105 protein-coding genes and 2 riboswitches (1 of these 107 cut by a window edge) are annotated in these 115,343 nt (G+C 66.7%); of the genes, 70 read left to right on the top strand and 35 right to left on the bottom strand.

Annotated features, from left to right (window positions below; genetic code table 11):
* Positions 1-2,136: a hypothetical protein gene (locus AC1MB9_RS11400; protein ID WP_479962068.1), complete on the bottom strand. Its 2,136-nt coding sequence runs from the start codon at positions 2,134-2,136 to the stop codon at positions 1-3.
* Positions 2,137-2,391: 255 nt separating this feature from the next.
* Between AC1MB9_RS11400 and AC1MB9_RS11395 the strand changes: the two genes are divergently transcribed.
* The 5 genes from AC1MB9_RS11395 to AC1MB9_RS11375 all read left to right on the top strand — a co-directional run bounded on the left by AC1MB9_RS11395 (position 2,392) and on the right by AC1MB9_RS11375 (position 8,479).
* Positions 2,392-3,732 (top strand): D-arabinono-1,4-lactone oxidase, encoded by a 1,341-nt coding sequence (locus AC1MB9_RS11395; protein ID WP_479962067.1) that lies wholly within the window; start codon positions 2,392-2,394, stop codon positions 3,730-3,732.
* Between the two features lie 2 nt (positions 3,733-3,734).
* A complete protein-coding gene (locus tag AC1MB9_RS11390; RefSeq protein ID WP_479964631.1) occupies positions 3,735-5,204 on the top strand; it encodes a glycoside hydrolase family 1 protein in 1,470 nt (489 codons plus the stop codon).
* 242 nt (positions 5,205-5,446) lie between these two features.
* On the top strand, positions 5,447-6,013 hold the full coding sequence (locus AC1MB9_RS11385; protein WP_479962066.1) for a LemA family protein: 567 nt from the start codon (positions 5,447-5,449) through the stop codon (positions 6,011-6,013).
* A gap of 12 nt (positions 6,014-6,025) precedes the next feature.
* Entirely contained in the window at positions 6,026-6,913 is an 888-nt protein-coding gene (locus AC1MB9_RS11380) for a M48 family metalloprotease (protein WP_479962065.1), read from the top strand.
* 72 nt (positions 6,914-6,985) lie between these two features.
* A complete protein-coding gene (locus tag AC1MB9_RS11375) occupies positions 6,986-8,479 on the top strand; it encodes an HNH endonuclease signature motif containing protein (RefSeq protein ID WP_479962064.1) in 1,494 nt (497 codons plus the stop codon).
* A gap of 8 nt (positions 8,480-8,487) precedes the next feature.
* Here AC1MB9_RS11375 and AC1MB9_RS11370 read toward each other — a convergent pair whose 3' ends face one another.
* Positions 8,488-9,693, bottom strand: a complete 1,206-nt coding sequence (locus AC1MB9_RS11370) for a winged helix-turn-helix domain-containing protein (protein ID WP_479962063.1) — start codon at positions 9,691-9,693, stop codon at positions 8,488-8,490.
* Positions 9,694-9,849: 156 nt separating this feature from the next.
* Here AC1MB9_RS11370 and AC1MB9_RS11365 point away from each other — a divergent pair, with 156 nt between their 5' ends.
* The 6 genes from AC1MB9_RS11365 to ilvA are packed head-to-tail and all read left to right on the top strand — an operon-like array spanning position 9,850 to position 16,250.
* Positions 9,850-10,974: an ABC transporter substrate-binding protein gene (locus AC1MB9_RS11365; RefSeq protein WP_479962062.1), complete on the top strand. Its 1,125-nt coding sequence runs from the start codon at positions 9,850-9,852 to the stop codon at positions 10,972-10,974.
* A 49-nt stretch (positions 10,975-11,023) separates the two neighbouring features.
* The gene (locus AC1MB9_RS11360) at positions 11,024-11,824 is read left to right on the top strand and encodes an ABC transporter permease (RefSeq protein WP_479962061.1); all 801 of its coding nucleotides are present in this window, start codon (positions 11,024-11,026) and stop codon (positions 11,822-11,824) included.
* Positions 11,821-12,657, top strand: coding sequence for an ABC transporter permease (locus AC1MB9_RS11355; protein WP_479962060.1), 837 nt, complete (start codon positions 11,821-11,823; stop codon positions 12,655-12,657). The genes AC1MB9_RS11360 and AC1MB9_RS11355 overlap by 4 nt, the downstream gene beginning before the upstream one ends.
* Positions 12,654-13,745 carry an ABC transporter ATP-binding protein gene (locus AC1MB9_RS11350; protein WP_479962059.1) on the top strand — a complete coding sequence of 364 codons (1,092 nt, stop codon included), beginning with the start codon at positions 12,654-12,656 and terminating at the stop codon, positions 13,743-13,745. The genes AC1MB9_RS11355 and AC1MB9_RS11350 overlap by 4 nt, the downstream gene beginning before the upstream one ends.
* A gap of 4 nt (positions 13,746-13,749) precedes the next feature.
* Positions 13,750-15,012, top strand: coding sequence for an AI-2E family transporter (locus tag AC1MB9_RS11345; RefSeq protein WP_479962058.1), 1,263 nt, complete (start codon positions 13,750-13,752; stop codon positions 15,010-15,012).
* 2 nt (positions 15,013-15,014) lie between these two features.
* Positions 15,015-16,250 carry a threonine ammonia-lyase gene (gene ilvA, locus AC1MB9_RS11340; protein ID WP_479962057.1) on the top strand — a complete coding sequence of 412 codons (1,236 nt, stop codon included), beginning with the start codon at positions 15,015-15,017 and terminating at the stop codon, positions 16,248-16,250.
* An 82-nt stretch (positions 16,251-16,332) separates the two neighbouring features.
* Here the strand turns inward: ilvA and greA are convergent, their stop codons facing one another.
* Both greA and AC1MB9_RS11330 read right to left on the bottom strand, forming a co-directional pair.
* Complete coding sequence (greA, locus tag AC1MB9_RS11335; RefSeq protein ID WP_479962056.1) at positions 16,333-16,821, bottom strand: transcription elongation factor GreA; 489 nt, start codon at positions 16,819-16,821, stop codon at positions 16,333-16,335.
* Between the two features lie 104 nt (positions 16,822-16,925).
* Positions 16,926-17,360, bottom strand: coding sequence for a DUF4307 domain-containing protein (locus AC1MB9_RS11330; protein ID WP_479962055.1), 435 nt, complete (start codon positions 17,358-17,360; stop codon positions 16,926-16,928).
* A 69-nt stretch (positions 17,361-17,429) separates the two neighbouring features.
* Between AC1MB9_RS11330 and mca the strand changes: the two genes are divergently transcribed.
* On the top strand, positions 17,430-18,296 hold the full coding sequence (gene mca / locus AC1MB9_RS11325) for a mycothiol conjugate amidase Mca (protein WP_479962054.1): 867 nt from the start codon (positions 17,430-17,432) through the stop codon (positions 18,294-18,296).
* A complete protein-coding gene (locus AC1MB9_RS11320) occupies positions 18,293-18,535 on the top strand; it encodes a hypothetical protein (protein WP_479962053.1) in 243 nt (80 codons plus the stop codon). The genes mca and AC1MB9_RS11320 overlap by 4 nt, the downstream gene beginning before the upstream one ends.
* A gap of 8 nt (positions 18,536-18,543) precedes the next feature.
* Here AC1MB9_RS11320 and trhA read toward each other — a convergent pair whose 3' ends face one another.
* Positions 18,544-19,245 carry a PAQR family membrane homeostasis protein TrhA gene (gene trhA / locus AC1MB9_RS11315; protein ID WP_479962052.1) on the bottom strand — a complete coding sequence of 234 codons (702 nt, stop codon included), beginning with the start codon at positions 19,243-19,245 and terminating at the stop codon, positions 18,544-18,546.
* Positions 19,246-19,313: 68 nt separating this feature from the next.
* Between trhA and AC1MB9_RS11310 the strand changes: the two genes are divergently transcribed.
* From AC1MB9_RS11310 to AC1MB9_RS11300, 3 genes are all read left to right on the top strand, one after another.
* Entirely contained in the window at positions 19,314-20,099 is a 786-nt protein-coding gene (locus tag AC1MB9_RS11310; protein WP_479962051.1) for an isoprenyl transferase, read from the top strand.
* A 57-nt stretch (positions 20,100-20,156) separates the two neighbouring features.
* Entirely contained in the window at positions 20,157-21,278 is a 1,122-nt protein-coding gene (locus tag AC1MB9_RS11305; protein ID WP_479962050.1) for an aminotransferase class V-fold PLP-dependent enzyme, read from the top strand.
* A 203-nt stretch (positions 21,279-21,481) separates the two neighbouring features.
* Positions 21,482-22,828: a PhoH family protein gene (locus tag AC1MB9_RS11300; RefSeq protein ID WP_479962049.1), complete on the top strand. Its 1,347-nt coding sequence runs from the start codon at positions 21,482-21,484 to the stop codon at positions 22,826-22,828.
* A gap of 189 nt (positions 22,829-23,017) precedes the next feature.
* Here the strand turns inward: AC1MB9_RS11300 and AC1MB9_RS11295 are convergent, their stop codons facing one another.
* From AC1MB9_RS11295 to xseA, 5 genes are all read right to left on the bottom strand, one after another.
* Positions 23,018-24,442, bottom strand: coding sequence for a class II fumarate hydratase (locus AC1MB9_RS11295; protein ID WP_479962048.1), 1,425 nt, complete (start codon positions 24,440-24,442; stop codon positions 23,018-23,020).
* Positions 24,443-24,523: 81 nt separating this feature from the next.
* On the bottom strand, positions 24,524-25,162 hold the full coding sequence (locus AC1MB9_RS11290) for a carbonic anhydrase (protein ID WP_479962047.1): 639 nt from the start codon (positions 25,160-25,162) through the stop codon (positions 24,524-24,526).
* Positions 25,163-25,179: 17 nt separating this feature from the next.
* On the bottom strand, positions 25,180-25,821 hold the full coding sequence (locus AC1MB9_RS11285) for a DUF4245 domain-containing protein (protein ID WP_479962046.1): 642 nt from the start codon (positions 25,819-25,821) through the stop codon (positions 25,180-25,182).
* A complete protein-coding gene (locus AC1MB9_RS11280) occupies positions 25,818-26,081 on the bottom strand; it encodes an exodeoxyribonuclease VII small subunit (RefSeq protein WP_479962045.1) in 264 nt (87 codons plus the stop codon). The genes AC1MB9_RS11285 and AC1MB9_RS11280 overlap by 4 nt, the downstream gene beginning before the upstream one ends.
* 1 nt (position 26,082) lies before the next feature.
* Positions 26,083-27,375 carry an exodeoxyribonuclease VII large subunit gene (gene xseA, locus AC1MB9_RS11275; RefSeq protein ID WP_479962044.1) on the bottom strand — a complete coding sequence of 431 codons (1,293 nt, stop codon included), beginning with the start codon at positions 27,373-27,375 and terminating at the stop codon, positions 26,083-26,085.
* 88 nt (positions 27,376-27,463) lie between these two features.
* On the opposite strand from xseA, the gene AC1MB9_RS11270 reads away from it, so the two are divergent.
* The gene (locus AC1MB9_RS11270; RefSeq protein ID WP_479964630.1) at positions 27,464-28,504 is read left to right on the top strand and encodes a 4-hydroxy-3-methylbut-2-enyl diphosphate reductase; all 1,041 of its coding nucleotides are present in this window, start codon (positions 27,464-27,466) and stop codon (positions 28,502-28,504) included.
* A gap of 84 nt (positions 28,505-28,588) precedes the next feature.
* On the opposite strand, the gene glpX is transcribed toward AC1MB9_RS11270, so the two are convergent.
* Complete coding sequence (glpX, locus tag AC1MB9_RS11265; RefSeq protein ID WP_479964629.1) at positions 28,589-29,521, bottom strand: class II fructose-bisphosphatase; 933 nt, start codon at positions 29,519-29,521, stop codon at positions 28,589-28,591.
* A gap of 195 nt (positions 29,522-29,716) precedes the next feature.
* Between glpX and fbaA the strand changes: the two genes are divergently transcribed.
* Positions 29,717-30,742 (top strand): class II fructose-bisphosphate aldolase, encoded by a 1,026-nt coding sequence (gene fbaA, locus AC1MB9_RS11260; RefSeq protein WP_479962043.1) that lies wholly within the window; start codon positions 29,717-29,719, stop codon positions 30,740-30,742.
* A 58-nt stretch (positions 30,743-30,800) separates the two neighbouring features.
* Positions 30,801-31,373, top strand: a complete 573-nt coding sequence (locus tag AC1MB9_RS11255; protein WP_479962042.1) for a DUF6264 family protein — start codon at positions 30,801-30,803, stop codon at positions 31,371-31,373.
* Positions 31,374-31,383: 10 nt separating this feature from the next.
* Here AC1MB9_RS11255 and AC1MB9_RS11250 read toward each other — a convergent pair whose 3' ends face one another.
* Both AC1MB9_RS11250 and AC1MB9_RS11245 read right to left on the bottom strand, forming a co-directional pair.
* Positions 31,384-32,763: a DNA recombination protein RmuC gene (locus AC1MB9_RS11250; RefSeq protein WP_479962041.1), complete on the bottom strand. Its 1,380-nt coding sequence runs from the start codon at positions 32,761-32,763 to the stop codon at positions 31,384-31,386.
* 63 nt (positions 32,764-32,826) lie between these two features.
* Entirely contained in the window at positions 32,827-33,441 is a 615-nt protein-coding gene (locus tag AC1MB9_RS11245; RefSeq protein ID WP_479962040.1) for an exonuclease domain-containing protein, read from the bottom strand.
* 64 nt (positions 33,442-33,505) lie between these two features.
* Here AC1MB9_RS11245 and ychF point away from each other — a divergent pair, with 64 nt between their 5' ends.
* Together ychF and AC1MB9_RS11235 are read left to right on the top strand one after the other, a co-directional pair.
* Complete coding sequence (ychF, locus tag AC1MB9_RS11240; protein ID WP_479962039.1) at positions 33,506-34,579, top strand: redox-regulated ATPase YchF; 1,074 nt, start codon at positions 33,506-33,508, stop codon at positions 34,577-34,579.
* Positions 34,580-34,683: 104 nt separating this feature from the next.
* Entirely contained in the window at positions 34,684-35,358 is a 675-nt protein-coding gene (locus AC1MB9_RS11235; RefSeq protein ID WP_479962038.1) for an SDR family NAD(P)-dependent oxidoreductase, read from the top strand.
* 212 nt (positions 35,359-35,570) lie between these two features.
* On the opposite strand, the gene AC1MB9_RS11230 is transcribed toward AC1MB9_RS11235, so the two are convergent.
* The 6 genes from AC1MB9_RS11230 to AC1MB9_RS11205 all read right to left on the bottom strand — a co-directional run bounded on the left by AC1MB9_RS11230 (position 35,571) and on the right by AC1MB9_RS11205 (position 41,594).
* Positions 35,571-36,242, bottom strand: a complete 672-nt coding sequence (locus tag AC1MB9_RS11230; RefSeq protein ID WP_479962037.1) for a hypothetical protein — start codon at positions 36,240-36,242, stop codon at positions 35,571-35,573.
* Between the two features lie 111 nt (positions 36,243-36,353).
* Positions 36,354-37,001 carry a DUF2306 domain-containing protein gene (locus tag AC1MB9_RS11225; RefSeq protein WP_479962036.1) on the bottom strand — a complete coding sequence of 216 codons (648 nt, stop codon included), beginning with the start codon at positions 36,999-37,001 and terminating at the stop codon, positions 36,354-36,356.
* A 136-nt stretch (positions 37,002-37,137) separates the two neighbouring features.
* Positions 37,138-37,377 carry a hypothetical protein gene (locus AC1MB9_RS11220; protein ID WP_479962035.1) on the bottom strand — a complete coding sequence of 80 codons (240 nt, stop codon included), beginning with the start codon at positions 37,375-37,377 and terminating at the stop codon, positions 37,138-37,140.
* Positions 37,378-37,418: 41 nt separating this feature from the next.
* On the bottom strand, positions 37,419-38,111 hold the full coding sequence (locus AC1MB9_RS11215) for a hypothetical protein (RefSeq protein ID WP_479962034.1): 693 nt from the start codon (positions 38,109-38,111) through the stop codon (positions 37,419-37,421).
* Between the two features lie 167 nt (positions 38,112-38,278).
* Entirely contained in the window at positions 38,279-40,984 is a 2,706-nt protein-coding gene (locus AC1MB9_RS11210) for a winged helix-turn-helix domain-containing protein (protein ID WP_479962033.1), read from the bottom strand.
* Positions 40,985-41,144: 160 nt separating this feature from the next.
* On the bottom strand, positions 41,145-41,594 hold the full coding sequence (locus AC1MB9_RS11205; RefSeq protein WP_479962032.1) for an Hsp20/alpha crystallin family protein: 450 nt from the start codon (positions 41,592-41,594) through the stop codon (positions 41,145-41,147).
* Between the two features lie 201 nt (positions 41,595-41,795).
* Between AC1MB9_RS11205 and AC1MB9_RS11200 the strand changes: the two genes are divergently transcribed.
* The 17 genes from AC1MB9_RS11200 to AC1MB9_RS11120 all read left to right on the top strand — a co-directional run bounded on the left by AC1MB9_RS11200 (position 41,796) and on the right by AC1MB9_RS11120 (position 57,125).
* Positions 41,796-42,254 carry a DoxX family protein gene (locus tag AC1MB9_RS11200; RefSeq protein ID WP_479962031.1) on the top strand — a complete coding sequence of 153 codons (459 nt, stop codon included), beginning with the start codon at positions 41,796-41,798 and terminating at the stop codon, positions 42,252-42,254.
* Positions 42,255-42,290: 36 nt separating this feature from the next.
* On the top strand, positions 42,291-42,563 hold the full coding sequence (locus tag AC1MB9_RS11195) for a GNAT family N-acetyltransferase (protein WP_479962030.1): 273 nt from the start codon (positions 42,291-42,293) through the stop codon (positions 42,561-42,563).
* Between the two features lie 38 nt (positions 42,564-42,601).
* On the top strand, positions 42,602-43,171 hold the full coding sequence (locus tag AC1MB9_RS11190; protein WP_479962029.1) for an HhH-GPD-type base excision DNA repair protein: 570 nt from the start codon (positions 42,602-42,604) through the stop codon (positions 43,169-43,171).
* Positions 43,172-43,263: 92 nt separating this feature from the next.
* On the top strand, positions 43,264-45,069 hold the full coding sequence (gene acsA, locus AC1MB9_RS11185; RefSeq protein ID WP_479962028.1) for an acetate--CoA ligase: 1,806 nt from the start codon (positions 43,264-43,266) through the stop codon (positions 45,067-45,069).
* Positions 45,066-46,076 (top strand): pyruvate dehydrogenase (acetyl-transferring) E1 component subunit alpha, encoded by a 1,011-nt coding sequence (gene pdhA, locus AC1MB9_RS11180; RefSeq protein WP_479962027.1) that lies wholly within the window; start codon positions 45,066-45,068, stop codon positions 46,074-46,076. The genes acsA and pdhA overlap by 4 nt, the downstream gene beginning before the upstream one ends.
* Positions 46,073-47,053, top strand: a complete 981-nt coding sequence (locus tag AC1MB9_RS11175; protein ID WP_479962026.1) for an alpha-ketoacid dehydrogenase subunit beta — start codon at positions 46,073-46,075, stop codon at positions 47,051-47,053. The genes pdhA and AC1MB9_RS11175 overlap by 4 nt, the downstream gene beginning before the upstream one ends.
* Positions 47,046-48,482: a 2-oxo acid dehydrogenase subunit E2 gene (locus AC1MB9_RS11170; protein ID WP_479962025.1), complete on the top strand. Its 1,437-nt coding sequence runs from the start codon at positions 47,046-47,048 to the stop codon at positions 48,480-48,482. Before AC1MB9_RS11175 ends, AC1MB9_RS11170 begins: the two co-directional genes overlap by 8 nt.
* Positions 48,479-48,721, top strand: coding sequence for an acyl carrier protein (locus tag AC1MB9_RS11165; RefSeq protein WP_479962024.1), 243 nt, complete (start codon positions 48,479-48,481; stop codon positions 48,719-48,721). The genes AC1MB9_RS11170 and AC1MB9_RS11165 overlap by 4 nt, the downstream gene beginning before the upstream one ends.
* A 114-nt stretch (positions 48,722-48,835) precedes the next feature.
* Positions 48,836-49,528 carry a GntR family transcriptional regulator gene (locus AC1MB9_RS11160; protein ID WP_479962023.1) on the top strand — a complete coding sequence of 231 codons (693 nt, stop codon included), beginning with the start codon at positions 48,836-48,838 and terminating at the stop codon, positions 49,526-49,528.
* A 197-nt stretch (positions 49,529-49,725) separates the two neighbouring features.
* Positions 49,726-50,466 (top strand): amino acid ABC transporter ATP-binding protein, encoded by a 741-nt coding sequence (locus tag AC1MB9_RS11155; RefSeq protein ID WP_479962022.1) that lies wholly within the window; start codon positions 49,726-49,728, stop codon positions 50,464-50,466.
* Positions 50,467-50,468: 2 nt separating this feature from the next.
* The gene (locus AC1MB9_RS11150; protein WP_479962021.1) at positions 50,469-51,107 is read left to right on the top strand and encodes an amino acid ABC transporter permease; all 639 of its coding nucleotides are present in this window, start codon (positions 50,469-50,471) and stop codon (positions 51,105-51,107) included.
* Complete coding sequence (locus AC1MB9_RS11145; RefSeq protein ID WP_479962020.1) at positions 51,104-51,769, top strand: amino acid ABC transporter permease; 666 nt, start codon at positions 51,104-51,106, stop codon at positions 51,767-51,769. The genes AC1MB9_RS11150 and AC1MB9_RS11145 overlap by 4 nt, the downstream gene beginning before the upstream one ends.
* 66 nt (positions 51,770-51,835) lie before the next feature.
* Positions 51,836-52,681: a substrate-binding periplasmic protein gene (locus AC1MB9_RS11140; protein WP_479962019.1), complete on the top strand. Its 846-nt coding sequence runs from the start codon at positions 51,836-51,838 to the stop codon at positions 52,679-52,681.
* A 118-nt stretch (positions 52,682-52,799) separates the two neighbouring features.
* Entirely contained in the window at positions 52,800-53,699 is a 900-nt protein-coding gene (locus AC1MB9_RS11135; protein ID WP_479962018.1) for an ornithine cyclodeaminase family protein, read from the top strand.
* A gap of 43 nt (positions 53,700-53,742) precedes the next feature.
* Positions 53,743-54,690: an NAD(P)/FAD-dependent oxidoreductase gene (locus AC1MB9_RS11130; protein WP_479962017.1), complete on the top strand. Its 948-nt coding sequence runs from the start codon at positions 53,743-53,745 to the stop codon at positions 54,688-54,690.
* A gap of 87 nt (positions 54,691-54,777) precedes the next feature.
* Positions 54,778-55,410 (top strand): LON peptidase substrate-binding domain-containing protein, encoded by a 633-nt coding sequence (locus tag AC1MB9_RS11125; RefSeq protein WP_479962016.1) that lies wholly within the window; start codon positions 54,778-54,780, stop codon positions 55,408-55,410.
* A gap of 50 nt (positions 55,411-55,460) precedes the next feature.
* Entirely contained in the window at positions 55,461-57,125 is a 1,665-nt protein-coding gene (locus AC1MB9_RS11120; RefSeq protein ID WP_479962015.1) for an ABC-F family ATP-binding cassette domain-containing protein, read from the top strand.
* A gap of 115 nt (positions 57,126-57,240) precedes the next feature.
* Here the strand turns inward: AC1MB9_RS11120 and AC1MB9_RS11115 are convergent, their stop codons facing one another.
* The 5 genes from AC1MB9_RS11115 to AC1MB9_RS11095 all read right to left on the bottom strand — a co-directional run bounded on the left by AC1MB9_RS11115 (position 57,241) and on the right by AC1MB9_RS11095 (position 61,196).
* The gene (locus tag AC1MB9_RS11115) at positions 57,241-57,576 is read right to left on the bottom strand and encodes a LysR family transcriptional regulator (protein ID WP_479962014.1); all 336 of its coding nucleotides are present in this window, start codon (positions 57,574-57,576) and stop codon (positions 57,241-57,243) included.
* 69 nt (positions 57,577-57,645) lie between these two features.
* Complete coding sequence (locus AC1MB9_RS11110; RefSeq protein WP_479962013.1) at positions 57,646-58,497, bottom strand: ABC transporter permease subunit; 852 nt, start codon at positions 58,495-58,497, stop codon at positions 57,646-57,648.
* Entirely contained in the window at positions 58,494-59,486 is a 993-nt protein-coding gene (locus AC1MB9_RS11105) for an ABC transporter ATP-binding protein (RefSeq protein ID WP_479962012.1), read from the bottom strand. Before AC1MB9_RS11105 ends, AC1MB9_RS11110 begins: the two co-directional genes overlap by 4 nt.
* A 100-nt stretch (positions 59,487-59,586) precedes the next feature.
* Positions 59,587-60,522, bottom strand: coding sequence for an Ig-like domain-containing protein (locus AC1MB9_RS11100; RefSeq protein WP_479962011.1), 936 nt, complete (start codon positions 60,520-60,522; stop codon positions 59,587-59,589).
* Positions 60,519-61,196: a SigE family RNA polymerase sigma factor gene (locus AC1MB9_RS11095; RefSeq protein WP_479962010.1), complete on the bottom strand. Its 678-nt coding sequence runs from the start codon at positions 61,194-61,196 to the stop codon at positions 60,519-60,521. The genes AC1MB9_RS11100 and AC1MB9_RS11095 overlap by 4 nt, the downstream gene beginning before the upstream one ends.
* Before the next feature lie 212 nt (positions 61,197-61,408).
* On the opposite strand from AC1MB9_RS11095, the gene AC1MB9_RS11090 reads away from it, so the two are divergent.
* The 13 genes from AC1MB9_RS11090 to AC1MB9_RS11030 are packed head-to-tail and all read left to right on the top strand — an operon-like array spanning position 61,409 to position 73,447.
* Positions 61,409-62,044 (top strand): hypothetical protein, encoded by a 636-nt coding sequence (locus tag AC1MB9_RS11090; RefSeq protein ID WP_479962009.1) that lies wholly within the window; start codon positions 61,409-61,411, stop codon positions 62,042-62,044.
* Positions 62,045-62,078: 34 nt separating this feature from the next.
* On the top strand, positions 62,079-63,293 hold the full coding sequence (locus tag AC1MB9_RS11085) for a phage tail sheath family protein (RefSeq protein WP_479962008.1): 1,215 nt from the start codon (positions 62,079-62,081) through the stop codon (positions 63,291-63,293).
* Between the two features lies 1 nt (position 63,294).
* Positions 63,295-63,801: a phage tail protein gene (locus AC1MB9_RS11080; RefSeq protein ID WP_479962007.1), complete on the top strand. Its 507-nt coding sequence runs from the start codon at positions 63,295-63,297 to the stop codon at positions 63,799-63,801.
* The gene (locus AC1MB9_RS11075; RefSeq protein ID WP_479962006.1) at positions 63,776-64,984 is read left to right on the top strand and encodes a hypothetical protein; all 1,209 of its coding nucleotides are present in this window, start codon (positions 63,776-63,778) and stop codon (positions 64,982-64,984) included. The genes AC1MB9_RS11080 and AC1MB9_RS11075 overlap by 26 nt, the downstream gene beginning before the upstream one ends.
* 1 nt (position 64,985) lies before the next feature.
* Positions 64,986-65,750 (top strand): CIS tube protein, encoded by a 765-nt coding sequence (locus AC1MB9_RS11070; protein ID WP_479962005.1) that lies wholly within the window; start codon positions 64,986-64,988, stop codon positions 65,748-65,750.
* A complete protein-coding gene (locus tag AC1MB9_RS11065; protein ID WP_479962004.1) occupies positions 65,747-67,267 on the top strand; it encodes a phage baseplate assembly protein V in 1,521 nt (506 codons plus the stop codon). The genes AC1MB9_RS11070 and AC1MB9_RS11065 overlap by 4 nt, the downstream gene beginning before the upstream one ends.
* Positions 67,264-67,602 (top strand): hypothetical protein, encoded by a 339-nt coding sequence (locus tag AC1MB9_RS11060; protein ID WP_479962003.1) that lies wholly within the window; start codon positions 67,264-67,266, stop codon positions 67,600-67,602. The genes AC1MB9_RS11065 and AC1MB9_RS11060 overlap by 4 nt, the downstream gene beginning before the upstream one ends.
* A complete protein-coding gene (locus tag AC1MB9_RS11055) occupies positions 67,599-68,057 on the top strand; it encodes a GPW/gp25 family protein (RefSeq protein ID WP_479962002.1) in 459 nt (152 codons plus the stop codon). The genes AC1MB9_RS11060 and AC1MB9_RS11055 overlap by 4 nt, the downstream gene beginning before the upstream one ends.
* Positions 68,054-70,642, top strand: a complete 2,589-nt coding sequence (locus tag AC1MB9_RS11050; RefSeq protein WP_479962001.1) for a hypothetical protein — start codon at positions 68,054-68,056, stop codon at positions 70,640-70,642. Before AC1MB9_RS11055 ends, AC1MB9_RS11050 begins: the two co-directional genes overlap by 4 nt.
* A complete protein-coding gene (locus AC1MB9_RS11045; protein ID WP_479962000.1) occupies positions 70,635-71,186 on the top strand; it encodes a phage tail protein in 552 nt (183 codons plus the stop codon). Before AC1MB9_RS11050 ends, AC1MB9_RS11045 begins: the two co-directional genes overlap by 8 nt.
* Complete coding sequence (locus tag AC1MB9_RS11040) at positions 71,186-71,662, top strand: hypothetical protein (RefSeq protein ID WP_479961999.1); 477 nt, start codon at positions 71,186-71,188, stop codon at positions 71,660-71,662. The genes AC1MB9_RS11045 and AC1MB9_RS11040 overlap by 1 nt, the downstream gene beginning before the upstream one ends.
* Complete coding sequence (locus AC1MB9_RS11035) at positions 71,659-72,570, top strand: PASTA domain-containing protein (protein ID WP_479961998.1); 912 nt, start codon at positions 71,659-71,661, stop codon at positions 72,568-72,570. The genes AC1MB9_RS11040 and AC1MB9_RS11035 overlap by 4 nt, the downstream gene beginning before the upstream one ends.
* A 25-nt stretch (positions 72,571-72,595) precedes the next feature.
* The gene (locus AC1MB9_RS11030) at positions 72,596-73,447 is read left to right on the top strand and encodes an IPT/TIG domain-containing protein (RefSeq protein ID WP_479961997.1); all 852 of its coding nucleotides are present in this window, start codon (positions 72,596-72,598) and stop codon (positions 73,445-73,447) included.
* 115 nt (positions 73,448-73,562) lie between these two features.
* Here AC1MB9_RS11030 and AC1MB9_RS11025 read toward each other — a convergent pair whose 3' ends face one another.
* Positions 73,563-74,375, bottom strand: a complete 813-nt coding sequence (locus tag AC1MB9_RS11025) for a hypothetical protein (RefSeq protein ID WP_479961996.1) — start codon at positions 74,373-74,375, stop codon at positions 73,563-73,565.
* 134 nt (positions 74,376-74,509) lie between these two features.
* A riboswitch (glycine riboswitch) is annotated at positions 74,510-74,606 on the top strand.
* 1 nt (position 74,607) lies between these two features.
* Positions 74,608-74,720: riboswitch (glycine riboswitch) on the top strand.
* A 68-nt stretch (positions 74,721-74,788) separates the two neighbouring features.
* Between AC1MB9_RS11025 and gcvT the strand changes: the two genes are divergently transcribed.
* The 3 genes from gcvT (at position 74,789) to gcvP (ending at position 79,274) form a co-directional block, all read left to right on the top strand.
* Positions 74,789-75,925, top strand: coding sequence for a glycine cleavage system aminomethyltransferase GcvT (gene gcvT / locus AC1MB9_RS11020; protein WP_479961995.1), 1,137 nt, complete (start codon positions 74,789-74,791; stop codon positions 75,923-75,925).
* A 25-nt stretch (positions 75,926-75,950) separates the two neighbouring features.
* Positions 75,951-76,322, top strand: a complete 372-nt coding sequence (gene gcvH, locus AC1MB9_RS11015) for a glycine cleavage system protein GcvH (RefSeq protein WP_479961994.1) — start codon at positions 75,951-75,953, stop codon at positions 76,320-76,322.
* A gap of 105 nt (positions 76,323-76,427) precedes the next feature.
* Positions 76,428-79,274, top strand: coding sequence for an aminomethyl-transferring glycine dehydrogenase (gcvP, locus tag AC1MB9_RS11010; RefSeq protein WP_479964628.1), 2,847 nt, complete (start codon positions 76,428-76,430; stop codon positions 79,272-79,274).
* Between the two features lie 16 nt (positions 79,275-79,290).
* Here the strand turns inward: gcvP and AC1MB9_RS11005 are convergent, their stop codons facing one another.
* The gene (locus AC1MB9_RS11005) at positions 79,291-82,446 is read right to left on the bottom strand and encodes a beta-phosphoglucomutase family hydrolase (RefSeq protein ID WP_479961993.1); all 3,156 of its coding nucleotides are present in this window, start codon (positions 82,444-82,446) and stop codon (positions 79,291-79,293) included.
* Between the two features lie 75 nt (positions 82,447-82,521).
* Entirely contained in the window at positions 82,522-83,298 is a 777-nt protein-coding gene (locus tag AC1MB9_RS11000) for a CPBP family intramembrane glutamic endopeptidase (protein ID WP_479961992.1), read from the bottom strand.
* A 265-nt stretch (positions 83,299-83,563) separates the two neighbouring features.
* Here AC1MB9_RS11000 and AC1MB9_RS10995 point away from each other — a divergent pair, with 265 nt between their 5' ends.
* The 6 genes from AC1MB9_RS10995 to typA all read left to right on the top strand — a co-directional run bounded on the left by AC1MB9_RS10995 (position 83,564) and on the right by typA (position 93,085).
* Positions 83,564-85,174, top strand: a complete 1,611-nt coding sequence (locus tag AC1MB9_RS10995; RefSeq protein WP_479961991.1) for a peptide ABC transporter substrate-binding protein — start codon at positions 83,564-83,566, stop codon at positions 85,172-85,174.
* Positions 85,175-85,370: 196 nt separating this feature from the next.
* Positions 85,371-86,300, top strand: coding sequence for an ABC transporter permease (locus AC1MB9_RS10990; RefSeq protein ID WP_479961990.1), 930 nt, complete (start codon positions 85,371-85,373; stop codon positions 86,298-86,300).
* The gene (locus AC1MB9_RS10985; protein ID WP_479961989.1) at positions 86,290-87,276 is read left to right on the top strand and encodes an ABC transporter permease; all 987 of its coding nucleotides are present in this window, start codon (positions 86,290-86,292) and stop codon (positions 87,274-87,276) included. The genes AC1MB9_RS10990 and AC1MB9_RS10985 overlap by 11 nt, the downstream gene beginning before the upstream one ends.
* Complete coding sequence (locus tag AC1MB9_RS10980) at positions 87,273-89,033, top strand: dipeptide ABC transporter ATP-binding protein (RefSeq protein WP_479961988.1); 1,761 nt, start codon at positions 87,273-87,275, stop codon at positions 89,031-89,033. The genes AC1MB9_RS10985 and AC1MB9_RS10980 overlap by 4 nt, the downstream gene beginning before the upstream one ends.
* Before the next feature lie 152 nt (positions 89,034-89,185).
* Positions 89,186-90,988 carry an ABC transporter substrate-binding protein gene (locus tag AC1MB9_RS10975; RefSeq protein ID WP_479961987.1) on the top strand — a complete coding sequence of 601 codons (1,803 nt, stop codon included), beginning with the start codon at positions 89,186-89,188 and terminating at the stop codon, positions 90,986-90,988.
* Positions 90,989-91,174: 186 nt separating this feature from the next.
* On the top strand, positions 91,175-93,085 hold the full coding sequence (gene typA, locus AC1MB9_RS10970) for a translational GTPase TypA (protein WP_479961986.1): 1,911 nt from the start codon (positions 91,175-91,177) through the stop codon (positions 93,083-93,085).
* 160 nt (positions 93,086-93,245) lie between these two features.
* Here the strand turns inward: typA and efeB are convergent, their stop codons facing one another.
* From efeB to efeU, 3 genes are read right to left on the bottom strand one after another with little or no spacing between them, the layout of a single operon-like run.
* The gene (gene efeB, locus AC1MB9_RS10965) at positions 93,246-94,595 is read right to left on the bottom strand and encodes an iron uptake transporter deferrochelatase/peroxidase subunit (protein ID WP_479964627.1); all 1,350 of its coding nucleotides are present in this window, start codon (positions 94,593-94,595) and stop codon (positions 93,246-93,248) included.
* Positions 94,595-95,770, bottom strand: coding sequence for an iron uptake system protein EfeO (gene efeO, locus AC1MB9_RS10960; RefSeq protein WP_479961985.1), 1,176 nt, complete (start codon positions 95,768-95,770; stop codon positions 94,595-94,597). The genes efeB and efeO overlap by 1 nt, the downstream gene beginning before the upstream one ends.
* A gap of 32 nt (positions 95,771-95,802) precedes the next feature.
* The gene (gene efeU / locus AC1MB9_RS10955) at positions 95,803-96,660 is read right to left on the bottom strand and encodes an iron uptake transporter permease EfeU (RefSeq protein WP_479961984.1); all 858 of its coding nucleotides are present in this window, start codon (positions 96,658-96,660) and stop codon (positions 95,803-95,805) included.
* Positions 96,661-96,808: 148 nt separating this feature from the next.
* On the opposite strand from efeU, the gene AC1MB9_RS10950 reads away from it, so the two are divergent.
* The 4 genes from AC1MB9_RS10950 to AC1MB9_RS10935 all read left to right on the top strand — a co-directional run bounded on the left by AC1MB9_RS10950 (position 96,809) and on the right by AC1MB9_RS10935 (position 100,786).
* A complete protein-coding gene (locus AC1MB9_RS10950) occupies positions 96,809-97,747 on the top strand; it encodes a PIG-L deacetylase family protein (RefSeq protein ID WP_479961983.1) in 939 nt (312 codons plus the stop codon).
* Between the two features lie 88 nt (positions 97,748-97,835).
* On the top strand, positions 97,836-98,159 hold the full coding sequence (gene fdxA / locus AC1MB9_RS10945) for a ferredoxin (protein WP_479961982.1): 324 nt from the start codon (positions 97,836-97,838) through the stop codon (positions 98,157-98,159).
* Between the two features lie 6 nt (positions 98,160-98,165).
* On the top strand, positions 98,166-99,266 hold the full coding sequence (dapC, locus tag AC1MB9_RS10940) for a succinyldiaminopimelate transaminase (RefSeq protein ID WP_479961981.1): 1,101 nt from the start codon (positions 98,166-98,168) through the stop codon (positions 99,264-99,266).
* 206 nt (positions 99,267-99,472) lie between these two features.
* Positions 99,473-100,786: a citrate synthase gene (locus AC1MB9_RS10935; protein WP_479964626.1), complete on the top strand. Its 1,314-nt coding sequence runs from the start codon at positions 99,473-99,475 to the stop codon at positions 100,784-100,786.
* 18 nt (positions 100,787-100,804) lie between these two features.
* Here AC1MB9_RS10935 and AC1MB9_RS10930 read toward each other — a convergent pair whose 3' ends face one another.
* Together AC1MB9_RS10930 and dapD are read right to left on the bottom strand one after the other, a co-directional pair.
* A complete protein-coding gene (locus AC1MB9_RS10930) occupies positions 100,805-103,405 on the bottom strand; it encodes a penicillin acylase family protein (protein ID WP_479961980.1) in 2,601 nt (866 codons plus the stop codon).
* A gap of 117 nt (positions 103,406-103,522) precedes the next feature.
* Positions 103,523-104,500: a 2,3,4,5-tetrahydropyridine-2,6-dicarboxylate N-succinyltransferase gene (gene dapD / locus AC1MB9_RS10925; RefSeq protein WP_479961979.1), complete on the bottom strand. Its 978-nt coding sequence runs from the start codon at positions 104,498-104,500 to the stop codon at positions 103,523-103,525.
* A 17-nt stretch (positions 104,501-104,517) separates the two neighbouring features.
* Between dapD and dapE the strand changes: the two genes are divergently transcribed.
* The 3 genes from dapE to AC1MB9_RS10910 all read left to right on the top strand — a co-directional run bounded on the left by dapE (position 104,518) and on the right by AC1MB9_RS10910 (position 107,148).
* Complete coding sequence (gene dapE / locus AC1MB9_RS10920) at positions 104,518-105,633, top strand: succinyl-diaminopimelate desuccinylase (RefSeq protein ID WP_479961978.1); 1,116 nt, start codon at positions 104,518-104,520, stop codon at positions 105,631-105,633.
* On the top strand, positions 105,609-106,877 hold the full coding sequence (locus AC1MB9_RS10915; RefSeq protein ID WP_479961977.1) for a hypothetical protein: 1,269 nt from the start codon (positions 105,609-105,611) through the stop codon (positions 106,875-106,877). The genes dapE and AC1MB9_RS10915 overlap by 25 nt, the downstream gene beginning before the upstream one ends.
* A gap of 94 nt (positions 106,878-106,971) precedes the next feature.
* Positions 106,972-107,148, top strand: coding sequence for a DUF3117 domain-containing protein (locus tag AC1MB9_RS10910; protein ID WP_081882276.1), 177 nt, complete (start codon positions 106,972-106,974; stop codon positions 107,146-107,148).
* A 60-nt stretch (positions 107,149-107,208) separates the two neighbouring features.
* On the opposite strand, the gene AC1MB9_RS10905 is transcribed toward AC1MB9_RS10910, so the two are convergent.
* Positions 107,209-107,841 (bottom strand): O-methyltransferase, encoded by a 633-nt coding sequence (locus AC1MB9_RS10905; RefSeq protein WP_479961976.1) that lies wholly within the window; start codon positions 107,839-107,841, stop codon positions 107,209-107,211.
* 85 nt (positions 107,842-107,926) lie between these two features.
* Here AC1MB9_RS10905 and AC1MB9_RS10900 point away from each other — a divergent pair, with 85 nt between their 5' ends.
* Complete coding sequence (locus AC1MB9_RS10900; RefSeq protein ID WP_479961975.1) at positions 107,927-108,325, top strand: twin-arginine translocase TatA/TatE family subunit; 399 nt, start codon at positions 107,927-107,929, stop codon at positions 108,323-108,325.
* Positions 108,326-108,400: 75 nt separating this feature from the next.
* Here the strand turns inward: AC1MB9_RS10900 and AC1MB9_RS10895 are convergent, their stop codons facing one another.
* Positions 108,401-109,591 (bottom strand): DUF222 domain-containing protein, encoded by a 1,191-nt coding sequence (locus AC1MB9_RS10895; RefSeq protein WP_479961974.1) that lies wholly within the window; start codon positions 109,589-109,591, stop codon positions 108,401-108,403.
* 142 nt (positions 109,592-109,733) lie between these two features.
* Here AC1MB9_RS10895 and AC1MB9_RS10890 point away from each other — a divergent pair, with 142 nt between their 5' ends.
* Positions 109,734-113,363 carry a DUF3376 domain-containing protein gene (locus tag AC1MB9_RS10890; protein ID WP_479961973.1) on the top strand — a complete coding sequence of 1,210 codons (3,630 nt, stop codon included), beginning with the start codon at positions 109,734-109,736 and terminating at the stop codon, positions 113,361-113,363.
* Between the two features lie 6 nt (positions 113,364-113,369).
* Positions 113,370-114,200, top strand: coding sequence for a polyphosphate kinase 2 (gene ppk2, locus AC1MB9_RS10885; protein ID WP_479961972.1), 831 nt, complete (start codon positions 113,370-113,372; stop codon positions 114,198-114,200).
* On the opposite strand, the gene AC1MB9_RS10880 is transcribed toward ppk2, so the two are convergent.
* Positions 114,201-115,343, bottom strand: the 3' portion of a protein-coding gene (locus AC1MB9_RS10880; protein ID WP_479961971.1) for a succinic semialdehyde dehydrogenase. 408 nt of this gene lie beyond the right edge of the window; the window shows 1,143 of its 1,551 coding nt (coding positions 409-1,551); the start codon falls outside the window, past its right edge; the stop codon is at positions 114,201-114,203.

Here is a 115,343-nt window from a genome sequence, read left to right as displayed (position 1 = left end):
TCAGAGTTGTGCGGGGGTCACGAACCGTTGCCACGCCCAGGCGCCCGCGCACAACGAGGCGAACACGCCGGCAGCCACCCAGAGCAGTGGTACCTGCCCGGCGCTCTGCCACACCTCGATCGCCGGGGACAACACGGCAAAGAGCAGCGTGAACGCGGCGACCATGAGGCCGGCCCACATCACGGGCGACCACGCGAGTACGCTTCGGCCGCTCGTGCGGCCGAGGGGCACGAGAACCAGCACAGCGGAACCAATGGACGCGAGCACCACCGTGTTCACGATTTCCGCGGCGAGAGTGCTGAGCAGCCCTGTGGTCTCCGGGAGTGCGCCGAGGGTGGCCCAGCCCGCAACCGAGACGGCGAGGAGGCTCGCGGCACGAACCGCGGCGAGCTGTCCACGCTGGACAATCGTCGGCCCGGCGGCAACCGTCACGCTGCCCAGAAGGCCGAACATGAACGCCGGGTGGATATCGAGCATGCGTGATCCGATCGCGGCGACGGCGACGAGCGCGAGGTAGCGCGGCAGAAAGGTGATGGTCGCGTCAATGTGCATCACCCGGGTGCTCCACCACAGGGGCACCACGGCGGCCGCGACGTTGACCAGCAGCAGTGCCACAATCACCGCGACGAGCAGACGCAGGTAGGCCGGCTGGGACAGCACGGGACCCGACAGCATCACCAGCGTGGCGGCGGCGACGAGCGCGGCCGCACCGAGAAGCCAGCGGTTCAACTGCACCGTGGGAGCGGTTTCGAATTCATCACGGGCTCGGTTGCGCCCCGCGATCGATGTGGCGGTCCACAGCGGACGTCCGCCCCGGGCACGGGAGATGGTTCCGGCCAGTAGTCGGGAGGGAACAGCCAACAGCAGCACCGCACCGAGGGCCAGAAGAACGGCCTGCAGCCACGGGAAGGGAGACGTCGTGAACGGCGACGAAACCGCAGCCGTGAACCGGGTGGGCGCATTCCACCGCCCGGCCTCCGCACTCGGAGCGGGAATCGCACTGGACGCCGAGGGGCTCGGCGAGGCGACCGGTGGGACGGCCTCATTCGTGGTGGGCGCGGACGGTGCCTCATCCGGGACAACGGTTGCCGCCGTTCCGCTCGGACTCGGGCGGGACGTCGGCGTGTGCGTGGCAGACGGGGCGCGCGGTGCCAGATACGACACCCTGACGGCGGGACTGCCCCGGCTCACATTCCCGGCAACGTCTTCCTGCACGGCCACGAGGGAGTACGACCCCGCGGCGATCCCACCGGCGGGGCAGGTCCACACGCCACCGCTGACGCTTGCGGTGCACACGGAGTAGGCGCCGGCAAACACAGTGACCGTCGCGCCGTTCTCGCCCGTGCCCCGGTAGGTCGTGCCCGTGACGGGTATCTGAGCCGCCGCCGCCGGGGCGGTGATGACCGGCGGACCCGGTCGGTCAACGTCGAACAATATCGCCACGACGGGACTCGCATGTGACGCGTTCTTGCCGCTGTAGTTGGTGTTCTGCCGTGCCGACACACTGCGGGACCCGCTCGACGTCACCCCGTCGAGATAGCAGGCCCAGGCGCCGGACACATCCGCCGTGGTCGTACAGTTGGCCGCGTTTGTCACGGTCAGGGTCACGGATGCCCCGGGGTGGCCGGTGCCGCGAACCAGGCCGTTCGAGACGCCACCGGTCACGGTGGGAGGCGCCAGGACCATGACCGTGATCTCGTGCGACAACGTCGAATCGCCCGTGACCACAACGCGCAGGGTCACCGCTGCGGAATTCGGCAGTGACGCCCCGGGGCAGGACCACAGGGGGGTGCCGTCGGGGGCGACGATGCACAGCGGATCGCCGCCGGCGGGGGAAAGCAGCTGTACCTCGGAGGACGCGTCGCGGGTACCGGACACGGTCGTGGTCGAACTGCCGACGAAATCCCCCGTCGCGGGGCTCGTGATGACGGGGTCGGTAATCGGGGTGGCCGTCGGAGTTTCGTTCGGCGCGGGGGTGGTGGTCTGCGTGGCTGTCGGGGTCGGGCTCGGAGCCGGGGTGGTGGCCGGTACGGACTTGCCGTCCGGTGACGGTGCGGCGAGCGCCCGGTGGGGTGCGCCGAGGGATGCCAGAGCGACGGCGAGCGTGACCAGAAGCAGCAGCGCAGCGCGCAGCATCCGGGGTCGCTGAGGCCGCGCCGCGGAGGCGATAGGTTTGCATGAGGTCAGGGGTCCCACAACCCCATTTGACGAGGCGAAACGGCTAAAGTCAACCGGGACCCGCGCGTCGATGACGGTTCATGACGTGCCGGAGGGATGCATCGGCAAAGGCTACCGATGGACGGTTTTCGACCGGGGCCCAACAGGGTCGAATTCGGCCACCATGCCCCGCACCGGGGCCTACTGTGAGGCAACAAAGATGGAAGCTGCGCCGTGATCATACGAACCGCACCGTGGCGCAATTGGGGACGCACGGAGTCCGTGCGTCCCGTGCGGATGGAGCGCCCGGCGACGGTCGGCGCGGTGCAGCGCGCGGTGCTCGCCGCGGCCCGCGCCGGCCTGCGCGTCAAGGCGGTGGGTGCCGGGCACAGCTTCACGGGAATCGCGCTCGCCCCCGGCGTTCAGCTCGACCTGCACGACCTCGCGTTGCCGGCCGGGGTCACCGGGGGAGCGGCCAGGATAACCGTCGATGTCGAGACGTCCAGGGTCACCGTTGCCGCCGGGTTGTCCCTGCACCGGCTGGCCCGGTCGCTGGCCGCGCATGGGCTCGCCCTCACCAATCTCGGTGACATTGACACGCAGACCGTGGCCGGGGCCATCTCCACCGGAACACACGGGACGGGTGGTCGGTTCCGGGGGCTCGCCAGCCAGGTCGTCGCGCTCACCCTCGTGGTCGGCGACGGGACTGTGCTGCGCGTGAGCGAGACCGAAAACGCGCAGCTGCTCCCGGCGGCTCGGCTCGGCCTGGGCGCGCTCGGGATCATCACCGAGGTCACGCTGCAGTGTGTGCCGAGCTTTGTGCTGCACGCCGTGCAAAAAACCGAAAACCTCGACGGCGTACTGGAAACGTATCTGCAGCGCTCGGCATCCGGCGACCACTTCGAATTCTTCTGGTTTCCGCACACCCCGTTCGCATTGACCAAGACGAACACCCGCCGCGCCGAGGCGGCACCCGGCGCCGGCACGTCCCGGGTGTCGCGCTGGATTGACGACGAGCTGCTGGCCAACGGCCTCTACCGGGCCGTGTGCGATATCGGCACGGCCGTTCCGGCGCTCGTGCCACCCCTGGCGCGTCTCTCGGCACGTGCCACCGGCAACCGCGAATTCACGGATGCGTCGGCGCGGGTATTCGCGACTCGCCGCACGGTGCGCTTCCGCGAGCTCGAGTACGCCCTGCCGCGCGACCGCGTCCCCGACGCCCTGCGCGCGGTGCGGGCCCTCATCGACGCCAGGGGCTGGCGCATCTCGTTCCCGATCGAGGTGCGCTGCGCGGCCGCCGACGACCTGTGGCTGTCGACCGCCAGTGGGCGCGACACCGGTTACGTTTCGGTGCACCGCTACGTTCGCGAAGACCCGGAAGACTACTTTCGCGCCGTTGAGCAGATCATGCTGGGGCACGGCGGGCGCCCCCACTGGGGCAAATTGCATTATCAGGGCGTCGACGCGCTGCGGGACCGGTACCCGCACTTCGATGATTTTCTGGGCGTTCGTGACAGGCTCGACCCGGAGCGTCGCTTCACCAACAGCTATCTGGAAAGAGTCCTCGGCCCGTGAGTATGCAGTCTGCCCGCACCATCCGTTCCAAGCCACGCCCGACGGCCTCCGAAACCCGCGACTGGCCCCACCGCACGGCGGAGCTCGGTGACCTGCTGCCCGAGGGATTCGTCATGGGCGTCTCGACCACCGCCTTCCAGGTTGAGGGTGCGGCCCGCGACGGGGGGCGCGGTGACTCTGTCTGGGACACCTTCAGCGCGTCATCCGGTCGGATCCGAGACGGGTCCAACGCCTCCATCGCCGCCGACCATGTGGGCAGGCTCCCGGAAGATGCCACGCTGCTGCGAGAACTCGGCGTCGACGCGTACCGGTTCTCCCTGTCGTGGCCCAGGCTCCAGGCGGAGGGGCGCGGCGCGCTGAATCGCAAAGGGCTCGCGTTCTACGACCGCCTGCTCGACGAGCTTCTGGTCGGCGGCATCAGCCCCACCGTGACGCTGTCGCACTGGGACACCCCGACGGCGCTCCGCGGCGGCTGGTTGAACCGGGACACGGCCGGGCGTTTCGCGGACTACGCCCACGCCGTGGGAGAGGCGTTCGGCGATCGCGTCGACGCCTGGGTCACCCTCGACGACCCGGCGACCGTCATGCTGCAGGGCTACGCGCTCGGGACCGACGCGCCGGGACACGCGCTGCTCTTCGACGCCCTGCCCGCCGCCCACCACCAGTTGCTCGCCCACGGCCTTGCCGTGCAGGGCCTGCGGGCAGCGGATGTGCACGGCCGGATCGGCATCGCGAACGCCCACTCGCCGGTGGAATCGTTGACGGACCGAGACGAGGACCGTTCGTTCGCGGACCTGTACGACCTGCTGCACAACCGGATCTTCGCCGACCCCGTGCTTCTCGGACGCTACCCGGACCCGCTCGAGCCCTTCGCCGCGGAACTGCGCGGACTGCTGGAGGCCGATCCGGCCGACCTGGCCGTGATCCATCAGCCGCTCGACTTCTACGGCCTGAACTACGCCGGCCCGTCCCGCATTGCCGCCGGCACCGGGCGCGCGATCTTCGTCGACGACCCGGCACCTTTAGTGCCGGCCTTCCCCTTCCACCTCGCGCCGTTCCGCGAATTTCCGGTCACCGGTACCGGCGCGGTGAGCGCCCCGGAGTTCCTCGGGGTCGCCCTGGCCGAACTCGGCGCTCGCTACGGGGAGCTGCTGCCTCCCGTGGTCATCACCTCGCTCGGGGCGGGCTACGTCGACCGGTCGGATGCGCGCGGCGGCGTGCACGACCCGCTGCGCATCGACTACCTCGGCGAACACCTGCAGGCCGCCGTCAATGCCGTGCGGTCCACGGGCGCGGCGGCGGGCGTTCGACTCACCGGCTGCTTCGTGCGCTCGCTCCTTGACGGTTTCGAATGGTCGGCCGGGTATACCGAGAGGTTCGGCCTCGTGCATGTGTCCTTCACGGATGGCATGACGACGCGAACGCCGAAGGACTCCTACCGCTGGCTGCAGAAGGTCCTGGCCGCTCGCTAACGGTGTCGGCGTGGTCGACACGGCCGGGGACGCGCCGATCCTGCGGGACCGACAGGCCGCCGTGAGCGCCGTGGGTGCGGCCTCCCATTTAGCTTTGAGTCTGGTGAGAAGCGGAGGGGAGCCTCAGAAGTCTTGGTTAGTATGGTGCTGCATCGCGTGGAAACTCCGGCGACCCCACGGTCCCGCAACATTCGCGCACAACCAGAGTCCTTACTCGGCTCAAGATACAAGGAGACGCTGCCATGGAATGGCTCATCCCGGTCCTGATCGTCGTTGCCCTCGTTGCCATTGCCGGCATCTACCTCTGGGCAACGTACAACTCCCTCGTGACCCTCAAGGTGCGAGTCGACGAGGCCTGGAGCGACATCACCGTTCAGCTGAAGCGCCGAGCCGATCTCCTGCCCAACCTGATTGAAACGGTCAAGGGATACGCCGCTCATGAGAAGGGCGTTTTTGAGAGCGTGACGAAGGCGCGCGCCGAGACGCTGTCCGCGCAGGGCCCCGCCGACGCATCTGTGGCCGAGAACCACATGCAGTCCGCGCTGAAAAGCATCTTTGCCGTGGCTGAGGCCTACCCCCAGCTGCAGGCGAGCCAGAACTACCTGCAGCTGCAGGGCGAGCTGGTCGACACCGAGGACAAGATCCAGGCCTCGCGCCGGTTCTACAACGGTGGCGTGCGGGAATTCAACACCAAGATCCAGGTCTTCCCGAACCACATGTTTGCCCGCAACCTCGGTTTCTCCGAACGTGACTTCTTCGAGGTGGCCGACTCCGCAGCGATTGCGGAGCCGCCTCGCGTGCAGTTCTAGTCGGGAGCGCACATGTATAGCGCGATAGCGAAGAACAAACGCAACACCGTTTTCATCATGTTTTTTTTCTTCGCGATCATCGCGGGGCTGGGCTGGTTGGCGAACGCGGTGTACGGACCGCGAAACAGCTACGGCATTTTCATCGCTGTGGTCGTGATCGCCGGACTGTACGTGCTCATTCAGTACTACGCCGCCGGTCGTCAGGCCGTGGCGATGAGCGGTGGGGTCAAGCTCACGAGCAAGTCCGACAACGTCCGGCTGTGGCGCACGGTCGAGAACCTGTCGATCGCTACCGGCATGCCCATGCCGGAGATCTACATCATCAACGACCCGGCGCCGAACGCCTTCGCGACCGGACGCGACCCCCAACATGCGATCGTCGCCGCGACGACCGGTCTGCTCGAGATCATGGACGACTCGGAGCTGGAGGGCGTCATGGCTCATGAGATGGGCCACGTGCGCAACTACGACATTCGGGTGTCGATGGTGGTCTTCGGCCTCGTCGTGGCCATCGGGTTCATCTCCGATATGTTCCTGCGTATGGCCTTCTTCGGCCGGAGCAATAACAGCAACGGCAACCCCGTGGTCATGGTCTTCGGTCTGGTCGCCATGGTGGTGGCACCGCTCATCGCCACGATGGTGCAGCTCGCGGTTTCACGGCAGCGCGAATACCTCGCGGATGCGACGGGCGCCCTCACGACGAGGCACCCGGATGCCCTCGCCAGCGCGCTGAACAAGCTCGGCGAGTACAGTCGGCCGATGCGCAAGCAGAACACGTCGATGGCACACCTATGGATTGCGGATCCGCTCAAGCCGGGCGCGATGGCAAAACTGTTCGCCACGCACCCGCCGATCGCAGATCGGATCGAGCGCCTCACGACCATGGGTCGCAAGTTCTAGCAGAGCCGAGGGCGCCCTCAGCACGCGACCGGCCGTCGGCTGAATGTCGGTGGCTGCTGTCACACTTATTTCATGACAACCACCATCGAAGGTGTTTTCGTTGGTTTGACCGGGTCGCTGGCCCGATCGAACATAGCCGCGGCGTCATTCGCGGAGCTCTCCGACGATCAGTCGGAGACCACCCATCGGGCCATCGCCCGCCTCTCCCGCGAGGTCGCCAAATATTACGCACTGTCGGCGGCGAATGTCGCCGCCCGCTCCGACTGGCAGCTCGGCCGCGAGGGCCTTGCCCGGAAGAAGGGCTACCCCAGCGCAGAGGACTACCTCCAGTCCCTGGGCGGAGGCGGCGGCACTACGAAGGCGGATACTCGTCGTCTGATCGAGGCCGGCACCATGGCCACCGAAGCCGAAACCGCCCGGGCCCGGCAGGAGCAGGCCGACCGGCTGGCCCTCGCTCACCCGGACGCGCCGAGGGTGGAGGTGCACGTGCCATGGTTCGCGCCGCTCGGCACCGCGGTCACCGACGGAACCCTCAGCACTGAGTCCGCGACCGCGATCCGCCGGGGCCTCGGTGAACCGGCGATCGGGGTGACGGAGGAGATGCTCACCGACGCGGTTGTCAGCCTTATCGCCCAGTGCCGCACCGTGAACGCGGACCAGGCGGCGAAGGCGGCCCGGCAGTGCCGGGACTCCATTGATGCGGCCGGAGTCGCCTCCCGGGCCGACGCCATGCGCGCCCGCCAGTACCTGCGGGTGTGGGACAAGCCCGACGGCATGTTGCACGGCACCTTCGAACTGGACCCGGAGAACGGCGCCTACTTCACGGACTTCCTGCTGCAGACCACCGGACCCCGCACCGGCGGACCGAGGTTCGTGGAGAAGGGCGAGAAGGAACGCGCCAGGCGCATCATCGACGACCCGCGGTCCACGGACCAGATCGCCGCCGAGGCACTGATCGAGGTGATCAAGGTCGCCGCGGCCGCCGACCCCGGCACCCTCTTCGGCCGAATCCGCCCGTCGGTGAAGCTCGTCGTCACTGCAACAGGCACTCCAGCACCGACACCCTCGCGTGATATCTCGGGCGAACTGGTTCTGGCAGACGGGTTCATCGAAGGAACCCCGGACGCGGTCCCGACGACGACCATCGACCGGTCGATCTGCAACGCCGGTTTCATACCGGTGCTGTTCAGGCGGGACGGCACCGTGCTGGATGTAGGCAGGGAACAGCGCCTCTTTTCAGCTGAGCAACGCGCGGCCCTGGCACTTCGCGACGGCGGGTGTCTCTGGCCCGACTGTCACCGCCCGCCCAGCCACTGCGAAGCGCATCACCTGCACGGTTGGGCGGACGGCGGCGGACTCACCGACCTCGACGATGGCATCCTGCTCTGCGCCCGCGACCACCTCCGCCTGCACAACGACGGGTGGCAGATCACCCGCATCGGCACCGGTAGCGGCTTGGAGCACTGGTTGATCCCACCATTGGCCGCCGACCCGACCCGCACGCCCATCAGGCTGGCTGGCACATCAGCGCTCAAGCCGCGGTCGCCACTCCGGCTCCGCTCCTGAGAACGCGCTCACGCGCGCAGGGCGTGCGTGAGCGCGGGCGCGAGCGTTCCTCGGGGCGCGACCACAATGTCGCTCAGGTTCTGCCAGGCGGCGGCCTCGCGCAGAACCGGGGCCAGTCGTTCCGCGGTGTCGGCGGGCGCGCCGGGTTCGGTCCAGGCCGCCTGCACACGCAACACCCCGGCCTGGCGGTCGTTCTTGAGATCAACCCGCCCGACGATGGCCTCGTCGAGTAGAATCGGCAACGAGTAGTATCCGAAAACGCGCTTCGGTTCCGGGGTGTAGATCTCGATCCGGTAATGAAAGTCGAACATGCGCAGGGCTCGCGCTCGTTCCCAGACCACCGGGTCGAACGGGGAGAGCACCGTCGCCGCCTGGATTCGTCGGGGCAGTCGCGCGTCCCGATGGAGCCAGGCCGGCGCGGACTTCGTTCCCCATTCCGGTACCGCCACGGGCAGGAGCTCACCCGAATCCTCCAGCTCGTGGATGGCCTGCAGGGCGGGAGTCCCCTTCAATCGAAAGTAGTCGGCGAGGTCTTTGGCGGTGCCGATCCCGTGAGACCGCGCGGCCATGCCGATGAGCTCGCGGTGCGCATCCGCTTTCGTCACCGTTCGACCCAGCAATTCGGGGGAGTACACCTGCTCCGGGAGACCGTAGACCCGCTCGAACCGGTGGCGACCGGCCGCGGCGACATCGCCCCACCGAAACAGGGTTTCGAGACCGATCTTCACGTCTGACCAGCCCCACCACGGGCCGCTGCGCTTGTTCGCGTCGTGCTCCACGTCGCTTGCTCGCATTGGGCCGTTGGCGGCGAGTTCGGCGAGCAACCAGTCCAGCATGGGGCGGTGGGTGGCGGCCCAGGAGTCGGGTGTTTTTGCGGCGAGCGAACGGTACTGCTCCATGCGCCAGCGAAACAGGGGCCAGGTATCCAGCGGCAGGTACGACGCCTCGTGCGCCCAATACTCCGTGAGACGGGCGCCGGGGCCCGTCGTGAGCCGGTCAAGCTGTGCCTTGTCGTACGAGCCGAGCCGGCTGAACGCGGGCATGTAGTGGCTGCGCTCGAACACGTTGACGGAGTCGATCTGCAGCAGGCCGAGGCGGTTCACGAGTGCATGCAGCTGACGGATGCCCGGAGTCGTCGCCGTGGACCGAGCCCCGAAGCCTTGCGCCGCGAGGGCGACCCGGCGGGCGAGAGCGGCCGAAACTGTGTGCACCATCCTTCCGACACTAGCCGCACCGCGCTCGGGGAGCGTCGCTCGTCGTTAATCCGGCGTTCAGGCTGTCCGCCCTCGCAGGAAATCTTGTCTTCGTACTCTCTGGAAGGTCGCGGCGATACCCCGATGCGACCACGATCACATCGGAGGACCTTGACCATGAAACGCACGTTGACGGTTGCGCTGGCTGCCACGGCCGCGCTCACCCTCGCACTCTCCGCCTGCTCTAACACCCCCGCGCCCGCTCCCGGCGGCGTCGATGCAGCCACGGCGACGACTCTCACGGCGTTCGGTGACCCTGCGGGACTGGAAGCCGCCGCGAACGCCGAAGGCGCCCTCAACGTGATCGCGTTGCCCCGCGACTGGGCCAACTACGGGGCTGTCCTGGACCGCTTCACCGAGAAGTACCCGGAGATCACGATCAACGAGGCCGCGCCGGACGGTTCAAGCGCCGAGGAGATTCAGGCCGCCGACAACCTCAAGGGCCAGGACACCGCCCCGGACGTCTTCGACCTGGGCCTTGCGGTGGCGGTAGCCAGCACGGACCGGTTCGCGCCGTATCAGGTAGCCACATGGGCGGACATCCCCGATGCCCTCAAGGAGGCCAGCGGACTCTACGTGGGCGACTACGGCGGATACATGGCCGTTGGATACGACCCCGATGCGGTGCCCGCGCCCGAGCAGCTCTCCGACTTGCTCGGAAGCGATTACAAGGGAAAGGTCGCCATCAACGGCGACCCGACGCAGGCGGGAGCGGCCTTCGCTGCGACGGGACTCGCGAGCGTGCAAAACGGCGGTTCCGTCGACGACTTCCAGGCCGGAATCGACTTCTTCTCCGAGCTGAACGAGGCCGGCAACTTCCTCAAGGTCGACCCGACCCCGGCGACCATCGCATCGGGCGAGACACCGGTGGTCTTTGACTGGGACTACCTCAATGTGGGCTACGGCGCCTCGCTGCAGGGACAGCGCAACTGGAAGGTCGTCGTGTTCCCCGGCACGGGATACGCCGGATACTACAACCAGGCCATCAGCAAGGATGCCCCGCACCCGGCAGCGGCGCGCCTGTGGCAGGAGTTCCTGTACAGCGACGAGGCCCAGAACCTCTGGCTGGCGGGCGGGGCACGTCCGGCCAGGGCCGAAGCCATGGCAGCGGCCGGGACCATCGACGCCGCCCTCTTCAACGCCCTCCCGAAGACCCCGGAGACGACCGTCGTGCCGACCGAGGAGCAGAGCTCTTCGGCCGCGACCCTGCTCGGGGAACGGTGGGCGGCCGCTGTCCAGTAGGGTCCGTGGAACGGCAGCGGCCCTCGGGCTGCTGCCGTTCGCGGTATACGTGCTGCTCTTCCTGGGCCTGCCTACGCTGATCGCCCTCGGCACGGGCTTCGTCGACGCGGACGGGACCTTCACCCTGTCCACGGTGGCCGCGTTGGGCGACCCCGTGGTGTTGTCCACGTTCGCCAATTCCTTCTGGCTGTCCGCCCTGACGGCGGTGGTCGGGGCCGGCATAGGATCCATCGCCTGTTACTCCCTGCTGGGCGCACGGCCCGACGGACCGTTGCGCGTCATGGTCGACTCGCTGAGCGGCGTGCTGGCCCAGTTCGGCGGGGTGATGCTCGCCTTCGCGTTCGTAGCCACGATCGGCATCCAGGGCATGATCACCGTCTACCTTGAAGACACCGTGGGCGTTGACCTCTTTGCGAACGGGGTGTGGCTCTACGAGACGCCCGGCCTCATCCTCCCGTACATCTACTTTCAGGTTCCGCTCATGATCATCACCTTCCTGCCGGCGCTTCAGGCACTCAAACCGCAGTGGGCGGAGGCCAACGCCACGCTCGGCGGGGGAACACGGAGCTACTGGCTGCATGTCGCATTTCCCGTGCTGGCACCGTCCTTCTTCGGAAGCCTGCTGCTGCTCTTCGCCAACGCCTTCTCCTCGTACGCTACGGCCGCGGCCCTCGTCAGCCAGGGATCCCAAATCGTTCCGCTGCAGATTCGGGCCGCCCTGACCAGCGAGACGCTGCTGGGACGAGAGAATCTCGCCGGCACCCTGGCACTCGGGATGGTTCTGGTGATGACGCTCGTCATGAGTGCGTACTCGATATTGCAGTCGCGGGCATCGCGGTGGCAGCGATGAGCGGCAGACGACCACCGGCGCACGCCCCGTCTCGCCGCACCCGCACGGCGATTCTGACTGTGATCGGCGGCGCATTCGCCGTGCCCATCGTGGCGATGGTTGAATTCACCCTGCGCGCGGGGCTTGACGGCGGCCACGATCCAAGCCGATGGACCGCTCTGTTCCAGGGCATCCTGTCGGGCACCTACCGCCCCGTTCTCGTGGCCCTCGGCAATTCGGTCACCCTCGCGATCGGAACCGTTGCCCTCGTGCTCCTGCTCCTCGTGCCCACCATGCTGCTGGTGCATATCCGATTCGCCCGCTGGCGGCGAGTGCTTGAATTCATCTGCGTCCTGCCCATCAGCATCCCGGCGATCGTGCTGGTGGTGGGCCTGGCGCCCGTCTACGGGGGTGTCTCGCGGGTCCTTGGCAGCGGGGTGTGGACCCTTGCCTTCGCCTACGGCATCACCGTGCTGCCGTTCGCCTATCGGGCCATCCAATCGAACGTGGACGGCATCGACGTGAAGACGCTGAGCGAGGCCGCCCGAACGCTCGGAGCGAGCTGGCCGACAACGCTGCTCAGAGTCCTCGTTCCCAACCTGCGCCGGGGCATCCTCGCCGGTGCCTTCATCGCCGTCGCGGTGGTACTCGGCGAATTCACGATCGCATCACTCCTCAACCGTGTGAACCTGCAAACCGCCCTCGTGGTCGTCAGCAAGACGGATCCCTACACGGCCGTGATCCTGTCTCTGCTCGCGCTCGGAGTCGCGTTCATCCTCCTGCTGGTGATCGGTCGCCTCGGAACGGCGCCCCGCGTCCCACGAACCCCTCGTCTTCGGAAAGGCACCCCATGATCACCGCACCAGCTCTCGTCCGAACCACCCGGGCTGCGTCGGCCGGCACCGTCGTGGAATTCGCCGGTGTGCGGAAAGACTACGCGGGCCACCCGGCGCTGGCCGGTTTCGACCTCACGTTGCACGCCGGTGAGTTCGTCGCCCTGCTGGGCCCGAGCGGCAGCGGAAAAACCACCGCGCTGCGCGTGCTGGCGGGACTCGAATCCATTGACGGCGGCCGCATCACGATCAACGGCGACGATATGTCGTCGCTGCCCACCAACCGGCGCGATATGGGAATGGTCTTCCAGTCGTACTCGCTGTTCCCGCACCTGAACGCCGGCCAGAACGTGGAATTCGGGCTGCGCATGCGCAAAGTCAAGCCGGGGGAACGACGTGCGCGCGCCGAGGCTGCCCTTGACCTCGTGGGACTGCACGAGCACGCCACACGCTTCGCGCACGAACTTTCGGGCGGGCAGCAACAACGCGTCGCCCTGGCCAGGGCGCTCGTGACGGAACCCCGCGTGCTGCTCCTCGATGAACCGCTGTCGGCCCTGGACGCAAAGGTTCGCGTACAGCTGCGCGAAGAGATCCGGCGCATCCAGACCACCCTGGGCATCACCACCCTGTTCGTGACCCACGACCAGGACGAGGCCCTCGCGGTGGCTGATCGCGTCGCGGTGATGCGTTCCGGAACCATCGAGCAGGTGGGTACGCCCGAGGAACTCTACGGGCGGCCGTCGAGCCCGTTCGTGGCGGATTTCGTGGGACTCAGCAACCGCCTCGCCGGCATGGTGCGGCACGGCTTCGCGGAGGTCTTCGGGGTGCAACTGCCACTGCTGGATCCCGCGACCGCCGACGGGGCGGTGACCGTATCGGTGCGCCCCGAAGATGTGGAATTTGCCGACGCCGGCCTGGACGGTGTCGTGCAGAGCTCGAGTTTTCTCGGCTCGCTGCGGCGCACCACCGTGCGGCTGGGGGACAATTCGACGGTGTTCCTGCAGCATGCCGCACGCATCCGGCCGGTCGCGGGGGAGCGGGTTTCTCTCAGGTTGACCGGGGCTCCCGTGTCGGTCGAGGCCCGCGCGCCGCAGGCGGTCCTAGAATAATCGGGTGACGGAATCTTCGGGCAAGTCGAACACGGGCAGACGCCTCGTCACGCGCGCGCGTGCCGAGCCGGATGTTCCGCTCCAGCCGGTGCAGCGGACATCCGCTGACGGGGTCGACGACAACATCCCATCTGGAGTGCGTTTGGCAGGGGCCTGGTCGTGGCGCCTGCTGGTCATCGCCGCCGCGATCGCGGTGCTGATCTTCCTCATTATTCAACTTCGACTGATCGTCATCCCGCTCCTCGTGGCGGTACTGATTTCGGCGCTGCTGGTGCCCGTTGTCACCTTCCTGGTGCGACACCGCTGGCCGAAGGCGCTCGCCGTCTCCACGGCCATGATCGGCACACTCGTGATCGTCGGTGGACTGATCGCCCTCGCCACGACCGTGATCGCCGAGGGGACCGGCGACCTTACCGTCCGGCTCAGCGAGTCCTATACCAATTTCAAGGCATTCCTGTCGGCCCCGCCGTTCAATCTCAGCGAAACCGACATCAACACGTACCTGCAGCAGGGACTGACCGCCCTGCAGAACGATAGCCAGGTGTTCATCAGCGGTGCACTGTCGGTGGGAACCACCCTCGGACATCTGCTCACCGGCGTGCTGCTCACACTCTTCAGCCTGGTTTTCATCCTGATCGACGGCAAAACCATTTGGGCGTGGCTTGTGCGCCTCTTCCCCAAACGCGCGCAGGTTGCCGTGAATGGTGCCGGCATTGCCGGCTGGACCACCCTCGGAAATTTTGCGAAGGTACAGATTCTCGTGGCCTCGATCGACGCCGTCGGCATCGGGCTCGGCGCCGCTCTGTTGGGCGTCCCCCTGGCCGTGCCGATCGGCATCCTGGTTTTTCTCGGATCCTTCATTCCGATCGTCGGCGCGGTGGCGACCGGATTCGTCGCCGTTTTCATCGCCTTGATCTTCAACAACTGGGTGACCGCCCTGCTCATGCTCGGCGTTGTGCTGCTGGTGCAGCAGGTTGAAGGCCACATCCTGCAGCCGCTCATCATGGGAACAGCGGTCAAGGTGCATCCGCTCGGTGTCGTGCTGGTCGTGGCCGCCGGCGCGCTGCTGGCCGGTATTCCTGGGGCGCTCTTCGCGGTGCCGATCGCCGCCGTGCTCAACGTCATGACCTCCTACCTGTCCGGCGGGAGTTGGCGTCACGGGACGGAGTCAACCGCGGCCACAACGAGTTCCACTCTCTGGCGCACCGTTCCCCGACGGCCCGGATACCGGCAGCGCTCGATCCAGATCAACCACGGAAAGAACTGAAAATGACAGAACTCACCACTGCCGGACCGAGCCTGGCCGACTTTGAGGCCGCACGACTCGTTGTGTCCCGGGTGGCCGATGTGACCCCGATGGAAAGCTCACGCTACCTCGCGGACCAGCTCGGTGCACCCGTGCACCTCAAGTGCGAAAACCTGCAACGCACCGGGTCATACAAAATCCGGGGTGCCTACAACAGGCTGTCCAAGCTCACCGCCGAGGAACGCGCGCACGGCGTCGTCGCCGCCTCGGCGGGCAACCACGCACAGGGTGTCGCCTTCGCGGCTCGAGAGCTCGGCATCAAGGCGACAATCTTCATGCCCGTCGGTGTTGCCCTGCCCAAGCTTCAGGCGACGCAGGCGTATGGCGCCGACGTCATCCTGCGCGGCCATACCGTCGCGGAACCGCTGCTCGCGGCCGCCGAGTACGCGCGCGAGACGGGCGCCATCCTGATTCCGCCGTTTGACCACGCGGATGTCATCGCCGGCCAGGGCACCCTGGGACTTGAGATTCTGGATCAAGTGCCCGACCTGGAGACCGTGGTGGTGCCTATCGGTGGTGGGGGACTCATCTCCGGGGTGGCGAGTGCCGTGAAGCAGGCCGCCGCCCGCGACGGCCGTCGCATTCGGGTGATCGGCGTTCAGGCGGAGAATGCGGCCGCGTATCCGCCGTCCCTGGCCGCGGGCGAGCCCGTCGTGATCACCATCCTGCCAACCATCGCCGACGGTATCGCCGTGGCCAAGCCGGGAATGCTCAACTTCGACATTATTCGCGACGTCGTCGACGAGATCGTAACCGTGAGCGAGGACGACACCGCACGCGCGCTGCTCGTGCTGCTGGAGCGCGCCAAACTAGTGGTCGAGCCCGCGGGAGCCGTGGCCGTGGCGGCGATCCTGGCCGGCAAGATCACGCCCGCCGGCCCGACCGTCGCCATCCTCTCGGGCGGCAACATCGACCCGCTCCTGATGCAGCGTGTCATCAGCCATGGGCTCGCCGCATCGGGCCGATACCTCACCCTGCGCATTATGCTGCCCGATCGCCCCGGACAACTGGCACGGGTATCCGAAGTCCTGGCACAGGTGCACGCGAACGTCATCGAGGTGCTGCACACTCGCCACGGTGTTGGGCTGCAGATCACCGAGGTGGAGCTCGACGTGAGCGTGGAGACCCGCGGACCGGAACACCGTGAAGAGGTCGTCGACGCGCTGCGCGCGGCAGGCTTTTCCCCGCAGATCGACTGACCTGCGGCTCGCCCGTTAACGACAGCGGCCGTTCGAATCTGATCAGATTCGAACGGCCGCTGTCTTGTGGGCAATGCGGCAGTTAGCCGCTGAAAGTCTCCACGTTGAAGATCTCAACGGAAATCTTTTTGCCGCTCGGGGTGTCGTAGCTCGTCTTGCCGCCGACCGCGAGGCCGAGGATGGCCGCGCCGAGGGGGCTCTGCTCGCTGAACACGTCGAGATCGCTGCTTCCGCCGATTTCGCGACTCCCGATGAGGAAACGGCTCGACTCGCCGGCGATCGTGGCCGTGATGACGGTGCCGGGAACAACCACGCCGGTGCTTTCGGGAGCGTGTCCGACTTCGGCGTGACGCAGCAGCACGGTGAGGGTGCGAATTCGCGCCTCCATCTTGCCCTGCTCCTCCTTCGCGGCGTGGTAACCGGCGTTCTCCTTGAGGTCGCCCTCTTCCCGCGCGGACTCGATCTTCTTCGCGATGTCATCGCGCCCGAGGGTGCTGAGGTCAGCCAGTTCCGTAGCCAGACGGTCGTGTGCTTCCTGCGTTAGCCAGGTGACCGTTGTGTCGGTAGTCACGGTTCATCTCCTTCATTGAGCTCGGCTGCACGTCACCCAACCATGAGTTGTGAGGTGCGCAGATATAGGCTTCGCCCCAACTCAGTCGGGGCGAATATCCCATTTTAGGTCAGCCAACACTTGTAAATCAAACCAGTGTTGCTCAGGTCGGTTGTGCGCAGGACCTGGGTGAATGAGCGCGTGTACAGCGTGGATGGCGGCAGGTCGACGACCTTCCATCCCACGACGGTGAACGATTCGTTGAGGGCCTGCACGGCGCAGCTCGCCGCGGAATTGACCGGCATGGACACCTCAAAGGTGACGCTCACGCTGTGCTCGTCGATGATGGTGTGGCGGGTGTCGCGGGCCTCAATTTTCTCGGAGGCGCCGTCGAGACCGGTCCAGACGACCCAGGCGATCAGGACAACGGCAAAGACTCCGCCGAGGCCCCAGAGCAACCGCTTGTCTCGGCTGCGCGTGGCACGGGTGCGACCGTATCGGCTCTCCAGGACGGAGTTCGCGGGCTCCGTTGTGGCTGACGTTGCCGGCTTAGCGGACACTGGCGATTTCACACTCCCGGATCAACGATTAGGCTTAGAACCTAAGGTTATCCGGCATTCCTGAGGAGTATGGTGACGCTACGACTTTTGGCAGTGCACGCGCATCCCGACGACGAGTCGAGTAAGGGCGCCGCGACGTACGCCCATTACACGAGCCTGGGCGCCGAGGTGCTCGTGGTGAGTTGCACCGGCGGTGAGCGCGGAAGCATTCTGAACCCGGCCGTGGTCGGCAACGCCATGGCCGAACGTGATCTTCCCGGACTGCGGCGTCTGGAAATGCGCCAGGCGCAGGAACACCTGGGCGTGCAGCACCGCTGGCTGGGTTTCGAGGATTCCGGAATGAACGACGATGGGTCCGTTCCGGCAAGCTCATTCGCGGGAATCCCGATCGAGTACGAGACCGAACCGCTCGTGAAAATCATCCGGGAATTTCGGCCGCAGGTCCTTGTCACCTACGACGAAAAGGGCGGCTATCCGCACCCCGATCACATTCGCTGCCACGAGGTGTCGATTGCCGCGTACCGTGCGGCCGCTGACCCCGACCGATTCCCGGATTCGGGTGAGGCGTGGCAGATCGACAAGCTCTACTACGACCGAATTTTCAACCTTGAACGCGTCGATGCGATGTACCTCGAGTTGAGCGTTGCCGAACCGGACTCTCCGCTGCTCGAGCCACTCGGTGCTGCGCGTGAGTGGATGAAGGACTATCCCAAACTGGCGACGACCCACGTGCCGATCGGTGAATTCCTCGAAGTCAGGGACGCCGCGCTCTTGTCGCATACGAGCCAGGTGTCGCCGGAGAGCAGCTTCTTCTTCTGGCCCAATGAACTGGTTCGCAAGGCCTGGCCCTATGAAGACTTCCAACTCATTGAATCGAAAGTGGAAACCGCTATGCCTGAATCCGACCTGTTCGCCGGCGTGGAGCGCACGACGTGAACCCGGTAGCTCTGCACCTGGGTTGGCTCCTCGCAACCCCCACACCCCTTGAGGTCGACCCGAACACGGTGACCCCCGGTGTCGTGGGATTCTTCGCGATCGCGCTGGTGGCCGTTGCCACGATTTTTCTCGGGATGGACATGGTGCGCCGCATCCGTCGTACGACGTATCGGGAGGAGATCAAGGCCCGCCTGGCCGCCGAGATAGCGGAGCGGGACGCCACCACCAAGCCCGAATAGGGCGTCATCTACGGGTACAGCGGGTGCACGGCGATCATGGTTATCGCCACGAAGTGGCACAGGAAAGCCACGACCGTGAGGGTGTGGAAGATCTCGTGGAAGCCGAACACCCCCGGGATCGGATTGGGCTTCTTGAGGGCGTAGATGACGGCACCCACCGTGTAGCAGAGGCCACCGACGAGGATGAGCGTCATCATGGCCGCGTTGGCCGTGAAGAAATCCGCGATGAAGATCAGCGCGCCGTAGCCCAGGAGCAGGTACAACGGAACGTACAGCCACCGCGGCGCGTGGATCCAGAAGACGCGGAAGGCGATGCCCAGGACGGCACCGGTCCACACGATCGTGAGCAGCAGGGTTGACTTCTCGGGTGCCAACGCCAACACCGTGATCGGCGTGTACGAGCCGGCGATCAGGAGAAAAATGTTCGCGTGATCAATGCGTTTGAGTACGATCCGGGTGAGCGGCTTCCAGTTGAACCGGTGATACAACGCTGAATTGCCGAAGAGCAGCATGGAACTGAGCACGAAAACGGCGGAACTCCACTTGGCGGCCGGTCCATTGGCAATGATCAGCAGAACAATGCCGGCAGCGATGGTCACCGGGAATGTGCCGGCATGGATCCACCCGCGCCAGGTGGGCTTGACGTCTTCGGGATGAGCATCCGCGGCGTCCATGAGCGGCAAATTGGGGATGTCGTGCTCGAGTGCCATAGTCCCAGACTACGACAGGCGCCCCGGTCATTGCCGAGAAACCGCTCGGATAGGACTAGCGTGACTGTGTGCAGAAACGCCAGCCTCCCTCGTTCCGTGGACTCCTTTATCGGTTGTACCAGCGTCGACTCCGGCGCGGGCTCACCCCGGACCAGATGCCCCGCCACGTCGCCATGATCATTGACGGCAATCGCCGCTGGGCCAAGCAACTCGGCTTCGACTCGGCGGCCCATGGCCATCGCGCCGGTGCCGCGAAAATGCGCGAATTCCTCGAGTGGTGCGATGACCTCGGCATCTCGGTCGTCACGTTGTACCTGTTGTCTTCCGACAACCTCACGCAACGGCCGAGCGACGAACTCGCCGACCTGATCGAAATCATCGCAGAGCTCGCCGAGGAGCTCTCCCACTACCGCAACTGGCGCGTTCAGCAGGTTGGGTCCCAAGTGGGGCTGCCCGAGCCGCTCACGGCCGCCCTGGACGCCGCGCAGGCCCGTACGGCGGGCAAGAAGGGGCTGCACATCAATCTCGCTGTCGGGTACGGAGGGCGAACGGAGATCACCGACGCGATGCGCAGCATCGTCGAGACGCACCACGCCCACGGCGGCACTCTGGAAGACCTGGCGGAGACACTGACGCCGGAGCTGATCGGTCAGCACCTGTACACGACCGGCCAGCCAGATCCCGACCTGGTGATCCGTACCTCAGGAGAGCAGCGACTCAGCGACTTCCTGCTCTGGCAGAGCGCGCACAGCGAGTTCTACTTCGTGGAGGCCCTCGGTCCTGACCTGCGCCAGGTCGATTTTCTGCGGGCACTGCGTGACTTCGCGAAACGGCACCGTCGCTTCGGCGGCTGACGCCGCTCGTTTCCGTAGCCGGCCCGTCTCGCTGGGCCCCGATCGAAAGGTGTGTGCATGAGCGCTCTCACTCGATTCACTGACGGTTTCACCGAAGAACCCGGATACCTGGACTATGCCCGCGTCGGTCCCGTCTCCGCTGCCGTCGCCGCGGAAATGCATGGGCAGACCGAGGTGCTTGCGCGCGCCCGGCATGGCAGCCTCGATCATCTTCTGGACCAGGACAGGTTGGCACGTGAGGCCGTGGCCCGCACGACCGGGTTTCGCCCGGACCAGGTTGCCCTGCAACCCCACACATCGGCGGGGCTGATGCACGCGATGTTCGGACTCACCGGGGGCGTGCTGCTGTCGCCGGGCGATTACCCCAGTGTTCCCTTCGCTGCGGTGCGAGCCGCCGAGGCACTGCACGTGGTGTCTCCGGTCTGGCTGGAGACCCAGGGCGCACGGGTGACGCCGGGCCGGATCAAGGCCCAGCTCACTCCTGCGATCGCCGCCGTCGCGGTCTCTCTCGTGGACCCGCGCACCGGGCACCTTGTCGACCTCGAAGGCATCCGGCAGGTCATCGGTGACCGGTTGCTGTTCGTCGATGCCATCCAGGGCTTTGGTGTGGTCGACGCGCCCTTCGAGGTCGCGGATGTCGTCGCCTCCGGCGGTCAGAAATGGACCAGGGCCGGGTGGGGGACCGGTTTTCTCGCCATGAGCGACCGTGCCGTCGATCGGCTGGTGCCGGTGTTCTCCGGACATGTGGGGACGGACGTGGAGGAGCCCTGGGACGAAGTCACCCCACCGAGCGCGGGCGCGCGGGCCTTTCGCGTGGGGCGCGGCGACCCGATCGCGGAGGCACGATTTGCGACCGCGCTCGGCGAACTGGAACCCGTCGGAGTGGCCGGGATCGCCGCCGCCGTTACCGCGAATGTCACGCAGGTCATCGACATCGCGGACGAGTTCGCCATTCCTGTCGTCTCGCCGCGCGACGAGCGCGAACGGGCCGGCATCGTGGTGATCGAACCACCGACGGAGCAGCTGACCCTGCTGCAGGCCAGCCTGCGCAACCATGGTGTGACCGTGACGGCTCGCGGCGGAACCATCAGACTCAGTGTGCACGCGGCCCTGCACGGCGACACGCTCGACATGCTTCGCGGCGCATTCACGTCGTATTCGACCGCCGCTACGTACTGACACTTGGCCGCAGTGGCCGCCGCACACGTGAACGTCTGGTTTCGAAATGGCGTGTCCTATTCCTTTTCTGCCCTGAGGCCCGTACGGTCAGTTTCATCAGGCATGAGGCCTGATCGAGACGGCCACCCGCACGGCTCGACAAATGCTTGTGGCCGCTCGCCAAGTTAAGATCGCGTCCAGTTAGGCGCATGGTGGGAGTGGTCATGATCGCTAATCGAACCGAGTTCCAGTCTTCTGACCGAGTGGCAAGCACAACCGAGCAATCCGAGCGCACCTTTGTGCTGGATACGTCGGTTCTGCTGAGTGATCCGAAGGCGATCTTCCGTTTTGCCGAGCACGCCGTTGTCCTTCCCGTCGTGGTCATCTCCGAGCTTGAATCCAAACGCCATGACCCGGAAATCGGGTATTTCGCCAGGCAGGCCCTGCGCAACCTCGACGACCTGCGGCTGAAGCACGAACGGTTAGATTTTCCGATCCCCGTCGGAGACGGCGGAACCCTTCGGGTTGAACTGAACCACTCGAACATGTCGATCCTTCCCTCCGGCATGCAACTCGGGGACAACGATTCGCGCATCCTGGCCGTGGCCCTCAACCTCGCCAAGGAGGGAGTCTCCGTCACCGTGGTGTCGAAGGATCTTCCCCTACGCGTCAAGGCCGCCTCCCTCGGCCTCGCCGCGGACGAGTACCGTCACGAACTCGCAGTGGACTCCGGCTGGACCGGCATGGACGAGATCACGCTCGGCTCGAACCAGATCAGTGAACTGTATGAGAAAGAGTCGCTGCAGACGCGGCTCGTGCAGGATATGCCAATCAACACCGGTCTTGTCATCCACTCCGATCGGGGCTCCGCCCTCGGACGCGTCACAGGCAAGGGAGAACTGAAACTCGTACGCGGCGACCGGGAACTGTTCGGTTTGCACGGCCGTTCGGCCGAGCAGCGTCTGGCCATCGACCTGCTCCTCGACCCGGAGATCGGGATTCTCTCCCTCGGCGGCCGCGCCGGCACGGGCAAGAGCGCCCTCGCCCTCTGCGCCGGGCTGGAGGCGGTGCTGGAGCGGCAGCAATACCGCAAGATCATGGTCTTTCGGCCGTTGTACGCCGTGGGCGGGCAGGAACTCGGGTTTCTGCCGGGTGATCAGAGCGAGAAGATGGGTCCCTGGGGACAGGCTGTCTTTGACACGCTCGGAGCGCTCGTGTCAGAGAATGTGCTGGAGGAGGTGATGGAACGCGGAATCCTGGAGGTTCTCCCGCTCACCCACATTCGAGGTCGATCGCTGCATGACGCGTTCGTGATCGTCGACGAGGCGCAGTCCCTCGAGCGCAACGTGCTCCTCACCGTACTCAGCCGGATCGGGCAGAATTCCCGCGTCGTTCTCACCCACGACGTCGCCCAGCGGGACAACCTGCGCGTGGGTCGATTCGACGGCGTGGCGTCCGTGATCGAGACGCTCAAGGGGCATCCGCTCTTCGCTCACATGACACTGACGCGCTCGGAACGCAGCGCCATTGCGGCGCTGGTGACGGAGATGCTCGAAGGGAACGAGGTCTAGGCGGCCCCGCCGGGGCGGCGAATCGCCCGCTCCTCAGCTCAGACAATGACACAACTCAGGCCCTCCCCGAAAATGCGCTCGGGAAGGGCCTGAGTTGTGTCATAACTCGACACCCCGCGGACAATCCGTCGCCCCGGCTCCCACAAGACAGTGGGAGGGAGGGACAGAAGGTGCCGCGAGGGGGGAGGGTTACCGGGGCTGGGGCGGGCGGGTCATGCTCAGCACGTCGAGGGCGCTGTCGAGCTGCTCGAGGGAGACCTCGCCGCGCTCGACGAAGCCAAGGGCGATGACGCTTTCGCGAACCGTGAGACCGTCGGCGACGGCCTTCTTTGCTACCTTCGCGGCCGCCTCGTACCCGATTACGCGGTTGAGCGGAGTCACGATCGAGGGGGACTTCTCGGCAAGGGCACGAGCGTGCTCGACGTTGGCCTCGAGTCCGTCGACGGTCTTGTCGGCGAGCACGCGCGTGGCGTTGGAGAGCAGACGGATCGACTCCAGCAGGGCGGTACCCATGACGGGGATCGAGACGTTGAGCTCGAACGAGCCGGACGCGCCGGACCAGGCGATCGTGGCGTCGTTGCCGATGACCCGCGAGCACACCATGAGCACGGCTTCGGGGATGACCGGGTTGACCTTGCCGGGCATGATCGAGGAGCCGGGCTGCAGGTCGGGGATGTTGAGCTCGCCGAAGCCGGTGTTGGGGCCGGAACCCATCCAGCGGACGTCGTTGCAGATCTTGGTGAGGCTCACGGCGATGGTACGCAGCGCACCGGATGCGTCGACGAGACCATCGCGGTTCGCCTGCGCCTCGAAGTGGTCGCGTGCCTCGGTGATCGGAAGCTCGGTTTCGGCTACGAGAAGCTCGATCACCAGCTGAGGGAAGCCGGCGGGGGTGTTGATCCCGGTGCCGACGGCGGTGCCGCCGAGCGGAACCTCGGCGACGCGGGGGAGCGCGGTACGAATGCGCTCGATGCCGAGGCGAACCTGGCGCGCGTAGCCGCCGAACTCCTGGCCGAGCGTGACCGGGGTGGCATCCATGAGGTGCGTGCGGCCGGCCTTGACCGCGCCCTTCCACAGTTCGGCCTTCGCCTCGAGGGACACGGCGAGGTGGTCGAGCGACGGAATGAGTTCGTCGATGAGTGCGCTCGTGACCGCGATGTGCACGGAGGTGGGGAACACGTCATTGGAGGACTGGCTCGCGTTGACGTGATCGTTCGGGTGAACGGGGCGGCCCAGGCTGCGCGTCGCGAGTGTCGCCAGGACCTCGTTCATGTTCATGTTCGAGGAGGTGCCGCTGCCGGTCTGGTAGACGTCGACCGGGAATTCACTGTCGTACGTACCCGTGGCGACTTCATCGGCCGCCGCGGCGATCGCGTCCGCAATGTCCTGGTCCAGAACACCGAGCCGGGCGTTGGCGAGGGCCGCGGATTTCTTGATGCGCGCCAGAGAGGCGATCTGCGCGGATTCGAGCGTCGAGCCGGAGATCGGGAAATTCTCCACGGCCCGCTGGGTCTGGGCGCCATAGAGCGCATCCTGCGGAACGCGAACCTCGCCCATCGTGTCGTGTTCGATCCGGTAGCCGGCGTTTACGGAGGTGTCCACCACTGTATGCATTACCTTTCGGTGCTGATTGAGTTTGGAGCTATGCGCTTCGGTGCGCGTGTCGGGGTCGGCCGGTCTGATCGACCTGATCGATCAGATGACGCCGACGATGATGTGCGGGTCGGCGTTGCCGACAAGCAGCCGGTAGTTTGCGCCGACGATAGCCAATGTACCTTCTGCGATGGCTGTGCTGATCACTTCGGAGCGCTCCAGCAGCTCGGCGACCGTGTCGCGCAGGTGTTCCCTCCCGACAACGCCGGCATCCAGCGTCTCCGGATCGACGAATCCGGTGACGGCCGGTCCGGCGACGCGGCGCACGGCCGGCACGATCTTCTCGATGATGCTGTGAATATGCACGGGCAGCGCGGGCGCGTTCTCGGTCTGTGAATCTATTGCGGCGCTGACAGCCCCGCATTTGTCATGGCCGAGAACAACGATGAGCGGAACGTGCAGAATCTCCACCGCGTACTCGAGTGAGCCGAGGACGGAGTCGGAGATGATCTGGCCGGCATTGCGCACGACGAAGAGGTCGCCGAGGCCCTGATCGAAGATGATCTCCGCCGCGAGTCGGGAATCGCTGCAGCCGAACAGGGCCGCGTGCGGCGTCTGCCGCATCGACAACTCGGCGCGACGGTCGACGTCCTGGCGGTGCCGCGGGTTTCCGGCCACGAAACGTTCGTTCCCGTCGCGCATCTCCGCCCAGGCTGCGGGGGGTGTCAGTCGATCCGGCATAGGCTCACTCAGCTCACTCACTGGTTGTTGGCGATGGATGCGGCCAAGGCGCGGGCCAGGACCGTGAACTCTTCGGTGGGTGCGGTGCCGATCAGCAGGTAGGTGCTGGATCCGGCCGTGGCCACGAGGGCCTCCTCGAAATTACCGCGATCGGCCGACGGGGCGGAATTCCGGTACATATCCCAGACGATGCCGTCGATCTCCACCGCGTCGACGGGCGCCTGCGACAGCAGCTGCTGAGCCAGCCAGGTGGGGTTGGCGTCGATGGCCTGGCTGAAGCCGATGAACTGCTTGTCGGGAGTGATGACGCCGAGGTACCAGGACGAAACCGCGTTGATGGTGCGCCATTCGGCGGCGTTGGTCGACCACCCGTCGGGAAGCACCGGAACGACAAGTGGCTCATCGACGCTCGGCTGCAGCTGCGCGGCCACGGCCGCAAAGTCCACAGAACGGTCCACCGGTGTGTCGTTGCGCGGTACCAGCAGCACGATCAGCAGCACGGCGGCCACGGTGACGAGGAGAGACAACACGAGGTTGTTCACGGTTTTGCGCGCCCGGTACAGGCGAGAGTTCTCCGCCTTGCGATCAGCGGTCTCCTGCGCTGTCTCCGGGCGGCCGAGCTCGGCGACCACCCGCGGTGCACGAGGGGATTTGCTCACTGGCTGCCATCGCTCTGGCCGCCGTCGGCGGTGCCGTGCTGACCGGCGCGGGCGGCGTCCAGACGAGCCTTCGCGCCGATCAGCCACGACTCGCAGCGCTGCGCGAGCGCTTCGCCGCGTTCCCAAAGCGCGAGCGACTCTTCGAGGGTGTTCGACCCCTGCTCAAGCTGGTTGACGACGCGAATGAGTTCGTCGCGCGCCTGCTCGTAGCTGAGCTCCTGGAAGCTGGTGTCTTGTGCCGGCTGGGTCATGAGATCCATTCTATTTCGTCGGTGTTGTGCCGGCGGACGTCTCGGCGCCGGTGGATGTGGCCGTCAGGGTTCCCTTCGCCACGGTGATGCGCAACTCGGCGCCGACGGGCGCCTCGCCCGGCGCCTGCAATACCGCACCCCCGGAGACCTGCACGATTGCGTACCCGCGGTCGAGGGTTCCCTGCGGGGAGAGCGCCCGCAGCTGGGAACGCAGGTCAACGATGGTGGCCCCCGCGCGCTCCACGATGCGGTCCGCGAGCTCGGCGCCCCTGGCCACGTAGCGGGTCAGATCCTCCGACCGGGAATCGATGATCCAGGCGGAGTCGGAAAGCACCGGGCGTGACCGCAGCTGGGACACCCGATCGACTTCCTGGGAGAGGATGCCGGTGAGTCGGGTACCGAGCCGGGCGCGAGCCTGTTGAACGCGGTTGAACTCATCCGTGACATCGGGGACCACGCGCTTGGCGGCATCCGTCGGCGTGGACGCACGTAGGTCGGCGACTTCGTCGAGCAGGGGGCGGTCGGCCTCGTGCCCGATGGCGCTCACGAGCGGTGTCGCGCACGCGGCCGCGGCGCGAACGACGCCCTCGTCGCTGAAGGCGAGCAGGTTCTGAAAGTCGCCGCCGCCGCGGGCGACGATGATGACGTCGACGTCCGGGTCGGCGTCAAGACGCGCGATCGCGGCCGCGACTTCCGCGGCCGCCCGGTCACCCTGCACGATGGCGTGCGCCACACGGAAGGTGACGGCGGGCCAGCGCAGCTGAGCGTTGCGGATGACGTCTTTTTCCGCGTCGGAATCCTTGCCGGTGACGAGGCCGATGCAGTGCGGGAGGAAGGGCAGCGGCTTCTTGCGGGCGGCGTCGAAGAGGCCCTCGCTTGCGAGTTGCTTGCGGAGGCGCTCCAGGCGCTCCAGCAGGTCGCCGAGGCCCACGTGCCGAAGCTCGAACACCTGCATGGTGAGTGTGCCGCCCTTGATCCAGTAGCTGGGCTTCACGAGGGCGACGACGCGGTCTCCCTGCTTGAAGTCACCGGTGAGCCGCGAGCGCACCGACGACCAGATGGTGAAGCTCACCGTGGCCTCTTCGGTGAGGTCTTTGAGCTTGCCGTAGACGTTGCCGCCGCTGGCGCCCCACTGCGTGATCTCACCCTCCACCCAGACGCTGCCGAGGCGCTCGATGTAGCCGCGAATCTTGTTCGACAGCAGCGCGACGGGCCACGGGGTCTCGACGGTGGCGGGAGCGGTGCCGCCGGCCGATGGTGCCGGCGTCGTACCTGGATTGGTCGTCGTGCCCGGATTAGTCAATGCGGCTTCCTCCCACGGGGTGTCCAGTCGTCGCACGTAGACTGGCCAGGTGACCACAAGTACAGAGCAAACCGTAATCGGCCTCGGCATGCCTCGGATTCCGAGCGCGCGCAACAGGCTCAAGGATACCCCCGTCGTCGGACACAAGCGGGTGTTGCTCGCCGCCCCACGCGGCTACTGCGCCGGAGTCGACCGCGCCGTGATCGCCGTCGAGAAGGCGCTTGAGCACTACGGCGCCCCCGTGTACGTGCGCAAGCAGATCGTGCACAACATCCACGTGGTGTCCGAGCTGGAGAACAAGGGAGCCGTCTTCGTCGAAGAGGTCGACGAGGTTCCCACCGGCGCGCATATCGTCTTCAGCGCGCACGGTGTGTCCCCGGCCGTCGTGAACGCCGCGGCCGAAAGGGGCCTGCAGGCCATCGATGCCACCTGCCCCCTCGTTACCAAGGTGCACCGCGAGGCCGTGCGTTTCGCCCGTGACGACTTTCAGATCCTGCTGATCGGCCACGAGGGTCATGAAGAGGTGGAGGGCACCGCGGGCGAGGCCCCGGAACACACGACACTGGTGGGAAGCCCCGACGAAGCCGACACGGTTGAGGTGCGCGACCCCGACAAGGTCGTCTGGCTCTCGCAGACCACCCTGAGCGTCGACGAAACCATGGAAACCGTGCGTCGACTGCGCACTCGGTTCCCGAACCTGCAGGACCCGCCGAGCGACGACATCTGCTACGCCACGCAGAATCGTCAGGTCGCGATCAAGAAGGTCGCCACCGACTCGGACCTCGTCATTGTGGTCGGCTCCGCCAACTCGTCCAACTCCGTTCGGCTCGTGGAGGTGGCGCTGGAGTACGGCGCGAAAGCCGCCTACCGGGTGGACTTTGCCAGCGAGGTGAAGCAGGAGTGGCTCGACGGCGTGCGCACCGTGGGTGTTACGAGCGGGGCATCCGTGCCGGAAGAACTCGTGGATGAGCTGCTTGAGGCGCTGAGTGACGCCGGGTACACCGACGTGGAGCCGGTGAAGACGGCGCAGGAAGACCTGATTTTCTCCCTGCCCAAGGAGCTCCGCAAAGATCTGTCGGGCGAGACGGATCCCCGTGCCATCGGTGGTCGGGCACAGCCCACCAACTAGGCGTTTCGCGTGCGAATCACGGCTTAATCCACGAGCCCGTCCGGCCCGCAGTGCGGGTCGGACGGGCTTGAATGGTGCAGGTTGTTAGAGCCACTTCTCCGCGAGGTGCTCGGCGATCACGCGGCGAGCCGTTCCCGAACGCGAGCGCAGCACGATGCTCTCGGTGCGGATCATCGGTCCCTTGCGACGGACGCCGTCAACCAGTCCACCGTCGGTGACGCCGGTGGCGACGAAGAACGTGTTGTTGCCGCGCACCATGTCGTCGAGCTCGAGCAGTTTGTCGATGTCGAGTCCGGCCTCGACACCCCGGGCGCGTTCCGCGTCGTCCTGGGGCGCCAGGCGACCCTGCATGTACCCGCCGAGCGCCTTGAGGGCACACGCCGTGGTGATGCCCTCGGGGCTGCCGCCGATGCCGACGCACATGTCGATGCGTGTCTCGTAGCGGGCCGCGTTGATTCCACCGGCGACATCGCCGTCGAGCATGAGCCGCGTTCCGGCTCCCGCGGTGCGAATCGCATCGATCAGGCCGGCATGACGCGGACGGTCGAGTACAGCGACGGTGAGTTCGCCGACGGGCTTCTTCAGCACCTGCGCGAGGTCGCGCAGGTTGTCGCCAATGGACTGGTCGAGGCTGACGACGCCGCGTCCCGCGCCGCCGGTGACGATCTTGTCCATGTAGAAGATGGACGAGGCGTCGAGCATGGTGCCTCGGTCGGAGACGGCGATCACCGAAACGGCATTCTGGCGCCCGGCGGCGGTGAGGCTCGTGCCGTCGATCGGGTCGACAGCAATGTCGCACGCCGGTCCGCGGCCGTTGCCGACGTGTTCGCCGTTGAAGAGCATGGGGGCTTCGTCTTTTTCGCCCTCACCGATGACGATGAGACCGTCGAAGTTGACGGTGCCGAGGAACACCCGCATGGCGTCAACGGCGGCCTTGTCGGCGGCGTTCTTGTCACCGCGGCCGATAAAGGGCACGGCTCGGATGGCGGCGGCTTCGGTTGCGCGCACGAGTTCCATTGCGAGGTTGCGGTCGGGGTGCTGATACAGGGTGGCAGTCTCGGTGCTGTTCACAGAAGGTCCTCCCGGACGTTGATCGACATCAGTGGAAGCGGATGCACGGTGGATCGCGCAAAGGAGTCCGCGAACTGAGCCTATCGCGCCGCGGTCCTAGCTAGACTTGCCCGGAAACCCGCACACTTTCGAGGAGATGTTATGCCCATCGCAACCCCCGACCAGTACGCAGAGATGCTGGACAAAGCCAAGACCAAGGGATTCGCCTACCCGGCGTTCAACGTGTCTTCGTCACAAAGCATCAACGCAGTCCTTCAGGGCCTCACCGAAGCAGGCTCTGACGGCATCATTCAGGTGACCACCGGCGGCGCCGACTACTTCGCCGGCCACACCGTCAAGAACCGCGCCTCTGGCGCTCTCGCATTCGCACGCTTCGCTCACGCGGTCGCCGACAACTACCCGATCACCGTGGCCCTGCACACCGACCACTGCCCGAAGGGCGCACTCGACGACTTCGTCATGCCGCTTATCGTTGCCTCCGAGGCAGAGGTGAAGGCCGGCGGCAACCCGATCTTCCAGTCGCACATGTGGGACGGCTCGGCCATCGCGCTCGATGAGAACCTCGAGATCGCCAAGGATGTCCTGAAGCGCGCCCGCGGCATCAACGCCATTCTCGAGGTTGAGATCGGCGCCGTCGGCGGCGAAGAAGACGGTGTTCAGGCGGACGCGAATGAGAACCTGTACACGACCCTCGACGACGCCGTCAAGATGGTCGAGGCGCTCGGCCTCGGCGAGCAGGGTCGCTACATGGCGGCCCTCACCTTCGGCAACGTGCACGGCGTGTACAAGCCGGGCAACGTGAAACTGCGCCCGGGACTGCTCAAGGAGATCCAGGCCGGCCTGTCCGCCAAGTTCGGGCGCGACGCGCTGCCCCTCGACCTCGTCTTCCACGGCGGTTCCGGATCTACGGATGCCGAAATCGCGGAGGCCGTCGCGAACGGTGTCGTCAAGATGAACATTGACACGGACACGCAGTATGCCTTCACCCGCTCGATCGCCGACTACATGTTGAAGAACTACGACAGCGTGATCAAGGTCGACGGCGAAGTGGGAAACAAGAAGGTCTACGACCCGCGCGCCTGGGGCAAGATCGCTGAGTCGGCCATGGCTGCACGAGTGGCGCAGGCCACGAAGCAGCTCGGTTCCGCTGGTCACTCGAACAGTTAGCCTTTAAGCACCAGATATTCACTACCTCCCCGCGTGGGGAGGGGCAGGAAGGTTCCTTGTGGCCAGCGACAGCACTTCGGATGACAACACCCGTGACCGGCGTCCCAAGCCGCAGTTTGGGGAGATGGCTCCGGAGGGCTGGGTGTGGGAACCGCCGACAGACCCGGCGCTGAGCGAGGACCCCCCGGCGGGGTCCCCGCTCGCCGGGCCGCCGCCGGCCACGGCCGCCGCGACGCCGGTTGACGTGACAGCTCGCCCCGGTCTCGCCCCGATGTGGGACCGGCCGGTGACGCTCGGGCTGCTCGTGCTCGGGTTGCTCGGCACGTTCCTGTCGATCTCGATCCTGAATTCGCTGCCCCAGGCGGTCCAGATGGTCTACACACAGGAGGGACTCGGCACGTACTCGCCCGCCGACAGTGTGAGCAGCATCCTGCTGTTCGGCGGCATTGCTCAGGGCCTGTTGTGGGCGATGACGGCCGCCGTGTCCATCCTGCTCCTGGTTCGCTCCCGCCGAGCGTTCTACGTTCCGCTCATCGGCGGCATCCTGTCGCTCGTGCTGATCTTCGCCTTCATGGGCGCCGTGCTCTCGGGGGATTCAACCCTGCTGGACTCGATCGCCGGCACGCGCTAGCCGCCCTCAGTCAGGCCCGCACGTTCGCGGGCGCCTCGTAGGCGGCGTCGTCGAAGTCGGTGTCGTCGAGGTCTGACGTCTCGAGCTCGGCCACGAACTCATACGCCGTGAGTTCGCGTGGTGTTTCTTCGATGGCCACGAGCGGCGCGAGCACCTTGGACTCGTCGAGGGCATTGAGCTTGCGCGCGGTAGGCAGCACCTGGCGTTCCATCGACCCGACGAAGCTGTTGTAGTCCTTGACGGTGCGTTCGATCGACCGCCCCAGCTTCTCGATGTGCGCCGCCGTCGTGGCCAGCCGGGAATAAAGCTCCCGACTGAGGTCGAAGAGCACCTTCGCGTCCTGGGTGAGCACATCCTGCTGCCAGCTGAACGCGACCGTCTTGAGCACGGACCAGAGCGTCACCGGGGAGGCCAGGGCCACCCGCTTGCTGAACGCGAACTCCATGATCGAGGGATCGGCTTCGAGCGCCGACGAGACCAGTGATTCGCTCGGGATGAACGCGATCACCATCTCGGGGGAGGCGTCGAGGCCCTGCCAGTAGGCCTTGCTGCCGAGGGTGGTGATGTGATCTCGGACGGCCTTCACGTGGGCCTTCATGAGCACGTCGCGTTGCGCGCCCTCCGTTCCGGTGGCGGCCCGCGAGATCTGGCTGGCCTCCAGGAAGGCCGTGAACGGAACCTTCGCATCGACCGCGATGTTTTTGCCGCCCGGCAGATGAATGACCATGTCGGGCCGCCCCGCGCCCGCGTCGGAGGTGATGCTCGTCTGCAGGTCGAAGTCGACCCGTTCGATCAGGCCGGCGGCCTCGACGACGCTACGCAACTGGGTCTCGCCCCATACGCCGCGGGTGCTGTTGGACCGCAAGGCCGAGGCCAGGGTTTCGGCTGTGCTGCGCAGGCGTTCCTCGGATTCGGTGGCGGATCGCAGTTGCTGGCTGAGTTCGCCATGCTGGAGGGTGCGCTGCGCCTCGAGCTCCGCGACCTTGTGTTGCATGTCTTGCAGGCTCGCCTTCACTGGGGCGAGGGCCTGCAGCACCTTGCTCTCCTCACGTTCGCGTTCGGTGCGGGTGGCCTCGTCGAGGTGTTGGCGCTCGACGAGTTCGCGGTACTGCTGCCTGGCCTCCGCTATCTGCGCTCGCAGTCCCTCTGCCGTGGCGTTCTGCGAGGCGAGTTCCTCGCGAAGCACCGCCTGCACCTCAGCCTCACGAGAACGCGCCTCGGCCAGAGCGACCTGATGGCGCGCCTCGACCACCTCGGGTGCGATCACCGCGGCAGCACCCGACCCGGCATCTGTGGCCCGGCTGCGGCGCTGCCGGATGGCGGAGGTGGCGAGGGCGCCGAGGGCCGCGCCCACGAGAAGGCCAACAATGAGACTCAGCACGATTTCCATGTTCAAAGTCTGCCAGCGACCACCGACATTGCCGGTGTGGCGTGCGGGAGCGCCGTGGAACGGTCAGTTCAGGGCCATGGGCCCGTGCGTTGCGGCGTGCTGGCGGGTGGCGACGGGACCGATGGCACCCACCTTAACGCGGGTGACGTGGGCGAGCTGTTCGAGTGTTTTCACGTCGTGCCGCTGCGCCGCGTGCACGATGATCGCGGCGCAGGCCTCGGCATCCGCGAGAGCGTTGTGGTGCGCGAAATCTTCATAGCCGGCGGCCAGGGCGGCCACGGGCAGGCGGTACGAGTCGAGGTGGTAGGTGCGACGGGCCACCTGCAGGCTGCACACGTAGTTGAAATCGGGAATCGTCTGTCCGGTGACCGTTGACGCGGTCTTGATCACGCCGAGGTCGAAACCGGCGTTGTGGGCCACGAGGTGGTCGCCGCCGGCGAAGGCGACGAGCCGGGGGAGCTGCTGGGCCCAACTGTCGGCTCCGACGACGTCGGACGGACGAATGCCATGAATTTTGATGTTCCAGTGCTGGAATTGGTCGTGCCCGGTCGGGGGTTTGATCAGCCAGTAGTCGGAGTCGACGACGACGCCGTCGTGCACCTTGACCAGGCCGACTGAGCACGCCGAGGCACCCGACGAGTTGGCGGTTTCGAAGTCGATTGCGGTGAAGTTCAGCACGGTCTCATCGTCTCATGCACCCCTGACAACGCGGGGGGAGGCTCAGCCGGTAGAATCGACTCTCGTGGCTCTTACTATTGCAATCGTCGGACTGCCCAATGTTGGCAAGTCAACCCTCTTCAACGCGCTCACCAAGAACAACGTGCTCGCGGCGAACTATCCGTTCGCCACGATCGAGCCGAACGTCGGAATCGTGAACCTCCCCGATTCCCGTCTCGCAGCGCTCGCGTCGATCTACGGGAGCAAGGCGCTGCTGCCGGCCCCCGTATCGTTCGTGGACATCGCCGGAATCGTGCGCGGCGCCAGCGAGGGGGAGGGGCTCGGCAACAAGTTCCTCGCCAACATTCGCGAAGCGGATGCGATCGCCCAGGTCATTCGTGGATTCTCCGACCCCGACGTGGTGCACGTCGACGGAGCGGTCAACCCCGCCGGCGACATGGAGACCATTAACACCGAGTTGATCCTCGCCGACCTGCAGACCCTGGAAAAGGCCGTGCCGCGGTACGAGAAAGAGGTCAAGGGCCGCAAGCTCGCCCCGCTCGTGCTCGAAACGGCGCTCAAGGCCCAGGCCATCCTGGATGCCGGTCAGCCGCTCTCGTCCGCGAAGCTCGACGTCGAGCCCATCCGTGAGCTCGGCCTGCTCACCACCAAGCCGTTCATCTACGTGTTCAACGTTGACGAGGCCGTGCTCCAGGACCAGGCCAAGCTCGATACCCTCGCCGCCCTCGTCGCCCCGGCCAATGCCGTGTTCCTCGACGCGAAGCTCGAGTCCGAGCTCAGCGAGCTCGACGCGGAAGACGCCGCCGAGATGCTTGCGTCAACCGGCCAGGCCGAGAGCGGACTCGACCAGCTCGCGCGCATCGGCTTCGACACCCTCGGGCTGCAGACGTACCTGACGGCGGGGCCGAAGGAAACCCGCGCCTGGACCATTCACAAGGGATGGACCGCCCCGCAGGCCGCCGGCGTCATCCACACCGACTTCCAGAAGGGCTTCATCAAGGCGGAGATCTTCTCCTTCGAGGACCTCATGGAAGCCGGCTCGATTGCCGAGGCTCGCTCCAAGGGCAAGGCCCGCATCGAAGGCAAGGAATACGTCATGCAAGACGGCGACGTGGTGGAGTTCCGCTTCAACGTCTGACCGCAGCATCCATTGCCCATGGCCTACGCGAGGTGCCAAGAGTGGCCCCTTGGGCCGTGGCGAAGGGGTTATTATTGGCCCTTCGCGAAACGAAGGAGATCATCGTGCCTGTCATTGCCATCGTCGGGGCCGGACCGGGACTCGGCGCAGCAGTTGCGCGACGGTTCGGTCGCGAAGGCTTCTCAATTGCCCTGATCGCCAGGAACCAGTCGAAACTCGACGCCATGGCGGCGGAGCTCACCGCTGCCGGATTTACCGCGAGTGCTTATGCTGCGGATGTCCTCACGCCGTCCTCGCTCGAAGACGCACTTGCGCGTGCCGTGACAGAGCTCGGGCCCATCACGGCCTTGCAGTACAGCCCGCTCCCGTCGCGGGACTACCTGAAGCCAGTGCTCGAGATGACTCCGGAGCTGGCGCTGGAGGCACTGCAGTTCTCGGCCGTCGGGCTCATCCACTCGGTGCGTGCGGTCTTGCCCGCGATGCGGGAGGCCGGGAGCGGCAGCATCATCATGATCAACGGCGGCACCTCGGTGAAGGCCCGCGCGGGCTTCGCCGGCACCTCGGTCGCCTTCCCCGCCGAGAGCGCCTACGGGGAGATGCTCCACGACGCTCTCGAGGCTGAAGGCATCCGCGTCAACCAACTGGTGATCCCGGGCGGCATCCCTCAGCTTCAGCTAGCCAACGGCATCGACGGCGTCGCTGATCGCCTCTGGGAGCTCCACGCCGTGGCCGGTCCGTTCCGCACCATGCTCATCCCGCTTGAGGACGGCCGGGAGTAGGGCCAAAGACGCCCGTTCCTAGAGCGGTCTGCACCCGGCACTGGACGATGACGCTCGACGCCGCGAGGCGCTCATGTGATCGATCTGTAGACCGCCAAGGAATTCAGGATGCGAGTTGGCTGCCCCGCGTGAGGGGCTTCGCAGCCGCCTTGTGTCCGGAGTTGCTGGATGCCGCCGCTCTTGTCCTCACGTCGATGGAGGACCAGACGACATCAGTCGCCGGAGCTGACTGGCAGACGGGCCGATTCTCTCCGTATGGTCACGGTATCGAGCCGCGGGTCACTGATGAGTCGGCGATGAATTGGCCCTGCGCTCGCAATGATGAGCGAGTCGGGGTAGAGGTTCGTGCCCCAGGCGAAGAAGCCCGAATCGTCGTTCCCGAATTCGGGAATCCGATCGGAAGTGGCCGTCCGCACCATCTGCTGAACGGTCAGGTCGGAGCGAAGGAAGTCATGGCCGAATTGACGAACAGCTGGGCTGTCTGGCGTGTCGTGGACATCGGAGTAGCCCTCCCAACTCAGGCAGTGCAGCACAGCGTCCATGGTCATCTGCAGCACGAGGGCATCGGTCAGCGCGCGTGCAGTGAGTCCGTCGAGATGCCCTCTCGCGGGTATCGGTGGCGCTGTGGCCACGGCAGCGGATGCCGCGTAAAGGTCCCACACTTCGGCCCACTCGATTGAGCCCGTCAGCTCAATTCCGTCAGAGAGAAACGAAGACCACCGTTGCGCCCCGTTGTTCGCGTCGATGAGGGGGAGAAACAACCGCAGTATGGGAAGAGCGGAATATCGATCCGGCACCAGATCGCGCGCAAACTCGATATCACTCATCGTCGTTTTGGTCCCTTTCACTCTCCAGCGGCGCGTCGGCGCAATCCCACCGGTCATACGTGCAGGGTATCGTGCGGATCGAGCAGTGCGCCGGATCAGCATGCACCGAGGTGACGTAATCCGGTGGAGTTCCGCTTCAACGTCTAGCCCAGTCGTGGCAGCGTCCTTCTAGAGTTCCTTCGTGAGACCACCGTCAATGCGGAAGTCGGCGCCGGTGTCCAACGGGTTCTGGCCTGCGACGCGGCGACGGATGACGTACTCGGCTACCGTGAGATTGATCACCCAGGCTGCACCCATGAACACGGCCCGGGCGCGTTCGTTGGTGGGGCCGAAGATCATCGATTCGGGAATGAGGACCAATGCCTGCGTGCCGGCCCCCACTCCGATGGCGTAGGCGCGGGTCATCCACCGGCTGTGCCGGATGAAATCTCGCCGCACAATCCCGCGAATCCCCAGCCCGATGCTTGCCACCATCGCGGACCCGAAGAGCAGCCGAAAGCCGAGCAGGAGCGCGCCGTCCCCGGGCGGGTGCGGGTAGAAGACCGCCATCCACAAACCAGACAGGGCGGCGATCAGGCCGGCGGGGATGAGAAGGCGTCCGCTGACCTGATGCCAGCGGCGTCTGCGGCGTCGCAGCGCCGGGACGAATTGGAGCGCCCCGAGCAGACTGAAGGCGGTCACGCTCACGACGTGCGTCACGATGGGCACGGGGGAGTCGAGGAACCGGGCGTTCTGCGGGGTGACGACGTGCCCGCCCGTCAGCTCGGTGAGTCGGGCCGCCCCCGCCAGCACGGGGATGAGGCTGAGGAGGATCAACCCGGTCGGCACAATCCACTGCGCTCGAGGACTCTGCGCTCGAGGACTCTGCGCTCGAGGATTCCGCGCTCGAAAAGTTTGCGCTCGATTGTCGCGGGGTGTCCCGGTAGCGGCGGGGTGCTTCGTCACAGTTTCCTCACCTCAGAACATTGACGGAGACCAGTGTCATGCCGAGGTCGCCGACCCGCCGGAGCAGCCCGTGCAGGGCGGACTGATCGATGACCGGGCCCGTGAGGGTGGTCGTTCCATCGCTCTCGATGGTGAGTGTGAAGCCCTCGAACCAGTCGCTCCACGCGGCATCGAGCTGTCCCTGGAGGCAAATCTCATACCGGCCCGCTTCATCGTGTTCGCGTGGCGTCGTGTGATCTTCACTCATCGCTCTGTGCCTTTCGTCTCGCACGGGATTTGCGTGGCGGTTCAGATCGCCGGTGTCCGGTCGAGGCGGGAGCCGTGGCCGGAGGGAGCCGGCCGTGTTGCGTTTTTGCGCTGGTCCGACCACAGGGAGAACCCGAGCCAGATCAATGCCAGGCCCATCGGGATGGCGGCCATTCGCTCGAGGGTGTGCGGGAGCAGCGCGCCGGCAATGGGCGTCACCGCGGCGGCGGCGATCAGAAGGATGCCGGCTCCGCGTGACAGAACGCGGGCCCGTACGATGGCGATGCCAAACAGGATGGCGCCGACGACGTAGACCGCAGCTCCGACCAGGGGGAGCGCGGCGAGAGGGCCGAGGTCGGTCACGGCCGGGTGCCGGCCGAAGAGTCCGACGAGGTCCTCGGCGAATTGCGGGGCATCCGCCACAACCAGGGGCGCGATAAACGCCTCCGCGAAGACGAAGGCCGATTGCAGCACGAAGAAGAGGCCGAACACCGCGTACCCGATCAGACCGAGCAGCCCGAACTCTCGAACCTGGCGGAGGTAGATTCCCGTGAGCCCGATCATGGCGAGCACGGCCATGCCGAAGCTGAAGCCGTGTACCGTCACCCACGCCTGGGTGGCGAGGGAGGAAACCTCGTCGGCGGGATGAAAGAACTGGATGACGATGTAGATCAGGCCGGACAGGGCGGCGGCTACGGCAGCGGCCCGAGTGAGCGTGGACGGTGTGATGGTCATGGTTTCGTCTCCGATATCGTCTCGTCGTCCGGTGGGTTCCTGACGACAAGGCGAATCTACGGAGTCATGTGGTGACGGGGCATCACCCGACGTGGTGATCACTGTGGTGATTGTGCGGTGGTGATGGGGTCGGTCGAGGCCCGCCCTGTTCGGATCCGCTGATCGGGCTAGATCACGCCCAGCCCTGTCGCGCGGCTGACCGCCTCCGAGCGGCTGTTGACGTCGAGCTTGCCGAAGATGTGCCGGGTATGGGTGCGCAGGGTGTTGAGTGAAACATAGAGTTCGCGGGCGATCTGGGGACCGCTGAGTGCGGTCGCCAGCAGCCTGAGCACCTGCAGCTCGCGCGCGCTCAATGCTTCCGGGATGCCGCGGATGTTGACCACGTCGCCATCCGTCTGCCCAATGGCCCGGCCGAGTCGACGCACGTAGTCCGGGCGGATTCGCGCGTCGGCGGCCGCGCGGAGCAGCGCAGCCAGGGGCGCACCTTCGTCGGCGAAGAGTCGGATGTAGCCTTCCGGCTCGGCCAGGGCGAGCGCGCGTTCCAGCCGCGGCAGGGCGCGGGTAATTCGGCCATCCGCTTCATTTGCAAGGCACTGCTGGATCAGAATCTCGATCACGCTCCCGGTACGGTCGCCCGCTTCGGCGGCGGCGAGTAGTCGGTCGAGCAACCCGGTGGCCGCCCGGAGTGTTTCCTCCCGCGGCTCGGCCCGGTGCTGGGCGATGAGCAGCTTCACCAGGGTGATGTGCTCGAACTCGTGCACGTAGCTCAGGTCGTCTTCTGCGGTCAGGCCCTGGTCGCGGGCCCAGTCTCGGGCTTCGTCGAGCCTGCCCTGTTCAACCCAGATCCGAGCCTTCATCGCGGCGATCGGGCGTACCTCGGGGAAGAAGCCCCGCCGGTAGAGGCCCCCAGCCGTCGCAAGCAGATCAAGGGCGGCGTCGAGTTGGCCGACGCTCTGCCGGATTCGCGCCATCACCAGGAACCGCCGATGACGATTCTCGTGCGACGACGCCGGCTCGCCCAGTGCCTCGCTCGTCGCGAGGTGTTCGGCGGCAGAGAGTGGTTCGTTGCGCTCGCGGAGCAGATCAGCGATGCCGACGTGCAAGTCGGCCGTGGACTGCGGCGGCGGCTCGCCCTGCTCGGCTGCCCGCTGCAGGGCTTGCTCGTAAGTCTGGTGCGCTTCCCGCAGCCGGCCCTGCGCGGTGAGGATGTCGGCTAACACGACCGTCGTCCCGAGAGCGTCGGCCACATTGCCCGCCAGATGCAGACGGGTTCTGACCTCGCCGAAGGCCCGAAGTCCGCCGTCGAGATCGCCGGTCGCCCAGGACGCCAGCCCGAGGAACCCGGCGGCAGCGCCGCGCCCCAGATGATCGCTGGGCCCGGAGAGTTCCAGGGCCTGCTCGGCGTATGTCACCATGGCGGCCACATCCCCGCGCGCTTGTGCCGCGGCTGCCCGATAGACAGCGATCGTCACCGGGAGCGTTCGAAGTTCCTCGCCGGCGACCGAGTCGTGCGCTGGCGTGCCGTCATCCGTCTTGGCCGCCAGCGCCCGCTCTGCGACTCGCAGTTGGGGTTCAACGGCCGCCACGTCACCGGAGACGAGCGACGACCACGCACGGTAGACGCCGAGCACGGGCCTGCGGTCGATGACGTCCTCCGGCAGCAGCGTGAGCCAGCGGAGGAGAGTGGCATCCTGCCTGCTCTTGCGAACCGACGGCACCAGGCCCTCGACCAGCCCTGCCGCACGCCCGAAATCCTTCGCGGCCAGCGCATGCGTGACGGCGTCCTCCGGCAGGTCATTCTGCTCGTGCCACTCACCTGCGAGAGCGTGGAGGTGCGGTATTCGATCGGGTTGATCCCTCAGCAACCGCGCTCGCAGCACATCCGCGAAGAGATGGTGATAGCGGTACCACTGCCGCCGGTCATCCAGCGGAACCAGGAAAAGGTTGTCCCGTTCAAGCGATTCCAGTACCTGGCCGCTCCCCGACTGCCCGGTGACGGCATCGCAGAGGGGCCCACAAAGCCGGTCCAGTACGGCGGTGCGAAGCAGAAAATCGCGCACGTGATCGGGCTGGCGCTGCAGAACCTCTTCGGCGAGGTAGTCGATGACGAAGCGGTTACTGCCCGTGAATCCGCGGATGAAGGTGGAAACATCCGTGAGTTCGCGCATGGACAGGGCTGCCAGCTGGAGGCCGGCGATCCATCCTTCCGTGCGCTTGTCGAGAGCGACGACGTCGTCGGCGGAGAGTTTCGGCTCCACCATCTGGTTGAAGAATGTTGCGGCCTCGTCGGGTGTGAAGCGCAGGTCCGCCGCACGCAACTCGGTGAGTTCGCCGCCGGCGCGCAGTCGCGCTATCGGGAGGAGCGGATCGGAGCGGCTCGCGATGACCAGGTGGAGCCGCTTCGGAAGACGCTCCAGCAGGAACGCAATGGCCTCCCGGATCCACGTCGCTTCGATGAACTGGAAATCGTCGAGAACCAGAATGATCTCTTTCGGGGCCTGTGCGATGTCGTTGATCAGGGACGTCAACGCCGGTTCCCACGAGGCCAGTGGGAGACGCAGTGCTTCTGAGCTGAGAGCGGGATCTGCCCGCTGAAGGGAATTCACGAGATAGGTGAGGAAGCGGGACGGATCGTTGTCACCCGCGTCGAGCGATAACCAGCCGACGCCCAGATGTGGATCCCGACCCTGGGCATCTGCCACCCACTCGCTGAGCAGCGTGGTCTTGCCGAAACCGGCCGGTGCGGAGACGAGCGTCAGCTTGCGGCCTGCCTGGAGGCCCTCACGCAACCGCCCGACAAGACCCGGTCGAACAACGGCCTGGGGCCGAGGGATCGGGATGAAGAGCTTGGTGCTGAGGATCGGCATCGCCATGACCTCATCCTAAGGACCGAGGCCCGCCAGACGGTCTGGTGCGGGGCCGAAATTCGAGCGGAGGGCGCGAGCTGGTGGCAGGCAATTCGCGATCAGCTTCGACCTCCTGATGGATCGGATGAGGCCCGGGAAATGATCCCGGGCCTCCCTCATCCTGAACTCAGGCGTTCGTTCTGCGGTCTTCGGATCCTTCCTTGACCTGCAGCATCGGATCGCCCTCGCTCTTCACCTCGATGCGGCGAGGCTTGGCGGCCGCGGTTACCGGAATCGTCACGGTCAGTACGCCGTTGTTGTAGGTGGCGCTGATGTTGTCCATGTCGATGCCCTGACCCAGGTTCAGTTGCCGGAGGAACGAACCGGCCTGACGCTCGCGGGTGAGCCATTTCACGTTCTGGTGGTTCGCCATCGTGCGCTCGCCCCGGATGGTGAGCAGCTGGCCGTCTACGTCGATGTCAACCGATCCGGGGTCGATGCCCGGCATGTCGGCACTCAAGACGTAGTGGTCGCCCTCCCGGAAGAGGTCCATCGGCATGACTCGCGGTCCGCGGTTATCCATGAGCGCTGAGGCCACACGGTCCAGCTCGCGGAACGGGTCGTAGTTCATTGCCATTGTTGTGTCCTTCCCTCGGGCCGACGCTCGGATCATCGATCCGAGTGTCCGGTCCAATCTCAAGGTTGAGTCCGAGTGACTCAACTACGACCAATTTAATGACGCTCGGCGCGGTGCGCAAGGGATGAGGGGCCAGGGAGTGTTCGCGGTCAGCGAAGGCGACTCACGCAGCACACGCCAGAGCGCTGCTAGCGTTTTTGAATGACCACTAAGGCCCCTCGGGCTCCCCTCCAGATCGGCACCAGCTCCGTTCCGCGCACCGTGGGACGGATCGCGCTCGGGCTTGCCCTCGCATTCGCCGGAACCACCCATCTGACCGTGGCACGGGACGAATTTCAGGCGCAGGTTCCCGCATGGGTGCCGGTGGATCGCGACCTCGTCGTTCTCGGTTCCGGAGCTGTCGAGATCACTCTCGGAGTCGCGCTGCTCGCTGCTGCGAGGCACCGCGTGCTGGTCGGGTTTGTGGTTGCCGGCTTCTTCATCGCTGTTTTTCCCGGAAACATCTCGCAGTATGTGACACGTACCGACGCATTCGGGCTCAACACCGATCGAGAGCGATTCATCCGGCTTCTTTTCCAACCGCCTCTGGTGGTGTGGGCGCTGTGGTCCACCGGCGCGTGGCAAGCGATCCGCCGCGTGTGGCAACGTCGGGTGCGCTGATAGCCAGCCGGTGATCGGGGTATGAGACTGGTGAGCATGATCATCCGCCCGCACAACAACCCGCGACTCGACAGCGAACGCAAACTCACGGTTCAACCGGAGCTGTTCCTCGTCGGCACAGTGGACGGTGCCGTGATGGCAAGCATCATGGCCGGATACGACGGACACCGTGGCTGGGTCAATTATCTGGCGGTGTCGCCCGAACGCGGGGGAGAGGGAACGGGCCGGCCTGATGCGCGAGGTGGAGCGGATGCTCACCGAGTGCGGGCCGTCGAGAGACGACCAACGCTGGGATCGAGCCTGTTCTGATCAAGGGAGCGTGCGGAGTCGGTGGCAGAATGGTGGCTATGACGCTGCACATCACGGGCGATGACGCCGCCGACACCCTCCTGAGCGAAGACCCGTTTGCCCTGCTTATCGGAATGCTCCTCGACCAGCAGATTGCCATGGAGACCGCCTTCGCCGGGCCGGCCAAGATCCGCGACCGGATCGGCGGGCTCGACCCGAAGATCATCGCCGAATTCGACGCCGCTGCCTTCGCCGAGGTATTCCGCACGTCGCCCGCCGTGCATCGGTACCCGGGATCGATGGCGGCGCGAACACAATCCGTGGCCGAGGCGATCGTGCGCGACTGGAACGGGGATACCGCCTCCCTCTGGACAAACGGCTCTCCGGACGGCGCCGAAATCCTCCGCCGGCTGAAGGCGCTGCCCGGGTTCGGTGAGCAGAAGGCCAGGATCTTCCTCGCCCTGCTGGGAAAACAGCGCGGTCTCACGGCAGCCCGCTGGCGAGAGGCGGCGGGTGCGTACGGCGAAGACGGATGCTTCCGCTCGGTGGCCGACATCGTGGACGCCGACACCCTTGCGCGCGTACGCGAGACAAAGCAAGCAGTAAAGGCGGCAGCCAGGAAGGCCTAGCTCACCACATCAGGGGCGTGTCTCTGCCACACCGTGGAAATAGAGCACAATGCCCCCTATTCCTCCGGGGCGGGTCGGGGTCTAATTGGCGCATGAAAGCAGGAACCGACTCCGCAACTCACTGGCCCGTTATCGCCAAGGATCTCCGTGGCCTGGCCGTGGTCCCGAACCTGGTTGACTACGAAAAGACCTGTGCAGAATTCAGCTGGGAGGATGCGCGGCAATCGCTGTCGGGCCTGCCAGACGGGCGCGGGCTGAATATCGCCTACGAGGCCGTCGACCGGCACGCTGCCGGAGCCCTCGCGGAGCACGAGGCTCTGAGGTTTGTGCGGGCCGACGGGAGCGCGCACTCGCTCAGCTATGCCGAGCTGGCCGAGCAGACCGGCAGGTTCGCCAGCGTGCTGCGCGGACTGGGGATCGAACGCGGAGACCGCGTGTTCTCGCTCCTCGGTCGCCGGCCGGAACTGTACATCGCCGTGCTCGGAACCTTCAAGAACGCCAGCGTCTTCTGCCCGCTTTTTTCCGCCTTCGGCCCCGAGCCGGTGCGCCAGCGCTTGCAGCTCGGTGGCGGTCGTGTCCTCGTCACGACGAAGGCCCTGTACCGCAGAAAAATCGCCCGGATCCGCGCTGACCTTCCGGGCCTCGAGCACGTGCTCCTGGTCGACGCCGAGGGCGAACCGGAGCCGGAAACGCACGACCTTGCGGCTCTGATGCGGGCCGCGCCGCCGTACGGACCGATCGCGACCACCCAGCCTGAGGACATGGCGCTTCTGCATTTCACGAGCGGCACCACCGGCACTCCGAAAGGCGCGATCCACGTGCACGAGGCCGTCACCTGCCACTACGCGACGGGCCGGTTCGCCCTGGACCTGCACGCCGATGACGTCTACTGGTGCACGGCCGATCCCGGATGGGTCACCGGAACGTCCTATGGCATCATCGCTCCGCTCGTGCACGGGGTGACCGTGATCGTCGACGAGGAGGAGATGGACGTCGACCGGTGGTATTCGATTCTCGCCGAGCAGCGGGTCACGGTCTGGTACACCGCCCCGACCGCGCTGCGGATGCTCATGAAAGCGGGCGCGGATCGCGCAAGCGCCCACGACCTCTCGGCGCTGCGCTTCGTGGCGAGCGTCGGCGAGCCCCTGAACCCCGAGGTCGTGGTGTGGGGAGAGGAGGCGTTCGGGCTGCCCGTGCACGACAACTGGTGGCAGACCGAGACCGGCGGCATCATGATCGCGAACTACGCCGCAATGCCCATTCGGCCCGGTTCGATGGGTCGCCCGATCCCCGGAGTGACCGCAGCCCTCGTGCAGCGCGACGCCGACGGAGAGCCGGTTGTCGTCGATGGTGCCGCGGTGTTGGTGACCGAAGCGGATGCCGTGGGCGAGCTCGCCCTGCGACCCGGCTGGCCGTCGATGTTCCGCGGTTATCTGAATGAGGAGGCACGCTACGAGCGTTGCTTCGTGGGCGGCTGGTACCTCACGGGCGACCTGGCCAAAACAGACGTCGACGGGTACTTCTGGTTCGTCGGCCGGGGCGATGACGTGATCAAGTCTTCCGGTCACCTGATCGGCCCGTTCGAGGTGGAGAGTTCGCTCATGGAACACGAGGCCGTGGCCGAGGCCGGAGTCATCGGTGTTCCCGATCCGGTTGCCGGCGAGGTCGTGAAGGCCTTCGTTGAGCTTCGACCGGGGTGGGAGGCCTCGGAAGCCTTGCGACTGGACATCATCGGGTTCACGCGCAAGCGTCTCGGCGCCGCCGTGGCTCCGCGTGAGGTGGCTTTCACCGACGCGCTGCCGAAGACGCGCAGCGGCAAGATCCTGCGTCGGCTGCTCAAGGCGCGCGAGCTCGGCCTGCCGGAGGGGGACACATCCACGGTGGAGGTGAACCGATGACTGTTCCTCCCAGCGCCGACGAGGCCGGTGCAGATGAAGCGCGCGCCGAACGATCACGCTTTCTTCTCCAGCAGATGCTGCGCGTCCGCCGGTTTGAAGAGAAATGCGTGGAGTTGTACAGCGCGGCGAAGATTCGCGGCTTCATGCACGTGTACATCGGCGAGGAGGCGGTCGCGGCCGGGGTGCTCGCGAACCTCACCCCCGAGGATGCCGTCGTCGCAACCTACCGCGAACACGGGCACGCGCTGCTGCGCGGGGTGTCGGCCGGGGCGATACTGGCGGAGATGTACGGCTTCGAGCAGGGATGCTGCCGGGGGCGTGGCGGATCAATGCATCTGTTCGACCAGGCCACACGCTTCTTCGGCGGCAACGCCATCGTGGCCGGCGGGCTGCCCCTCGCGGTCGGGCTCGCCCTCGCCGACAAGATGGCGGGCCGGCCTCGCGTCACCGCGTGCTTTTTCGGTGAGGGGGCGGTCGCCGAGGGGGAATTCCACGAGAGCCTCAACCTCGCCGCGCTCTGGCAGCTGCCCGTGTTGTTCTGCTGTGAGAACAACCTCTACGCCATGGGAACGGCCCTCGCCCGCTCGGAATCCCAGACCAACATCGCCCTGAAAGCTGCGGCCTATGAGATCCCCTCGTGGCAGGTCGACGGCATGGATGTGCTCGCCGTCGACGACGGTGCGCGTCGTGCCGCCGATGCCGTGCGCAACGGCGGGGGCCCGCACTTCCTCGAGCTGCGCACCTATCGTTTTCGAGCGCATTCGATGTACGACCCGGAGCGCTACCGCGAGAAGGCCGAGGTCGCCCAATGGGTGGGCAGGGATCCGATCGACCACTTGCGCACGTCACTTGAAGACTCGGGCGGGCTGTCCGCCGAGCAATGGAACGACCTGCAACAGGACGTGGACGCCGAGATCGCCCAGGCGGTCGAGTTCGCCGAAGCCGGGACGCCCGAACCCGTCGACCAGCTGACCCGATTCACCTACAGCGACGGGAGCGCGTCATGAAGACGACGTACCGGGAAGCCATGCGGGAGGCCATCCGCGACGCAATGCAGCGCGACGACCGAGTCTTCCTGATGGGCGAAGACGTCGGGGAATATGGCGGATGCTTCGCGGTGAGCCTCGGACTACTCGAGGAATTCGGCCCGGAGCGAATCCGAGATACGCCGTTGTCCGAGTCGGGCTTCGTCGGTGCCGGGATCGGAGCGGCGCTCGGCGGCATGCGCCCGATCATCGAGATCATGACCGTCAACTTCAGTCTTTTGGCGCTCGATCAGATCATGAACAATGCCGCCAGCCTGCAGCACATGTCGGGCGGGCAGTTCAACGTGCCCGTCGTCATCCGCATGACCACCGGCGCCGGGCGACAGCTCGGAGCCCAGCACTCGCACAGCCTCGAGGGCTGGTATGCGCACATACCCGGGTTGCGAATACTGACGCCCGCGACCCTGGCCGATGCCCGCGGCATGCTGTGGACGGCGCTGCAGGATCCGGACCCGGTATTGATCTTCGAGCACGGCTCCCTGTACAACACGGCGGGTGAGATCGACGACGATGCCGGCGCCGTGGACATCGACACGGCCGTCGTGCGCCGGGCAGGGAATGACGTGTCGCTCATAACCTACGGAGGTACGCTGCCGACCGTTCTGGCAGCGGCGGAACAACTCGCCGAGGAGGGCATCGACGCGGACGTGCTCGACCTGCGCACGCTGCGGCCCCTCGACACCGGGGCCATCCTCGCCACCGTTGCGAAGACACACCGCGCCGTCGTCGTCGACGAGGGCTGGCGCAGCGGAAGCATTTCCGCCGAGGTCAGTGCGCGCATCACCGAGAACGCTTTCTTCGACCTGGACGCCCCGGTCGGCCGGGTGTGCAGCGTCGAAGTGCCGGTGCCATTCGCCCGGCAACTCGAGATGGCCGCGCTGCCGTCCGTGGAACGCATCGTCGACGCCGCACGTGAAGCGGTGGGGACCCATGGGTGAATTTCGGATGCCCTCCCTCGGCGCCGACATGGAAGAGGGCAAGATCGTGGAGTGGCTCGTGAAGCCGGGAGACTACGTGCATCGCGGAGATCTGGTGGCCGTTGTCGACACCGACAAGGCCGACATCGATGTTGAGTCGTTCGAGGAGGGCGTGATCGCCGAACTGCTCGTGGACATCGGCACGACCGTGCCGGTGGGAACAGCGCTGGCCCGGATCGTGCAGACCCCGGCTGCCGGAGCCGAGCCCGCGGCATCCGCTCCGACGAAGCACCGCCCCGCGGCGACGACGCCTGCTGCGCCGGTATCTCCCGAGTCTCCACCGTCACCGAGGTCAGCATCACCGAAGCTGCCGACCGTCTCTCCGCTGGTGCGACACCTCGCGCACCAGCTCGGCGTCGACACCCGGAACGTGCGCGGAACCGGTGCGCAGGGCGCCCTGACACGCGACGACGTGGAGCGGGCCGCAGCCTCTGATCAACCGCAATCGCAGCCGGCGCCCGTCCCCGCGCAGGCTCCCGCTCGGGTGCGTTCCTCGCCGAGGGCCCGGCGGCTGGCCGCCGAGCTCGGAATCGATCTCCTGACCGTGTCGGGCACCGGCCCGCAGGGGGCGATAACCGAATCGGATGTGCGTGCGGCGCCCCCTACCGGGGCAGCATCGCCCGCCGATGTCCGGAAACCGGCGGCCCAGACTCCGGCGGCCCAGACTCCGGCAACCCAGACGCCCGCAGCCCCGGACGAGCCCACCCGGAAGCCGGCTGGCGCGAGGGCTGAGAGCCTGCGCCGGGCGATCGGAACGCTGATGGCGCGCTCCAAGAAGACCATTCCGCACTACTACCTCAGTACGACCATCGACATGGGCGCCGCGCTGGAGTGGATGCGCGCAGCGAATGACCAGCGGGCGATTTCGGCGCGGCTGGTGCCCAGTGCGCTGATGCTCAAGGCGGCGGCGCTCGCCGCGGCGAAGGTACCGGAAATGAACGGGTTCTACACCGACGACCGGTTCACACCGAGCTCGGCGGTGCATCTGGGCGTCGCGGTGGCCCTCCGACACGGCGGGCTCGTCGCACCGGCCATCCACGACGCGGACGCCCTCAGCCTCGACGACTTGATGGACGGGCTGAAAGACCTCGTCGGCCGTGCGCGCAGCGGGCACCTGCAGCGTGCGGAGATGGCCGACCCGACGATCACGGTCACCAACCTCGGAGATCTCGGGGTGGACGCGGTCTTCGGGGTCATCTATCCGCCCCAGGTCGCCCTGGTGGGCTTCGGCGCGGTGAGCGAACAACCCGTCGCGCGCGGGGGCCTCCTCGGGGTGCGGCCCGTGGTGACCGCCACGCTGTCTGCCGATCACCGGGTCAGTGACGGCCTCCGTGGCGCACGCTACCTGGCCTTGATCGCCGAGCTGCTGCAGAAACCGGAGGAATTATGACAGAGGATGATGCCCGCGCGGCCGTTCGTGCGGCGATCGCGCTGATCGCGCCGGAGATCGAGGAGGCCGACCTGAACGACGACGCCAGGCTGCGCCAGGACCTGGAACTCGACTCGCTCGACTTTCTCCGGCTGGTGGAAACGCTTGCCGGGCAGACCGGTGTCGATATCCCGGAGAGCGACTACACCCAGGTCGCCACCGTGGCCGGTCTCGTCGCCTACATCGCGTCTCGATCCTGATCTGGATCGGGCCCGAACGGGCTCACTGGAGCGCCAGAATGCCCGTGAGCACGTCCTCCGGAACCGCCCCGACTCGCGACCGGCGCTTTCGCAAACGGGGCCTGAGGACCCATCATGGTTACCATGCCCTTTTCGCTCGACGCCCACCCGGGCCTGCACCTTCTGGCGCAGCCCGACAGCCTCCGGGCACGTGTGACCGACGCCCTGAGGGAGTCTCTCATCGCCGGAACCATGCAACCGGGCCGCATCTATTCGGCTCCCAACCTGGCGGAGGTGCTCGGGGTGTCGGCCACCCCGGTGCGCGAAGCCATGATCGACCTGGCCAGGGAGGGGCTCGTCAAACCCATTCGCAACAAGGGCTTCCTCGTCATCCAGCTGCTCGACCAGGACCTCGACGACCTCAGCGAGTTGCGGGCGTTGATCGAGGTCCCCACGATCGCCAGGGTAGCGGCCGTGATCACTCCCGAACAGGTCAGGGACCTGCGCCCGCTGGCCGGGCAGATCAACGCAACGGCGATATCGGGCGATATCAGTGAGTTCATTCGCGTGGACACCGCCTTCCACCTGCAACTTCTGGCCGTGGCCGGCAATCGCCAGATCGTAGAGGAGGTGCGGCGCCTGCGAAATCTGTCGCGGCTCTACGGTCTGGGACCGTTGGCAGCGTCCGGCGAGCTGATCGCGACTGCCCAAGAACATACGGAGCTGCTCGACGTGGTCGAAGCGCACGACGTGGCGGGAGCAAAATTGCTGATGGAGCGTCATATCAGTCACATTCGAGGTGTGTGGGCCGGTCTCGACGAAGGCTGATTGTCGCGGCGAAAAAGAGGGCTGATTCCGCATTTCCGGCAGGAGTCGAAGTGTTTCGGTTTGGTAACCAATGTCCGCTCACGTTGCCCTCTGCAATGTGAAATTGTACCGTTTAGCTCTAGCGGCGGCGACGTTGAAGCCGCCTTTCGCAAGTCCTAGAGGGGGATATGGTGCCTGAATCAAATCTGCCTAAGCAGATGGTCAGCCTCAGAGGTGTCTCCAAGAGTTACGGCGACAAGAACGTGTTCAGCAACATCGATCTCGATGTCGCCGCCGGTGAAGTCACGGCCATCATCGGCCCCAGTGGCGCCGGAAAAAGCACCCTGCTGCGCTGCATCAACCTGCTCGAACTTCCCGACGAGGGCCAGATCACCATCGGGGACAAGACCATCAAGGCCGGATCCACGGCCACCAACAAAGAGGGCGAAGAGCTTCGCCGCAAGGCCGGCATGGTCTTTCAGCACTTCAATCTCTTCCCGCACATGAACGTGCTGCGCAACGTCTCGTTTGCTCAGGAACGGGTGCTCAAACGCAGCCGCAAGGATGCGGAGGAGCGGTCGCGGCTGCTCCTCGACAGGGTCGGACTGGCCGATTTTGCCGACGCGTACCCGGCCCGCTGCTCCGGCGGCCAGCAGCAGCGCATCGCCATCGCCCGTGCCCTGGCGATGGATCCCGAGGTCATGCTGTTCGACGAACCGACCTCGGCACTCGACCCGGAGGTTGGCCTCGAGGTGCTCGCCGTCATGCGCGAACTCGCCGACGAGGGCATGACCATGATCGTGGTCACCCACGAGACCAATTTCGCCCGCGACGTGTCGGACAACCTCATCGTGATGGCCGACGGCAAGATCATCGAGCAGGGCGACCCCGGTCAGATCCTCTCCGATCCCGAACACGATCGCACCAAGCTGTTCTTGCGTGCTGTTCTGGGTCGGTAGGCGTGCAACACCTGCAAGCAGTGCTCCTCGGCGTGCCGATGACGCTGCTCATCACAGTCGCCGCCGTTTCGATCGGAGTCGTGCTGGGGGTACCCCTGGTCGTCGGCCTCCGGGCCAAGAACTTCCTGGTGCGGCTTGTCTCCCGTGGCCTCGTCGATCTGATTCGTGGCATCCCCGCGATCGTGTGGCTGTTCATCATCTACTTCGGCGTGAGCATCGGAGCCTTCCGCTTCGATTCCACGATGGCCGCGATCGTCGGCCTCGGCCTCATCTCCGCGGCCTACTTCGCTGAAATCTACCGCGGCGGCATCTCGGCCGTCGACATGGGCCAGTGGGAGGCCGGAAACGCCCTCGGCGTCAATCGCTGGACCACATTCGGTCAGATCATCGGCCCGCAGGCCTTCCGGGTGTCCGTTCCGTCGATGACGAGCTACGCCATCAGCCTGTTGAAGGACTCGTCGATCGCCTCCACCATTGGCGTCACGGAAATCGTCTTCTACACGACCCAGGATGCGCGGTCCAACGCCGGAGGCCTCACCGTGTACATTCTCGCCGCCGCCATCTACCTCGCCCTGAGCGTTCCGCTGGCCCTGCTGGCACGGCGTCTTGACGCCAGCCTGAGAAAGAAGGTGTCTCGATGAGTGTCATCGCGGACTGGATCGAGTGGCTGCCCGCACTGGCCGGCGGCCTGTGGCTCAGCGTGCGCATCACCGCCGTCAGCCTGATCGTCGGCCTCCCGATCGGCCTGCTGCTGGCCGTGATGGCCTCCAGCCAAAACCGGATGGCGCGCATCGTCTCGGTCGTGATCGTCGAAATCGGGCGCGGCGCACCGGCGCTGGTCGTCCTGCAGCTGTTCTACTTCGGTCTGCCCAGCGTGGGCATCACCCTCACCTCATTCGTGGCGGCCGGCTCGGCCCTCGCGCTGACCACGGCGGCATTCACGAGTGAGATTCTGCGGGCCGGACTGCAAGCCGTTCCGCCGGGGGAAGTCGAAGCCTGCAAGACCCTCGGCGTTTCCCCGCGCGATACCCTGCGCTTCGTAGTGATTCCCCAAGGTCTGCGCATCGCCCTGCCCGCGCTGATGGGCTTCAGCATCCTGATCTTCCAGGCCACATCGCTCACGTTCACCATCGCGGTGCCCGAGCTCCTGAGCCAGGCCTACTCGATCGGCGCAACCACGTTCAACTACCTCAGCGTGCTCGTGCTGGCCGGCCTGCTCTACGCCATGATCACCATTCCGGCATCCTGGCTCGTCGTGAGCACCGAGAAGAAAATGTCCCGTCACCTCAGCTACGCGCGGTGACCCCATCCTTACCCTCTGCACCAGTTCAACAGCACATTCAGTTCCACAACACAGTAGGAGATTCACATGAAGAACTTGAAACGTAGCTTTGCCGGCGCCGCACTGGTGACCGGACTCGTCGCAAGCCTCGCAGCGTGCAGCGCCGCCGAAACAACCAACGTCGCCGATGATTGCGCACCGGATTTCGATTTTTCCACCGTCGAATCCGGCGCTCTCACCGTGGGAATCACCGAAATCCCCCCGTTCAGCTACACCGAGGACGGCGACGCGACGGGCATTGACGTCGACATCGTGTCGGCCTTCGCCGAATCAAACTGCCTCACCGTTGATTACGTTCCGGTCACCTACAGCGCAGCGGTCACGGCCGTCGAGAGCAAGCGCATCGACCTCACCATCGGCGACTGGTACCGCACGGCCGCTCGCGCCGAAATCGTGAACTTCACGGCTCCGAACTACCTTGACGAGTTCAGCGTCATCTCCGAGTCCGGCATCACCACGGTCGAAGGTCTGGTCGGGGAGAAGGTCGGAACAGTCGATGGGTATCTCTGGGTCGACGACCTGCGTACCCTGCTCGGCTCGGAGCTGCAGGTCTACCCGTCGAGTGTTGAGCTGAAGCAGGACATCGAAGCCGGACGCATCAGCGTCGGCGTGGATGCCTTCGGCACATCGCTCTACAACTTCGGTGACACGGACTACCAGGTGACCACCGTAGCCCCCGACGAGCGCGTTCTCGCGACCGTTGAGGCCGCTCAGACCGGCTTCCCGTACACCCAGGACAACGCCGACATGGGCACCGCCCTGGATGCCACGATCGACGAGCTGCACGCCTCGGGCGGAATGGTCGACATCCTCGAAAGCCACGGCCTGCCGGCATCCGCTGAAGACGTAGGCGAGCCGCGCCTGATCGAGTAATGACGCGGCAGCGATGCCGCTTCAGCAATACCGTATTGATTAACAGCGCCACACCCGAGAACGGAAGCACATTATCTCATCGACAACACCCGCGATCGCGCTCATCACCCCCGATCAGGTGAACGAGGGCCTGTCGATGAAAGATGCCGTTCTTGCCCTGGCGACGGCGTTGCGTGCGGGGCTCGACCCGCACGCAACGCCGGCCCGCGGCAACATTCCCCTGGACCGCGGGAGCTTTCTCATCATGCCGGGAGAATTCGGCGACTACGCCGGCGTCAAGATCCTCACCGTCGCCCCCGAGAACCCGGCCGCGAACCTGCCGCGGATTCAGGGAAACTACCTACTTTTCGAGTCGAACACGCTACGCCCCGTCGCGCTGATCGACGGCATCGCCCTGACCCTGCTGCGCACTCCGGCCGTTTCCGCCCTCGGTGTTGACCTGCTGGCCGCCGCGGACGCCTCCACCCTGATCGTTTTCGGCACCGGCCCCCAGACGCTGTACCACGTGCGTGCCGTGGCCGCCGTGCGACCGCTCACCCGGGTCACAATCGTCGGCCGCTCCGCCGAGCGCACCGACGCGGTCGTCGCAACGCTGCGATCCGAAGGCTTCGCCGCCTCGGCCGGATCCGCCGCCGATGTCGCCGACGCGCAAATCGTGGTGTGCTGCACCAGCGCGAGCGAACCCGTCTTTGACGGCGCCCTGGTGCGTGACGACGCGGTCGTCGTGGCGATGGGCTCGCACGATCCTGCCTCCCGAGAGACCGATGACGCGTTGGCCGCGCGCAGTCGGGTGTACGTGGAAGACGTCGACACGGCGCTTCGCGAAGGTGGCGACGTGGTCATCGGCATCGAGCACGGCTGCATCGACCCCGCCGACCTGGTCACCCTCTCGCAACTGGCCGTTAACGGCCCCGAGCCGCGCACCGGCCCGGCCCTGTTCAAGACCGTCGGCATGGGATGGCAGGACCTGATCATCGCCAGCGCCCTGCACGCCCACCGCGACGACGCCGCTCAGTAAAATGCCGGATTCGACGAGTCCCGGCTCAGAGCCCCCAACGACGGTGACTGTCATCGGCGGCGGTGTGATCGGACTGACCTGCGCCCTGCAGCTGGCCCGCGCCGGGTTCGCGGTGACCGTCGTCGCGGAGGACGCGCCGGAAGACACCTGTTCGGCGGCCGCCGCCGCCATTTGGTTTCCCTTCGAAGCCGCCCCGAAAAAGGCCGTCATCGGCTGGTCACGCGAGTCATTCGTCTACTTCGAGGCGTTGTCCCACGACGCCGACTCCGGGGTCACGATGAACCCGGGCATCGCGCTATATCGCAGCGAACCCCGCCGGGACTGGTGGACCGCGGCCCTCGAGCACCTCCGCGACGCGCGCCCGGACGAGTTGCTGGGCGGGGCGGCGGCGGGAACGGTATGCACGATGCCGTTCGTGAAGATGTCCACCTACCTGCCCTGGCTGCAGGAGCAGTGCCGCGATGCCGACATCCGTTTCGTGCAGGAACGCGTGCAGACGCTGCACGGCTTCGACCCGGAAAGCGACTGCATCGTGGTCGCGGCCGGTCTCGGGTCAGCGGAGCTGATGCAGGACGAGGAAATGACGCCCATCCGCGGGCAGGTGGTTCGACTGAGCAATCCGGGCCTCACGGGCTGGATCCTCGACGATGAAAACCCGCACGGGATGCTCTATATATTCCCCCGCGGTGATGACGTGATTTGCGGGGGAACCGCCGAGTCCGGGTCCTGGGACGCCAATGAAGACCCCGCGACGACGCTGGCGATTCTGCGGCGCGCCCGCGCACTGGTTCCGGCCCTCGACGACGCCGAGGTGTTGAACGCGAAGGTCGGCCTGCGCCCGTTCCGGTCCGCAACGCGCGTGGAGACCACCGAGCACGCCGGGCGCACCGTGGTCACCTGCTACGGACACGGGGGTGCGGGCGTCACGATGAGCTGGGGCTGCGCCGATGAGGTGGTGCGTTTGGTGCACGCGCAAACGCAACAGGCCTGACACAGGTGTAATCTCAGGACCACATGACCCTCAATCCGAATGTGCGCTTCTCCGCTGCCGCAGTCTCTGTCCCCCGCAGCCTCACGCTTGGGCGCGCCTGAGGTGACGGACCTGCCGATGTTCCCGCTGGGGTCCGTTCTGTTCCCCTACATGCCGGTTGAGCTGCGGGTGTTCGAGGAACGCTACCTGGTGATGCTGGCCAGGGTGCTCCAGGCGGAGCCCGCAGAATTCGGCGTGGTCCTGATCGAGCGAGGGCAGGAAGTCGGCGGAGGCGAGCATCGTTTTCGCTACGGCACGGTCGCCCGGATCACCCAGGTCGGCGCAGACGAGAGCGTCGTCGCCTTGCTCGCGCAGGGCGAACGCCGCATCGAAGTGATCGAGTGGCTCGCGGAAGACCCGCATCCGGTCGCCCGGGTGCGCGAGATCGCCGACCTGGAGTGGGACGACAGCCTGCTTCCCCTTCGTGAGCAGGCCGAGACGATCGTTCGCCGTGCGCTCGCCCGCGCGAGCGAATTCGTGGACCAACGGTGGGCCGCAGACGTCGAGCTCTCCCACGACCCGGTGGCCGCCGTCTGGCAACTTGCGGCGATCGCGCCGGTCGGTCCTCTTGACCAGGTGGCCCTGCTGCGGTCGACGACGACATCGGCTTTGCTCACCGCCGTGATCGACCTGACCGTCGCGGCGTCGGTCACGCTCGAAGACGAGTGGCCGGGTGACTGAGCCGGAGGCGCAGTCGAAGGGAACGCCGGAGTCAATGAGAACATTGGAGTATGACCGGAACACTCGTGGCCAAGGGCCTGGCCGGCGGGTACTCGCACCGCACACTTTTTGACTCGCTCGACCTGACGGTCGCACCCGGCGACGTCATCGGCGTCGTGGGTGTGAACGGCGCGGGCAAGTCCACGCTGTTGCGTCTCCTCGCGGGAATCCTGCGACCGCAGGAGGGCTCCGTGAACCTCGTGCCGACGGATGCCTTCATCGGCTGGTTGCCGCAGGAGCACGAACGCCTGGCCGGCGAGAGCGTGTCGGGCTTCATCGCACGGCGCACCGGCTGCGCCGAGGCCACCCTCGAAATGGACGCTGCTGCGTCCGCTCTCGGCGACACGTCGGCACGGACCGATGGCCAGGACCCGGCCGATGTCTACTCGGCGGCGCTCGACCGCTGGCTCGCGAGCGGAGCGGCCGACCTTGAAGACCGACTGCCCGTTGTGCTCGCGGAGCTGGGGCTCACCCTGGGATCCGACGTTGCCGGCGACGCGCTGATGACGTCGCTCTCGGGAGGTCAGGCGGCGCGCGTGGGCCTCGCCGCCCTGCTGCTGTCGCGGTTCGACATTGTGCTGCTCGACGAACCCACCAACGACCTCGACCTCGACGGGCTCGAGCGGCTCGAGTCGTTCGTGCGCGGTCTCCGTGGCGGTGCGGTGCTCGTCAGCCACGACCGCGAATTCCTCGCCCGATGCGTCACTCGCGTTCTGGAACTCGACCTCGCCCAGGGCGCGAACCGGGTGTTCGGCGGCGGCTACGACGCGTACCTCGAGGAGCGCGAAACCGCCCGCCGGCACAAGCGCGACGACTTCGAGGAGTTCGCGGCCAAAAAGGCCGACCTGGTGGGGCGGGCCAGAACACAACGCGAGTGGTCGAGCCAGGGCGTACGCAACGCCATGAAGAAGGCCCCCGACAATGACAAGATACGACGCAAGGCGTCGACGGAATCCAGCGAGAAGCAGGGGCAGAAGGTGCGCCAGATGGAGAGCCGCATCGCACGCATGGACGAGGTCGACGAGCCGCGCAAGGAGTGGCAGCTCGAGTTCACGATCGGCGCGGCCCCGCGGTCGAGCGCCGTGGTGTCAACGCTCGCGGCGGCCGTCATTCGGCAGGGCGATTTCACGCTCGGTCCGGTGTCCCTGCAGGTGAACGCGGGGGAACGCATCGGGATCACCGGGCCGAACGGCGCCGGCAAGAGCACCCTGCTGCGTGCCCTCCTCGGCCGGTCGACACCGGACGCCGGTACGTCGAGCCTCGGCGCCAGCGTACGCATCGGGGAAATCGACCAGGCGCGGACCCTGCTCGTCGGGCCCGAACCGCTCGCCGAAAGTTTTGAGGCCCTGGTCCCCGACCTCACCGTGGCGGAGGTGCGCACCCTGCTGGCCAAGTTCGGGCTCAAGGCCGACCACGTGAATCGTCCGGTCGATGAGCTGTCGCCCGGCGAACGGACGAGGGCCGGTCTGGCGCTGCTGCAGGCGAGGGGAGTGAACCTGCTCGTTCTCGACGAGCCCACGAACCACCTCGACCTGGCGGCGATCGAACAGCTCGAGCAGGCGCTCGACTCCTATGACGGCACGCTCCTGCTCGTCACGCACGACCGGCGGATGCTCGGCAACGTCCGAATGGACCGTCACTGGCACGTGGAGGCGGGTCGGGTCAACGAACAGTAAGCTCAGCGCATCCGGGCCCCATATAACCGGAGACTTTCGCGACACGCGGCCTCGGGTGGCGTGTCGCCCCGGCGTGTCTCAGAAACTCCGGTTTTAGCGCGGGTTTTAGCGCGGGCTAGCGGGACTGGCGCTTCTTGCCGACGCGCGGGGCGCCCTTGACGGCGGGCGTACGGCCCTTTCCCTTGGAGGCCTTGGCCTTGCCTCCCGGCGGGCGGGGCGGCGGGGCGTTCTTCTCTGCCTCGTAGTGGATGTCCGACAGGAGGGCCGCGCCGGCCTTGGTCAGCCGGGTGACATCGGTGCTGCGATCGAACAGAGCCTGACCGAGTTCTGCCTCCAGGTCCTTCACCGACACGCTCACCGTCATGCGCGGCACGTTGAGGTTTTTCGCCGCGCGAGTGAAGTTCAACTCCTCCGCGACGGCGGTAAAGTGCTGGAGCTGGATGGTGTCCACGAAGAGCCTTTCAGGAACCCGCGATTGTCGAGGGTCACTCAAGGCTACGCGTCCGACATGAGAATTCGGTCACACGCCCACATCTCGGTGCCGCAACGCAACGGCGGTTGCCCCGGCCAGCAGGATCGAGATTGCCAGGAGAAGCACGACGACACCCCAATTCGCGCCCGAGCTGAGCGGATTGTGGCCGAAGGCCCAGTAGTACGGTGAGAGCCCGTGCAACCATTCCACTGTGGCGTTCTGATTTCCGATCGCGTTGAACGTGTAGCCGATCACCGCCACGCCGGCGCCGCCTCCGATGCCCCAGATGCGCCGGCCCGTCAGAGCGCCGCACAAAAGTGCGACCGATCCGCTCAGCAGCACAAGCCCGCCGAACAGCATCCCGGTGCCGAGCAGATTATACGGGTCGATCTCCAATTGCGCCGGGCCGTTCCACAACCACACGAGTGCGCAGGTGAGCGCGGCCAGGCCCAGAACCTTCACCGCCAGCGCCGCAAACCTCGCGAGTGCGACCTGCACCCGCGTCACGCCGTGGGCGAGGGTGAGTTCCAGCTGGCCCGATTCTTCGTCGCCGCCGAGGGCAGACGCGCCCCAGCTGATCGCGGCGATGCTCAGCAGAACGAATCCGATCAGACCGAAAAGAGTGGCCTGCGCATAGCCGGGACCGGTCCCGATCTGTTCATAGTTCATGGTGCGGGTGAGTTCCGCAGGCATGCTGTCGATCAGGTCCTGCATCTGCGAGTTCTGGTTCATGCTCGGAAAGAGCGGCAGATAGAGCGACGCCGCGGCGGTGAGCCCGAGCGACCACCCGATGAGCGATCGCCGGCTTTCGCTGAAGACCTTCCCGAAGACGGGCAGCCGCGCCCGGCGCAGCTCGGGCGTGCGCCCCGCGCCGCGCGGTCGAAGCACCGGTGCCGTCATGACCGAGCCCCCGCCGGCACGGCATCGGATGCCGCCGGTGCGGAGTACAGGGTGAGTACCGACTCTTCCAGATCGGGTTCTTCCAGCACGAGGTCGGTCACCTGCAGGACGGCGATCGCCTGCACGAAGGGCCGGACCGCACCGCTCAGGGTGGCCGTGGCCGTGGCCAAGGCGGCCGAGTCGACGGTGCACGCCAGGTCGCCCACACCAGGCACGGCGGCCAGGACCGCGGTGAGTTCCGCGGCGCCGACCCCCGACGCCGACATGCGCAGGTGGCGGATCGCGGTATTGCGCAGCTCGTCGACGCTCGCGATCGTGACGATGCGGCCATCGCGGAGGATCGCCACCTCGTCGGCGGCCTGTTGGATCTCGCTGATCACGTGGGAGGAGAGGAACACGGTCTGGCCGGCCTCGCTGGCCTCCTGCACCAGGCTCAGAAACTCCTGCTGCATCAGCGGGTCCAGCCCGCTGGTGGGTTCGTCGAGAACGAGCAACTCCGGTTCATGCATGAATGCCTGGATCACGCCGAGCTTCTGCTTGTTTCCCTTGGAGAGCTTGCGCACCGGAGCGTCCAGGTCGAGCCTGAAGCGGTCGGCCAACTGTTCGATGCGCCCCTCGCGCACCGGCCCGGAGATATCGGCGTAGTGCCGGAGCAGTCGCCGGCCGCTGATCCGACCTTCGAGAATCAGGTCCCCGGGCAGGTACCCGATGCGGTGTCGGAGCTCCGGGCCGGCGTTGCGGGAATCCGTGCCGAGCACGGTGGCCGTGCCCGCGGTGGGACGAATGATGTCGAGCAGGGTGCGCATCAAGGTGGTTTTGCCGGCGCCGTTGGGGCCGATGACCCCGAAGACGCTGCCGCGGGCAATCGTGAAGCTCACGCCCGCGAGCGCCACGTTCGTACCGAACGATTTGTCGAGGTCGCGCACCTCGATCGCGTGCGGCGAGGCGTGTGGTGCGCCGTTGCGCGGGGCCGGTCCGGCATGGGTCATGGTGGGGTTCCTTCTGGTCGCAAACAATAGTCACGACCGTAGTTGGCCCGGCGCTATCGGGGTAGGGGCTTTCGCCTCGGTCGGCGGCCCGGTGGCGATTTCACTGCACAACGTGTGTGTTGGTCGGGGCGGGTGCTGTTGGCGGAGCGGCAACGTCTGGCTTGGCGACCACTACCGGGTATTGGGCCGTGATCTGAACTTTTCGTGACGGGAAATGCGTCAGAAAGACCCTTGCGGTGATGATCGCCGTGCCGGGGGCGATGGCGCTCACCGTCCCGCCATCGATCGTGGCGACGGTTTCGTCGTCGGAGGACCACGCCACAGTGTCGACGACGGCCGACGTGCCGTCGTTGTAGGTTCCGATGGCGATGAGCGTGAGGTTCTGACCCGGCTGCAGGTTGTGCATGATCGGCTGGCGCAGGGCACCGAAGGGTCCCGGGCTGATGGTCAGTCCGGTGAGGACACGCCGGTCAACGACGACGCTCGCCGTGGCCTTGAACTCACCCAGTGTGACCGAAACCGTGGTGTCACCCGCGCTGACTGCCGATGCGATTCCCTGGTTCGAGATCTGTATGACCTTGTCATTGTCGGAAGTCCACGCGGGCGTGCCCGTCAGCAGGCTGCTCGACCCGTCGCTGAAGTGGCCGAGAACGCTCAACTCCTGCTCCATTCCCTCAACCAGCGAGATGGCTTCTGGTGGCAGGATGCTGATGCTCTGGAGCGTGGGGGAGGAGGTTGCGCTCGGGGTCGCGGTGTTGGGGCTGGTGCTGGGGCTCGACTCCTGGGTCGGTTCGGACGAGGGTGTCACCGGAGTGGAATCGGAGGCGTTCTCCATCAGTGCCCGGGCCGCCGGATGATTCAGTGTGAGGGAACCGGCGATGACGAGCCAGACCACCGTAACGGCCGTGTACATCATCCAGACGCGCGCGCGGTAGCGCAGCATGCCGCGCTTCAGCGCTCGCCTCACCTCCGCGGGGTGCGCGTGGGACGCCATCGCGGCATCCGCGAGCAGCCTGCGTCGGAGTCGGGCGTTCATGAGTCGTCATTCGACGCGTCGGGGCGAGCGAGCCGTTCTTGTGCGCTACGGAGGCCGGTCGTCACCGCGGCGATGGGCTGATTGGTGAGTGACGCGATCTGAGCGAGGGGCAGATCGGCGAATTCCCGCAGCACCACCAGGATGCGTGCGGCGACCGGCAGCTCAGATAGCGCGCTTTCCGGCGCTGCTCGGCTGCCGACGCTCGGTGCGCCGGCCGGGATACGGTTCCACTGGGACTGTTTTGTCAGCAGCCGCACGAATTCGCACAGTACGTAGTCGCGCAGCGCGGGGGTGACCGGGCCGCGCCACAGAGCTGCCGTGCGCGCCCAGGCCGCCTCGAGCAGCCGGGTCGCCACTTCCGGATCGTCGCACATCAGCTGGGTGTACAGGCCGAGATCACCGCGCTGCTGGGTGAACGCGGCCTGCAACTCGGTGTCCCGGTCGCGCAGCGCCGTCGATACCCTGACGCCCATGGGAAAGCCGAACTCCACCTGCTTGATCACGGGAAAGGCCACGGCCGCGAGCAGCGCGACCGCCCCGAGGCCGAGCAGCACCAGACCCATCAGGTCGCGGAGCAGGATTCCGACGACGACCAGGCCGACGGCCAGCACCGTGAGGATGATGCGGGAGGGTTGAAGGGCGGAGGAGATGCGCCGCGCCGGCACCTCACACATGGGTGCCCCCGGAACGGTGACTGGTGCCGCGGTGGTTGTCTGCCATGTCGACGTGCCCTGCGCCTCAAATGATCGTCTCGACTCTGTGCCGACAGCATAGGCCCGTCGGCCTCGTCCCGCAGGCAATGACCAGCGCTGCCGGTGACACCCGGCAGCGGCGGGAGTATTGTGTCTGCACAGTTACCGCTGGGAACTCGGGAAAGAGGTGCAACGTGAGCGTTGTGCGATCGACCCTGTCCAGTCTGGTTTCGGTGCTCGCCGACGCGGTGGCACCCGACAGCGTCGGGGTGGCTGACGGCGGCCCTGTTCCCACCGACCCCGTGATCGTTCGCGTGATCACCGTGGATCGCATCGGTCGATCGCGTCGGGACGGTCCGGTGCTCGATCTCGAACTCGGTGCGGCCGTGGTCTGCACCGGGCCGCGCAGCATCGAACACGTCGAGCAGATGCTCGGCGCCGTCGAGAAGAGCGCACGCTACGCCGTGAGCTCCCTGGATCCGGCCGAGACCGGCGGCGGAACCGGCCTCGGGTTCATGGTGCGGGTGCCCGTGACCCTGCGGCTGAGTGAGCCGGAGGGCCCGCCGATCCTCGAACCGTTGCAGCTCACCACGGTGATCGGACGGTTGTTGCGCGGCATCGTCGTGGGGCCGGACGGGCACGGACTCCCCGGGGCGAGCATCCGCTCCCGCTCCTCGGCGCTCGCGGTCGTCAGTGATGGTTCCGGCGCATTCTCGTTGCTCTCCACCCCCGATGCCGTTCAGGACTTCATTGTCGAATACCACGGGCAGTCACTGGCGGTGACGGCACCCGTTGACCCCACGCTCACCCTGGCCTGGGCACCCCAGTAACCGCCTCGGCAACACTCAATGAAAGGAGAACAACATGCCCAACTATCTTGCTCCGGGCGTGTACGTACAGGAGGTGCCGAGCGGCGCCCGGGCGATCGGGCAGGTGAACTCGAGCATCGCCGCATTTGTGGGCGTGGCCCCGGATGCCAAGGCTCGACTTGACCAGACGGTCGTGCTCGACAACTGGACGCAGTTCGTGGATATCTTCGTCGGCACGGCGACGGTGGGAACGCCGCTGTCCAATGCCGTCTACGGATTCTTCAACAACGGAGGCGGACGGTGCTACGTCGTGAACATCGGCACCGGCGGTAGCCTTCTCGGCACGGCGGCGAAACCCACCGGCCTGCGCAACCTGGAGAAAATCGACGACATTTCCATCGTCGCGGCGCCCGGCTACGCCGATGCCGACTCGTACGCCGCCCTCATCGAGCACTGCGAACACCCGCTGCGCCAGGATCGGGTCGCCATCCTCGACGCCGTGGAAGACTACGGTCCCGACGTCTCGGCGCTGACCCGGGTGGCGACCTCCGGCGTGCCGAGCAAGAACACGGCGAGCGACGGGGAGGACACGCAGTTGTCGCTCGGCCCGCCCCAGTCTCCCGGCGGCTATGCCGCGATCTATGTGCCCTGGCTGGTCGTGGTCGATCCCGTTTCCGGGATCAGGGTCACTCAGCCGCCCTCCGGCCACATCGCCGGGGTCTGGGCACGCGTCGACGCGAGCCGCGGCGTGCACAAGGCCCCCGCGAACGAGCCCATCCAGGGGGCTCTCGACCTCCGGCAGCGCATCAGCCGCGGCGAGCAGGAGGTGCTCAACCCGGCCGGGGTCAACTGCATCCGCTATTTTCCGGGGGAGGGCATCCGCGTGTGGGGTGCGCGCACCAAGGCCCCCGAGGCGAGCGAGTACCGCTACGTACCCGTGCGGCGGCTGACCAACATGATCAAGGAATCGATCGAGGAAGGCACCCGGTGGGCGGTGTTCGAACCCAACAAGGACGAGTTGTGGCGATCCCTGCGCCGGGACATCGGCAACTTTCTCACGAATGTCTGGCACGACGGCGCCCTGTTCGGCACAACCCCGCAGCAGGCGTTCTTCGTGAAGTGCGATGCGGAGACCAACCCGCCCGAGGTACGCGACGCCGGTCGGCTCGTGACGATCATCGGCCTCGCCCCGGTGAAACCGGCCGAATTCATCGTCTTCAAACTCATGCAATCGGTGGATACCACCGAGATCGAAAACCTGGGAGGCTGACATGTCTGACGCACCTACTCCACCACCGCAGGCCGCAGCACCGCAGGCGCAGCCGGGCAACGTCGTCGATCCCTATCGGGCGTACAACTTCAAGCTCGTGATCCAGACCGTGGTGCAGGGGCACTTCACCCGGGTGGACGGTCTCGGCGTCAAGATTCCGCGTCTGCTGTGGCGGGAAGGCGGAGACAACGCGGCCGTGCGTACGATGCCGGGGCCGGTCGAGTACCCGCCGGTGACGCTGCGCTACGGCCTGACCGACTCCAAGGAGCTGTTGCAGTGGCTTTTCGCGGCCGTCGACGGCCGGGTGGAGCGCCGCAACGTGTCGCTGGCGATGCTCAACGACGCCGGAACGACCGAAGTGCGACGCTGGAACCTGATCGGCGCGTGGCCGTGTGAGTGGTCGGGTGCACCGCTGGACGCCCTCGGCAAGGAGCTGGCGATCGAGTCGCTCAGCCTCGCCTACGATCAGCTGAAACTCGACGATGCTCCCGCGACGCCGCCCGCTTAGCCGGCTCGCCGAGGCCGTGCGCACGCTCACCCGCGTGTGGCACCCGACCGACGCGTCGACGAAGCGCCCGGCGGATGCAGTGGTGCGCCGTCCGATCGTCGGCACCGGCACCGACGCGGGCGACACCGATTCGTCGTTGTCGTGGGTCGCGGATCCGGACGGTGCGCCGGACCACTGGCTGCGCCGGATTCGGGAGGCGTCGCTCCCGCCGGCCGCGCGCCCGGGCCGGCACCAGGCGGACCGGGCGGCGCCGGACCCGAGGCAGCCCGAGTACGTCGGGCCCGATCCGGGCGACGGGTCACGTCCGGAGAACCCGGCGGAACGCCATGCGGCAACCGGTCACTCGGCAACAGGTCAGGCGGCAACTGGCCATCGGGCGTCAGGTCATCCGACGGTCCTTCCGACGGACGTCGATCCGCCGGGCGTGCCTCCGGCGCCTGCGGGGCCGCACGGAGATGCCCGCCGTGGTGCTCCCTGGGTCGGGGAGGTCCGTTCGGGCTCTCCGCGACCGGAGTCCAGGGTGCGCGCCGACACGCCGTCGAACGTCGGCGCGGATCGCCCCGCGGACACCGTGGCGGCGGCCTCGTCCAACGATCGCCCCGCGGCGCGCCTGCGCCTGCGCCGGTCAGCCACTCCACCGCCGACACCAGCGCCCACATCGCCGCCGGCCCGCGGCGCGGCAGACGCCGACCCCCGGGATGCGCTCACCGGAGCACCCCGCCGCATCGTGCTGAGAACGCCCGGCGCCCCGTCGACCTCGGCTCCCGCGGGAGCGGTGTCCCGCGCGTCGACGGCGCCGAACGCCCACGACGGCGACCGCACGGCAGCTGTGATCCCGCACACCCCTCCACCCACGACCCCGGCGCCCGCGTCCCCGAGCGGTGCGGCTCGAGAGACCGTCGGCATCCGTTCCTACGGTGCCCGGGGGGAACCGCGGCCGGGGTTCGACGTTTCCGCAGCCGCAGCCCGGCGCGGACCGGCTCACGACGGCTCCCCAGACGGGTCGCCGCGGCCCTCGCCCGCCGACGCGCGAGCGCTCGCCGCGGGTGCCCCGGCGGCGACCCACCCCTGGCCGGAGCTGTCCTCGCCGCGCCCGTTCACGGTGAGCGGGGCCAGCGCCGAGTCGGTCATCCGCGAGGTCACCCGGGCGCGGCGCCTCGCCGAGGAGCAGGCGAGCGTGTGACATGGAACGGGTCGCGTTTCTCATCGAAGACACCGGGGAACACTTCGGATGCCTGCTCAACCCGGAAACGGTGGTGATGTCGCGCACCGCGGGCGTTGAGCCGCGCCGCTCCGCCGGTGGTCGCCTGACCGGCGCGGGACTCGCCGACGACCCCCTGCACTTCACCGGAGGCGGGCACACCGAGCTTCGACTCGACCTGGTCTTCGACGTGGACCTGGCGCCCCAGAACGTGACCGTGTCCGACGTGCGTCAAATGACCCGCCCGATCTGGAAACTCGCCGAGAACTCCGCCGAGGTCGACAAGAAACGACGACCGCCGTCCGTTCACTTCCTGTGGGGACGGGCGTGGGACATGCCCGGCATCGTCACCGAGGTGGCCGAGCGCTTCGATCGGTTCGCGGCGGACGGTTCCCCGCTACGGTCCTGGATGCGGCTCGTGTTCGTGCGGGTGGGCCAGAGCGCCGACGAGGAAGGGGGCGAAAACTTCGAGCTCGCGCAGCGCCTGCCCGTTGTTGACCTGACCGCCCCTCCAGTGGAGACCGTGGCGGTTCCGGGAGACGGCGGCGTGGAAACTCTCGCCCCGGATTCACCTCTCGCCGATGTGCCGAGGCCGCTGACGCCCACCCGCGAATACGGCATCCTGTCCATGCTCGCCTACGGCACACCGCTGCTCACCAAGGCCATCCTCGAATTCAGCAACGTCGATGACCCCTTTCACTTCAGCGGGAGGTTGTCCCTTCCGCCATTCGGAGAGCAGCCGCGATGAGCGACGTGCAGGGGCTGCCCGACATCACGATCACCCTCGGCCGGGACCGGCTCACGGCGGCGGAGGCGTCCTCCGTGGCGACGATCGAAGTCACCGCCGCGCTCGCCCAACCCGCCATGTGCCGCATCAACTGGGTCACACTCGATGCCGGGCGCCGGGTGAACCCGGCGCCCGGCGACGCCCTCCGAGTGGAGATCGCCGGTGTGCGCCGGGCGCTGTTCGTCGGTGAGGTCACTGTGGTCGAGCACAGCTACGCGGCCGACCTCTCCGAAGAAATACGCGTGCGGGCCTACGACGCCCTGCACCGACTGCGGAAACGACAGTTCACCCGTCTGCACGACAACGTCGATCTCAACGGTCTCGCCACCGCGCTCTGCGCCGGAACGGGGCTCAGCGTGGTGGGCGGAAACGGGCGGCCGGGACCGGTCTACCAACTCGCCCGCTCCGACCTGAGCCTGCTCGTGGAGGCGAGCCGCCGGCTGGGACTCTACCCCGTGGTAGACGAGGGAACCCTTCGGCTTGTGGACCTCACGGGTGAGGGGGACCCCATCGACCTGCTCCTCGGGTCGTCGTTGCATTCCGCCGAAGTGGAGTTGAGCCAGGAACCGGCGTTCTTGAGCACGGTCGTCACCGGTTGGAACCCGGCGCAGGCCGCCGAGGTGTGGGGAGACTCGACCGACAATCGGGCCAGGGCACGGGTGCGCGCCGACGCCGCCCCGCAGAGCGTCGGGGGCGGCGGCGCCCTGCTGCGTCAGAACGACCCGCTGGCCGACGACGCCACGGCCGCCGACCTGGCGCAGGCCGAACTGGACGTGCGGGCAGGCGGCGAAGTGACCGGTGTCTTCGTGGCCGAGGGGGATCCGCGCATCCGGGTGGGCGGCCGAATCAGGATCAGCGGCGTGGCCCCGAACTTCGAGGGAACGTACACGGCATGCCGCGTTGTGCATTCGATCGCGGGAAACGGATATGAGACCACCGTTTCCACGACGCCGCCGCCGGTTGCGCCGGCCACGGCCGGTACCCGAGCGGCGGACGTGACGACGCTCGGCCTCGTCATCGAGGTGGACGACCCGGAACAGCGCGGCCGGGTGCGCGTGGATCTGGCGGCCTTCCCCCATGTGAGCACGGGGTGGGCGCCGGTGCTCACCATGGGGGCCGGAACCGGCAAGGGAGCAGTGCTGCTACCCAACGTCGACGACACCGTGCTTGTTCTCCTCGCAGCGGGCGACCCCAACGACGCCATCGTGCTCGGTGGTCTCTTCGGGCCGGAGCAGGTGCCCGATGCGGACCTGAGCGGAGAACGCGGGCGCCGGTTCACGCTGGCGACCGCCGACGGGCAGCGCGTCGTGCTCGACGGCGCGGCTCGCAGCATCCGCGTGGAGGACGGCCACGGCTCGTCCCTCTCGCTCACCCCCGAGCAGTTCCTCATCCACTCCGCGACCGACCTCACTATCGAAGCACCGGGGCGCGCGTTGCGAGTGCGCGCCAGAACCGTGGATTTCGAGGAGGCGACATGAAGATTCTCGTGCAGAAGGGGGTGCTGCGCTGCGGCCACGACGGTTCCGTCGTCAACGAGCCCTCGCAGGAGTGGGTGGCGGTGACCGGTTCCCCCGTGCTCGTGCAACCCGACCCGCAGGGGCGCAGCATCAACGGATGCCCCAATGTCGGCCTCAACATCAAGCCCTGCAAGGCCACCCTCGTGGTGGCGAAGGGGTACTCCACGTTCGTGCGGATCGGCGGCCTGGCCGTGTGCCTGGACACGGTGGAGGGCTACACCGACGGAACCCCGCCGGGCGCCGTCAAATACACGGTGCGCTCGCCGGGCCAGGGCTTCGCCCGGGCGTCGACATGACCGCCGCCCGGTATCGCGCAATCGCCCTGGTGCACCCCGACTTCGATGTGTCGGCCGGCACTGCGGGGCTTCGTCTCACGCCGGACGGTCGACTTGCCACCGTCTCGGCCGACGCGTCCGTGCGCCAGGCGGTGCTGTTGCTGCTGAGCACGAGACCCGGCGAGCGGGTGAATCGACCCGATTACGGCTGCCACCTGTTCCGGCTCGTTTTCGCCCCGGGAGACGACACCACGGCCGGGCTCGCCATCCACTACGTTGCGAGCGCCCTGCGGCGGTGGGAGCGACGCATCGACGTGCTGTCGCTCGACGCAACGTGTGCACCGGACGACCCTGCCCTGCTGGAGGTGCGCCTCCGCTACCGGGTGCGCGCCACGCAGAACGACGACGAGGTCGCCGTGGCGGTGCCGCTCGCGGGCCCATCCGGCAGCACCACAACGAGGAGGAGCCCGGAATGAGCATCCCCGTACCCAACCTTGACGACCGCAGCTTCGTCGAACTCGTCGACAGCGCACGCGAACGCATCCGCCAGGTCGATCCCGACTGGACGGACCTTTCGGTTCACGACCCCGGAGTGGTGCTCGTGGAGGCGTTCGCGCACCTGACCGACCTGCTCATGTACCGGCTCAACCGGGTGCCCGAGAAGCTGTACGCCGTGTACCTCAACCTGCTCGGCACCTCGGTCTATCCGCCGAGTGCCGCCTCGGCCACCCTGCAGTTCACCCGGGTCGCCACGGACGGTCCCGACATTCTGATTCCTCGGGGAACCCAGGTGAGTCCGCCGCCCGGGATTCCCGGTGCCGCGCAGCCGGTGTTCACGACGGTGGCGGACGCCGTGCTGGCGGCCGGCACCCAGAGCGTCAGCGTGGACGCCGTGGATTCGGAGTTCGTCGATGCCGCGCTGCTCGGGGTCGGGACCGGCCGTCCCGGCCAGGTCTTCGTTCTTCCGGGCGCCCCGGTCGTATCCGGAGACGGCCTCAACATCGGCATTGAGGTGCCGGAGGGTTCCAGCCTGGCCAGCGGCGAGGCCGTACTCGTCGACGGCCGGCCGTTCCGCTTCTGCCGCGAGGTGGATGCCTTCGCCGATGCGACCCCGGGGGAACCCGTGGTGCGCGTCGACCGCACGTCGGGAACGGTGATCTTCGCCTGGTGGAGCGATCGGACCCCGTCCTCGCCGCCCGTGGTTCCCTCTCCGGGCGCCCAGGTTCGCGCGTGGTTTCGCGCCGGTGGCGGCGAGCGGGGAAACGTTCCGGCCGGTCATCTCACGGTGCTGCGCAGTTCCCTGCCCGGGGTGCGGGTGAGTAATCCCGAGCCGGCGACCGGCGGCCGCGATCAGGAACCCCTGGCCGACGCGCTGCAGCGTGCCCCGCAGGATTTTCAGGCCCGCGATCGAGCAGTGACGGCCCGCGACTACGAGGTGCTGGCGTCTCGGCACGGCGGGGTCGCCAGGGCCCATGCGCTGACCCGTCTGGACGTGTGGTCGTTCGCCAACCCGGGGGAGGTGGGCGTCGTTCTCGTACCACAGGTGCCGGTCGCGTCCCGGGTGAACGGTGCGATCGGTCTCGAGCAGCTCGATACGCAGGGCAGGGAAGACGTGCGTGCCGAGGTGGATCGCTATCTGAGGGACCGCGCGACCATCGGTGCCACGCCCGTGGTGCGCTGGGCCCGCTACAAACAGGTGCTCGTCGACGCCCGGGTCGTCGTCCGCCCCGATGAAGACCCGCTCGCGGTGAAAGACCGTATTGTGCGCAGGCTCAACGAGGCCATCAACCCGCTTCCCGGCGGCACCTCGGGAACCGGGGTGGGCTTCGGTTTCGGGTTCGGTCGGCCGTTGCATGCCTCCAACCTGTACCGGGCGATGGAGGAGGCCGAACCGGGCGTGCGGTACGTCGACCGGGTGAGGCTGGAGCTGAACCAGGTCCCCGACTCGGAGGCCGCCTCCCTCGTCCAGGCCGAGGGGCAGGCGGGAACCTGGTTCGCCGCCCAGGACGACGTGCTGTTCCGCACCACCAATTTCGGTGACGGGTGGGAGGCGTGCGCCCAATTCGCCGGCGAAAACGTTCGCTCCATCGTTCCATTCAAGGTGGCCAGGGGAGCTGCGACGGCACACCCGGGCATGGTCGCCGTCGCCACGGACCACGGCGACGGGTCGCGCGTATACGTGAGCGACGATCTGGGCGAAAGCTGGAGCCGCCGGGCCGAACTGGGCTTCACCCTCGCGGACCTCGCCTGGGTCGATCGGACGGGACGGCCCGTGTTGCTCCTCGCCGGAGAAAAGGGCCTCTACGAGCTGGGCGATGCCCCGGGCGCGATCCCCGTGCAGAATCTCGTGGATCCAACCCAACCAGACCGTGGCTTCTACGCGATCGACTCCTTCACGGATGTGCGCGGACAGACCGGCGTGATCCTCACGGCCGAAGCGGCGGCCGGCGTGTGGCTGTCGCCCCGAGGTGGGGCGCCCGAGTCGTTCCAGCGCGTGCGGTCCGCGGGGGAGGACATCCGCTGCCTCGCCGTTCAATACGACGGGCCGGCCACGTACCTGTGGCTCGGCCGGGCCGTTCCGGAGGGCGGTGGCACGGGGTGCGCCCGCCTGCGCATCGACGACCTCGCCCGCACCACGATTGACGCGGCGCTCCTGGCCTCGTGGGAGGAGCTCGGAGCAGGGTGGAGCGGCGGAAGCTGTTGGGGCGTGCACATCACGGGTGATGCGGCATACGCCGCGACGCAGAGCGGCGGGGTGCTGCGGCTTCCGCTTGCCGCAGGGACCACACGCCAGTGGGACCAGCGGGACGTCAACTGCGGACTGCCGCTGCGCGACCGGGCCCGTTTCCACCCGGTGCGGTCGGTGTCCGGCGCGCTGCGGGACGACGGGAGTTCCCTCGTGCTCGGTGCCGGCCCCGCGGGAATCTACCGGTCCACCGACGACGCGACCACCTGGCACAGCTGCACCGCTCGTGTCGTCGACACGCTGATCACCCTGCCGCCCACCTGGCTCTTCTGCTCGGGGGATCACCGCATTGAGGTGGTGCGTGCCCGTGACTGACACCACGCCGACGCGCCCCGTGCTCACGGAATCGCTGATGCTGAGCATCCTGCCCGAGGTGTTTCAGGTATCGGTGGAGCAGAGCGCACCGCTCCGCGCGCTCCTCGCCGTCACCGCCGATTTTCACGCGCCCGTGCTCGACGTGCTCGACTCGATCGACACGGTCGTGCACCCCTATCGTGCCCCGACCGGGCTCATCGGATACCTCGCCAGCTGGGTGGACCTGGACTGGCTGACCGGCCAGGGCCCGAGTGGGGGATCCGTCATTGACGCGGCGCGGGAACGTGACCTGATCGCCAACGCGGCCGACCTGTCGGCGACTCGAGGGACGCCGGCGGGGCTCACCCGGATGCTGCAGCTCGCCACCGGATGCCACGGATTCGGCGTCACCGACCGGCCTGGGGATTTCCATGTGGTTGTCACGGTCCCGGCCGCCGCCGCCGATCAGATCGACCTCGTGCAGCGCATCGTCGGTGCCATGAAACCGGCGCACATCACCCACGAGATCGTGGCCCCGGCGCCGAGTGACGGCGGGGCGCGCTGATGGCCGAGAACAACCGCAGACCCCTCATCATCGCCGGCGTCGTCGCCGGTATCGCCGTGCTGGTCTTCGTCTTCGGCGTGAGCCTGGGCGGCGGCGATCGGCCGGCGGACGGCTCCCTGCCCTCCCGCCTCACCGGCATCGCTCCGGTCGCCCCGCTCACGACGGCCGACCTGCTGCTCACCGCCGGTCGGTGCGCCATCGCCGGGCAGCAGATTACCGTTCAGCAGGGATGTACGTTCAGTATCGCCGCCTTCGGGGGAACCTTCGACCTCGGCCCAGTCACCAAACGGGGAACGCTCGAGGTGGTGTCGGCTCCCAGCACCGTGACCGTGAGTATGACGATCGAGGGAACGGATGCCGCCCAGAAGCTCGACCCCGGCGCCACCACCGACCTCACCATCGGCCGGGCCGGCGGCTCCCTGAGCCTGACCTGCCCGGGCCTCGCTGCCTGCCGCCTGCACTTGAGCGCGTCATGAAGCACCTGTCGATGACGCTCAGCTCCGCCCAGGTGATCCTCGTGAACGACCGGGGCACCGTGACGGCATCCGTCCACAATGCCTCGTCGACCGCGGAGCGCGTGGTGCTGGGCGTTTTTCCTGCGGTCGGCGACGCCAACCCGCCGGCGCCGCAGGCCACCGTGCCGGAACCGCAACGCACCCTGGCCCCGGGCGTGACCGAACAGTACGAGGTGGATTTCATTGCGACCGGAGCGGCCGCCGGCACCCACGTCTTCAAGCTCATTCCCTACTCGGCCGACGACGCCCCTGAGGACTATGCGGAACTCGGGCGCACCGTCGAGGTTGTCGTTGCCGACAAGCCTCCTCCGCCCCCTGCGCCGCGCCGTTGGTGGATTCTGCTGATTGCAGCCGTGCTGCTCATTGCCGCCGTCACCGCCGTCGTCATCCTGACCAGAGGAGACACCCCCACCCCCACCCCTTCGCCGTCGGTGACGCTTGAGCTGACCGGCATCTCGCCGGTCTCCGGTACGTACAATCAGATCACCGTCGTGCACCTGCAGGGCAGGTTCGCTGAGCCCACCACCGTCGTTGACCTGAACTTCGGTTCGGAATTCACGGCAACTCGGGTCAGTGGCACCGACTACACGATTGTGATGCCGGCGACGGCACAGCCGCGATCCCTCATGCTCTCGGTGGAAAGCGCCGGCCAGCAACTGGGGACCGCCGCATTCGAATACACGGCGCCCATCGTGATCACCCCGAACTTCATCGGTTTGCGCGTGGCAGAGGCACAATCGTTGGCGGCGGCGAACGGCTTGGCCCTGCAGGTCATTGCCCGCGGGTTCAGCGACACGGTAGCCGATCAAGACCCACCCGCCGGCCAGCCGGTTCCTGCCGAAAGCATCGTCCGAGTCACGCTCTTCTAGATCCTCACATGTTAAGGAGTACCCCATGAAGAAGATCTCCATGACCCTCAGCTCGTCCACGGTCGAGCTGACACAGGGAAAAGGAACGATCACGGCGTCCGTCACCAACGCGTCGGCCGCGCCCGAACGCGTGGTGCTGGGCGCCTTCCCGGCCGGGGCGCCCAATTCTCTCCCCGGATCGACCGGGGCAACGATCGCGAATCCGCTCCGCACAATCGAGCCCGGTGCGACGGTGCAGTACGAGGTGCAGTTCAACACGGCCGGCGCAACGCCAGGCACCTATGGGGTGAAACTCATCCCGTACAGCGCCGATGAGGCGCCGGAGGACTATGCCGAGCTCGGTTTCGTCGTGCAGATCGTCGTTCCGGAGGTGGCGCCCGTGGTCGCCCGAAAGTTTCCCTGGTGGATCCTCGCCATCGTGGGCGCCGTCGTGATTCTCGGTGGCGCGGTCACCGCCTTCATCCTCACCAGAGAAGCTCCGGCGGAGCAACTGTCGCTGAGCTCGTTCACCCCGTCTCAGGGCGGCATCGAGGGCGGCACCACGGTGATTCTCGCCGGACGCTTCGGTGAATCCACGATCGTGACCGTGGGGGAGACAGCAGTCGCCACGACCCGGGTGAGCGACACCGAGGTGACCTTCAGCACCCCGCCGGCCGCGCAAGCCGGCCAGGTGCCGCTGACGGTGGACAGCGACGGCCAGCAGCTCGGCGTGGCCATTTTCGAGTATGTGGCTCCCCAGCCCACGGATGGAGGCGGGGTCATCATTGACCGGTTCTGCCAGGTGAATCCATCGAGGTGCGTGTTCTGGGATCAGAAGCTCTTCACAGAGAAGTTCGACACCGGCGAGATCCTGAAAAACCTGCAGCTCGGCCAATGAGACGTCGCCCCGCCCCGTCGCGCCCCCGCAAAACCGGCCTTTCTGAGACACGCCGTGCCGGGCATCCGTCTAACACGGCATGTCGCGAAATGACCGGTTTTGCGGCACCCACGCACTAATCAGTGACGGAACCGGTTGCGCGAATGGCGTTGATGATCGCGGGGATCGACCCGATCAGCATGATCAGTGCCCAGACAAGCGCGACCACGCCCGTGACGATGCCCCAGAACTGGTCTCCGATGGCCACGAACACCCCCGGAAGGAACCCATGGATGAAGCCGAGCACGAGCTGCAGCACGACCGACAGCAGCACGAGCACGACCAATCCGGTGACGCGCAGGAAGCGCGGTTGAGCGAGCACAAGCAGCACCCCGAACACGATCTTCAGGAAGAGCAGGGCGCCGAGAACCGCGGCCGCCGTCCCGGTCGGAAAGGAACCCCAGATCGCCACGTACACGGCCGTCCCGAAGGGAATGGCAGCAAGCAGCCCGATCATGAGGAACAGCTTCACGACCGCCACGATCACCAACACGAAGCACATGATGATCCACAGAAACGTCACGATCAGCGTGACGATCCCCTGGATCCGGCCATAGACCCGCAACGACAGGATCAGACTGAGCCCCAGCATCCCCACCGTGAACAGCAACAGGCCATCGATGAGCGCGAGGGAGGCAATGCCGGATCCGGGCGGGTCTGCACCGTTGGCGGAATTCACCGCCTCCACCCCGGCCGGAACGCCGAGGTTCTGCGCCACGTCCGCCCCGGGGGGAATCACATTGGCATTGATGACGAAGAAGGACAGGCCGAGCTCAGCCAACACGACGAGCGTCGCCGCGACGATCGCCGCGATGAAGAACCCTCGGCGCAGCCCGTCGGCCGCTCCCGCGCGCGTGACGCCTCCGAGTGCCCCGTGCACTGCAGCCATGATGCGCCCATCACCCCCTCCCGGGGCCGTTCGAGGTGGCCGGTTTCAGCGGGAATACTATCATCGGTCACCCGGCCGGGTGAGTGCAGGCGGTAGGCTAGCCCTCAACAACCAGAACTGAACACTGGGCCATCAAGGTCGATGCGGGAGAGTTCGACGTCTCAGACGAGCGAACACCGAAGGAGCAATCCTCCCCGACAATCTCTCAGGTACGCGTACCGCATCGGACTGGCCACTCTGAAAAGTGAATTGAGCGAAGCGAAATCTAGCCGTCAATTCCGCCCATGGTGAAAGTTGTGCCCGCGTGGCACGGTGAAGCTCTCAGGCAGCAAAGACAGAGGGGGAGTTCCCTCGAGGCTCAACCGAGCCCCGGTGAATATGTCCGGCCTCGGCCGGCCTGTCCAGGAGAACTCATGACCTCGGTCGATCCCCTCGCGGAAGCGCGATTCTCACCCCTGCATCAGGCTCACGTCGATGCGGGTGCCAGCTTCACCGATTTCGCGGGTTGGCAGATGCCCGTGCGCTACTCCAGCGATCTGGCGGAACACCACGCGGTGCGCAACACCGCGGGAATCTTCGATCTTTCCCACATGGCCGAGATTCGCGTGACAGGTCCCGACGCGGGTGCCTACCTCGATTACACCTTCGCCGGCCTGCTCTCCGGGATCGCGCTCATGCAGGCGAAGTACAGCCTGCTGCTCACCGAGGGCGGCGGCATCATCGACGACGTCGTCGTGTACCGCCTCGGCGACACCGAGTATCTGGTGGTCGCCAACGCGGGCAACCGGTTCGCGGCGTTGGAAGCCATGCAGGCGCGGGCGGCGCGCTTCGATGTGACCGTGGCCGACGAAAGCGACGACATCGCGCTGATCGCGGTGCAGGGGCCCGAAGCCCGTGACATCCTCAACGCGACCACCGGATTCGCGGCCGGCGGCGACATGATTGCGCTCCGGTACTACCGCGCCATGAACGGTGACTTCAGCGGGACCGCGCTCTTCATCGCCCGCACCGGATACACCGGCGAAGACGGATTCGAACTGTACATTCCGGTCGCCCAGGCGCCGGCCCTGTGGGACGCCATCGTCGCTGCCGGCGAAAACCGCGGACTGGTGCCCGCCGGACTGGCGAGCCGGGACACCTTGCGCCTCGAAGCCGGAATGCCGCTCTACGGGCATGAACTCACCCGGAACATCTACCCCGCGCAGGCCGGCCTCGGTCGCGTGGTCAACCTCGCCAAGGACACCGACTTCGTCGGACGCACCGCCAGCGAGGAAGGACCGAGCGCCACCGCCCCGGTGCTCGTCGGACTCATCGCCCAAGGCAAGCGCGCCGGCCGCGCCGGATACGGCGTTTTCGCGACCCCCGACGCGGTCGACGCGGCCGGAGAGATCACCAGCGGCGCCCTGTCCCCGACCCTCGGGTACCCGATCGCCATGGCGTACGTCACGCCCGCACTCGCGCGCCTCGGTACCGAGGTCTACATGGACGTACGGGGCACCCGCATTCCCGCCACCGTCGCATCCCTCCCCTTCTACTCGCGCAAGAAGTAGCTTTCCCCTCTTCGAAAGGTTTCCCATGACTGACAAATCCGAACTCCAGTACACCGTCGAGCACGAGTGGGTGCTCATCGAAGGCGACATCGCGACCGTCGGCATCAGCGACTACGCCGCCGAAAAGCTCGGCGACGTCGTCTTCGTCGAACTCCCCGACGTGGGCAGCACCGTCACGGGAGGAACCGTTGTCGGCGAGATCGAGTCGACGAAGTCCGTCGGCGAATTGTTCGCCCCCGTCAACGGCACTGTCACGGCCACCAACTCCGCCGTCGTCGATGCCCCGGAGCTCGTGAACAGCGACCCGTTCGGCGAAGGCTGGTTGCTGAAGATCACCTTCACCGAGCTTCCCCCGCTGCTCACCTACACCGAATACTCCGCCCTTACCGGCGAATAATCCATGGAGACGCTCAACGTGACAGATGCCCCCGCCCAGCAGGCAGCCGGGTCGCCGGCCTTCTCCCAGCGCCACATCGGCACGGATGCCCCCGCGCAGTCCAGGATGCTGGCCACACTCGGCTATGACTCGGTCGAGGATCTCGTAGCCGCGGCAATGCCCGGCTCGATCCACTCCGATCTTTTCCGCACCGAGGGCGACAGCGCCCTGCCCCCCGCCGCGACGGAGGCGGAGGCCATCGCGGAGCTGCGCGTCATCGCCGACCGCAACACCGTGAAGCGGTCCATGATTGGCCTCGGCTACTACGACACGTTCACGCCCGCCGTGATCAAGCGCAACGTCTTCGAAAACCCCAGTTGGTACACCGCCTACACGCCCTACCAACCGGAGATCTCGCAGGGTCGGCTCGAGGCGCTCATCAATTTCCAGACGATGATCGCCGACCTCACCGGCCTGAAAACCGCGAACGCGTCGATGCTCGATGAATCCACGGCCGTCGTGGAGGGCATGCTGCTGGCCCGCCGCGCCGCGAAGGGCGCCAGCCGCCGCTTCATCGTGGACGCCGACGCGCTGCCGCAGACCCACGCGCTGCTCGAAAACCGTGCGCACGCGCTCGGCATCGAGCTCGCCGTGCTGCCGTTAAACGAGAGCACCACCGCGGACGAGCTCGGGGACTACTTCGGTATCTTCGTGCAGTACCCCGCCGCGTCCGGTCGGGTCTGGAACCCCGAGGGAGTGATCGCCCTCGCCCACGAGCAGAAGGCCATCGCCGTCGTGGCCGCCGACCTGCTCGCCCTCACCCTGATCACGTCGCCGGGCGACCTCGGCGCCGACGTCGCGGTGGGCACGAGTCAGCGATTCGGCGTACCGATGGGGTTCGGGGGACCGCACGCCGGCTACATGTCCGTGCGCAAGGGACTCGAACGCCAGTTGCCCGGCCGCCTCGTAGGCGTGAGCGTCGACGCCGACGGGAATCCCGCCTACCGCCTAGCCCTGCAGGTGCGGGAGCAGCATATCCGTCGCGACAAGGCGACCTCTAACATCTGCACCGCACAGGTTCTGCTCGCCGTGATGGCGGGCATGTACGCCGTGTACCACGGACCGGACGGCCTGAAGGCCATCGCCGAACAGGTACACGAGCGGGCGGGCACGCTGGCCGGTGCCCTCCGCTCGATCGGTGCCGACGTGGTGCACAGCGCATTCTTCGACACCGTTCGGGTGTCCGTTCCCACGGGCGCCGCCGCCGTCGTGGCCAAGGCAGCGGCTCGCGGGTACAACGTGCACCAGGTAGACGGGACCACTGTCGCGGTGTCCGTCGATGAGACAACCATGCCGGCCGATGTGTCTGCCGTGGTCGGTGCTTTCGGCGGCGGCGATGCCTTCGGCCACGTCGATCTGCCTGCCGTGCAGCAGGGACTCCCCGCCGAACTCACTCGCACGAGCCCGTACCTCGAGCACCCGGTCTTCAACACGCACCGTTCGGAGACGAGCATGATGCGTTACCTGAAGCGCCTCGCCGACGCCGACTACGCGCTCGACCGCGGCATGATTCCACTCGGTTCCTGCACCATGAAGCTCAACGCGGCGAGTGAGATGGAGGCGGTGAGCTGGCCGGAGTTCGCCGGACTGCACCCGTTCGCACCGCGTGCCGACGTGGAGGGCTACCTGCAGCTCGTTCGCCAGCTCGAAACCTGGCTGAGCGACGTGACCGGATACGAATCCGTGTCGCTGCAGCCGAACGCCGGGAGCCAGGGTGAACTCGCCGGCCTCCTCGCGATCACCGCCTACCACCGCTCTCGCGGAGAGGGCGCACGCACCGTATGCCTGATCCCGTCCAGCGCCCACGGCACCAATGCGGCATCCGCTGCCCTCGCCGGCATGCGGGTGGTCGTCGTCGCCTGCGACGACCTCGGCAACGTCGACCTCGACGACCTGCACGCCAAAATCGCTGAGCACGCCGATGACCTGTCCGCCCTGATGATCACCTATCCGTCGACCCACGGCGTGTTCGAGCACGAGGTGGCGACCATCTGCCGCGCCGTGCACGACGCCGGCGCACAGGTGTACGTCGACGGCGCTAACCTCAACGCCCTGCTCGGCTTCGCCCGCTACGGCGATTTCGGCGGCGATGTCTCGCACCTCAACCTGCACAAGACGTTCTGCATCCCGCACGGCGGCGGCGGACCGGGCGTCGGTCCGGTGGCGGCCAAGGCACACCTTGCTCGGTTTCTCCCGGGGCATCCGCTGGCACAGAGCGACGAGCACTACCTGCTCGCGGCAGACGCAACGCCGGGCACCGTGCATCACGAGGGTGGGCCCATCTCGGCCGCGCCCTACGGAAGCCCGAGCATCCTGCCCATCTCCTGGGCCTATGTGCGCATGATGGGCGCCGAGGGTCTCAAACACGCCAGCGGCGCTGCGGTGCTCGCAGCCAACTACGTGGCCAAGCGTCTCTCGAGCGCCTACCCGCTGCTCTACTCCGGCGACAACGGCCTCGTGGCGCACGAGTGCATCCTCGACCTTCGTCCGCTCACCGCGGCGACGGGCGTGACCGTCGATGACGTGGCGAAACGCCTCATCGACTACGGCTTCCACTCTCCCACGATGAGCTTCCCGGTGGCTGGAACGCTCATGGTCGAACCCACCGAGAGCGAAGACCTCGTCGAGATTGATCGCTTCGTTGAGGCGATGCTGGCCATCCACGCCGAAGCGGATGCTGTTGCCGCGGGTGTGTGGCCGGCCGAAGACAACCCTCTGCAGGGAGCCCCGCACACCGCACAATCGGTGATCGAGGGGGAGTGGGCGCACGCCTACGATCGGGCGACCGCGGTGTACCCGTTGCGCTCGCTCGTCAGCCACAAGTACTGGCCTCCGGTGCGTCGTATCGACAACGCCTTCGGCGACCGCAACCTCGTGTGCGCCTGCCCGCCGCCGGAAGCCTTCGAAGAGTAGTCGCGAGCAGCAGCCGCTACCCCAGGGCGAAGCTCCTGGCCTGTCCGGGTGAGAGTGTGGCTTCCTGGCCCTCCACCCTCACCCGGATGGGTGTCGCCCCGCCGGGAAGTAGGTGCAGGCGCAGGGTGCCGCGCGTGAGGTGCAGCCGGATGGGTTGTTCGCGGTAGTTGATCATGAAGTCGACCGACCCCAACTCGTCGGGCAGCACCGGGTGCAGCCACAGCATGTCGTCGCGGATCTCGAGCCCGGTGTAACACCGCACGATCATGTCCACCGATCCGGCCATCGCGCCGAGATGGATGCCTTCGTGGGTGCTGCCGCTCTGCAGGTCGCCGTGGTCGCATTCGAGGGCCCGCTGGAGGAAGCTCCACGACTGGGCGCGATCGCGTCGGGCTTCCACCCAGGAATGCACGACGCTGCTCAGGGTGGATCCGTGCGTGGACCTGGCGAGGTAGAAGTCGAGCGTGCGTACCACCGCGTGTCGCGGAAACGCGTAGCCCATGTCGTGCAGCAGCCCGCGGAGCTCCTCGGCGGAGAACAGGTACAGGAGCATCAACGCATCCGGCTGCTTGGCAAGCCGGAAGTTGTTGGTGCTGTCACCCTCGGCATTGAGAATGAGGTCCAGGCGACCGAGGGACCCATACCGGGCCCGATAGGCCTCCCACTCGAATTCAGGCAACGCCTCGTAGCCTTGGAACTGGCTCAGGATCCCGTCGGCGTGAAAAACCACTCGAAGTCGATGACGCATGCGGTCCCACCGCTCCACCTCGCCCGCGCCCAACCGCAATGTGTTCCACAGCGGCCCGCAGTGGTGAGTTCTCAGCAGTGCCACGGTCTCGACCGCTCTGCTCAGCGTCCAGGCCACCATGACATTTGTGTAGGTGTTGTTCAGCAACCCGGCGCCCGGGTTGCCCGGCGGTCCGTCGTGGAACTCGTCCGGGCCCATCACGCCCGCGATGTCGTACCGGTCCGCTCCCGTGTCGAGGACCGCGAGACCGGAGAAGAACCGAGCGACCTCGAGGAGAAGCTCCGCGCCCTGATGGATGAGGAAATCGATGTCGCCGGTCGACTGGTAGTACTGCCAGACGCTGTAGGCAATCGCCAGGCCCACGTGCCGCTGGCGGTGGGAATGGTCGGGCATCCACTGGCCGTTACGGGTGTTGAAAAGCGCGTTGGGGGTGACTTCGCGTCCGTCGATGCCGCTCTGCCAGGGGAACATGGCGCCGGACTGTCCGATCTGCCGCGCGGCGGCCCTCGCCTCGCCCAAACGACGGTAGCGGTAGCCGAGCATCGCCCGGCTCAGGTCGGGACGACGGAGGGTGAGAATGGGGTAAACGAACATCTCGTCCCAGAAGACGTGGCCGCGGTAACCCTCGCCGTGCAGGCCGCGAGCGGGCACGCCGGCGTCGAGGTCGGCATCCACTGCTGCCACCGTCTGGAGCACATGGAACGTATTGAGGTTGAGCGCCAGGGAGGACCGGTGACCGTCATCGAGACGCACGGCGAACTCGTCCCACAGCACATGCCATTCCCGCTCGTGCGCCGCCAGCAACTCGACAGGCTCCGGCAGTCGCTCGAGCCAGGTCAGCACGGCCGCCGTGGGGGATGCGATGGCCCGGTCCCGGGATGTGCTGACCACCACGACCTTCTCCACCCGAACCGGTCGCCCCCGGTGCATGTCCAGGTCGAAGGTGTGAGCGACCCAGCCGTTCTCCGTCAGAGTGTCCCGCTTTGGATCGCGTCGCCGTCCGCCTTCGAAGACCCGGGTGCGTGCCGCGAGCGAGATGTGAATGTCGGACTGGCTGGTTTCCACTTCCAGCAGGATGGTCTCGTCCCCGACGCCGACCGCTTCGCGCGGCACGAGGTGCCGTCCGGCGAGTGACCGATCGGCGGCCACATTGCGATTGGCCACGCGCCCGTCGAGGGCCGAACGAATTCCCAGCGCCCCCGACCAGTTCACGGCCTCGAACGTCGTCTCGAGCACAGCAACGTGCGGTGCCGCCTGGGAGACGAATCGGCGCGACGAAACGCGGGTGATGCGGCCGCTCCGATCGCGGAAGCCCATATGGCGGGTGAGCGTGGCATGTTTGAGGTCGAGTTCCTGCCGGTAGTCCGTGAGGTCGGCGCTGCCGGGGTGCAGCCATTCCCCGTCGGCGATCCGAAAATGGAGCGGCAGCCAGTTGGGCGTATTTACCATGTGTTCGTCTTCGCGGGTCTCGGAACCGATCACCGTGCTGAGTCGGTTGTAGACGCCGGCGAGATAGGTGCCCGGATAGTGCACATCATTCGCATCGCATTCCGGGGCGGCCCCGCGGGTGCCCCAGAATCCGTTGCCCAGCGTGCAGAGCGCCTCCCGCACGCCCTCCGACCCCGGGTCGAATCCGTCGTACCGCAACAGCCACGGATCCTGGTTCTCGCCGGGAGCGGACAAGTCGAGGTGCCTGAGGTCGGCGAGCACGATGTCGGCGCCGGCCGCACGTAGGCGATCGTCGGATCCCGTGCGGTTCACCCCGACAACGAGCCCGAATCCGCCCCTTTGGCCGGCTTCGACGCCCGCGACGGAGTCTTCCAGCACGGCGGCGCGGGACGGAGTCACGCCGAGTCGCCGGGCGGCTTCGAGAAACAGTGCCGGATCCGGTTTTCCGGGCAGGGACAACCGAACGGCATCGGTGCCGTCGACGCACACATCGAACGCGCCCGTGGCGCCCGCTGCCTCGAGCACCTGGGCGCTGTTGCGGCTGGAGGTCGCGATGGCCGTGGCAATGTGCGATTCGCGCAACCGGCCGGCCAGGGTGAGGGCGTCCTCGAACACGGCGACGCCATCGGCGGCCAGGATCCTGTCGAAAATGGTTTGTTTGCGGGCGGCCAGTTCGGCGACGGTGTGGGGTGCGCCCGGACCTGCCGGCCCGTCCTCCGGAAGTCTGATTCCCCGTGAGGCCAGGAACGTGCGAATGCCGTCTTCCCTCGGACGCCCGTCGACGTAGCGCAGGTAATCGTCCCTCGGATCGAACGCGTGCGCCGCCTCGCCGGCCAGGGCCGGCAAAACCTCGTCGAAGAGCGCCTGCCACGCCCGCGCGTGCACGGCGGCGGTGTCGGTCACGACACCGTCAAGGTCGAAGATCACCGCGTCGTAGGAGACGGGTTCCGACGGCACGGAAGGAAGGGATGTCACAGCAGGCCCTCCTCCCGATCGTGACCCCACGCTACTCGCAGCACGGGCGAGGTGCGAGGCAGGATCGGACACACGTCAGGCGGGAGCGAGCAGTCCGGGCCACCACGCGAGCGCGAGCGGATAACCGACGAAGGACAAGATGTCGAGCAGCCAGTGCGTGATCACGAGCGGCATCGTGCGCCCCCAGCGCGTGTAGCACCAGCCGAAGACGACGCCCATGGCTACGTTGCCGAAGAACGGGCCGATGCCCTGGTACAGGTGGTAACTGCCGCGCAGCACAGCCGACGACACGATGACGGTCCACGTCGACCAGCCCAGCTCCCGCAGGCGCCGGTAGAGGTAGCCGATGACGATGACCTCCTCCACGAGCGCGCTGCGCAGCGCCGAGAAGACCAGGATCGGGATCGTCCACCAAAACGTGTCGAGCGGCGAGGGCACGACTGCAACCGTGAAACCGAATGCCCGACCGGCGAGGTAGAGGCCCAGCCCTGGAATTCCAATGGCGAGCAGCAGGCCGCCGCCGCGGAGCAGATCCCGGCCCGGTTGGGTCAGATCCAGGCCCAGGTCTCGAAACGGGTTGCGTCCCGGGCTCCAGAGCAGGTAGAGCACGAGCGCCACCGCCACAAGCCCGAAGGCGATGCCGAGGAACTGATACGTGAAGTCGAGCCATTCCCTCGGCGACTGCGAGCCGTTGAGCGTAGCCGACTGCTCAGACAGGGGCGTGGTGTCGCTGAGCCGCGCCACGATCGAGACGATGGAATAGACGGCGGATGCTCCGAGCGATAGCCCGAGGACGATCCCGATTTCCCAGTAGAGCCGGGCCGTGCGCGGGCTGCGGGAGGAAAGGATCATGCCCTCATCCTGCCAGTGCGAAGCGTGCGACGACATGGGCTCGGAAGGCGGTCAGGTGCAGGGTTTGCTGCTCAGACCCGCTTTCATGCACAAAATCTGTATTTTTCGTCGATTCGGCGCAGAAAATGGTCGTCGAATGTTTCACATAGATAACGGTTCTCGCGCAGATGACATTTTTGCGCGATGCCCCAATTAGGGTCGACTTAACCAGAACGCCGGCGCGGTCACAACCTGCGAGGCGCTCACCTTTTTCACTGGAGGAAAATTGAGAATCAAGAGACTCGGCGTCGTTGCCATCGCTCTCGCGGCCGTGGGGGCGCTTACGCTTTCCGGTTGTGCCGGAGACTCCGGCAGCTCCGCGCCGACCGATGCAACCGCTGTCATCACTGCGAACGGTTCAGAACCCCAGAACCCGCTGATCCCGACCAACACGAACGAGGTGGGCGGCGGCAAGATCCTCGACTCCATCTTCGCCGGCCTCGTGTACTACGACGCCGACGGTGCCCCCGTCAACGATGTGGCCGAGTCGATCACGACCGACGACAGCACGGTATACACCATCAAGATCAAGCCGGGCCTGACGTTCACCAACGACGAACCGGTCGATTCGAACAGCTTCGTGGACGCCTGGCAGTACGGCGCTTTGCTCAGCAACGCCCAGCTGTCGAGCTACTTCTTCGAGCCGATCGAAGGCTTCAGCTATGACGAGGACAGCCCGCTGACGGGCCTCAAGGTCATCGACGACACGACCTTCACGGTGACCCTCACCTCCCCGCTGGCCGACTTTCCCCTGCGCCTCGGCTACTCGGCGTTCCTGCCGCTGCCCGCATCCGCCTGGGACGACGTCGACGCCTTCGGCGAGAGCCCTGTCGGCAACGGCCCGTACATGCTTGCCAGCCCCACGGCCTGGAAGCACAACGCGAAGATCGACCTTGTGGTCAACCCCGACTATGACGGCGGTCGCACGCCGAAGAACGGCGGCCTGACGATCGTCTTCTATGCCGACCAGGGAGCGGCTTACGCCGACCTGCTCGGTGGCAACCTCGACGTCCTCGACGCACTGCCGCCGAGCGCCCTCGCCACCTTTGAAAGCGACTTGGGCGATCGTGCCATCAACCAGCCTGCCGCGGTGTTCCAGTCCTTCACGATTCCGGAGCGCCTGCCCCACTTCGACGGTGAAGAGGGAACTCTGCGCCGCCAGGCACTCTCGATGGCGATCAACCGTGACGAGATCACCAAGGTGATCTTCGAGGGAACTCGCACCCCGGCTTCCGACTTCACCTCGCCCGTCATCGACGGATGGTCCGACTCCCTCAAGGGCGCCGATGTGCTGAAGTACAATGAATCAAAGGCACAGGAACTCTGGGCCGAGGCCGATGCGATCTCCCCGTGGACCGGTACCTTCCAGATTGCCTACAACGCCGACGGTGGACACGCGCCCTGGGTCGACGCCGTGTCCAACAGCATCAAGAATGTGCTCGCAATCGATGCCGCCGGTGCACCGTACCCGACCTTCGCCGAGATGCGCACGCTGATCACCAACCGCACGATCGAGACGCCCGCCCGCAGCGGTTGGCAGGCCGACTACCCGAGCCTGTTCAACTTCCTCGGACCGATTTACGCGACCGGGGCCGGTTCCAACGACGGCGACTACTCAAACCCGAAGTTCGACAAGCTGTTGAACGAGGGCTCCACCGAAACCGATCTGGACAAGGCCAACGCCATCTTCCAGGAGGCACAGGAGATCCTGCTGCAGGACCTTCCGGCCATCCCTCTGTGGTACTCCAACGTGACCGGCGGTTTCGGAACGGACGTGCAGAACGTGGAGTTCGGCTGGAATTCCGTGCCGCTGTACTACGAGATCACAAAGGGCTAATTCGCGCCTAAGATCGGGTGGAGGCGATGGCGCGCAAGCGTCATGGCCTCCACCTCTGACATCCTTGTCGGCCGCGAGGCGCATGCCTCGCGAGAGTAGTCTTGGCACGGCTGGCCTCTTCGGGCTCCGTGCCAACCACAGTTAGGGTTCAGATCCCGTATGTTCACACCCACCGCTCCGGAGGCATAGGCGCCGCATGACCGGATACATCTTTCGACGTGTTCTTCAGGCGATTCCCGTCTTCCTGGGAACGACATTTCTCATCTACTTCATGGTGTTCGCCATGCCAGGCGATCCGATTCTCGCCCTCTTCGGCGATCGATCGCCCAATCCGTCCGTTGTGGCTCAGATCCGAGCCCAGTACCACCTGGACCAGCCCTTCATAACCCAGTACTTCATCTACCTGGGCGGCATCCTGCAAGGCGACTTCGGACTGACCTTCTCCGGTGAGCCGATCAACGAGGTTCTCGGCCGGACCTTCCCGGTGACCGCCCGACTGGCCGGTCTCGCGCTCGGCTTCCTCGCGATCTCCGGAATCCTGGTGGGGCTCGTCTCGGGCCTGCGCAAGGGCAAGCTGTTCGATGCGACGTCTCTCGCCGTCAGCCTGTTGCTGATTTCCCTGCCGATCTTCGTCATCGCCTTCGTCGCCCAGTTCATCTTCGGCATCCAACTTGGCTGGGCGCGCACCACGGTCGGCAGCGGAGCTCCGATCCAGGATCTGATCCTGCCCGCGGTGGTGCTGGCCAGCGCCAGTTTCGCCCAGATCATGCGCCTCACCCGAGCGTCCGTGATCGAGACGGCTGGACTCGACTTTGTGCGCACGGCCTACAGCAAAGGGCTCAGCCGTCGCCGCGTCGTCCCGGTGCATATCCTGCGGAACTCGCTCATTCCCGTGGTCACGTATCTCGGAACCGACTTCGGAGTTCTCCTGGTCGGGGCCACGATTACCGAGGGTATTTTCAATGTGCCCGGCGTGGGAAACACACTGTTCCAGGCGATCAAGCGCGGTGAAGGCCCCACGGTCGTGTCATTCGTGACCGTCATGGTGCTGCTTTACCTCGTCGTCAACCTGTTGGTAGACCTGCTGTACGGTCTGCTCGACCCAAGGATTCGCTATGTCAAGTAATGCACCAGACGGCGCGTCGGCCGGCACGGGTTCCGACGGACGTTCGACGACCCACTTCGTCGCGTCCCTCGACGAAACACCGCTCGTCGAAACCGATACGGTCCAGGTTTCGGAGAAACGCAGCAACCTGTGGATCGACGCCTGGCGGGACCTTCGGGTGCGCCCGATCTTCTGGATCTCCGCTTTCCTGATCCTGCTCGTCACCGTCGTCGCGATCATGCCGTGGCTCTTCACCCAGACCCCGCCCAACAGCAACTGTTTTCTGAGCAATAGCAACGGCGGTCCGGCCCCGGGGCATCCGCTCGGCTTCACCAAGCAGGGCTGCGACATTTACTCCCGCATCATCAACGGCACGTCGACGTCGTTGTCGGTGGGCTTCATCGTGATCGTGCTCACCACGGTTCTCGGAATCCTCTTCGGCGCGTTCGCCGGGTTCTATGGCGGCTGGGTGGACTCGATCCTGTCCCGGCTGGGCGACATCTTCTTCTCGATCCCTTACATCCTGGCCGCCGTGGTCATCATGTCCGTGCTGAGCCAGTACCGCAGCGTCTGGAGTATCTCGCTGGCCATCGGGGTGTTCGCCTGGCCGCAAACGGCACGCGTATTGAGATCCGAAATTCTCCGGGTGAAGAACGCCGATTACGTGATGGCGTCCACGGCGCTCGGGCTGTCGAGATTCAAGATCCTGCTGCAGCATGTCCTCCCCAACTCGATCGCACCAGTCATCGTCATCACGACGATTTCACTGGCCGCGGCCATCGTTGCCGAGGCGAGCCTGTCCTTTCTCGGGGTAGGCCTCGGCAGCGACATCATGTCGTGGGGGAACGACATCAACAATGCCCAGAATGACCTGAGAACGGCGCCGCAAACGTTGATCCTGCCGTCCATCGCCCTCTCCCTGACCGTGTTTGCCTTCATCTCGCTCGGCGAGGTTGCGCGAGACGCACTCGATCCGAAAGCGAGGGCACTGCGATGAGCCAGCCACTCCCCACCGACAGCCGCGCCGGAACGCGCACCATGGACCAGCCCCTGCTGGAGATCCGCAATCTCGAAGTCGGGTTCCAAACCCAGAACGGCTTCGTGAAGGCGCTCAACGGCATCGACCTCACCCTGATGCCGGGGCAGACCCTGGCCATTGTGGGCGAGTCCGGATCGGGCAAGTCCACCACGGCGCACGCGATCATCAACCTGCTTCCAGGGTCGGGCCGGATCACCCAGGGCGAAATCTTGTTCGAAGGTCGTAACCTGGCATCCCTGGGCGACAGCGAGATGGAGAACGTGCGAGGAAAACTCGTCGGCTTTGTTCCGCAGGACCCGATGTCGAACCTCAACCCGGTCTGGAGCATCGGCTTCCAGGTCGAGGAGGCGGTTCGTGCGAACGGAATCGCGAGCGGCAAGGATGTGAAGAAGTACGCCATCCAGGTGCTGAAGGAAGCCGGGCTGGCCGACGCCGACAAGCGCATGCGGCAGTTCCCGCACCAGTTCTCCGGCGGGATGCGTCAGCGTGTGCTGATCGGTATGGGACTGTCCTCCCGGCCCAAGCTCCTCATCGCCGATGAACCGACGTCAGCACTTGACGTCACCGTGCAACGCGTGATCCTCGACCATCTGGCTACGCTGACCCGCGATCTGGGCACCGCCGTCTTGTTCATCACGCACGATCTCGGCCTCGCGGCCGAACGGGCGGAACAGCTCGTGGTGATGTATAAGGGACGGGTCGTGGAGTCCGGTCCGTCGAAGGAGATCCTGGAGAACCCGCTGCACCCGTATACGCAGCGTCTCGTCGCCGCGGCTCCCAGCCTGGCCTCGCGCCGGATTGTTTCCGCGGGCCAAAAGCTGAGCGAGGCGGACTACCACCCGCCGACATCGGCGCGCGGAATGGACCTCATCAAGGCCGCAGAAAGCCGGGCGGCGAGGTCCGAGACGGCGCGGGCCGACGATTCGGCGATCGTCGTCGAGTCGCTCACCAAGGTGTACAAGATTCGCGGGGCGAAGGGGGAGGGGCGCCATCTCAAGGCCGTCGACGACGTCTCCTTCAGCGTCCAACGTGGAACAACGATGGCGCTGGTTGGAGAATCCGGCTCCGGAAAATCCACCGTCGCAAAGCTCCTGTTGCGCCTCGAGGACGCAACCCAGGGCAAGATCATGATCGACGGCGCGGATATCGCGCACCTCGGTGGTCGTGAACTCCTGTCCCTGCGGCGCAAAATGCAACCGGTCTTCCAGGATCCGTACGGCTCGCTCGACCCGCTGCGCAACATCGGCAACACCATCGCCGAACCGCTCATCGTGCATGGTGTGGGTGATCGTCTCTCTCGGCGCAATCGGGTGAGCGAACTTCTCGACCAGGTGGCGCTGCCGGCGAATCTCTCGACGAGATATCCGAACGAACTGTCCGGAGGCCAGCGCCAGCGGGTGGCCGTGGCCAGGGCGCTCGCCCTCAAACCGGAGATCGTCATCCTCGACGAGGCCGTGTCGGCCCTTGACGTGCTCGTGCAGGCGCAGATTCTCAGCCTGCTTGCCGAGCTGCAGACGGAGCTGGGCCTGACCTATCTCTTCATCACTCACGACCTGGCGGTGGTGCGAGTCATCGCCGACCAGGTGTGCGTCATGAAGAGCGGGCGCATCGTGGAGTCCTCGTCCGTTGACGAGGTCTTCGACAATCCGCAGCAGGAGTACACGCAGCAACTGTTGGCCGCGATTCCCGGAGCAAACTTCGAATTCGGGCGGTAGCCCGCCCGCCGCACAATTCAGGCCCGACCGAGTAGCGTTCTCGGTCGGGCCTTCTCTGTGGGTACCGCCCGCCGGCGATGACGCGACGCGGCACCGCAACCGGAGCGCGAGCCATCCTCATTCCCAGCCGGCGGCGGGTAGGGTCTTATTCAATGAGAACCAGATCCGCCGTCGTCTGGGTCGTTGCGGTCTGCCTCCTGTTCAGCGGATGCACGGCCTCCACTGCCGAATCCGGACTCGACAAGGGGGCCTCCGTCACCGTGGCATCCGCCGCGGCCTTCGACTCGTACAACCCGGCGACGACCTACGGCAACTCCGCAGCGAACAACAGCGTCGCCGCACTGACCAACGACTGGTTCGCGTCGGTGGACGACACGCCGAAGCTGGTGCCGGACGAGCGCTTCGGCACCTCCGAAATCGTGTCGGAGGATCCCCTCACCGTGAAATACACCGTCAACGCCGGCGTTGAATGGTCCGACGGCACGAGCGTCGACGCCGCAGACCTGCTGCTCGACTGGCTGGCGAATTCGCGCGCCCTGGACACGCCGGGATTTGTGCCCGGTGATCTCGCCGACCCGCAGACGCATGAGATCACCGCGGACCTGCCGCCGGACACCGTGTACTTCGACTCCGGCGCCCAGCCGAGCACCGGACTCGGACTCGTGCGCGACGTGCCGACCATCAGCGACAACAATCGGGCGATCACGATGGTCTACACCGCTCCCTATGCGGACTGGCAGCACGTGTTCCCGCGGGCGCTTGCGGCTCACGTGGTCGGCCAGAACGCCCTCGGGCTGCACGACAACGCTGCGGCGAAATCGGCGGTGATCGCGGCCATCGACTCCGATGACCGGGCCGCGCTGTCTGAGCTGGCATCGTTCTGGAATTCCGGATTCAACTTCACCGAACTCCCCGACGACCCGGAACTGCTGCTCAGCACCGGCCCGTACACGATCTCCGGCATGCGGGCGGGGGAGTCCGTAACACTCACCGCGAATCCGCAGTACACGGGATCACGCAAGCCGTCGATTGAGACCGTCGTTCTGCGGCACATCGCCGACCCGCTCGCGGCCGTGCAGGCTCTGGGCGCGGGAGACGTGGACGTCATCGCCGCACCGGCGACAAAACCGGTGCGCCGGGCACTCGCCAACCTCGACGCGGTGACCACGATGGCCGGCTCCGCGGGAACCTACGAGCACATCGACCTGCAGGCCGCCCAATCCACGAGCGGTGTCTTCGCCGACGTGCGCGTGCGGCAGGCCTTCATGAAGGTGGTGCCCCGACGGCAGATTCTCGACGAACTCGTTGCTCCGGTCGCCGGGGACCGGGCGGTGCTGCGCGACTCGCAGGTGTTTCTCCCGGGAACCAGCGGCTACGCGGCCTCGGTCACGCGCAACGGCTCCGCCGCCTTCGCGGACGTGGACGTGCAGGGTGCGCGTGCCTTGCTCGCGCAGGCCGGCGTGACCGACCCGAGCGTGTGCATCCTCTATGAGGCGAGCAATCCGCGCCGAGTGCAGGAGTTTCGACTCATCAAGGAGTCCGCAGCCCGTGCCGGCTTCGCGGTGACCGACTGCGGGGATGCGAACTGGCGGGAGCTTCTGGGCGCGTCGAATGCCTACGATGCCGCTCTCTACGGCTGGTCGACTCCCTCTCTTGCGGTCTCCGGACCGAAGGCGGCGTTCGCCACGTCCGGAGTCAACAATCACTCGTTCATCTCGAACCGCGAGATCGACGCCGTGGCGGCGCGCCTTGATACCGAGCTGAACCCGACGGTCCAGGCCCAGCTGCAAGAGAAACTCGACCGGCTGCTCTGGGACCACGCCTACTCCATGCCGCTGTTCGATCTGCCGACAGTCACGGCGCACAGCACGCGCATCGACGGAGTCGCCCCGTCGATCCTCGCGCCCCACCTGGAGTGGAACCTCCCGCAGTGGACCGTCGTCGACCGGCACTGAAACGAGTGCCTCGGCCCGGCAGATTAATCGGCGTGGAGGGCCGTCGAGGCTTACTCCGTACGCGGGTTAGGGCGTCGGGGCGAATCATACGATAGGCTCGTACTTTGGGTCTGACTGTGGCCCCACACATCCACTTCGTCGCCAGTGTTACTCTGCGGCATTCATTCTTCGTAAGGATCTACTTTTATGGCGATTGCTACGCGCAATAACCTCCGAAATGTTGCCATCGTCGCGCACGTTGACCATGGCAAGACGACGCTGGTCGACGCGATGCTCAAGCAGACCGACTCGTTCGCGGACCACTCACACGTTGAAGAGCGTGCGATGGACTCCAACGAGCTGGAGCGCGAAAAGGGCATCACGATTCTCGCCAAGAACACGGCGGTTTCCTACAAGGGCATCCACGCCAAAGAGGGCCCCATCACGATCAACGTGATCGACACCCCGGGCCACGCCGACTTCGGCGGCGAGGTCGAGCGAGGCCTGTCCATGGTTGACGGCGTCGTTCTGCTCGTTGACGCGAGTGAGGGCCCGCTCCCGCAGACACGTTTCGTGCTGCGCAAGGCGCTTGAGGCCAAGCTGCCCGTCATTCTCCTGGTCAACAAGACCGACCGTCCCGACGCGCGCATTGACGAGGTCGTGGCCGAAAGCCAGGACCTCCTCATCGGCCTCGCCAGCGACATGGTCGACGACTTCCCCGACATCGACCTCGATGCCGTCCTCGACGTGCCTGTCGTGTACGCCTCTGGCCGCAACGGCGCCGCGAGCTGGAACAAGCCCGAGGATGGCACGCTGCCCGACAACGATGACCTGGAGCCGTTGTTCGACGCGATTCTCCGGCACGTCCCGGCACCCGAGTACGACGACGAGCACCCCCTGCAGGCGCACGTCACCAACCTCGACGCCAGCCCGTTCCTCGGCCGCCTCGCACTGCTGCGCATCTTCAACGGCACCCTCCGTAAGGGTCAGACCGTTGCATGGGTGCAGAAGGACGGCACCGTGTCGAACGTGAGGATCACCGAGCTGCTCATCACGAAGGCCCTGGACCGGTTCCCCACCGAGAGCGCCGCCCCCGGCGACATCGTCGCCGTTGCCGGTATCGAGAACATCACCATTGGTGACACGCTCGCCGACCCCGACGACGTGCGCCCGTTGCCGACCATCACGGTCGACGACCCGGCCATCTCCATGACCATCGGTACCAACACTTCGCCCCTCATGGGCAAGATCAAGGGTCACAAGCTGACCGCGCGCATGGTCAAGGACCGCCTGGACCGCGAGCTCATCGGTAACGTCTCGCTCAAGGTCGTCGACATTGGACGCCCGGATGCCTGGGAGGTGCAGGGTCGTGGAGAACTGGCCCTCGCCATCCTCGTCGAGCAGATGCGTCGTGAAGGCTTCGAACTCACCGTCGGCAAGCCGCAGGTCGTCGTCAAGCGCATCGACGGAAAGGTGCACGAACCGTTCGAGCACCTCACCATCGACGCGCCGGAAGAGTACCTCGGCGCGATCACGCAGCTGCTCGCCGCTCGTAAGGGTCGCATGGAGAACATGGCGAACCACGGCACCGGCTGGGTTCGCATGGAGTTCATCGTTCCGTCGCGTGGCCTGATCGGTTTCCGCACCCAGTTCCTCACGGACACGCGCGGCACCGGCATCGCCAACACGATCCTGCACGGCTACGAGCCCTGGGCCGGAACCATCAGCACCCGGACCAACGGTTCGATCGTGGCAGACCGTGCCGGGGCCGTCACACCGTTCGCCCTCATCAACCTGCAGGAGCGCATGTCGTTCTTCGTGCAGCCGACCTCCGAGGTTTACGAGGGCATGGTCATCGGCGAGAACTCGCGCGCCGACGACATGGACGTGAACATCACCAAGGAAAAGAAGCTGACCAACATGCGTCAGTCCAGCTCCGACACGTTCGAGTCGATGACACCGCCCAAGCAGCTTTCGCTTGAGCAGTGCCTCGAATTCGCTCGCGAAGACGAGTGCGTCGAGGTCACCCCGGCTGCCGTGCGCATCCGCAAGGTAGAGCTGACCGCGGGCGCCCGCTCACGCCAGGTCTCCCGCGTGAAGAAGCAGGACGCGAACTAACAGCCCGCAGTACACACACAGAACCCGCAGCCTCGGCTGCGGGTTCTGTGTGTGTGCGGGGCGGGTATGTGCGAACATTTTCGCGCCACCCCGCGTGCGGCGCGGCGAAATGCGGCGCGTCGCGAAGAACTCCGCGTTGCGTCGGGCGCTGCCGGGGCGATCAGGCGAAGAGCGGCGCTCCGACGTAGCTGCCGGTCCCGGCACCGGGAGGCACGACGAAGAGTGCGCTGGCCACGTGCTTGACGTACTCGTTCATGGCATCGTTTCGGGCGAGGCTGGACTGCACCGTCGTGAACTGTTTCGGTGTGCGCTGAAAACTGATGAAGAACAGCCCCGCCTCGAGCCGGCCCAGGGCGTCGTTTCCGTCGACGAAGTTGTAGCCGCGGCGCAGCAGTTGGGTGCCGCCGTTCTGAGCGGGATGCGCCAGACGCACGTGGGAAGCCTGGCCGATGAGGGGCTCCCCGTCGCGGCCCGCGGTCGTGAAATCGGGTTCCGTGAATTCGGTTCCTCCAGACAGCGGCGCGCCGGCTCCCTTGGTGCGCCCGAAGACCGCCTCCTGCTCGCGCAGGATCGTGCGGTCCCAGGTTTCGATCGTCATTCGGATGCGACGGGCCACGAGATACGACCCGCCCGCGAGCCAGGATTGTCCGTCACCGCCGGGCACCCACACATGCTCGTTGACGGCGTCCGGTTCTTCGGCCTTGATGTTGGCGATGCCGTCTTTGAAGCCGAAGAGATTGCGCGGAGTGGCCTGGCTCGTGCTCGTGCTGGAGGTGCGCCCGAATCCGAGCTGCGACCAGCGAATGACCGCTCGTCCGAACGCGATGCGCGAGAGATTCCGGATGGCGTGCACGGCAACCTGCGGGTCATCGGCGCAGGCCTGAATGCACAGGTCACCGTCACTGAATGCGGGGTCGAGGTCGTCGCCGGGAAAGTGGGGGAGCGCCGTGAGGTCGGCAGGGCGGCGGGAGCTGATGCCGAAACGATCAACGCCCTCGGCGGTGTCGAACAGCGTCGGACCGAATCCGAACGTGATGGTGAGTCCGGCGGGAGGGAGGCCCTGTGCCTCGCCGGTGTCCTGCGGGGGCGCGTCGTACGAGCCGCTGACGGCGCCGAACTCGCCCACATCCTTGCCGGCGGTCATGGCGGCCGCGGCCGCGGTCCAATCCTTGAGCAGGCCGATGAGGTCGCTGCGGGTCGCATCGGCGGCGAGGTCGAACGCGGCGAAGTGCAGTCTGTCCTGCGCGGGAGTGACGATGCCGGCCTGATGCGTGCCGTAGAACGGATACCGGCCCGATGCGTCTCCGGCAGAACCATCAACGGCGGCGGTGACGGCCCGGTCGCCGGCGATGCCGAGGCCCACGCCGGCCGCACCCGCACCGGCCAGGCCCAGCAGGCCACGCCGGGTGAGGCCGCGCGCGGCGGCGGGCTCACCGTCCGGTCCCGCGGCGGCGGTCGGATCGGTGGATGTCGTCGGTGCGGGGGCCGGCGACTTTCGGGTGCGGCCGATCACAGGACCAGGGCCGCCGTGAGCTGGTTGAGCGGCTCGCCCAGGGCGTTCACCTGGTCGGCCAGGGCGCGAATGTCTGCGGGGGTCAGGTCGGTGTAGAGCTGGAATCCTTCTCCGACGCGCTGGGCATCGAGCAGGCCCTGCAGGGCCGTGAATTCCTCGTCAAGGCTGGTCGCGAGGTCGGGGTCCTTTTCCACGAGCAGGTCTCGCACGCCGGCATAGAGCACGGCGGCGCCGTCAATGTTGGCCTGGAAATCCCAGAGGTCGGTGTGGGACCAGAATTCTTCCTCGCCCGTCACCTTGCCCGTTGCCACCTCGTCGAGCAGACCGATGGCGCCGTTCGCCTGCTGGGAGAGGGTGAAGCTGATGTCCTGGACCTTGGAGTCGAGGGTGGCCGTGTCGGTCACCAGAAGGTCGGCCAGGTAGCTGCGCTGCTCGGGCGTGTACGCTGCGAACCCGGCTTCAGCCTCGGCCGGCCACAGGTCCTTCTCGATGGCGTGCCAGCCGGTCCATTCCTGGCCCTCTTCCAGGTCCGCCTCGCGCAGGTCGAGCTTGGGGTCCAGGTCGCCGAAGGACTCGGCAATCGTCTCCACCCGCTCCCAGTGGGCGCGTGTGGGCGCATACAGGGCCCGCGCCGCGTCGTCGTCCTCAGCCACGTACGCGGCGGCGAAGGCCGTCGTCCCGGTCAGCAGCTGGTTGACCTGATCCTTCACGTACGAGGCGTAGTTCGTGTTGGCGACGTCGATCTGCGCGGCCATATCCACCGTGGGGGCGCCGGCCGCATCGGAGTCGGACACGGTGAATGCGGCCTTGTCGATGCCGTCACCGACCATTCCCGGCTTGCAGGCCGTGAAATAATCTCCGGCGGACAGCTGAACCACCAGATCGCGGCTGAGCCCCGGGCCGATGTTCTCGACCTCGCCCTTGATGCTCAGCTCATCAGAGCCGAGCAGATAGAACTCGGTGACCTGGTCGCCGGTGTTCGTGACCGTGAACACGACGGTTCCGGCCGGAGCGGTATCGGCCGAGACGCTGCAGTCTGTCGCCGAGCTCGTGACGGTGAGCTTCTCGTGCGCGGTCGACGAGTCGTTGGCGACGCATCCGCTGAGGGCGAGCGCGGCGATGGCGCCGACGGAAACGACGGTGAGGGCACGGTGAGGAAGACGGGTGCGCATGGGTATCCTTCGGGAGGGTGTGGCAGTCGAGGTCAGCCGACGAGGGCGGGCGCTCGGGCGGGCTGCGGTGCGGCAACCGGCGGGGTGTGGCCCCGACGGCTCCGCACAACGAAGAGGGACAGGGTGGGCACGGCGTAGGCCAGCCAGGCCGTGAGCTCCAACCAGGTGGTGGCCGGCGAGAAGTTAAGAGTGCCCTTGAGCAGGGTGCCGTACCAGCTGCTCGGGGGGACGATCGCGCTCACGTTGAACGCCAGGCTGTGGAGGCCCGGCAGAACGCCGGCCTCCTGCAGGTCGTGCACGCCGTAGGACAGCACGCCGGCGGCGACGACAATGAGAATGGCGCCCGTCCACGTGAAGAACCGGGACAGGTTGATGCGCACCATGCCGGAGTAAATGAGCCATCCGAGCGCGACGGCTGTGAGGATGCCGAGGGCGGCTCCGAGCAGTGGCAGGGCGCTGGACCCGGTGGCTTGCACGGCGGCCCAGAGGAAGACGGCCGTTTCGATGCCCTCGCGGCCCACGGCGAGAAACGCCACTACGACCAGGCCGAGGCCGGAGCCCACCAGATGACGGTCGATGCTGCCCTGCAGGTGACCCTTGAGGTCGCGTGCGGTGCGCAGCATCCAGAAGACCATCCAGGTCACGAGGCCCGTGGCGATGATGGAGAGCGTGCCGCCGATGACCTCCTGCGCGGTGAACGACAGCCCGTAGGTGCCGAACGTGAGGAGCGCGCCGATGCCGAGCGCGAGCAGCACGGCGAGGCCGACGCCGAGCCAGATGCGCGGCAGCACGTCCTTGCGGTCGATCTTCACGAGATAGGCCACGAGGATGGTCACAATGAGGGCGGCTTCCAGCCCTTCACGCAGGCCGATCAGGTAGTTTCCGAGCACGTCACATCCAGGGGTCGCATCCAAACAAGAACAATTGGTAAGGCTAACCTTACCTTCCAACTCTAGCCGCGCAACCCGATCATGTCTAGTTATGATCTGTGAAGGTGAATTAGTACTCATTCACCGGAACCAGCGGAGTCTCATGGTCATGTCCGGCAGTAGCGAACGCATCGTCTTCGTTCACGCGCGTCCGGGCGACGAATCGTGGCTGACCGGGGGCACAATCGCGCGCCTGCATGGCGACGATTCGCCATCCCTCGTGGTCTATGAAACGACCGTCGCCGACACCCGGGCTCTCGAAGCGGCCCTGGCCGATCTGGGATCACGCGAGTGGCGGATGCTGCCGGTCGCCGACCCGGACTCCGAGGAGACCCGAGAGGCGCTCGCCGACGCAATCGTCCACCAGTGGGCCACCGCTGTTGTCGTCGGGGCCGTCAGCGACGAGCTGCGCGAGGCCGCGACCCGCGTCACGCACGCCGCCGGACTGCCCCTGTTTCTCACCCGAAGGCTCCCCGATGCCACCGAGGAACGCCTCCTGGCGATTGACATGCACGATCAAGTCCCGCAGAAACTTCGCGCGCTGACGCACTACCCGGAACGGTGGAGCGTGCAGGATGACGCGGTGACCCCGGCCGACGGGGGCACCGTGACCGTGACCGGCACCGAAGCCTATTCGCGTCTGGATGCGCCCCGCCCCGCTCCCGACGCCGACCCGCCCCCCACCGTGCTGCACCAGGCTCTCTCGGCGGGCGGGGGTGTCGTGGCCGGGGTGGCCTTCGGCGTGCTCGGAACGCTGTCCCACCAGTCGACCCTGCGTGTGGGTGCCGTGGCGTTCCCCCTCGGCCTCATTCTCGCCATCGTGGCTGTCACGGCGCTGCTCGTGGGACTGCGACTGGTCTCGGGCGGCCGGATGGTCGTGCTGTTCTGCGCCACCGCGCTGCTCCTGACCATATTTCTGCTGTCGCTGCGCGGCGCCGGAGGATCCGTTCTCGTTCCGGCCGGGCTGACCGGCACCCTGTGGACCGTCGTTCCGGCCCTTGTCGCCACGTTTGTGCTGGCCTGGCCGCGAATCCCCAGCCGAAAATAGACGACGGCCCGCCGTGCGGGTTTCGACTTTAGCCGCAGGCGTCATCCGTCGTAGACTGAAGGCCTGCTCTCGAAGGGACCTGAATCAAGTGACGTATGTGATTGCGCTGCCGTGCGTCGATGTGAAAGACCGTGCCTGCATCGACGAATGCCCGGTGGACTGCATCTATGAGGGCGAACGCTCGCTCTACATCCACCCCGACGAATGCGTCGATTGCGGTGCCTGCGAACCGGTGTGCCCGGTCGAGGCCATCTACTACGAAGACGACCTCCCCGAGCAGTGGGCCGACTACTACAAGGCCAACGTCGAATTCTTCGACGACGTGGGATCGCCCGGAGGCGCGGCCAAGGTCGGCGTAATCGCCAAGGACCACCCGGTCATCTCCGTGCTCCCGCCCCAGGTCCAGCACTAGAGACCCGTGCTCAAGCCGCTCCCCGACTACCCGTGGGACCAGATGGATCCCTTTGCCGCGCGGGCTCGCGCCCACCACGACGGCATCGTCGACCTGTCGATCGGGTCACCGGCCGACGCGACACCCGAGATCATCCGCCGGGCCCTTGCCGAGGCAACGGATGCGCACGCCTACCCGCAAACCACCGGCACACCCGAACTGCGACGCGCCATCGTGGCCTGGTACGCCCGCCGCCGCGGCGTGACGACCCTCACCGAGCAGAACGTTCTGCCGACGATCGGATCCAAGGAACTCGTCGCCCTGATGCCCTTCATGCTGGGTTTGGGGGAAGGGGATACGATCGTGCACCCGCGCGCTGCGTACCCCACCTACGCGATCGGGGCCGCCATTGCCGGCGCGAACGCGCTCGCCTCCGATGATCCCACCCAGTGGCCGGAATCGACCAGGCTCGTGTGGCTGAACAGCCCGGGCAACCCGGACGGGCGGGTGCTCAGCGTGCCGGAGCTTCGCGCCGCCGTGCGGCGCGCCCGTGAATTGGGCGCCGTCATCGTGAGCGACGAGTGCTATGCCGAACTCGGCTGGGATGCGCCGTGGGACACCGAGCCGATACCCAGCATCCTCGACCCTCGTGTGATCGACGGGTCGATGACGAACGTGATCGCGATCTACTCGCTCAGCAAACAGTCGAACATGGCGGGTTACCGGGCGGCCTTCGCCGCGGGGGACGCCGACGTGCTGGAACGTCTGCTCACCGTGCGCAAGCACGCCGGCCTCATGCTGCCGGCACCGCTGCAGTCCGCCATGATCGCCGCTCTCGGCGACGATGAGCATGTGTCGGTGCAGCGGGAACGTTACCGTTCCCGCCGTGCGGTGCTACTGCCGGCCCTTGAACATGCGGGGTTCCGCATCGACCACAGCGAGGCCGGGCTGTATTTGTGGGCCACCGAAGGGCGAGACGCCTGGGATTCCATTGCCCGGTTGGCCGATCTCGGGATCCTCGCCGGCCCCGGCCCGTTCTACGGTGACTTCTTCGCGGACCACGTGCGTTTCTCGCTCACCGCACCGGACGAGCGCATCGCCGCGGCCGCGGCGCGTCTTCGCGCCTGATCCGCGGCGTCGTCCCGCAACCCGGTGGGCTGTGGAACATGCCCAACGAAACTCCCGAAGTCTTGGTGGATGCAACAGTAGGCGGCTGTGCCCCTTAAGCTGTATCCGGAACGAGTTTGCCGGGCGCGCTGTGCGCCGGGTCGACGACCGGCACCATAGGCAGCGAAACTCAGGGAGGCTCCGTGACCAACGTCGCGCAGCAAACAATATCCAGCGAATCAGACCAGACGGCTGTTGAAGAACCGCAGACGGCCACTCTGACGTACCCGGAGGGCACGGCTGAATTTCCGATCGTGCAGAGCATCGACGGCGCGTCGAGCATCGATATCTCAACGCTCACCAAGAAAACGAGCCTGACGACCATCGACTACGGTTTCGTCAACACCGCGGCGACCCGCTCGGCCATCACCTACATCGACGGCGACCAGGGCATCCTGCGCTACCGCGGGTATCCAATCGAACAGATCGCACAGAACTCAAGCTTCCTGGAGACCGCGTGGCTGCTCATCTACGGCGAGCTGCCCACCCCGCTTGAACTCGAAAACTTCGACGATCGCATCCGTCGGCACACACTGCTGCCCGAAGACATGCGTCGCTTCTTCGACTCGCTGCCGCACAAGGCCCACCCGATGAGCGTGCTCGCCTCCGGCGTGTCCGCCCTGTCGACGTTTTACCAGGACTCGCTCGATCCGAAGGATCCGGAGCAGGTCGAAATTTCGACCATTCGTCTGCTCGCCAAGCTGCCGGTTATGGCTGCGTATGCGCACAAGAAGAGCGTCGGGCAGGCATTCATGTACCCCGACAACTCACTGAGTTTCACCGACAACTTCCTGCGACTCAACTTCGGCAACATGGCCGAGCCGTACGAGGTCAACCCTGTCGTCAGCCAGGCGCTCGAGCGCCTCCTCATGCTGCACGAAGACCACGAACAGAATGCATCCACCAGCACCGTTCGCCTGGTGGGTTCCACCGGCGCGAACCTGTTCGCCTCGGTGTCCGCCGGCATCAACGCCCTGTTCGGTCCGCTGCACGGTGGCGCGAACGAGGCCGTCCTGAAGATGCTCGGCGAGATCCAGGCGTCCGGCGAGGGCGTCGAGAAGTATGTCGAACGCGTGAAGAACAAGGAGCAGGGCGTCAAGCTCATGGGCTTCGGACACCGCGTCTACAAGAACTTCGACCCGCGCGCCACTCTGGTGAAGGAAAGCGCCCACGAGGTTCTGGCCGCCCTCGGCATCAAGGATGACCTGCTGGACATCGCGCAGGAGCTCGAGAACCTCGCGCTCAGCGACGACTACTTCAAGGAGCGCAAGCTCTACCCCAATGTCGACTTCTACACGGGCGTCATCTACAAGGCCATGGGCTTCCCCACGCGCATGTTCACCGTGCTCTTCGCCATGGGACGCCTGCCCGGCTGGGTCGCGCACTGGCGCGAGATGAACGAAGATCCGGCCACCAAGATCGGGCGCCCGCAGCAGCTGTACGTCGGCTCGGGCGCGAGGGACTACCCGCAGCACCGCTGATCCGCGGGCCCCCGGCCCCTACTGGCCGGGGAGCAGCGTCAGCGTGTCGGTGGCGCTCGTGCTGAGCGCCTTCGGGGTGAACGGCCAGGGTCTGGTCTTGTTCCGCTGCCACAGTGGCGTCTGGTCAACGTAGTTGGGGTGAAAGGCGTGTCCGGATGCGCCCGTGAGGTTGATCCAGACGGACTCGTCGAAGTCCGCGAGGCTGATCACCTGACGCATCGACGGGACCCAGTCCACCTCGTAGCCCACAGTGGCGTCTGAACCCTGCGCGTTCACGACCGAGGAGCCGCCGCCGAGCTCGTACGGGCCGCGATTCAACAGCCATTCGATCGGTGCGATGCCCGATTTACCGAGGCTCTGGTTGGTGAGTTCGAGGGTGTGCAACTGACCCCAGTCCCAGGCCGACACATCGTCGCCCATGCGCTCGATGCCCTCGTCTGCGGCGTCTTCGAGCACTCGTTTGAGCATGCCCGACTGGTTGACCGTGCCGAGGCGCTGGTTGGTCCACCAGGGCGACGACGGCTCGGCCAGCAGACGCGTCACAACGGCAAACGAACGGTCACCGCCGGTCATGCCTGTGCCGTCCGGGAGCGTCCCGTTGAACGTCTCCTCCAGCAGGGTGTGCCATACGAGGTTGAAGTACCCGGCGGCCGCGCTGTCAGCGGCCACCGTGAAGTCCCAGCCCTCGAACAATTTCTGTGCCTCGGCGGCCGTGCCGTCCACGGGGATGGCCTGCAGCGTGGGTACGAGTGCCGCGGCAATCGCGCTGTACTCGTCCGCCTGGATCTCGCTCATCAGATCGACCGTGAACGGGGTGCCCGCCGCGATCAGGGCGGTGAGACGCTTCGTGATCTGGTCGGCCCGGTAGCCGAGGTCCCAGTCGGCCGTGATCAGGTACGGGTAGTCGGGGCCCACGGCCGCGTTGTTGGCCGCCACGATGTATCCGCTCGGGGGATTGAAGACCTGCGGCAGCTCGCCGAACGGGATGTACCCGCTCCAGCCGTATTCGCTCGTCCAGCCCGGCACCGGGACCGTGCCGTCGCCCGTGAACCGGATCGGGATGACCCCGGGGGCCTGATAGCCGATGTTGCCGTCGACGTCCGCATAGACGAGGTTCTGCGAGGGAACGTCGAAGTTGGATGCCGCCGCGCGGAAGCTCTCCCAATTCGTGGCGCGATTAATCGCGAAGATGGCGGATGCCGTGTGACCGGGAGTCAACGCCGTCCACTGCAGCGACAACTCATACGTCATGGCAGGGTCGGCGGTGTCCGGTGCCGCGGCGATGCCGGCGGCCTCCGGGAAGTCACGGGCAATGCCGGGAAACTCACTTCCGGCGAGGCCGCTCACGATGGGCCCGTGCTCCGTGGAGCGAATGGCGATCTTCACGCCGGGGCCGCCTGCGACGGAGATCTTCTCGTTGCGCACGAGCAGCGGTTTCGCCACCCCGTCGTACTCGTAGGTGTCGCCGGTGACCTTCTCCACGTACAGATCGGCAACGTCCGGTCCGAGGTTGGTGAATCCCCAGGCCACCCGGGAATTATGGCCGATCACGACCCCGGGCAGGCCGGAAAAACTGTAGCCGGCCACGTCGAAGGGGCACTCGGCGGAGACGGTGCTGCAGCGAAGCCCCACCTGATACCAGACCGAGGGCATCGCCGGCCCGAGGTGCGGGTCGTTGGCGAGGATCGGTTTGCCGCTATCGGTGAGGCTGCCGGACACGACCCAGGAGTTCGACCCGATCTCTCCGCCGTCGGGGCCGAGCAACTCCGGCACGGACGCAAGCGAGGTGCGGAGCGACGCGAGCGCCGCACTGTATTCGCCACCGGCGGCGAGCGCGTCCGCTGCGGTCTCGGTGGCGTCCGTCGCGACGGTCGCCGCCGCGGTCGCGGGCACCGCGGGTGGACCGTCAACGATGGTGGGATGGGTGTCGTACGGGTACGACGGATGCAGTTGGGCGATCTGGGCAGGATCGAGCGTGGTCGTCAGCTGGGCGCGGTCGATCTCATCTACGAGGTTGGAACGCAGGTCCCATGCCATGGCCTTGAGCCACGCGACCGAGTCGGCGGGGGTCCACGGCTCCGGCTCGTATCCAGGGTTTTGCACCGCCAGCACCGCGTACTCGACCGACACGTCGGCGCCGCGGTGCGTGTCGAGGTAGGCGTTGACGCCGTCCGCGTACGACTGAAAGTACGCGAGCGTCTCCGGATCGAGCAGCGCTACCTCTTCTTCGGCGATGGCGCGCCAACCGAGCGTTCGCACGAAGGTGTCGGTGCCCACCTGGCTCTCCCCGAAGAGCTCAGACAGTCGCCCGGCCGTCACGTGGCGGCGAAAGTCCATCTCCCAGAACCGGTCCTGGGCGTGAACGTATCCCTCCGCCAGGAACAGATCGGTGGCCGTCGTCGCGGTGATCTGGGGGATGCCCGCATCGTCGCGCAGGACCGTGACCGGAGCGCCGAGCCCGGCAATGTTCACCTCACCGGACAGGGTCGGAAACGACCTGGTGACCGTCCACACCCCAAGTCCGGCGACGACGAGAACGATGGTGAGCAGCACCCCGAGAACCGCGAACAGTCGTCTCAGCCGGCGGTGCCGTTTGCTGCGCGGAGCGTCGGTGCCCACATCACTCCCTCGTGACTCATTGTGCGGTGGTGCATTCGTGCCGGGTGAGCCTGATGTGGGCTCGGCTTACCCGGATGCTACTGGATAACAGCCCCGCGTGACGATGGGACGGCCGGATCAGGCGTGCAGGGCCTCGTTGAGCGCGATGCCCGTGCCGCTGCGGGCGAGTGCCTCGACCGCGCCGGAGACGGAATTGCGGCGGAACAGCAGGTTGGGCACGCCGCTGAGTTCGACGGCCTTCACCGTGCGGGGCTGCCCGTCGTTTCCGCGCGGTTCGCCGACCAGCACGACCTTGGTTCCGGCCGTCACATACAGACCAGCCTCGACGACCGTGTCGTCGCCGATCGCGATGCCGACGCCCGAGTTGGCGCCGAGCAGGGCCCTGGCGCCGATGGAGACGCGCTGGGTGCCGCCGCCGGAGAGCGTGCCCATGATGGACGCACCGCCGCCGATGTCAGACCCGGCGTTGACCACGACGCCCTGGGAGATGCGTCCCTCGACCATGGACGACCCGAGTGTGCCGGCATTGAAGTTGACGAAGCCCTCATGCATGACCGTGGTGCCGGGGGCCAGGTGGGCGCCGAGGCGCACCCGAGAGGCATCCGCGATTCTCACGCCGGCCGGCACAACGTAGTTGAGCAGCGGCGGGAACTTGTCGATTCCGGTGGCGGAGATACCGGCGCGCTGCAGGGCGGGGCGCAGCCGGGCGAAATCGGCCGGCGTCATGGGCCCGGCGTTGGTCCAGACCACGGAGGGCAGGTGCCCGAAGATGCCGTCGAGGTTGATCGTGTTGGGCGCGACGAGCAGATGCGACAGCAGGTGCAGGCGCAGGTACGCGTCGGAGGTCCCCACGGGCGGGGCCTGCAGGTCGATCTCCACCGTGACGGCCTCCAGCCGAACCGCACGGCGCTCGTCGGGTCCGGCGGCCTCAGTCAACTCAGCGGGAACGATCCACCGGTCGCGGTTGGCGGGCAGTTCACCGAGCTGCGGGGACGGGAACCACGTGTCGAGCACGAGCCCGTCGGACGCGACCGTGGCGAGGCCGTACCCCCAGGCATTGACGGGGGACGTGGATTCAGACTCGCGGGTAACCATTCCTCTAGATTAGTAGGGTGTCTTCTCTGCCTTCGAATCTTGCCCACACGCCCGTAGCCCTCGACCTGGCCGGTTCGAGCATCGCGCTCACCCGTCAGATCTGTGACATCGAGTCGGTGTCCGGCAATGAGAGGGCGCTCGCCGATGCGATCGAAACCGCCCTGGCCGGTTCCGCGCACCTCGAAATCATCCGCGACGGTGACACGATCGTCGCGCGCACAAACCTCGGCCGTGCCCAGCGGGTCGTGATCGCCGGTCACATTGACACCGTGCCGCTCAACGAGAACCTCCCCACCCGGTTCGAGACGATTGACGGCGTGGAATACCTGTGGGGACGCGGCACCGTGGATATGAAGGCGGGTGTGGCCGTGCAACTCAAGCTCGCCGCCGAGCTCGTCGAGCCCGGCGTGGACGTGACCTGGATGTGGTACGACCACGAGGAGGTCGCCGACGCCCTTAACGGCCTCGGCCGACTCGCCCGCAACCGTCCCGACCTGTTCGAGGGCGATTTCGCCATCCTCGGAGAACCCACGAACAGCGCCGTCGAGGGCGGCTGCAACGGCAACATTCGAGTCGAGGTGCGTACCTTCGGGCTGCGCGCGCACTCCGCCCGCGCCTGGGTCGGCGACAACGCCATCCACCGGGCCGCGCCCATTCTCAATCTGCTCGCCGCGTACGAACCGCGCCAGGTTGAGGTGGAGGGCCTCGTCTATCGTGAGGGCCTCAACGCCGTCGGGATCAGCGGCGGTATCGCCGGCAACGTCATTCCCGACGAGTGCATGGTGCACGTGAACTACCGCTTCGCACCGAGCCGCACCGCCGACGAGGCCGAGGCCCACCTGCGTGAGCTGTTCGCCGAGTTCGACGTGACCGTCGTCGACCGGGCCGAGGGGGCCCGGCCCGGTCTCGACGCCCCGCTCGCGCAGGAGTTCCTGCTCGCCGTCGGCGGGGAGGCCATGCCGAAGTACGGCTGGACCGACGTCGCCCGTTTCTCCGCACTCGGCGTCCCCGCCGTCAACTACGGCCCCGGCGACCCGCTCAAGGCACACGCCGACGACGAGCGCGTCGCCGTCGACCAGATCACCGCCTGCGAAACGGGTCTGCGGTCGTGGCTGAGCGCATCCGCTCGCTGAACGGACAACCCGCCGCCGGACGGCTGACCGGCCGCGGAACAGACGCTCCACAACGCTTGCCGGCCACATGGCGGGCACGCTACCGGCTCACCCCATGGTGGGTTCGAGTGCTGTGCGTTTGGGCGGTGTCCCGCGTTGTGACGACCACGCTGATTCTGCTGCTCGCACGAGTGCAGGGCCAGAACGCCTGGACGGGCGCGAACCCCAACTACGTGGACTTCGCCAACATGTGGGACGGCCGCTGGTACAACATCGTTGCAGTGAGCGGGTACCCCGCGGTGTTGCCACTCACCGCCGAGGGACAGATCGGCGAGAACGCGTGGGCGTTCATGCCGGGCTACCCCGGGGTGGCCCGGTTGCTGATGATCCTGAGCGGGCAGGACTGGGCGCCGGTCGCGGTCTTCGTTTCTGTGGCTTTCAGCCTGGGAACGGCGTTGTTGTTCTACCGGCTGATGAACCGCGTCCTGGACTCGTCCACGGCCATGTTCTCGGTCGTGCTGTTCTGTGTCGCCCCGCTTTCGCCCCTGCTGCAATTCGGCTACGCCGAGTCGATGTACCTGTTCTTCCTCACGCTCGCGCTGTACCTGCTGCTCGAACGTCGGTACGCGCTGTTATTCCCGGTGATCGCCGTGATGGCGCTCACCCGGCCGAGCGGGCTCGCCTTCGCCCTCGCCCTCGGACTGCATGTCATTGTGCGCTTCGTGACTCGGGCGAGGGATGCGTTCGAAGCCCGGGAACGGTTGATCGCGGTCTCCGTCGCCGTGTTCAGCGGAGTCATGGGCCTCGCCTGGCCCGTCGCAGCGTGGGTCGTTACGGGCAGCATGACGGCGTACACGGATACCGAGCTCGCGTGGCGGGCACCGTACATCGGGTACCAGGAGCTGGTGCCGTTCACGGCGTGGTTCCAAAGCGGCGTCTGGTGGCTCGGTTCGCCGCGAGGGATTGTCGTGGTCATCGCCCTGATCGTGCTGTTCGCCGCGGCGATGTTCCTGCCCGCCGTTCGCCGGCTCGGGGTGGACCTGCGCTTGTGGGTGGCCGGCTATGCGCTGTACCTTCTGGCCGTGTTCTTTCCGCAATCGAGCACGTTCAGACTGCTGATGCCGATGTTTCCGCTGCTCGGCGCCGTCGCGGTGCCCCGGCATCCGGTCTACCGAATCGGTATCGTCCTGCTATTTGTTGCGGGACAATGGGGGTGGCTGTTGATCTGCTGGGGAGTAGACGGTCTCGACTGGACGCCGCCATAAGTTGTCATCCGGCGTCGACGAGTTGGGCAGATTTACGTCTCGGGCCGCAATGGTCGATAATAGACATATACAAAGACGAATGAAAGGGGAGTTCATGGCGGCCATGAAGCCACGGACCGGAGACGGGCCAATGGAGGCTGTAAAGGAGGGGCGCCTGATCATCGTGCGTGTACCGCTCGAAGGTGGGGGTCGACTTGTCGTCTCTGTGAACGACGCCGAGGCCAAGGAACTTCACGACGCGCTTGCCGGGGTCGTCAACGCGGTCAAGTAGCCTTACGCGAAACGGCTGCACCGTCCTGTTCTCAGGATGATGCAGCCGTTTCGTTTTGCCCTACGCGCGCAGCTTGGTGATCTGAAGCAGGCCGTCGCCGACGGGGGAGAGTGCGCTGATCACCGCATTCGACGACGCAATCTCGCTGAGCAGGGTGCGAAAACCCGTGGCGACATCGTCGCGCTTGGCCGGGTCCGCCACGCGTCCGCGCCACAGTGCGTGGGCGACGAGCACGGTCCCGCCGGGCCGGGCGAGGCGCAGCCCATGTTCCACGTATTCGATCACGGACTGCGGGTCCGCGTCGATGAAAACGATGTCGTAGGAGTTCTCGTTCATGCGCGGCAGAACGTCGGCGGCCCGACCGGTGATGAGTCGCACCCGGTTTGCGGGGACTTTCGCCTCCAGAAAGTTCACTTTGGCGTGCTGCAGGTGGTCGACCTCCGTGTCGATCGACGTCAGCATGGCCCCCGGTGCGCCCCGGAGCAGCCACAGCCCGGACACACCCACCCCCGTGCCGACCTCAAGGACGCTGCGGGCCCCTGTGGCGGCGGCGAGCACCGCAACCTGAGCTCCGACGGACGGCGCGATCGCGTCGATCCCCAGCTCCAGGGACTGCTGCCGGGCCTTGGCCACGGCTTCGGACTCCACGACAGAGTCGTCGGAGAATTTCCAGTTCAATACGATGTCAGACAAGTTCACTCCAGTTGATGAATAGGTCAAGACTATGGCCGCAGTCGTCATGGTCGGTGGATGCCTCGCCGAGGGATATTCTGGGGTTATGTTCGGTTTGACGTTTGAGAAGATCCTCATCATCGGGATCATCGCCGTCTTCCTGCTCGGACCCGACAAATTGCCGCACTATGCGGCTCAACTGGCCCGCCTCGTGCGGCAGCTGCGCGACATGGCCAATGGTGCCAAGGAACGCATCCGTGACGAAATGGGCCCGGAGTTCGACGAACTGGACTGGAAGAAACTCGATCCGCGCCAGTATGACCCGCGCCGGATCATTCGGGAAGCCCTCACCGAAGAAGAACCGCTCAAAGAGCAATCGGCGACGCTGTCCCGGGCGAGCCCCGCCGCCGCTTCCCTCCTCGGCACGGCCGCCGGCACCGCGGCCCTCAGCCCGCTCACACGGGCCGCCGCCGAGCCTGCCCCCTACGACGCCGAGTCCACCTAGAACCGACTGGCCTTGGGTTCTACCGGGCAGCTGCCCGGTTCGTTCAGGCGCGTGGTTTCAACGGCGACCGCGGCTTCAGCAGTGATGCGCTGACCAGCCGGATCGGCGCGCAAGTCGGGTTGGCGGCCGTTGTTCCCGCCCCACGTCGAGCACGGTGCCGTCCCTGCTGAACAACACCGGTACGAAACCCGTGTTGCAGATCGACCGGTCGATCGTGGTCGTCGGAATCGCGTCCGGGGTTCCTTCGATGAACCCGTCTGCCAGAACCAGTTCGCCCGAGGCGCCACGCGAGGGTGTCGGTGCCGAAGTATCTGTCGCGGTGACGACAAGCTTCGCGGAGGGGCGGATGCGGCCGAACAGGGTGCCGGGGTCGGCGTCCGCGGCGACCTTGATCACCTCGATCAGGGCCTCGGCGGCGATCTGATCCGTTGACCGCGGGTCGTCGATGATCCGTTGCGCCCGCTCCTTCTCGGTCTTCTCCACAAACCGGGGTCCGCCGGTGCGGGGGCCGGTGATCTGCAGCAGGAAATCCGTGAAGTAGGCACCGTTCTCCGGGTCCAGTTCGAAGGTGCCGTGCAGCATACCGTCGGGCTTGTCCCAGACCCGCAGGTGCTGCCGGGCGCGCATCGCGTCGGCCCGCGAGGCGACACCGGCGGCATCGATCTGATCTCGGCAGTGGCGGGCTGCCTTCGCAGCCTGGTCGGCGTTCCGGGTGCGGCACTCGGCGATCAGGTGCACGACCGCATCGGTGAGCAGGCGCTCCGTGACCCCGATAGCCGGTTCGCCGAGGCCCCGCCGAATCGCCGTTGCGCACTCGGTGGTGAGGGTTCCGTCGGTGACCGCGGCGCCGAGCGGGGCGAACCAGGGCACGCGCACCTCGACCGGAGGCGCCTCCGGGTGCGTGAGGACCAGGCGATCGGCTAGCTTCTGGCGTTCCCGGGCGGTTTCGGCTTCCGTGGCCATGGTGCCGGCCTCGATCAGGCGGCGAGTATCGGCCTTCGTGGTGCCGCCGCCTCCGCCGAGCGCCTGCACGTGGTCTTCGGGGCTGGGGTAGCCCTTTTTGCGGGCGAGGCCCTCGCGGCCGAGCTGCCAGTCGGAGCGAACGGCGACGATCGCCGCCGACAAAGCGAGGTACGTGGCGACCTCGCGGGAGAGCCGGGCGATGGCCCGGTGGGTGTTCTCCGACTGATCGTCGGAGAGCTCCGCGAATGACCCCGCGGATATACCCGACCGGGCCAGGGACCCGGTCAGATCAACGAAAAACACCGTCAATGGTGGTTGTCATGAGAGCAGTTTTGCAGCAGCCACCGACATTGAGACCGGTGCGGGGCAGCAGGACGCACCCGCGGCGGCGGCCCGTCACGCTAGGCTGCCAGTCACGTGAGCACTCCAGAGAATCGGGCTGCAGATGAAGCATCCGGCAGGATTCGCGGTGCAGTTGCGGCTTCGGCCGAGCGATCCGCCGTATCCGTTCGTGCCCGCGGTCTTCGACGAGTCCCGGCCACGTCCCTTTGACCGCACCTTGCGCCTCGCACTCGCCATGCGCGGCGGGGTGAGCCTGGCCGTGTGGATCGGCGGCACCGTCGCTGAGCTGGACATCCTGCGCCGCCTGCGACTTGTGCGCGGGTCGAGCGGCGTTGCCGCCTACATGCTCGTCGCCGACCCCGGCGCCGCGACAGCCGATCACGTGCTCGACGCCCATGTGCTCGCACGTGCCGGCCGTTACGCGCGCCTGCTCGTCGATCGTGGCTTTGACCGGGTGGAAGTGGATGTGCTCGCCGGAGCCAGCGCCGGCGGGCTGAACGCCGTCACGTACGCGGCCGCGCAGCGCACCGGCGCGGCTCCGGACGAGATGCTGCACACCTGGGTCGCCGGTGCCGCCATCTGGCGACTGCTGCAGCGGGCGGGGCTGCGTCCGATCCTGGCGCCGCTGCGGGGTGACGAGTACTTCGCGCGCGCGATGAACGACGCCCTGACCGCGTACTACGACCCGGACCTGACCGCCGGCAGCGCAGCTCATCGCGCCGACCGGCTCGTGGTCGACCTGTCGGCGACGATCCTGGACCGGGAAGACGGGCCCGACCGGGGTACCAGGGAGGGACGCGGACACTTTCGTTTCGTGGGAGCGGCTCATCCCGACAAGCCCGACGAAAGCCCCGCTGCCGAGTTGGACGCCGAGCTGAAGGAACACGGGCGTGCGATCCCGCCGTTCGGATCGCCGGGGCGCGAGGAGAACCTCGCCCGTCTTGCCTACGCTGCACGGTCGACGTCGTGCATTCCCGGCGGGTTCGAACCGGCATTGGTCGTCTCGGTCGCCACCGGCGCGACGCCACCCCCGCACGGTCGCATCGACATGAGCTTCGCTTTTCACGCCCACCGCACCGGCCCCGACGTGCCGTTTCGCATTATCGACGGCGGCCTCACCGACAACATCCCGATCGACCGCGCCTACCGGGCGATTCGGAATATGCCGTCAACGGTGCATTCCCGGCGCGCGCTGATCTATCTCAACCCGGAAGGCCCCCTGTCGGTTCGACCGCACGTTCCGGAGCCGTACGACGGAATGTTGCCGTCATCCGAGCTCGCCTATACCGATATACCGCCACGCACCGACCGGATCTCCCTGCCGCTCAACGTCATCGGGGGCGCGCTCTCCATCAGCTTCGGGCGGGAATCCGGCGACGCCAAGGTGGAGACGCTCGACGATTTTCGACGGGAGCTGATCCTCGAGCAAGGACGCGACCAGGCCCTGGCCGTGCTGGTCGCGGACCTGACTCGTGTGGGCACGGATGCCGCTCTACGCACCTGGGTTCGGTACCGCGCCTCCACCGATCTGGACCTGCTGATGCGGGTACTCCTCGACCCCGCGGTCTGGCAGCTCGGCACCGACCTCCCGACCCGCGCCGTTGTCACGGCCCTCGAACTGCGGCAGTTGACCGCCCTCGAAGCGGACATGCTGGCGCGCTACGACGAGCTCGCGGCCCAGGGCAGCGAGCAGCAGCTCCGCGACACCCCGGTGTGCTCCGGGCCGGAGGCGCTGCATCAGGCGGCACTCAACCTGCTGTCCTGGATCCAGGCCCTCGAGCGGGCACGGTTCGAACAGGTCGCGCACACGGGTATCGCGCTCGACGGGGACGGTTTTCCGACGCTCGGCGACGTGCGCGTCGCGGTGTACGAGTTGCTCGATCGGGCCGAACAGGAACGAGACCGGGTACTCGTCCGCGTGGTCGCCGCCGTCAACGGACTTCCGGCCACGGAGGGAGCGGACCGCATTGCCGAGGTCGTGCGGGCCGAGTGGCTGCGGCCGGGGCCGGTATCGCCCGGGTGGGCGCTGCTCGACCGGATAGTGCCCGTGCTGCAACAGATACCTGAAGGGGACCCGTTGATCGCCTCCAGCCCCCTGTGGGCGCAATCGCCGTGGCGGGGTCTGTCGCAGCGAAGGGGCCTCCGGGCCCTGGACACATGCGCGTTCACGGCCGCCCGGGGGATCCGCGAGCCCCTGGATGCCCTGGACTTCTGGAGCGTCTCCGCCGACGAGCGTCCGGCACATCACCGGGCTTTCATCGCCCTGCTGCGCGCTCAATTGCGGGAGGGGCTGCGGGTGGCACTCGCACTCCCGGCCAGTCAGCTGCAGGCGGAGGTCATCGACTCGCTGCTGAGCGACACCGTGCTGCGACCGGTCTCCAAGCTCAACGGGGGCCGGCTGCTGAACCTCTCCGGTTTTCTGAGTGCCGAATGGCGGCTGAACGACTGGTGGTGGGGGCGATTGGATGCCGGAGCCGGAGTTGCGCGCTTTCTGCGTTCCCTACCCGTCGACGCGCCGCTGCCGCCCGACGACAGCGGTGATGACGATTCGGTGTTGTTCGTGCAGGACGAAATTCTCCTCCAGGCGGAGGTGCACCAGGACTGGGCGCCGGTGGGCGTCAGCAGCCCCGGCCACGTGCGCACCCCGGACGAAATTAGGGCGGACCTGTCCCGCGGAGCCGATTCGCTCGGTAACCTCGAGCCGGGGTACCGCGTGGCCGTCGCCTCGCGCGCGGTGCGCGCCGCCTCCCGGGCACTGACGCGGTGGGGCAGCCCGGTGTGGATGCACGTCGTCAACTGGCTGCTACGGCCCGCCGGTGTGCTGGCTCCGGTCGTTCTCGACCTGCCGAGAGCGCTCGCCGTCGCGGCCGTTCTCGGAGCAGCCCTCGCCGTTTCCTCCAGCGCCGCCGGACCCCCCGGTGCCTTCGGCGGCGCCCCGGGGGTCTCGATCGTGCTGCTGATCCTGGCACTGCTCTGCGCCGCCCTGGCCGCATACCGCAGCGTGCGTGCGTTCACGCAGTGGGCGACGATCATTGACATTGTGCACGGGCTGGACGCCGCTGCCGGAACGGACCGCGTCAGCGAGGTGCGGCGGCAGCGTCACCTCGCGATCTTCTGGGCTGTCGTCGGCCTCGGTGGCGGCAGCGTGTACGTCGCCGCCGGGCTGCTGGCCTACCCCGGCATGATCGACACTTCTGCCGCCGTCGTGCTGGTACTGGCCGGCTGCGGCGCCTTCGTCAACGTGGCCGCGCGGGTGGGCACCCTGCCGCAGTCCAACGGCTATCTGCTGCGGGACACCGCCCTCGGTGTGGCCGGGCTGCTCGTGCTGCTGATCATTCCGCTCGTTTCCCCGGTGCTCGGCGGATGGATCGCGACTCTCACGACAGAGCCCGGGGCGCTGCTGGTCGCCGTGAGCATCGCGCTGGTCTCGCTCATCGTGAACTGGGGCTGGCAGGCCGGCTGGCATGCCGCGGGCCCCCGGGTCGCGCTGACGCGCGCTGTGGCGGTCGTGTCGTGGCTGCTGCAGGCATCCGCGGCGGGGGGCGCCGGGTGGCTGGCGGCGGCGACGTTGCTCGGCCTGCCGGGCTGGAGCGAATCCGTGGTGCTCTCGGCCGGGGGAGTCGCCGGTGCCATGTTCGTCAGCGGTACCGTTCAATGGTGGCTCCCGGGTCTTCTCGCGTGGTTGCCACAGTACGAACCGCACGATCTCACGCGTCGCGTGACAGAAAGGTAGGGACCGATGTCGACCAAAACACCGAAACCGGTTCGGGTGCCCAGGGCCGCCTATGAGCGCGAGCTCCGCCGCCTCCAGGCCGAACTGGTCACCATGCAGCAGTGGGTCAAGGCATCCGGCGCCCGGATCGTGGTGATCTTCGAGGGACGGGATGCGGCAGGCAAGGGCTCGGCGATCAAACGGATCACGGAGTATCTCAACCCACGCATTGTGCGGATCATGGCGCTCCCGATGCCCAACGACCGTGAGCGCGGCCAATGGTACTTTCAGCGCTACATCGAACACCTGCCGGCAGCAGGCGAGATCGTGCTCATGGACCGGTCCTGGTACAACCGCGCCGGTGTCGAGCGCGTGATGGGCTACTGCACGAATGATGAATACCACCGCTTTCTGCACCAGGCACCCATTTTTGAGCGGATGCTCGTCGAAGACGGCATCCTGGTCGTGAAGTACTGGTTCTCCGTGTCCGACCGGGAGCAGGAGCGTCGCTTCCGTTCCCGGCAGAAGGACCCGATGCGCCGGTGGAAACTGTCGGAAACCGATGTGCTCTCCATCACCAAGTGGGTCGACTACTCCAAGGCCAAGGACGACATGTTCGTGCACACCGACATCCCCGAGGCGCACTGGTGGGTGGTGGAGAGCGAGGACAAACGGGCGTCCCGGCTCAACGTCATGAGCCATCTGCTCTCGCTCGTTCCGTTCGAGCGCACCGACCCACCGAAGATCCACATTCCCAGCCGCCCCAAGGCCGTCGACTACGATCGGCCCCCGCGCGAGGAGATGAACCCGGTGCCGGACATCGCCGCCCGGCTCGTCCCCGACCCGGACGAGAAATGATCAGCGCAGCCTGAGGCCTTTCAGCACCCGCGCGAGCAACAGGAGCGGGCCGGCGAGCGTTCGGAATTCGTGCCCTGAGCGGGGAAGCTGCAGCAGCCCGTTGGCCCCAGAGATGGTGACGGCATCCACGAAGCGCCGGAGGCCTTCCGGGCCGTTGCGGCGGCCGAGGCCCGAGCGTTTCACTCCGCCCATGGGCGCGTCAACGGAGGAGAACGAGCCGCGGTATCCCTCGTTCACATTCACGCTCCCGGCATCGAGGGCGGCGGCGACGCGCAGGCCGCGGCGGCGTGAACCGGAGAAGACGGAGGCGTTCAGCCCGAATTCGCTCCGATTCGCCGCCTCGATCGCCTCCCGCTCGGTGTGCACGATGGAGACTGTGACGACCGGTCCGAACGTTTCCGCAGCGAAACACAACATGTCGGGGGTGACGCCGGTGAGTACCGTTGGTTCGTAGAAGTACGGTCCCAGGTCGGGACGGGCCAGGCCGCCGGCGAGAACGGTTGCACCGTGGGCGACCGCGTCGTCCACGTGCCGGGTGACCCGGTCAAGCTGCGCCTGCGTGGCGAGGGAGCCGACATCCGCGCTGTAGTCGAAGCCGGCCCCGAGGGAGAGGCGCCGGGTGGCGGCCACGAATTCACGCAGGAACGGCCCGGACACGGCCCGGTGCACGTAGATGCGTTCAATCGAGACGCACAGCTGGCCGAGTGAGGAGAAGCAGGCGTACACCGCATCGTCGGCGGCCTGGATCGCGTCGACGTCGTCGAGAACGAGCAGGGCATTCTTGCCGCCGAGTTCGAGCGAAACGCCCGTCACCCGGTCGGCGGCCTGACGGGCAACCCGGATGCCGGTCTCCGTTGACCCGGTGAAGCACACGTAGTCTGCGTGCTCGATCACCGCGCCGCCGATCTGTGGACCGTCGCCTGTCACGACGGCCCAGAGGTCGGCGGGGACTCCCGCGTCAATGAACGCGGCCCGCAGGGCGAGAATGCTCAGCGCGCCCTGGTTGTCGGCCTTCTGCACGACTCCGCAGCCGGCGGCGAGGGCGGGGACCACATCCATCGCGGCGAGGGCCAGCGGGTAGTTCCACGGGGTGATGATTCCCGCGACGCCCTTCGGCCGGTACCGTACCCGCGTGCTGACCAC

It is taken from the genome of Cryobacterium sp. AP27 (genome assembly GCF_056680495.1).
This window is presented reverse-complemented; position numbering and strand designations above follow the sequence as displayed.

Bases quoted from the DNA above. Each gene is read 5' to 3' on its own strand.
- AC1MB9_RS11040 (WP_479961999.1), top strand. From the start codon at position 71,186: ATGGCCGAGAACAACCGCAGACCCCTCATCATCGCCGGCGTCGTCGCC.
- AC1MB9_RS10980 (WP_479961988.1), top strand. From the start codon at position 87,273: ATGAGCCAGCCACTCCCCACCGACAGCCGCGCCGGAACGCGCACCATG.
- AC1MB9_RS11055 (WP_479962002.1), top strand. From the start codon at position 67,599: ATGACCGCCGCCCGGTATCGCGCAATCGCCCTGGTGCACCCCGACTTC.
- AC1MB9_RS11385 (WP_479962066.1), top strand. From the start codon at position 5,447: ATGGAATGGCTCATCCCGGTCCTGATCGTCGTTGCCCTCGTTGCCATT.
- AC1MB9_RS11295 (WP_479962048.1), bottom strand. From the start codon at position 24,442: ATGCATACAGTGGTGGACACCTCCGTAAACGCCGGCTACCGGATCGAA.
- AC1MB9_RS11355 (WP_479962060.1), top strand. From the start codon at position 11,821: ATGAGCGGCAGACGACCACCGGCGCACGCCCCGTCTCGCCGCACCCGC.
- fbaA (WP_479962043.1), top strand. From the start codon at position 29,717: ATGCCCATCGCAACCCCCGACCAGTACGCAGAGATGCTGGACAAAGCC.
- trhA (WP_479962052.1), bottom strand. From the start codon at position 19,245: ATGGCACTCGAGCACGACATCCCCAATTTGCCGCTCATGGACGCCGCG.
- AC1MB9_RS11165 (WP_479962024.1), top strand. From the start codon at position 48,479: ATGACAGAGGATGATGCCCGCGCGGCCGTTCGTGCGGCGATCGCGCTG.
- AC1MB9_RS10975 (WP_479961987.1), top strand. From the start codon at position 89,186: ATGAGAACCAGATCCGCCGTCGTCTGGGTCGTTGCGGTCTGCCTCCTG.
- AC1MB9_RS11400 (WP_479962068.1), bottom strand. From the start codon at position 2,136: ATGCTGCGCGCTGCGCTGCTGCTTCTGGTCACGCTCGCCGTCGCTCTG.
- AC1MB9_RS11230 (WP_479962037.1), bottom strand. From the start codon at position 36,242: ATGACCGGTGGGATTGCGCCGACGCGCCGCTGGAGAGTGAAAGGGACC.
- AC1MB9_RS11085 (WP_479962008.1), top strand. From the start codon at position 62,079: ATGCCCAACTATCTTGCTCCGGGCGTGTACGTACAGGAGGTGCCGAGC.
- AC1MB9_RS11100 (WP_479962011.1), bottom strand. From the start codon at position 60,522: ATGAACGCCCGACTCCGACGCAGGCTGCTCGCGGATGCCGCGATGGCG.
- AC1MB9_RS11250 (WP_479962041.1), bottom strand. From the start codon at position 32,763: ATGGAAATCGTGCTGAGTCTCATTGTTGGCCTTCTCGTGGGCGCGGCC.
- AC1MB9_RS11190 (WP_479962029.1), top strand. From the start codon at position 42,602: ATGACGCTGCACATCACGGGCGATGACGCCGCCGACACCCTCCTGAGC.
- AC1MB9_RS11070 (WP_479962005.1), top strand. From the start codon at position 64,986: ATGGAACGGGTCGCGTTTCTCATCGAAGACACCGGGGAACACTTCGGA.
- dapD (WP_479961979.1), bottom strand. From the start codon at position 104,500: ATGGTTACCCGCGAGTCTGAATCCACGTCCCCCGTCAATGCCTGGGGG.
- AC1MB9_RS11280 (WP_479962045.1), bottom strand. From the start codon at position 26,081: ATGGATCTCATGACCCAGCCGGCACAAGACACCAGCTTCCAGGAGCTC.
- AC1MB9_RS11350 (WP_479962059.1), top strand. From the start codon at position 12,654: ATGATCACCGCACCAGCTCTCGTCCGAACCACCCGGGCTGCGTCGGCC.
- AC1MB9_RS11290 (WP_479962047.1), bottom strand. From the start codon at position 25,162: ATGCCGGATCGACTGACACCCCCCGCAGCCTGGGCGGAGATGCGCGAC.
- AC1MB9_RS11035 (WP_479961998.1), top strand. From the start codon at position 71,659: ATGAAGCACCTGTCGATGACGCTCAGCTCCGCCCAGGTGATCCTCGTG.
- AC1MB9_RS11175 (WP_479962026.1), top strand. From the start codon at position 46,073: ATGAAGACGACGTACCGGGAAGCCATGCGGGAGGCCATCCGCGACGCA.
- AC1MB9_RS11220 (WP_479962035.1), bottom strand. From the start codon at position 37,377: ATGAGTGAAGATCACACGACGCCACGCGAACACGATGAAGCGGGCCGG.
- AC1MB9_RS10985 (WP_479961989.1), top strand. From the start codon at position 86,290: ATGTCAAGTAATGCACCAGACGGCGCGTCGGCCGGCACGGGTTCCGAC.
- AC1MB9_RS11155 (WP_479962022.1), top strand. From the start codon at position 49,726: ATGGTCAGCCTCAGAGGTGTCTCCAAGAGTTACGGCGACAAGAACGTG.
- AC1MB9_RS11060 (WP_479962003.1), top strand. From the start codon at position 67,264: ATGAAGATTCTCGTGCAGAAGGGGGTGCTGCGCTGCGGCCACGACGGT.
- gcvH (WP_479961994.1), top strand. From the start codon at position 75,951: ATGACTGACAAATCCGAACTCCAGTACACCGTCGAGCACGAGTGGGTG.
- AC1MB9_RS11105 (WP_479962012.1), bottom strand. From the start codon at position 59,486: ATGACCCATGCCGGACCGGCCCCGCGCAACGGCGCACCACACGCCTCG.
- gcvT (WP_479961995.1), top strand. From the start codon at position 74,789: ATGACCTCGGTCGATCCCCTCGCGGAAGCGCGATTCTCACCCCTGCAT.
- AC1MB9_RS11075 (WP_479962006.1), top strand. From the start codon at position 63,776: ATGCTCCCGCGACGCCGCCCGCTTAGCCGGCTCGCCGAGGCCGTGCGC.
- acsA (WP_479962028.1), top strand. From the start codon at position 43,264: ATGAAAGCAGGAACCGACTCCGCAACTCACTGGCCCGTTATCGCCAAG.
- AC1MB9_RS11095 (WP_479962010.1), bottom strand. From the start codon at position 61,196: ATGTGTGAGGTGCCGGCGCGGCGCATCTCCTCCGCCCTTCAACCCTCC.
- AC1MB9_RS11195 (WP_479962030.1), top strand. From the start codon at position 42,291: ATGATCATCCGCCCGCACAACAACCCGCGACTCGACAGCGAACGCAAA.
- AC1MB9_RS11205 (WP_479962032.1), bottom strand. From the start codon at position 41,594: ATGGCAATGAACTACGACCCGTTCCGCGAGCTGGACCGTGTGGCCTCA.
- ppk2 (WP_479961972.1), top strand. From the start codon at position 113,370: ATGTCGACCAAAACACCGAAACCGGTTCGGGTGCCCAGGGCCGCCTAT.
- AC1MB9_RS11080 (WP_479962007.1), top strand. From the start codon at position 63,295: ATGTCTGACGCACCTACTCCACCACCGCAGGCCGCAGCACCGCAGGCG.
- glpX (WP_479964629.1), bottom strand. From the start codon at position 29,521: ATGGAACTCGTGCGCGCAACCGAAGCCGCCGCCATCCGAGCCGTGCCC.
- AC1MB9_RS10890 (WP_479961973.1), top strand. From the start codon at position 109,734: ATGAAGCATCCGGCAGGATTCGCGGTGCAGTTGCGGCTTCGGCCGAGC.
- AC1MB9_RS11025 (WP_479961996.1), bottom strand. From the start codon at position 74,375: ATGGCTGCAGTGCACGGGGCACTCGGAGGCGTCACGCGCGCGGGAGCG.
- AC1MB9_RS11145 (WP_479962020.1), top strand. From the start codon at position 51,104: ATGAGTGTCATCGCGGACTGGATCGAGTGGCTGCCCGCACTGGCCGGC.
- AC1MB9_RS11110 (WP_479962013.1), bottom strand. From the start codon at position 58,497: ATGACGGCACCGGTGCTTCGACCGCGCGGCGCGGGGCGCACGCCCGAG.
- AC1MB9_RS11000 (WP_479961992.1), bottom strand. From the start codon at position 83,298: ATGATCCTTTCCTCCCGCAGCCCGCGCACGGCCCGGCTCTACTGGGAA.
- AC1MB9_RS11270 (WP_479964630.1), top strand. From the start codon at position 27,464: ATGCCTCGGATTCCGAGCGCGCGCAACAGGCTCAAGGATACCCCCGTC.
- AC1MB9_RS11370 (WP_479962063.1), bottom strand. From the start codon at position 9,693: ATGGTGCACACAGTTTCGGCCGCTCTCGCCCGCCGGGTCGCCCTCGCG.
- AC1MB9_RS10910 (WP_081882276.1), top strand. From the start codon at position 106,972: ATGGCGGCCATGAAGCCACGGACCGGAGACGGGCCAATGGAGGCTGTA.
- AC1MB9_RS11305 (WP_479962050.1), top strand. From the start codon at position 20,157: ATGAGCGCTCTCACTCGATTCACTGACGGTTTCACCGAAGAACCCGGA.
- AC1MB9_RS11380 (WP_479962065.1), top strand. From the start codon at position 6,026: ATGTATAGCGCGATAGCGAAGAACAAACGCAACACCGTTTTCATCATG.
- ilvA (WP_479962057.1), top strand. From the start codon at position 15,015: ATGACAGAACTCACCACTGCCGGACCGAGCCTGGCCGACTTTGAGGCC.
- AC1MB9_RS11375 (WP_479962064.1), top strand. From the start codon at position 6,986: ATGACAACCACCATCGAAGGTGTTTTCGTTGGTTTGACCGGGTCGCTG.
- AC1MB9_RS11030 (WP_479961997.1), top strand. From the start codon at position 72,596: ATGAAGAAGATCTCCATGACCCTCAGCTCGTCCACGGTCGAGCTGACA.
- AC1MB9_RS11210 (WP_479962033.1), bottom strand. From the start codon at position 40,984: ATGGCGATGCCGATCCTCAGCACCAAGCTCTTCATCCCGATCCCTCGG.
- AC1MB9_RS11215 (WP_479962034.1), bottom strand. From the start codon at position 38,111: ATGACCATCACACCGTCCACGCTCACTCGGGCCGCTGCCGTAGCCGCC.
- AC1MB9_RS10900 (WP_479961975.1), top strand. From the start codon at position 107,927: ATGTTCGGTTTGACGTTTGAGAAGATCCTCATCATCGGGATCATCGCC.
- AC1MB9_RS11140 (WP_479962019.1), top strand. From the start codon at position 51,836: ATGAAGAACTTGAAACGTAGCTTTGCCGGCGCCGCACTGGTGACCGGA.
- typA (WP_479961986.1), top strand. From the start codon at position 91,175: ATGGCGATTGCTACGCGCAATAACCTCCGAAATGTTGCCATCGTCGCG.
- AC1MB9_RS11300 (WP_479962049.1), top strand. From the start codon at position 21,482: ATGATCGCTAATCGAACCGAGTTCCAGTCTTCTGACCGAGTGGCAAGC.
- AC1MB9_RS11160 (WP_479962023.1), top strand. From the start codon at position 48,836: ATGGTTACCATGCCCTTTTCGCTCGACGCCCACCCGGGCCTGCACCTT.
- AC1MB9_RS11170 (WP_479962025.1), top strand. From the start codon at position 47,046: ATGGGTGAATTTCGGATGCCCTCCCTCGGCGCCGACATGGAAGAGGGC.
- AC1MB9_RS11120 (WP_479962015.1), top strand. From the start codon at position 55,461: ATGACCGGAACACTCGTGGCCAAGGGCCTGGCCGGCGGGTACTCGCAC.
- AC1MB9_RS11065 (WP_479962004.1), top strand. From the start codon at position 65,747: ATGAGCGACGTGCAGGGGCTGCCCGACATCACGATCACCCTCGGCCGG.
- gcvP (WP_479964628.1), top strand. From the start codon at position 76,428: ATGCTGGCCACACTCGGCTATGACTCGGTCGAGGATCTCGTAGCCGCG.
- AC1MB9_RS11390 (WP_479964631.1), top strand. From the start codon at position 3,735: ATGCAGTCTGCCCGCACCATCCGTTCCAAGCCACGCCCGACGGCCTCC.
- AC1MB9_RS10950 (WP_479961983.1), top strand. From the start codon at position 96,809: ATGTCCGGCAGTAGCGAACGCATCGTCTTCGTTCACGCGCGTCCGGGC.
- mca (WP_479962054.1), top strand. From the start codon at position 17,430: ATGGTGACGCTACGACTTTTGGCAGTGCACGCGCATCCCGACGACGAG.
- AC1MB9_RS11200 (WP_479962031.1), top strand. From the start codon at position 41,796: ATGACCACTAAGGCCCCTCGGGCTCCCCTCCAGATCGGCACCAGCTCC.
- efeO (WP_479961985.1), bottom strand. From the start codon at position 95,770: ATGCGCACCCGTCTTCCTCACCGTGCCCTCACCGTCGTTTCCGTCGGC.
- AC1MB9_RS11365 (WP_479962062.1), top strand. From the start codon at position 9,850: ATGAAACGCACGTTGACGGTTGCGCTGGCTGCCACGGCCGCGCTCACC.
- pdhA (WP_479962027.1), top strand. From the start codon at position 45,066: ATGACTGTTCCTCCCAGCGCCGACGAGGCCGGTGCAGATGAAGCGCGC.
- AC1MB9_RS11050 (WP_479962001.1), top strand. From the start codon at position 68,054: ATGAGCATCCCCGTACCCAACCTTGACGACCGCAGCTTCGTCGAACTC.
- AC1MB9_RS10990 (WP_479961990.1), top strand. From the start codon at position 85,371: ATGACCGGATACATCTTTCGACGTGTTCTTCAGGCGATTCCCGTCTTC.